The organism is Deinococcus budaensis, assembly GCF_014201885.1.
In the GTDB taxonomy this organism is placed as follows: Bacteria; Deinococcota; Deinococci; order Deinococcales; family Deinococcaceae; genus Deinococcus; species Deinococcus budaensis.
This window is the reverse complement of sequence record NZ_JACHFN010000004.1, coordinates 112,884-227,423: the sequence shown is the minus strand read 5'-3', so window position 1 is coordinate 227,423 and position 114,540 is coordinate 112,884. Positions and strand designations below refer to the sequence as shown.

Sequence of the window (114,540 nt, the reverse complement as noted above, 5' to 3'; positions counted from 1 at the left end):
TTCGACTACGGCAACAACCTGCGCCACCGCGCGCGGGAGGCGGGCGTCGAGAACGCCTTTGACTACCCCGGCTTCGTGCCCGCCTTCATCCGCGATTCGTTCTGCGAGGGGCGCGGCCCCTTCCGCTGGGTGGCCCTCTCAGGGGACCCCGAAGACATCCGCGCGACCGACCGCGCCCTGCTGGAACTGTTCCCGGAAGACGCGCGGCTGCAAGCCTGGCTGACCTACGCTGCGGGGCAGATCGCCTTTCAGGGCCTGCCCGCCCGCATCTGCTGGCTGGGCTACCGCGAACGTGACCGTGCGGGCCTGCTGTTCAACGAGATGGTGGCCGACGGGCGCCTGAAGGCCCCGGTCGTAATCGGGCGCGACCACCTCGACGCCGGGTCAGTCGCCAGCCCCTACCGCGAAACCGAGGCGATGAAAGACGGCTCGGACGCCGTGTCCGACTGGCCGCTGCTGAACTTTGGCGTGGGGATCGCCTCGGGTGCGGCGTGGATGAGCTTTCATCACGGCGGCGGCGTGGGCCTGGGCTTCTCGCAACATTCCGGGCTGGTGGCGGTGGCGGACGGAACGCCGGAAGCTGCGGCCCGCCTCAGCCGCTGCCTGACCAACGACCCCGGCCTGGGCGTCATCCGCCACGCGGACGCGGGCTACGACCTCGCGCTGGACGTGGCGCGGGAGCGGGGGCTGGACCTGCCGAGTCTGGGGACGCGGGACCGGGAATGACCCTACCGCGCGTCGATCACGCCGCCGTACACGTCCTCCAGCGTGAGGCTCAGGCCCAGGCAGGGAATGTCCACCGTGCCCGTTCCGGCGACCTCGCGCAACTGCCAGTCGTCCTCATCCCGCTGGTACTCGTAGACCCGCCGCTCGGCCTCCTCCACGATCAGGTAGGTCTGGAGTGTCGGCAGCGACGTGTACATCGCGTACTTGCCCACCCGGTCGTTGGCGGCGGTGCTGGGCGACAGGACCTCGACAAGCAGGCAGGGATCGGTCACGTAGTACCGCCCGTCTCCACGTTCGCCGCACAGCAGCATCACGTCGGGGTAGAACAGCGCGTCTTTCACCTGCAAGCGCATCTCTCCTGCGTGCAGACGGCAGCCCTGACGCCTCGCGTGGGGAAAGAGCGTTCCGGCAATGTTCATGACGATCAGCGAGTGCGGTTCGCTTACCCCCGCGTGCGCGTGCAGCGGGTAGACAAACCCAGCCACGTACTCGCGCTTGTAAGGCGTCTCCTCCGAGCGCAGGTACTCTTCCAGGCTCATGGCCTGAAACGCGGCGTCCGTCATGGGGACATGCTAGCCCGGCGGGAGGCTGCGTGACCGTCCCCACCCATCTTCCCTACGGCGGCGTCGCCTCCTTCGCCCGTGCCCCGCTCGTGCAGCCCGACGGCGACTGGCACTCGGACGTGGGCGTGCTGGGCGTGCCCTTCGACATCGCGCTGGGCTTCCGTCCCGGTGCCCGCTTCGCGCCCCGTGCGCTGCGGGAAGCCAGCCTGCGCTACGTACCCCCCTTCACCGGCTTGGACGGCGAGACCCGCTTGGGGGGCGTGACCTTCACCGACGCGGGCGACGTGGTCCTGCCTTCCCTCGAACCCGAACTCGCCCGCGACCGCACGACGGGGGCGGCGCGGCAGGTGCGGGGGCGCTGCCGCGTGCCGGTGTTCCTGGGGGGCGACCACTCCGTCACGTTCCCGCTGCTGCGGGCTTACGACGACGTGCCCGACCTCCACGTCGTGCAACTCGACGCGCACCTCGACTTTACCGACACCCGCAACGACACCCGCTATTCCAACTCCAGCCCCTTTCGCCGCGCGGTGGAGGCCCTGCCCAACCTCGTCCACATCACGACCGTGGGCCTGCGTGGGCTGCGCTTCGACCCCGAGGCGGTGGCGGCGGCCCGGGCACGGGGCCATACCCTGATCCCGGTGGAGGACGTGGCCGCCGACCTTGCCGGAGCGCTGGCTCGGTTGCCCAGCGGAAAAAACGTCTACCTCAGCGTGGACGCCGACGCCCTCGACCCCGCCGTGCTGCCGGGCACGAGCAGTCCGGAGCCGGACGGCCTGACCTACGGCCAGGCGCTGCGCCTTCTGGCAGAGACGGCCCGCCGCAACACAGTGGTGGGCCTCGACCTCGTGGAACTCGCGCCGAATCTCGACCCCTCGGGGCGCAGCGAGCTGATCGGCGCGCGGCTGATCATGGAAACGTTGTGCGAGGTGTTCGATGCGCGGCGCTGAGCTTACGGAGACGCTCTTTACCGGCATCGCCCAGCTGGTGACCCCGGCCCCCGGCCCCCAGCGTGGGGCGGGGATGCGTGAGCTGACCGTGCTTCCCGACGCGGCGCTGCTGGTGCGGGGCGGCGTGGTCGCCTGGGTCGGCGCCGAGCGGGACGCGCCCGCTGCCGCCCACACCCACGGCCTCGGCGGTGTGGCCGTTGTGCCGGGTCTGGTGGACCCCCACACCCACGCGGTCTGGGCCGGGGACCGCCTGAGGGATTTCGAGGCGCGGGCCGCGGGTGTCTCCTACGAAGAGCTGCTCGCGCGGGGCGGCGGCATCCGCTCCACCGTGCGGGCAACGGCGGCAGCCTCGCAGGCGGAACTGGTGGCGCTGGCCCGCCCGCGCCTGCAAGCCCTCCGGGAGTCCGGGGCGACGACGGTCGAGGTCAAGAGCGGCTATGGCCTCGACTTCGGGGCGGAGGTGCGAATGCTGGAGGCGGTGCGCGAGCTGACGGCGGAGTTCACGCTGATGCCTACCCTGCTGATCCACGTTCCCCCGACCGAAGGACACGGCGAGTACGTCCAGGCCGTCTGCGGGGACTTGATCCCCGAGGTGGCCCGCGCAGGTCTGGCGACAGCAGTGGACGTGTTCTGCGAAAAGGAAGCCTTTTCTGTCGTGGAAACGCGGGCCATCCTCGAGGCTGCCAAGTTTCACGGCCTCACCGCCAAGCTGCACGCCGACCAGTTTCATGCCCTCGGCGGGGTGGACCTCGCCTGCGACCTCGGGGCGCTCAGCGTGGACCATCTGGAGGCCAGCGGCGAGGCGCAGATCGCGGCGCTGGCCGCGTCGGATACGGTGGCGATCCTGCTGCCCGGCGTCACCCTGCACCTGGGCCTGCCTGCCGCGCCGGGCCGCGCGCTCGTCGATGCGGGCGCCTGTGTGGCGGTGGGCAGCGACCTCAACCCGGGCAGCTCGCCCGTGTTCAGCGCGCCGCTGGTCCTCGCGTTGGCCGTGCGCCTGAACGGCCTGACCCCCGCCGAGGCCCTGAGCGCCGGCACGGTGAACGCCGCCGCCGCGCTGGGGCTGCGTGACCGGGGGGCGCTCGCGCCCGGCCAGCGGGCCGACTTCCTGGCCCTGCATTCGCCCGACTGGCGCGACCTCGCCTTCGCGTTGGGCGCCCGCCCGGTTCGGGACGTGTTCGTGGGCGGAAAGGAGCTGACCCCGTGATTCTGGACCAAACCCTCAGTCTCGAACAGTTCGTCGCGGTCGTGCGCGGGGGCGAGGCGGTCACGCTCTCGGAGGCGGCGCGGCAGCGTCTTCGGCGGGCACGGGCGGTGGTGGAACGCATCGTGGACGGCGAGGCGGCGGTGTACGGGGTGAACACCGGCTTCGGCAAGTTCGCCAGCGTGCGGGTAGGCCGCCACCAGCTCGCCCAGCTTCAGCACAACCTGATCGTGTCCCACGCGATCGGGGTGGGCGATCCCCTTCCGGCCGAGGTCGTGCGCGGGATGCTGCTGCTGCGGGCGCAGTCACTCTCCCTCGGGCATTCGGGGGTCCGGCCTGGGGTGGTCGAAGCCCTGCTCACGCTGCTCAATGCCGGGGCGCACCCGGTCGTCCCCGCCCAGGGCAGCGTGGGGGCTTCGGGCGACCTCGCGCCGCTGGCGCACCTCGCGCTGGCCCTGATCGGCCTGGGCGAGACCGAGCACGCGGGCGAGGTCCGGCCCGCCGGGGAGGTGCTGCGTGACCTCGGCCTCGCGCCGCTGAGGCTTCAGGCCAAAGAAGGCCTCGCCCTGATCAACGGCACGCAGCTGATGGGCAGCCTGCTCGCGCTCGCGCTGGTTGATGCCCGCACCCTGCTGCACACCGCCAACCTCGCCGCCGCGATGACCGTGGAGGCGCTGTCCGGCTCGCACCGCCCCTTCGGTGAGGGTGTGGTGCGGCTGCGGCCCCATCCCGGCGCGCTGGAGGTCGCCGCCGAGCTGCGCGCGTTCCTGCGGGGGTCCGAGATCGCGCCCGCGCACGCGACCTGCGGCCGGGTGCAGGACGCCTACAGCCTGCGGGCCGCGCCGCAGGTCCACGGGGCGACCCTCGACGCGCTGATGCAGGCCGCGCGGGTGCTGGACGTGGAATTCGCCTCGGTGACCGACAATCCGCTGATCTTTCCGGAAGCCGGGGACGGGGAGCAGGTCGTCTCGGGCGCGAACTTTCACGGGCAGCCCCTCGCGCTGACCGCCGACGCCCTCAAGGTCGCCGTGGCCGAACTCGCCTCGGTCAGTGAGCGGCGCTGCGAGCAGCTGCTCAACCCGGCGCTCTCGGGCCTGCCGGGCTTCCTGACGCCCGAGGGGGGCCTCAACTCCGGCCTGATGATCGCCCAGTACACCGCCGCCGCCCTGGTCAGCGAGAACAAGGTGCTGGCCCACCCCGCCAGTGTGGACTCCATCCCGACCAGCGCCAACCAGGAAGACCACGTCTCCATGGGCGCGCACGGGGCGCGGCAGCTGCGGCAGATTCTGGAACACGCGCGGACGGTGCTGAGCATCGAGCTGCTGTGCGCGGCGCAGGCCCTCAGCTTTCAGCCGCTGCGGGCGGGCGCCGGGGTGCAGGCCGCTTATGAGCGCATCCGGCAGGACGTCGCCCCGCTGGGACAGGACCGCTACTATCGGCCCGATCTGCTCAGGGTGCGTGCCCTGGTGACGAGCGGCGAGCTGCTGCACTGCGCGCGGGAGGCGTAGGCCGCAGCCCCGCCCTGCCGTGCCGCCCCCGCCTTCATTCCCCCTGAAGATTGGTACCGGGCACGGGACAAAGCAGAGCGGTGTGGCAGTCTGGGAGGCGGACTGGGAGAGAGGGCGCCGGGCCTGTCTTCCAGATGCGCCGCCCCCTTCCCGGCACAGGAGGACCCATGAGCGACCACGATCAGCTTCCCGAACACCACACCGCCGTCCAGGGGACGACTCCGGGCCAGGCCGACCAGACCCTCACGACCCGCCAGGGCCATCCGGTGCGCAACAACCAGCAGCAGCGCACGGTGGGCACGCGCGGCCCCGCGACCCTGGAGAACTACCAGTTTCTGGAAAAGATCAGCCACTTCGACCGCGAGCGCATCCCCGAACGGGTGGTCCACGCCCGCGGCGCCGGGGCGCACGGCGTCTTCGAGGCGTACGGCAAGGTGGGCGACGAGCCGGTGAGCAAGTACACCCGCGCCAAGCTCTTTCAGGAGGCGGGCAAGCAGACCCCGGTCTTCGTGCGCTTCTCCACCGTGATCCACTCCAGCCACTCGCCCGAGACGATGCGTGACCCGCGCGGCTTCGCGGTGAAGTTCTACACCGAGGACGGCAACTGGGACCTCGTCGGGAACAACCTCAAGGTCTTTTTCATCCGCGACGCGATCAAGTTCCCGGACGTGATCCACTCCCTCAAGCCCGACCCCGTCACCAACCGCCAGGACGGCGGACGCATCTTCGACTTCATGAGCAACACGCCCGAAGCGGTGCACATGCTCACCCTGCTGTTCTCGCCCCACGGCATCCCGGCGAACTACCGCCACATGCAGGGCAGTGGCGTGAACACCTACAAGTGGGTGAACGACCGGGGCGAGGCCGTGCTCGTGAAGTACCACTGGGAACCCGTGCAGGGCATCCGCAACCTGACCCAGCCGGAAGCCGAGGCGATTCAGGCGAAGAACATCAACCACGCCACCCAGGACCTCTACGAGGCCATCGAGCGCGGCGACTTCCCGCAGTGGGAGCTGCTGGTGCAGATCATGTCCGACGACGAGCACCCCGAACTCGACTTCGATCCGCTGGACGACACCAAGATCTGGCCGCGCGAGCAGTTCCCCTGGCTGCCCGTCGGCAAGATGACCCTGAACCGCAACCCCGAGAACTACTTCGCGGAGGTCGAGCAGGCGGCGTTCGGCACGGGCGTCCTGGTGGACGGGCTGGACTTCAGTGACGACAAGATGCTGGTGGGCCGCACCTTCTCGTACTCGGACACGCAGCGCTACCGGGTGGGCAGCAACTACCTCCAGCTGCCCATCAACGCGCCCAAGCGGCAGGTGGCGACCAACCAGCGCGACGGGCAGATGGCCTACCGGGTGGACACCGCGCCCGGCCAGAACCCGCACGTCAACTACGAGCCGTCCTCCATGAACGGCCTGACGGAAGCGCCGCGCGACGTGCCCGAGTACACCCCCTGGGTGGAGGGCCACCTCCAGCGGGCGCCCATCGAGCGCACCAACGACTTTCAGCAGGCGGGCGAGCAGTACCGCGCCTTCGAGGACTGGGAACGCGACGACCTGATAGGCAACCTCGTGGAGAACATCTCGGCCGCCACGCCGGAAGTGCAGGCCCGCATGGTCGAGCTGTTCACCCAGTGCGACCCCGACTACGGCCGCCGGGTGGCCGAAGGCCTTGCCGCCCACGCTGCCAGCCGCGCCGCCAAGGAAGAGGGCGCCGTGCAGCAGGCCGAGGAGCGCAGCCGGGAAGCCCAGCCCTACTGAGGTTCTGATGCTCCGCAGGTCCGGTCCCTTTCCCGGGGGGCCGGACCTGTTGTCCGGCCGCCGACCCCGGCTGGAGATGGAGCGCGTCTCGCCCGGGGGGCCACAACTCACAGCCTTTAACGCTGCTGAAACTCGTGCCCTGGCACGCTGAGCCATGACGACGCTGCTGGGCATGGTGGTGGGGGCGATGCTGGTGGGCCTGGGCATTCTGGTGCGTCTGACCCGCGCGCAACTGGGCGAGGCCGCCTCGGCGCTGCGCCCCGACGATCGGCTGGGGGACTGACCGGGACAAGCGCCCCCCGCTGAGGTCCGTCTAAAGAACAGCTCTCTTTGCGCTCAGGACTCTCCCAAGCGGCCCGGCTGGAACCCGGCGGCCCGCCCCTCGCAGACTGGAAGCATGGAACTCACGCTCGTCATGGCCCTCGTCACGGCGCTGCTGGTGGCGCTCGGTTTTCTGTCACTGCACGATGAACCCGGCCCGGCCGACCTGGCCGAGCTGCCCGTGACCCGCGACTGATTTTCCGTTGCGGCGGCGCAGCGGACCCCAGCCCGCGTGACAGACGCCTGCAAGAGGCGGCGAGCTACAGTCGGCGGGCATGAACGCCCTGATCCCTGCCGACGAGTTGCGCCGACTTGAGGCGCTGGCCCGCTACAGCGACCTCTCTTCGCTGCCTCAGGAGGCCTTTACCCGCCTGGCGACCCTGGCGGCGCAGCTGTTCCGCGTGCCTATCGCGCTGGTCAATTTCGTGGCCGAGGACAGCACCCTCAGCCAGGCCTGCGTGGGCGTGGACCTGACCCGCCTGGACCGCCAGGTGTCGTTTTGCGCGCACGCCATCTTGCAGGCCGACGTGATGGTCGTGCCCGACGCCCGGCTGGACCCGCGCTTCTCGGACAATCCGCTGGTGGGGGCGCCGGGCGGCTTCCGCTTCTATGCCGGAGCGCCGCTGACCACCGCCGACGGGCACAACATCGGCACCCTGTGCGTGCTGGACACCGCCCCGCGCGCCGAGGTCACGGATACCGAGCGTGAGGCGCTGCGCAACCTGGCCGCGCTGGCCGTGGACGAACTCGAACTGCGCCGTCAGACCGCCGTGCTGGAGCGCGAAGCCCTGGCCCGCGACCAGTTGCTGGCCGAGCTGCGCCGCGTGACCCGCCGTTCCGAAGCGCTGCTGGCGATCTCGTCGCTGCTGGACCTCGACCTGCTGCCCGGCGAACTGGCCCGCCACGCCGCCGAGCAGGTCGTGCCGCTGTGCGGCCTCGACTGGGCGGGCCTGGGGATCCTTCAGGGGGACGCCCTTCAGGTCACGCCCGTGTGGCAGGCGCCGGGCCTGTCGCCGGAGCTGGCGCCGCTGCTCGCGCGCCCGATGCCGCGCGGACGGGGGGCGACCTGGGCCGTGCTGGAACAGGGCGAGGTCCGCTTCGTCGACGATTACCCGGCCCTGCCGAGCGCCCGCCCGGACCTGGTCGCGGGGGGCGTGCGCGGCGCCGCCTGGATTCCGCTGGGCACCTTCCCGGACCTGGGCGGCGGCCCCGAGACGGACCTGCGCTACGTGCTCGTCGCCGTGCGGACGCGCCCAGCGGTGTGGAACGCCGCCGACCGGGCGCTGCTGGAAGCGGCGGGCCGCAGCGTGGCGGGCGGCCTGCACCGCCGCGCGCACCTCGACAGCGTGCAGCGCGACGCCTTTCACGACCCGGTCACGGGCGTCCACAACCGCCGCGCTTTCGAGCAGGCCCTGGCCGCACGCATCGCGGGGTCCGCGCCCTTTGCCCTCACGGTGCTGGATCTGGACGGCTTCAAGGGGGTCAACGACACCCAGGGCCACACCCAGGGCGACACCCTGCTGCGGATGTTCGGGCAGACCCTGCTGGCGGGCGTCACCCCCAGGGGACAGACCTACCGCCTGGGCGGCGACGAGTTCGCCGTGCTGCTGGACAGCGACGGCGAGCAAGACCGCCTGCTGGTCGAGGATCAGGCGCTGGAACCGGTCGATCAGGCGGTAGCGGCGGTGCGCGGCGCCGGATTCGACCTGAGCGGCGCGAGCGTGGGCGTGGCCCTGTGGCCCCACGACGCGTCCTCCGGCAAGGCGCTGCTGCATCTGGCCGACCAGCGCATGTATGTCCACAAGCGCCGCCGCGCCGGGCGGCAGACCCCGCAGCCCGGCGCCGCCCCCATGGCCACCCCGGTCCACTGACGCCGGCCGGTCCCGAACCACGGTCCACAGAGAGGCCTCCCGGACCACCAACGCAAGATTGCCCAGCGCGGTCAGGGTCACCTCCCGCCGCGCTGGGACAGACAGAACTTCCCGCTGGTTCCAGGCGGCCCCTGGTGCAAGGGAGCCGAAATCCCCCGCTCTTCCGGGGCAGGGGCGCAGGCGAAGGGGCGGCCCGCCCCCTGCGCCCCCGTCCTCAGGCGCCGCTGGTGACCTGGAGGCCTTCCAGCACGCGGTCGGTAAAGGCCTGGGTCCCCGCGCGGCCCCCCAGGTCGGCGGTCGGCCCGGCCCGCAGCGCCTGGGCGACGGCGCCGTCGATCTGGTTGGCGAGCGCGGGGCGGTTCAGCCCGTGGCGCAGCAGCATGGCCGCGCTGAGAATGGCGGCGGCGGGATTCGCCACCCCCTGCCCGGCGATGTCGGGCGCCGAACCGTGGATCGGCTCGAACAGCCCCGCCCCGTCCCCCAGGCTGGCCGAGGGCATCAGGCCCAGGCTGCCCGGAATCACCGCCGCGAGGTCCGAGAGGATGTCCCCGAACAGGTTCTCGGTCAGAACCACGTCGTAGCGGCCGGGGTTGGACACCAACAGCATCGCCACGCTGTCCACGTATTCGTGGTTCAGGTGCAGGTCGCGGTACTTGCGGTCGTGCACGTCCTGCACAGCGCTGCGCCACAGTTCGGAGACCTCCAGCACGTTGGCCTTGTCCACGCTGGTCACCCGGCCCCGCCGCTGCGCCGCCGCCCAGAACGCCACCCGCGCCACCCGCTCGACCTCGGCCCGGGTGTAGCGCATGGTGTTGTGGGCCGAGTCGCCGTCCAGCCGCCGGTCGCCGTCGAAGTAGATGCCGCCCAGCAGCTCGCGCACGATCAGGATGTCCACCCCGCGCGCCAGCTCGGGCCTCAGCGGCGAGAGGTGCTCCAGCCCCGGCAGGACCCGCACCGGACGCAGGTTGGCGTAGCAGCCCATCAATCGGCGCAGCGCGAGCAGGCCGGACTCGGGCCGCTGCGGGCGCGGCAGGCGGTTCCAGGGCGAGTCCTGCGGGCCGCCCACCGTGCCCAGCAGCACGGCGTCGGCTTCCCGCACGGCCCCCCGGGTGGCGGCGGGGAAGGGTTCGCCCGTCTGCTCGATGGCGGCCCCCCCGATCAGGTGTTCCTCGATGGTCAGGTCGGGCGCGACCTCGCGCAGCACCTCCACGGCGGCGGCGGTGACCTCGGGGCCGATCCCGTCTCCGGGCAACGTGACGATCTTAGGCATGGGGGTCCTCCTGGGGGGTGGGGCTACCGGGGTGGCCGTGTCCGGCCTCGGTGCTGGGGGTGTTCAGGGTTCCGGCGGCCACCGCGTCCTGCTCGCGCATGTATTCCAGCCAGCCGCCCGCCCGCTGCACGTCCAGCGCGAACTGCGGCACCGGCACGAAGGTGAGCTGCTGGCCGCTGCGGCGGTTGGTAACGGTGCCGCCCGCGAGGTCGAGATCGGCCTCGTCGCCGTCCTCGAAGGCGTCCACGATGCCCGCGCATTCCAGCGCCAGAAAGCCGTTGTTGATCGCGTTGCGGTAGAAGATGCGGGCGAAGTTGGGCGCGATCACGGCCCCCACGCCCGCCCCGCGCAGCGCCCAGACCGCGTGTTCGCGGCTGGAGCCGCACCCGAAGTCGGCCCCCGCCACCACGAGGTCGCCCGGCTGCACCCGCCGCACGAAGCTGGGGTCGTAGTCCTCCATCGCGTAGGGGGCCAGCTCACTCTCCACGTCGCTGGTGAGGTGCCGCGCGGGAATGATCTCGTCGGTGTTGATATGGTCGCGGCCAAAGACGTGGACTCGGGGCATGGAGGCTCCTTGAAGGGTTCAGAAGGGAGGCAGGCCCGCCGCCGTCCGCAGCGGGGCCAGGATCAGCACGGCGAGGAGGCCCGACACGGGCAGCCCCAGCAGCGGCCAACCCCGCGCCCAGTCGCTCCGCAGCAGGAACACCAGGCCAGCGATCAGGCAGAGGGTCAGCCCGGCGGGCCACAGGATCAGGCTGACCGGAAAGGTGAGGTGAGCCGCCAGCGGCATTTCGCGCACGGTGTAGAGGGCCAGCAGCGCGGCCACGATCAGCAGCCCCGCCGCCGTGCCCCACATCGCCGGACGCTCAGCGGGCCGCACCTGCCGCAGTCCGAAGGCCAGCCACACGAGGTTGACCAGCAGGCCGACACCGAACAGGGCGCTCACTGCGGGTTCACCGCGCTGGGGGTCGTCACGGGGGAAGGGGGCACAGCTCATTTTCGCTCCCGCTTCAATCCGCCGCGCCCGGCCCGCCCGCAGCGTACTCGCGCGGGTCCGAGATCACGCCCGCCACCGCGCTCGCCGCCACCGTCGCGGGCGAGGCCAGGTAGATCTGCGCCGAGGGGTCGCCCATGCGGCCCACGAAATTGCGGTTGGAGCTGGAGATGCACACGTCGTCCGGTCCCAGCACGCCCGAGTGCATGCCCAGGCAGGCGCCGCAGCTCGGGTAGCTGACGCTGGCGCCCGCCTCCACGAAGACCTCCAGCAGTCCTTCTTGCGCGGCCTGCTTCCAGATCGCCTGGGTGGCGGGGACCACGATCATCTGCACGCCGTCCGCGACCCGGCGCCCGCGCAGGATGTGGGCCACCTCGCGCAGGTCGCTGATGCGCCCGTTGGTGCAGCTGCCCACGTAGGCGTGCGTGACCGGGATGCGGTCCGTGCCCGCCACCCGCCCGTTGCTGGGGATGTGTGGGTAGGCGACCGTCGGCTCGACCTGTGAAGCGTCCAGCTCGATCACGACCTTGTACGGCGCGTCGGGGTCGGAGGTGTATTCGGTGTACTGCTCTGGCGTGACCCCCCGCGCGGCGAGGTAGGCCCGCGTCGTGTCGTCCACCGCGATCAGGCCGGTCTTGCCGCCCGCCTCGATCGCCATGTTCGTCAGGGTGAAGCGGCCCTCCATGTCCATGCGGTCAATGGTGTCCCCGGCCCACTCCATCGCCAGGTAGTTCGCGCCGTCCGCCCCGATGCGTTTGATGACCTCCAGCACGAGGTCTTTGGGCGTCACGCCGGGCTGCATCTCTCCGGTCACCCGGATCAGCATGGTTTCCGGCACCTTGAACCACACCCGGCCCGCATAGATCGCCCCGGCGAGGTCGGTGCTGCCCACGCCCGTGGCAAAGGCCCCCAGCGCGCCCCCGTTGCAGGTGTGCGAGTCGCCGCTGACCAGCGTCTGCCCGGGCCGCAGCAGGCCACTGTTCTCCAGCACCACGTGGGCGATGCCGCCGCGCCCCACGTCGTAGAAGTGGCGGATGCCCTGCTCCTGCACCCAGGACTTGAGCTTCTGGTACATCTTGGCGGCCTTGATGTTCATGGCGGGGACCGAGTGGTCGGGAATCGCCACGATTTTTGAAGGGTCGAACACCCGGTTCATGCCGCGTTCTTCCAGCATCCGCAGGGCCGCCGGGGTGGTGATCTCGTGGCACAGCACGAGGTCGGTCGCGCACTCGATCAGTTGCCCCGGGACCACCGCCGCGTGCCCGCTGTGCGCCGCCAGAATCTTCTGTGCCATCGTCATGCCCATGTGTCGAAAACCCTCCTGCGCTGTCTGTAGCTCTACGAAAGAAAAAACCCCCCGGGCGGCCGTGGCTGCGGGGGGCAAGAGGTGAACGCTGGGAAGCCGCGCTCATCGCCCCCATCGAAGAAGAAGCACCTCGGGGGCGCTCCCGCTGGCCGTGGTGGCGGTGAACATGCGGCTCAGCCTACCCGGGCATGGGCGCGGGAGAAGAAAGCCTGTCTGCTCAAGCCAGAGGCTCTGCCCCAGCCGGAACCAGGGGGGCCGCAGGAACAGCCGCCCGCTTTCCGGCCTGGACGCGAAAGATACGGCGCCGTCCCCCGAACGGCGGGGCAGGGTGCGCAGGCTGCCCCTCAGCGGTCCGGCCTGGCAGGCCCCCCGCTGGACCTTTCCGTCCAGCGAGCGCAAGTGCCTTTTCTCCGGGTCCCGCCCCAGTGCGCCCGTCGCCGTGGGAACGCACCGGTCGTGCGGGTGGGGTAGCGTGGGTGGAGACCCATGACCCGCGCCGGTGACCGCCGTTTCCTGCTCGCCTTCAACGTGGCCTTTCCCGTCTTTTTCCTGACGTTGGGGCTGCACGTGCTGGTCGGCTCCGCCTTGCCTGACTTCACCGTGGGGGAGAGGACAGGAAGTTTTCAGGCGGTGTCGGGCTGGCTGATCGGAGTCGGGGCGGCTCTGCTGCTGCTCGCGCTGCGGCTCAGGCCGGAGAGCCGGGGAAGGGCCGCCGTGCTCGGTGGAGCGCTGGGGGTGCTCCTCGGCGGCGTGGCGTCGTGGTTGCTGGTGCCGATCTACGTCTGACCGGACTCAGCCATTCGGCGCTGGCCCGGACCTGTCCCCGCTCCTAGACTGCCTCCAGTGAAACTTGATCTGCATTATGTGGACCCCCGCCTCGTCGTGCTGTACGACCGCGACAATCCGCGCGGGGCAGACACCGACTTTTATCTGAATCTCGCCGCCGAACTGGGCGCCCGCCGCATCCTCGACCTGGGCTGCGGCACCGGCCTGCTCACCCGCGAGCTGGCGACTGTTGGTTGGGAGGTGGGGGGCCGCGAGGTCACGGGCGTGGACCCGGCCTCCGCCATGCTCGCCTACGCGTGGCAGCAACCCGGCGCGGAGCGGGTGCGATGGGTCGAGGGGGATTCCAGTGCGCTCGGAACACCGGACGCAGACTTGGCGATCATGACCGGCAACGTCGCCCAGGTCTTTCTGGAAGAGGCCGACTGGAACGCGACCCTCCGCCACCTCCACGCGGCGCTGCGCCCCGGCGGTCACCTCGCTTTCGAGAGCCGCAACCCGGAGGCCCGCGAGTGGGAGGGGTGGACCCGCGAGGCGACGTTCGAGCGGACCGACTCGCCGGACGGCCCGCTGGAATGCTGGTTGGAGGTGGTCGAAGTGGAGGAGGGCCGAGTCCATTTCGTCGGTCACAACCTGTTCACGGAGACGGGCGAGCACCTGGTGGTGAACAGCGAACTGCGCTTCCGCAGCCAGGCCGAGCTGACCCAATCCCTGGTCGGTGCCGGGTTCACCGTCGAGCAGGTGTACGGGGACTGGCGCTGGGGACCGCTCATACCCGCGAGCCGGGTGATGGTGTTCGTCGCGCGCCGGGACTGAAAAGCCCCCAGGTTGAGCAGTGTCTTGCGCCGTTCGACCCCGGGGGATTGGTCAGGACAGAAAGATGCGCCTCAGCCCCGCCCCAGCAACTTGACGCGGAACTCGTTCGCGCTGCCCTCCAGCCGCTCGGTCACCATGACCCGGAAGCGGGCGCCGTCGTGCATCTCCAGCACGCCCTCGTCCCCCTCGCCGGGCATCTGGCCTTCCGGCGCGGGGTCCAGGGCCACCCGCATCAGGCCCCGCCCGCCCTCGAGCGCCACGATTCGTCCGGGGAGGGCTGCCCCGCCGAAGTGAGCCACCACGCTGTTAAACTCTCTGGTCACGTCAGGCGTCGCCCATCATCAGGCCCTCGATGGTGTGGCCCTGCACGATGGGTTCGAGTTCATCGACCACCCGGCAGATCAGGTGATCTTTGACCTCCTGCGGCAGCCGCTCATAGTACCCGCGCGTGAAGTGCAGATCGTGGAACTCGTCGTGCCCGGCGCCCGGGGCGTCCACGCCGAGCACCAGCACGGGCCGGGGCTTCTGGCTGGTGTTGGCGGTGCCCCGGTGGATCGTGAGTGCCGACCGCACCGAGATGTCGCCCATCTTCGGCAGCTTGCGCTGGGCCAGGGCCTGATAGCGCGGAAACAGCGAGACCGGCGGGAACATGCCGTGGTCGTACTCGCTGGGATCGTCCCACTGGGTGCCCGGCGCGATCTCGAACGGCCCCATGTCCTCCTCCACGTCCACCGTGGTGAGGTTGAAGGCCAGCGAGTTCAGGCGGCGGTCAATGAGCGTCTCGGGTCCGGCCCGGAAGTCGCGGTGCCAGGGCTGGTCCTTCGCGCCAGGATTGGGCACGTCGAAGCCGATCTCGACGATCTTGTAGTTCGGCCCCAGCACGCTCTCGCAGACCGTCCGCACCCAGGGGTGGGTCACGAGGTCCAGAAAGCCGCTGATGTCCTCGGGGTGGATCTCGACGTAGTGGCGGTTGGTGCCGCGCCCGACGGCGCCGCCGGGCCGGGCCAGCGCCTCGCGGTAGAGGACCGGGAGTTCCTCCCCGAGCCGGGCGACCCACTCGCGCGGGAAAGCGCCTTTCAGGCCGATGATGCCGTCGCCGTACAGCCCGGCCATGATGGCGGGCACGTCGTAGGGGGTCTGGGTGGGCCGGGGTTCAGGGGTCGTGGTCATGGTGGGTCCTTCCTGTCTGGATGGGCGGAGAGAGGGAGGCGGGAGAGACGCTGGCGTGTGTTCCATGCTGCGCCTTCGCGCTGACCGCTGGGTGAATCCGGGGAGGCGAGGAGGCAGGCTCAGTCCTCGGCGGGGGCGGCGGCTTGCTCGGCGGCCCCCCGCAGCTGCTCCAGGCGCCGCTCGTCGGCCAGGGCGTGGATTTCCTGAAGCACGTCGTGCTGCACGGCGCGGGAAACGCGGGTGGTGATCGCCCGCACCCGCCCGGGGTCGAGCTTGTGGGTGCGGTCCTCGCGCAGCAGGCCGTTGGTCTCCTGCTCGGTGTCGGTGAGCTGGGTGTAGCAGAAGCCCGCGATCACGGGGCTGTCGAGCACGGCCGAGAGCAGTTCCTCGTAGCGCGAGAGCAGCGCGTCCGTGTCGGGCAGGGTGCCGTAGCCCCACCAGCGCTCGGACTCGCCCGGCGCGTGGCTCAGGCCGCCGAATTCGGTCAGCATCACGGGTTCGCCCTGACGGTGGTGCCCGGCGAGGTAGAAGTTGCGCCGCGCGGGCTGCACCGCCCGCAGGGTGTGTTCCAGCGCCTCTTCGGAGCCGTAGCGCTCGCGCAGGGTCGCCCCATCCAGGGCGTAGTCGTGGACGCCCAGGATGTCTCCCTCCACGATCTCCCAGCCGTCGTTGCCGATCACCGGGCGGCTGGGGTCCAGCGACCGCGTCAGGTGGTACAGCCCGCGCACGAAAGCCCGCTGCGCCGGGTCCCCTTCCAGGTTGGGCACCCCCCAGCTCTCGTTGACGGGCACCCAGGTCACCACGCAGGGATGGTTGTGGTCGCGTTCCAGCACGTCCAGCCACTCGCGGGTCAGGCGGCGCTGCGCTTCCGGGGTAAAGACGTAGGCGTTCGCCATCTCGCCCCACACCAGCAGGCCCAGCCGGTCGCACCAGTACAGGAAGCGCGGGTCTTCCACCTTCTGGTGGATGCGGATGCCGTTGAAGCCGAGTTCCTTGACAAGTTCGACCTCGCGCCGCAGTGCCCCTTCCGAGGGCGCGGCGAGGTGCGACTCGGGCCAGTAGTTCTGCGCCAGCACCATCCGCAGGTAGTAGGGCGAGCCGTTGAGCTGAAATCGGCCGTCGCGGACCCCGGCGCTGCGCAGGCCCACGTAGCTGCCCACCTCGTCCACCACCGCGCCGTCCTCGTCCAGCAGGGTGAGGCGGGCGTCGATCAGGTTGGGGCGCCGGGGGGACCACAGCAGCTCCTTGCGCCGCGCCTGGACGCGCTGCACCCCCAACTCGATCTGGCGCTCCACCTCGCGGCCCCCCAGCGCGTAGGTGTCGTCCGCCAGCCGCTCGCCCCGCAGGCTCAGGCGCACGCGCACCCGCAGGTCCTGCCGGGGCAGCTCGTTCAGCCGGACGTGCAGGCCCAGCCGCCCGCGCTCCACGTCGGGCGTCCAGCGCAGCCCCGCGATGTGGGTGGGCGGCACGGCCTCCAGCCACACCGGTTGCCAGATGCCGGTCGTGCGGTGGTACCAGATCGCGTGCGGGGCCTCCTCCCAGTCCTGCTTGCCGCGCGGCTGCGCGAGGTCCAGGGGGTCGTCCTGGGCGCGGACCACGACTCGCTGCGTGTCCTCCGGCCCCAGCGCGGGCGTGATCTCGGCCGTAAAGGGCGTGTGCCCGCCTTCGTGCTCGGCCACCAGGCGCCCGTTCACCCACACCTGCGCCCGGTAGTCCACCGCCCCGAAATGCAGCAGCACGCGGCCCGCGCGGTCCTCCGGGGCCACCCTCACCGTGCGCGAATACCACACGACCGGGTGGTAGCCGCTGGCCCGCAGCCCGCTGGCCCGGCTCTCGGGGGGAAACGGCACCACGATCTGCTGGTCAAAGGCCTCGCCGCGCTCGAACCAGCGCTCCCCCAGGCCCCGGTCCTCGTCGTCGTGGGCGAACTGCCAGACGCCGCCCAGGTCTTCCCAGCGCTCGCGGGTGAGTTGCGGGCGCGGATGCGGCGCGGGGTCGGCGGAGCCGGTGGGCGGGACGCTGGAGAAGGGGTCAGTCATGCGCGCTCCTGAGGGCAACAAAGGGGTGGCGGCCACCTGGGGGGGCGGCGGCAAAGAGGGCGGTGGCTCAGTGTGCGGCCTGCCGGGGGCGCGATCAAGCGGGAGAGCAGAGAGGCCCGGGGGTGCCCCCTTCGTCTGGTGCCCATTCGTCTGGTGCCCATTCGTCTAGGGCGCCGCCTCGCCCCGGCCTCCCTCACGCCGTACTTTGCGGCCATGCCGCCGCGCACCGTCCTCGCGCTCCTTCTTGGCCCCGGGGTTTCTGGAGGCTGAGCGTTCAGGCGCCGCTCCCCGTAAACCCCGCCCCCGAGTTCGAGGGTGGGGTTTTCCGTTCTCAGGTTGCAGCAAGGTCACCGGAGGTCAGAAGATGAGCACCCGTCCCCAGCCCCACCCGCAGCCCCGGAGCCGGCCATGACCCCTCCCAACGGCGCCCAGGCCCTCTGGCAGACGCTCGCCGCGCACGGGGTCGGGACCGTCTTCGGGTATCCCGGCGGGGCGATCATGCCCGTGTACGACGCGCTCACCCTCTTCCCCGACATCCGCCACATCCTCGCGCGGCACGAGCAGGGCGCGATCCACGCGGCCGAAGGTTGGGCCAAGGCGACCGGAGAGCTGGGGGTGTGTCTGGCGACCAGCGGACCGGGCGCCACCAACCTGGTCACCGGGCTGGCCGACGCGATGATGGACTCGGTGCCGCTGCTGGCGATCACCGGCAACGTGGCCCGGCACCTGATGGGCACCGACGCCTTTCAGGAGGCGGACATCACCGGGATCACCCTCCCGATCACCAAGCACAACTACGTGGTGACCGACCCGAACGACCTGCCGCGCATCGTGGCCGAGGCCATCCGCATCGCCCGCTCGGGTCGCCCCGGCCCGGTGCTGGTGGATATTCCCAAGGACGTGCAACTCGCGGCCTTCACGGGCGAGGTTCACGGACCGCAGGCCGCGCCGGAAGCGCCTGCGCCCGACCCACACGCCCTCGAAGCCGCCGTCGCCTTGCTGAAGGAGGCCCGCAAACCCGTCCTGATGGTGGGCGGCGGTGCCCAGGGCGCCGCTGCCGAGGTCACCGCCTTCGCCCGCGCGTGGCGCATCCCCACGATCACCACCCTGATGGGCTTGGGTGCTTTTCCCGCCTCGGACCCCCTCTGGCTGGGAATGCCGGGGATGCACGGCTCGGTTGCGGCCAACCGCGCGATCTCCGAAGCCGACGTGCTGGTCGGCATCGGCCTGCGCTTTGACGACCGGGTGACGGGGCGGGTCAAGGACTTCGCCCCTCAGGCCAGCATCATCCACATCGACCTCGACGCCGCCGAGATCAGCAAGATCGTGCGGGCGCACGTGCCGGTGCGCGCCGACGCCGCGCAGGCCGCCCGGCTGCTGACCGAGAGGGCTGAGCCGCTGAGCCATCCCGACTGGACCGCCACCCTGGCCGAGTGGCGCACGCGCGGCGAGCATCCCACCCACTGGGGCGCGGCGCAGGCGGTGCGGCAGGTGGTGGCCCGCCTCCGCCCGCAGGACGTCCTCAGCACCGACGTGGGCCAGCACCAGATGCTCGCCGCCCAGCTCGCCCGCTTCGAGCAGCCCCGCCGCTGGCTGACCTCGGGCGGGCTGGGCACCATGGGCTTCGGCTTTCCGGCTGCCATCGGCGCGGCGCTGGCCGAACCCGGCGTGACCAGCATGGTGATCGCCGGAGACGGCGGCTTTCAGATGACCGCCCAGGAACTCGCCACCCTGACCAAGTACGGCGTCCGCAACGTCAAGATCTGCGTCGTGAACAATTCGTACCTGGGCATGGTCCGCCAGTGGCAGGAACTCTTCCACGAGCGCCGCTACTCGGAGGTCTACCTGGGCGACTCCAACCCCGATTTCCTGAAGCTGGCGGACGCCTACGGCATCTCCGGCTGGCGGGCCGACAACTCGGCCGATCTGGAAGGCGCCATCGACGCCTGGCTGGCCCACGACGGCAGCGCCCTGCTGGAGGTCGTGGTCCCCAACGAGCACGGCGTCTTCCCGATGGTGCCCGCCGGTGCGGCGCTGAGCGAGATGATCGAGACCGAACCCCAGGCCGTGCAGGGGAGTCGCGCATGACCGCCGACCACCTGGCCGCGCCGCAAGACCATCTGGTCAGCGCCCTGGTGCGCGACGAGCCGCGCGTGCTGACCCGCATCACGTCCCTGTTCGGCCGCCGCGCCTACAACATCCGCAGCCTGTCGGTCGGGAGTACCGAGCAGCCGGGAGTCAGCCGCATGACCTTCGTCGTGACCGGCGACCGCGCCATCGTCGAGCAGGCGATGAAGCAGCTCGAGAAGCTGCACGACGTGCTGCACGTGGTGGACCACAGCCTGGAGAAGTTCGTGGACCGCGAACTCGTCCTCGTCAAGGTCGCCATCACTCCCGAAAGCCGGGTGGAGGTCCGCCAGATCGCCGAGGACTTCCGCGCCCGCATCGTGGACGTGGGCCGCCGCGCGCTGACCTTCGAGGTAACGGGCGACGAGGGCAAGGTCACCGCCTTTATCGAGCAGATGCGGCCCTTCGGCATCCTGGAAACCATGCGGACGGGCCGGGTGGCCCTCACGCGCGGCTCGAACGCCGATATTCCGGGGCACGTCTACCACGGTGAGACGCGGGCGCTGGGGCCGCTGCTGACCGCCACGGCGGCAGAGGACTAGCGCGACTGTCGCCCCGCCGACTTGCGAAGACATTCATGACCCTTTTCTGTTTTTCCGGTCGGGGCGGGGAATGAATACTGAGGGCACCATGTCAGACACCACTGCCCAGAAGGTCGATTCCCGCCACTCGCCCAAGGGTCAAGGCGGCCAGAAGTATCTGGTCAGCGGCAAGTCGCTCTCCATGCGGCTGTGGGAAGACCAGCAGCAGGGCGAGGGCGACGAACCCCACGCCCGCCCCTACGAGACCGTCGGGTACGTGATCTCGGGCCGCGCCGAGTTGCACGTCGAAGGCTCGATGCTGCTGCTCGAACCCGGCAACTCGTGGGTGGTGCCCCAAGGTGCCCGGCACCATTACAAGATTCTGGAACCGTTCACCGCCGTGGAGGCCACCCACCCGCCTGCCCAGGTTCACGGCCGGGACGAGTAGGCCCGCTGCGGGAAGCGGGGCGGGGGAGAGCCGGGGAGGGCGGCCCCTGCCCCGCTCCTCTTGGCCTTCACCTCGCCTAGCCCGCCCCGTCCACCGTTCTGGGCAATGTAGGACAATGCACGTATGGCCGCAACCATGTACTACGACCGCGACGTGGACCTCTCGCCCATCGAGGACAAGCTGGTCGCGATTATCGGCTACGGCTCGCAGGCCCACGCCCACGCCCAGAACCTGCGCGACAGCGGCCTGAACGTGGTGGTCGGCCTGCGCGAAGGGTCCGCGAGCCGCGTCAAGGCCGAGCAGGCGGGCCTGCGCGTGACGACCGTCGAGGACGCCACCCGCGAGGCGGACGTGGTGATGCTGCTGATTCCCGACGAGGCGCAGCCCGGCCTGTACGAGGCGAGCATCGCCCCCCACCTGACGCCCGGCAAGGCCCTCGCCTTCGGCCACGGTTTCAACGTCCATTTCGGGCGCATCACGCCGCCTGAGGGCGTGGACGTGTTTCTGGTGGCGCCCAAGGGGCCGGGGCACATGCTGCGGCGCATCTACGCCGATGGCGGCGGCATGCCCGGCATCTTCGCGGTCGCGCAGGACGCGAGCGGCGGCGCCCGTGCCCTGGCCCTGGCCTACGCGCGCGGCATCGGCTGTACCCGCGCGGGCGTGTTGGAAACGACCTTCAAGGAGGAGACCGAGACCGACCTCTTCGGCGAGCAGTCGGTCCTGTGCGGCGGCGTGACCCACCTGATCCAGGCGGGCTTCGAGACGCTGGTGGAGGCCGGGTACCAGCCCGAGATCGCCTATTTCGAGACGCTGCACGAGGTCAAGCTGATCGTGGACCTGATCTACGAGAAGGGCTTTTCAGGCATGCGCCACTCGATCTCCAACACCGCCGAGTTCGGGGACTACGTGACCGGGCCGCGCATCATCACGGGTGAAACCAAAGGCACCATGCGCGAGGTGCTGACCGACATCCAGCAGGGCCGCTTCGCCGAGCGCTTCATCGCGGACGCCGAGGCCGGGTTCCCCTATATGCAGGAGCAGCGCGGGAAGATGCGCGGCCATCTGCTGGAGACGGTGGGCCAGGAACTGCGGGACAAGATGCCCTTTATCGAGAAGAAGGAACTGGAGGTGTAATTTCCCCCCGTTCCGGCCGCCTGCCCGCTGGCGAGGCGGCCTCTCTCCGTCCATGCTCGCGGAACATTGGCCGTCTCTGGGGGTGGTGCGGCGCAAGTGTAGAGCGCACACTAAAGTCATGAAGACCCCGCAGATTCTGAAAAAACTTCGTCCAGAACGCCTGTTTCGCCGCTCGACGAAGTCCCCCCTGAGCTGGGAGCGTGGGGGAGAGGAGATCACCAGCCGCGCCCTGGTCGTGACCGAGGAAGAGGTTCGCACCCACCACCGGCTGGAGGCGCAGAGCGAGCCGGAACGCTACGCGAACTAACCCCCACTGAGCCGCTGCTCGCTGCGTGCCCCCCGTGCAGACAACTTGCGCTCGGTTCGCGGCCCGGCCCGTACAGTGACCTATGCCCATGTTCAGCGGCCTGCTTCTTCTTCGCGTTCCTCCGGTGGAGTGAGCGGCGGAAAACAGTGCCCGCCCGGCCCCCGGAGGAAAGCCTCTTCCGGGGGCTGCTTCTTTTGTCCCTCTCCCAGCGCCCACAGGAGGACCCCATGACCCAGACTCCCCAGCAAGCCCGCATCCGCATCTTCGACACGACCCTGCGCGACGGCGAGCAGTCGCCCGGCGTGGCGCTGAACCACGGGCAGAAGCTGGAGATCGCCCACCAGCTCGCCCGGCTGGGTGTGGACGTGATCGAGGCGGGGTTTCCCATCGCCAGTCCCGGCGACCTCGAAGGCGTGTCGCGCATCGCCCGCGAGGTGCGGGGGCCGGTCATCGCGGGGCTGGCCCGCGCGGGCCGCGCCGACATTGAGGCGGCGGCGAGGGCCGTGGAGGCGGCCGACAAGCCGCGCATCCACACCTTCATCGCCACCAGCCCGATCCACATGGCCCGCAAACTGAACCTGGAGCCGGACGCGGTGGTCGAGCGCGCGGTGGAGGCCGTGCGGCTGGCCCGCTCCTTCGTGGACGACGTGGAATTCAGCGCCGAGGACGCCACCCGCAGCGACTGGGCCTTTCTGGCGCGCATCTTCCGGGCCGCCGCCGAGGCGGGCGCGACCACCCTCAATGTGCCCGATACGGTGGGCTACACCACGCCCGCCGAGATGCGCGCCCTGTTCGCCCACCTGAAGGCCGAGCTGCCCGAACACGTGATCCTCTCCGCCCATTGCCACGACGACCTCGGCCTGGCGGTGGCGAACTCCATCGCGGCGGCCGAGGGGGGCGCGCGGCAGATCGAATGCACCGTGAACGGCATCGGCGAGCGGGCCGGAAATGCCAGCCTGGAGGAGATCGTGATGGCCTTTCATACCCGGGGGGACGTGTACGGCTTCCAGACGGGCATCCGTACCCGCGAGCTGTACCGCGCCTCGCGGCTGGTGAGCCGCCTGAGCGGCATGCCCGTGCAGCCCAACAAGGCCATCGTGGGCGACAACGCCTTCGCGCACGAGTCGGGCATCCACCAGGACGGGGTGCTCAAGGCCCGCGAGACCTACGAGATCATGCAGGCCGAACTCGTGGGCCGTGAGGCCGCCGTGCTGGTCATGGGCAAGCACTCGGGCCGCGCCGCTTTCCGCAAGGCGCTCACCGACCTGGGGTACGCGCTGGAGGAAGACCGGGTGGGGCCGCTGTTCGCCCGCTTCAAGGACCTCGCCGACCGCAAGGGGCAGGTGTCCGCCGACGACCTGCGGGCGCTGGTGGACAGCCGCAGCGACGTGCCGCAGACCTTCGCGCTGGAGGGTTTCCAGATCACCTCCGGCATGAACATGACCCCGGTGGCCTTTGTGCGCCTGAAGACCCCCGACGGTTCCGCCGAGGCCACCGCGCACGGCGACGGCCCGGTCGAGGCGGCCTTTCAGGCCATCGGGCGCCTCACCGGCATCAGTCCGGTGCTGGAGAGTTACCGCATCCAGGCCGTGACCGGGGGCGGCGACGCGGTGGGCGAGGTCAGCATCGGCGCCCGCTACGGGGAAATCAGCCTGCACGGGACCGGGGTCGCCACCGACGTGGTCGAGGCCAGCGCCCGCGCGTGGCTGCGCATCGTGAATCAGGTCGTGGCCGGCATGGGCAAGAGCCGCCAGGTGACCCAGGCCTCGGTGTAGGGGTATGGCGGTGCGGGGCGCCGCTACCCGGCAGGCTTCGGCGCCGCTTCCAGGGCCGTCGTCTCGGCCCGGCGCCGCTCGACACGCTCCTCCAGCCACAGGTACAGCAGCGCCCCGGCCAAGGCCAGACCAGCGACGACCAGCCACATCGGCCGCGCCCCGTACCCGTCCAGCAAAAAGCCGCCCAGCAGCGGCGCGAGCAGGGCCGACAGGCCGCTCATGCTGCCGACCAGGCCGATGTAGGTGCCCCGCTGTTCCGGCCTGCCCAGTTCGCTGACGATGGTCTTGCCGATGCTGTAGGCGACGATCTCGCCGACCGACCACACGGCCACCGCCAGCAGGTGCTGCCACAGCGCGTCCGCGAAGGCGTGCCCCAGAAAGCCCAGGCCCAGCAGCGCGGCCCCGGCGGCCTGCCAGCGCGGGTGGTTGCGCCGCGCGATCAGCCCGCCGACCGGCAGGCCCAGCAAGATCACCAGCGCCCCGTTGAGGGCGAGCACCTGCCCGTACTGGACCGGCGTGTAGCCCTGCTGCGCAAAGACCAGGGCCAGCAGCTTGTAACTCTGGTAGGTCAGGCTGTAGAGCAGCGTCGCCACGCAGAACAGCCCCAGCAACCGGTCACGCGGCAGGAGACGCGGCCGTACGGCAGAGGCGGCGGCCGGGCGGGGGCGCCGGGGAAACAGCAGGTGGATCAGCAGGGCGTACAGAGCCATGCTGGCGGCGTCCAGGTAAAACAGCAGCCTGTACGACCGCCCCGCCAGCCATCCGCCCAGCACCGGGGCGGTGGCCGCGCCGACATTGATCGCCCAGTACAGCAGCGTGTAGGCCCGCGTGCGCTGCGCCCCGCTGGTAAGCTCCGCCACGGCCGCGCTCGACGCCGGTTTGTACATCGCCGAGAACAGCGAGAACCCCAGCACGCCCAGGACCAGCCACGGAAACGTGCTGGCGGCCGACAGGGCCAGCAGCGTCACCGCCCCGCCCGTCAGCGCCAGCGTCATGGTGAAGGCGGGGCCGCGCCGGTCGCTGAGCGGCCCGCTGAGGCCCTCGGCCACGAAGCGCCCGGCCCCCAGCATGGCGAGGACCACGCTGACCTGGAAGGCAGGCATGCCCCGCTCGGCGGTCAGGTAAAACCCCAGCAGGGGCACCACGAACTCGCCCACCCGGTTGATGATCGTGCCGAACCACAGCACCCAGAACCCCGCCGGATAGGCGGCGTACACGCGGCGCAGGGCGGGCGGCATCCGGGTCACCCGAAAAGGGTAGACCCCACCCACGCGGCGCTCTGGTCACTGCTCTAGAGACAACAAAGACATGTGCCAGCGCCTCAACGCGGCAGCACGCTCGCCCCCATCAGGAACCCGTCCACCGCCCGCGCCGCCTGCCGCCCCTCGCGGATCGCCCACACGACCAGGGACTGCCCCCGGCGCATGTCGCCCGCCGCGAACACGCCGGGGACGCTCGTCGCGTAGCCGCCGACCTCGTCGGTGCCTGCCTGCGCGTTGCCGCGCGCGTCCCGGTCCACCCCGAAGGCGCTCAGCACGCTCCCCACCGGGCTGACAAAACCCATCGCCAGCAGCACCAGGTCGGCCTTCAGGACCTGCTCGCTGCCGGGTACCTCGGTCATTTTGCCGCCTTCCCACTCCAGCCGCACGGTGCGGATGCCGGTGACCTGTCCGTTCTCGCCGATGAACTCCTTGGTGCCGATGGCGAACTCGCGCTCGCCGCCCTCCTCGTGGCTGGACGACGTGCGGAGCTTGTGCGGCCAGTAGGGCCAGGTCAGCGCCTTGTCCTCGCGCTCGGGCGGCATGGGCAGCAGCTCGAACTGGGTCACGTGCGCCGCGCCGTGGCGGTGCGAGGTGCCCACGCAGTCCGACCCGGTGTCGCCGCCGCCGATCACGACGACGTGCTTGCCCCCGGCGTGCAGCTGGTCCTCCAGCCGGTCGCCCGCGTTCACCCGGTTCTGCCCTGGCAGGAACTCCATCGCGAAATGCACGCCGCGCAACTCGCGCCCCGGCACCGGCAGGTCGCGCGGCTGCTCGGCCCCGCCCGCCAGCAGCACGGCGTCGAAGTCCTCTCGCAGCTTCTCCGGCGTGACCGTCTCGCGTGCCAGGTTGGTCACCTTCGACCCTTCCGGCCACTCGCCCACCAGCACGCCCGTCCGGAAGGTGACGCCCTCGGCCTCCAGTTGCGTCACCCGGCGGTCGATCAAAGCCTTGTCGAGTTTGAAATCGGGGATGCCGTACCTGAGCAGGCCGCCCACCCGGTCGTTTTTCTCGAACACGGTCACGCTATGGCCCACGCGGGCGAGCTGCTGCGCCGCCGCGAGGCCCGCCGGACCGGAGCCGATCACCGCCACGCGCTTGCCCGTGCGGAAGGGAGGCGGCTGCGGCGTCACCCAGCCCTCCTGCCAGGCGTGGTCGATGATCGCCCGCTCGATGGACTTGATGCCCACCGGCTCGTCCGCCGTGAGGTTCAGCGTACAGGCCGCCTCGCACGGTGCCGGGCAGATGCGTCCGGTGAACTCGGGAAAGTTGTTCGTCGCGTGCAGCGCGTCGATGGCCGCGCGCCAGTGGTTCCCGTACACCAGGTCGTTCCAGTCGGGAATCAGGTTGCCCACCGGGCAGCCGTTGTTGCAAAAAGGAATCCCGCAGTCCATGCAGCGCGCCGCCTGCACCCGCGACTGCTCGACCGTCAGCTCGTGGACGAACTCCCTGTAATTCTTCAGCCGCGCGTCGATGGGTTCATACGCTTCCCCGACGCGCCCGTATTCCAGAAAACCGGTGACTTTGCCCATCGCCTCGCTCCTTCCCCTCACTTCGTCAGGACGCCGCTGCCCTGCTCGGGACCCGGACGGCCCAGCGCTGCCGACTGACCGGCCCCCTTGGCGAGGTCCCCCAGCGCCCGCTCGTACTCGCGGGGAAAGACCTTGACGAACCTGGGCAGCGCCGCCTCCCAGCCGTCGAGCAGCTCGCGCGCCCGCAGCGAACCGGTCCAGCGGTGGTGGTCTTCGAGCAGCCCCCGCAGCTGCGCCTCGTCGGTCTGCCCCCGGTGCCAGAAGGCGCGGTCGATGGTGGCCTCCTGCTCGGCCCCCGGCACCACGCGGTCGAGGCTCACCATCGCCGGGTTGCAGCGCCGAGCGAAGGTGCCGTCCTCGTCGTACACGTAGGCGACGCCGCCCGACATTCCGGCCGCGAAGTTGCGCCCGGTGCGGCCCAGCACCGCGACCGTCCCGCCCGTCATGTACTCGCAGCCGTGGTCGCCCACCCCCTCCACGACCGCCGCGCCGCCCGAGAGCCGCACCGCGAAGCGCTCGCCCGCCACGCCCCGGAAAAAAGCCTCGCCGGAAGTCGCCCCGTACAGCACGGTGTTGCCCACCACGATGTTCGCCGCCGCGTCCCCCCGGAAGTCGATGGAGGGCCGCACCACCACCCGCCCGCCCGACAGGCCCTTGGCGGTGTAGTCGTTCGCGTCCCCGATCAGGTACAGCGTGATCCCGCTCGCCAGGAACGCGCCGAAGCTCTGGCCCCCGTTCCCCTCCATCTGGATGAAGATGGTGTCATCGGGCAGGCCCTGCGGGCGGCGGCGGATCAGCTCGCCCGAGAGCATCGCGCCCACCGTGCGGTTCACGTTGCGGGCGGCCTCCAGCACCTTGACCCCCTCGCCGCGTTCCAGCGCCGGGCGGCATTTCTCGATCAAGGCGAGGTCGAGCGCACGCTCCAGGCCGTGGTCCTGCGTCTCCAGGTGGCGGCGGGCCACGTCAGCGGGGACGGCGGGCTGGTAGAAGACCCGGCTGAAGTCCAGCCCCCGCGCCTTCCAGTGCTCCACGCCCCGGCGGGTGTCCAGCAGGTCCGAGCGCCCGATCAGCTCGTCGAACCTGCGGAGGCCGAGCGAGGCCATCAGCTCCCGCACCTCCTCGGCCACGAAGAAGAAGTAGTTGATGACGTGCTCGGGCTTTCCGGCGAACTTCTGCCGCAGCAGCGGGTCCTGGGTCGCCACCCCCACCGGACAGGTGTTGAGGTGACACTTGCGCATCATGATGCAGCCTTCGGCCACCAGCGGCGCGGTGGCGAAGCCGAACTCGTCGGCGCCCAGCAGCGCCGCGATCACCACGTCGCGCCCGGTTTTCATCTGGCCGTCGGCCTGCACCCGGATGCGCCCGCGCAATCGGTTGAGCACCAGCGTCTGCTGCGTCTCGGCCAGCCCCAGTTCCCACGGCGACCCCGCGTGCTTGATCGAGGACCACGGGGAAGCGCCCGTCCCGCCGTCGTGCCCGGCGATGACCACATGGTCGGCCTTCGCCTTCGCCACGCCCGCCGCGATGGTCCCCACACCGACTTCGGACACCAGCTTCACGGAAATGTCCGCCTGTGGATTCACGTTCTTGAGGTCGTGGATCAGTTGCGCGAGGTCCTCGATGGAATAGATGTCGTGGTGCGGGGGAGGGGAGATCAGGCCCACACCCGGAATGGAATGGCGCAGCATCCCGATGTACTCGCTGACCTTGCCGCCGGGGAGTTGACCGCCCTCGCCCGGCTTGGCCCCCTGCGCCATCTTGATCTGGATCTGGTCGGCGGAGACGAGGTATTCGGTCGTGACCCCGAAGCGCCCCGAAGCGACCTGCTTGATCTTTGACCGGAGCGAATCGCCGTCCTGCAACTCGTAGTCCGCTGACGCCTCGATGCGGCCCTCGCCCAGAATGTCTGCCAGCCGGGTGCCCGCCGCGATCTGCCCGCCCGCCCGCTCGTCCCGGTAGCGCGCCGGGTCCTCGCCCCCCTCGCCCGTGTTCGACTTGCCGCCGATGCGGTTCATGGCGACGGCCAGCGTGGTGTGCGCCTCGGTGGAGATCGAGCCGAGGCTCATCGCGCCGGTGGCGAAGCGTTTGACGATCTCGGCGGCGGGTTCCACTTCCTCCAGCGGGATCGCCTTCTCGGGGTCCGTCCTCAGCTCGAAGAGGCCGCGCAGGGTCATGTGCCGCCGCGACTGGTCGTTGATGATCGCCGCGTACTCGCGGTACGTCTCCGGGCGGCCCGAGCGCGCGGCGTGCTGAAGCTTGGCGACCGCGTCGGGCGTCCACATGTGGTCCTCGCCCTGCACCCGCCAGGCGTACTCGCCGCCGGGGTCGAGCCGGTCGGCCAGCAGCGGGTCGGGGCTGAAGGCGGCCCGGTGCAGCCGCAGGGCTTCTTCCGCCACCTCGAACACGCCGATGCCGCCGACCTGGGTCGCGGTGCCCCGGAAGTACTTCGTGACCAATTCCTCGCTCAGGCCGATGGCCTCGAAAATCTGGGCGCCGCAGTACGACATGTAGGTGCTGATGCCCATCTTGGACATGATCTTGGACAGGCCCTTGCCGACGCCCTTGATGTAGTTGGACACGGCCTTCTCGGGCGCGTCCGGGTGCAGCGCGGCGAGCGTCTCCAGCGCCAGATACGGGTGGATCGCCTCCGCCCCGTATCCGGCCAGCACCGCGAAATGGTGGACCTCGCGCGCCGAACCCGTCTCCACGACCAGCCCCGCCGTGGTCCGCAGGCCCTGGTGGACGAGGTGCTGGTGGACCGCCGAGAGCGCCAGCACGGCCGGGATGGCGACGTGATCGCGGTCCATGCCCCGGTCGGTCAGGATCAGCAGGTTGTGGCCCTCCCGCACCGCGTCCACCGCCGCCGCCCGCAGCGAGGCGAGCGTGGCCTCGATGCCCTCGCGGCCCCAGGCGGCGGGGTAGCAGATGTCCAGGTCGAAGGGCCGGAACTTGCCGCCGGTCTGCTCCGCGACCGCGCGCAGCCGCGCCATATCGGCGTGGTCCAGAAGGGGCTGCGCGACCTCCAGCCGCATGGGTGGGTTCACCGCGTTGATGTCCAGCAGGTTGGGCTTCGGCCCGACAAAGGACACCAGCGACATCACGACCTGCTCGCGGATAGGGTCGATAGGCGGATTGGTGACCTGCGCGAACAGTTGCCGGAAGTAGTTGTACAGCGGCTTGTCGCGGCTGGACAGCACCGCCAGCGGCGAGTCGTTGCCCATCGAGCCGATGCCTTCCTCGCCCGCGGCCGCCAGCGGGCCGAGCAGGAACTTGAGGTCTTCCTGGGTGTACCCGAAGGCCTGTTGCCGGTCGAGCAGCGTCTCCCGGAAGGCGGCGGCCTCGGCTCCCGGCCGCAGGCTGCCCAGCTCCACCCGCACGTTCTCGATCCACTGGCGGTAGGGCTTGGCCGAGGCGTAGCGCGCCCCCAGTTCCTCGTCGCCCAGGATGCGCCCCTCGTCGAGGTCGAGCAGGAACATCCGCCCCGGCTGGAGCCGCCACTTCTTCAGAATCTGGTGTTCGGGAACCGGCAGCACGCCGGACTCGGACGCCAGAATCACCAGGTCGTCTTTCGTCACGATGTAGCGCGCGGGGCGCAGGCCGTTGCGGTCGAGGGTCGCGCCGATCTGGCGCCCGTCGGTGAACACCACGGCGGCGGGGCCGTCCCAGGGTTCCATCATCGCCGCGTGGTACTCGTAAAAGGCGCGGCGCTGCGGGTCCATCTCGCCGTGGCCCTCCCACGCTTCGGGAATCAGCATCATCGCGGCGTGCGCCAGCGGGTACCCGGCCATGGTCAGCAGTTCCAGCGCGTTGTCGAAAGTCGCCGTGTCCGACTGCCCCCGCAGGCTGATGGGGTAGAGCTTCTGAAGGTCCTCGCCCAGCACCGGGGATCTCATCACGCCTTCGCGCGCCCGCATCCAGTTGAAGTTGCCCTTGACAGTGTTGATCTCGCCGTTGTGCGCGACCATCCGGTAGGGGTGCGCCAGATACCACTCCGGAAAAGTGTTGGTGGAAAAGCGCTGATGCACCAGCGCCAGCGCCGACACCACCCGTTCGTCCTGAAGGTCGAGGTAATACTCCCCGACCTGCCCGGCGAGCAGCAGGCCTTTATAGATCACCGTGCGGCACGACATGGAGGGCACGTAGTACTCGCGCCCGTGCGTCAGCTTGAGGCGCAAGATGGCCAGCGACGCGCGCTTGCGGATCACGTACAGCTTGCGCTCCAGCGCGTCGGGGACCAGGATGTCCGGTCCGGCGCCGATAAAAACCTGGCGAATCACCGGCTCCTTGGCGCGCACGGTGGGCGACATCGGCATCTCGCGGCTCACGGGCACGTCGCGCCAGCCCAGCAGCACCTGGCCCTCGGCACGGATCGCCCGCTCCAGTTCCTGCTCGCAGGCCAGGCGCGAGGCGTGCTCCTGCGGCAGGAAGATCATGCCCACCCCGTAGTCGCCGGGGCGCGGCAGAGTGACCCCCTGGGCCGCCAGCTCAGCGCGGTAGAACCCATCGGGAATCTGAATCAGCAGCCCGGCGCCGTCGCCCATCAGCTCGTCGGCGCCGACCGCGCCCCGGTGGTCGAGGTTCCTCAGGATCTGGAGGCCCTGGGTCACGATGCCGTGGCTGCGCTGTCCCTTCAGGTGCGCGATAAAGCCCACACCGCAGGCGTCGTGCTCCTGCTCACTGCGGTACAGGCCCCGCTGGCTCGCGGCCTCTCTTTCTTGCCGCGTCGGCGGTCGTTGGTCGTCCATCAGGCGCTCCTCTCCTCGGCCGGGCGAAAGGCTCCGGGGATTCAGCCTAGCGGCTCTGCATAAATACAAGCGCGGCTTGTCCATGCGTCTGCGGAGGCGGGTTACCGGCCTAGACAGATCTGGCTCAAGACGGTGGAGGAAAGAGGATCGGCCAGCCTCCGCACCTCCCGCTCTATTCGCCTCCCTGAATAATCATTCGCAACCTCGGCCAGGCCACAGCAGAACGCCTCCCCACCCGGACGGGGGCAGGGAGGCGCCGCGAAAGGTGGTTTAGCGCCGCGCCAGCGTCGAGACGCGCACGTGGTCGAAGCGGGTGGTGAAGCCCTTGCCACCCATCGAGATCAGGCCGATCTTCGCCTGTCCCAGGGTGTGGGTCCAGGTGCCGCCGCGCGTCCAGCTCACGCCGTCGCGGCTGGAGTAGCCGGTGTAGGTCTCCTCGGTGCCGTTTTCCGCCGCGCGGCGCACGATCCTGAGCCAGGTGTCGGGCGCGGGTGAGGCCAGGACCGTGTTGCCGTAGCGGGGGAAGCCGGGCGTGGACGCCGGCACCTCCTTGGCGAACTCGATCTGGCGGGTGTTCCAGTTGGAAAACACGGCGACCTTCACGAAGCGGTCGTCGTCGCCGTAGACGACCAGGCCGCCCTGCGAGAAGTTGAAGCAGCAGCCCTCGTCCGGCAGGTTGATGTTGAGTTTGACCTCGACCATGTAGTCGCCCGCCGGGGCAGGTTGGGTCAGCACCGAGGCGTTGTCGCTGTCCTCGAACAGGTCGGCGTCCTGGGTGTCGAAGCGCAGGGCGCCGCCTTCCAGCGCGGCCACGCCGCTCGCGGGCGGGCGCACCCAGGTCCAGCGCGGCGCCAGCGTGCTGCCGCTGAAGTCGTCGCTGTAGTCGCCCAGCAGCGCCCCGGGGCGGTCGTTCTGCACGGGGGGGGAGGGGGGCGCGGTCCGCTCGCCGGGTTGGGCCGCCGGGGCAGGCTGGGGCGTGTCGGACGCCCAGGCCCCGCCGCGCACGGTGGGCCAGCCCTCCACCCAGTCGAGCGGGTCGAGCAGCATGGGGCGCTTGTTGAGGTTGCGCCCGACGTCGAGGTAGGGGTCGAAACGGTCGATGGCGTGGTACACCGTCCAGTCACGCCCGGCGGCGTCCTGAAAGACCGCGTTGTGGCCGGGGCCGACCCAGCGGTTGCCGTTCATGCTCAGGACCGGCGTGCCGCCCACGCGCGGGTCCAGCAGCGAGACGCCGTCGCGGTCCACGAAGGGACCCGCCGGGCTGGCCGAGCGGCCCACGAACACGCTGTAGCCGCTCAGCGGCCCGGCGCAGCAGTTGGTGGCCGAGAGCATCAGGTAGTAGTACCCGCCGCGCTGCACGACCTGGGCGCCCTCGTAGCGGTTGTCGAGCGCGACCTCGCGCTGGGTGGCGGGGTCGGTCCGGAGTCCATCCGCGCTCAGCCGCCGCACCGAGATGCCGCCGAAGTACGACCCGTAGTACATCCAGTGCTGCCCGGCAGCGTCGGTGACGACCTCGGGGTCAAAGACCCAGCGCCGCGCCGCCGGGTCGCTCCCCCCGGGAGGGGCCTGCGGCTCCACGGCGGGCGCGCCGCTGTCGGTCCAGGGGCCGGTGGGGGTCGGCCCGGTCGCCACCCCAATGGCGCTGCCACCCGCCTTGGTGTCGCTGGCCGTGTAATACAGCAGGTACTGGTTCCCGATCCGCCGCACCTCGGGCGCCCACAGCCCCGCGTCATCCTTGACCCAGCCCGGCTTCCCGGCAAAGGCGTCGCCCACGTAGGTCCAGTTCAGCAGGTCGCTGGACTTCGCCATGCTGATCAGGTGAAACCTGGGGTTGCCGCTCTCGTCGCGCTCGGCGGCGGTGTGCGGGTCGGTGGTGCAGTACAGGTACCAGTTGGGGTCGCCCGCCGGGCCGCGCAGCAGGTCGGGGTCCGCGCACGACTCCACCCGCGTGCCGTCCGCCTTCTGAATCACGGGTGGATTGCTGTAGGTGCGCCCCGGCTGGGGCAGGGCGCCTATCCGGTCACACGAGGCGAGCAGCAGTGGAGCCAGCAGCGCGGGGGCGAGCAGGGTGGGCCGGACACGGGTCAGTGGCTGCATGGCGAAACCTCCGGGATGAGGGGGCGGACGAGGTTGGACGGCGCGAAGTCAGGCGACAGGTTCAGGCAGCGCCGTGGGCCGCCCGCCGGTCCAGCGCAGCGGCGCGGCGTGCAGCTGGCGCCGGGTGCGTTCCTCATTCCAGGCGTGAAAGACCAGCACGTCCTGTTCGCCCCGCCGGGTGACGCTGGCGTGGCCGGGGCCGGTGAGGTGCCCGGCGGTTCTCAGCACGTTGGCGCCAGGCTGCGGCTCGCTCCAGGGGCCGAGCGGGTGATCGGCCACCGCGTGCCCGACCCCGTAGGTCTCGTTGGTCCAGGCGCCGCCGGAGTACAGCAGGTGGTAGCGGCCGCCCCGGTGCAGCACGAAAGGCCCTTCCAGCGTGTGCCAGTCGTACACCGCGCCGTACATCGTCCTGGCCCGCTGGTAGACCTGCCAGTCGCCACTCGCCCGCAGGATGGTCCGGGTCTCGCCCAGCCGGGTCATGTCGTGCAGGGGCGCGACCGCCAGCAGGGTGCCGGGCCGCTCGCCGGTCAGGTCGTCGCGGGCGTAGTAGAGGTACCACGACCCGTCCGGCGCCTGAAAGGGGTGCGGGTCGATGGCGAACGGTTCGTCCGGCGTCAGGTTCAGGCCCCGGTCCACGAATGGCCCCAGCGGGTGCGCGGCCGTCGCCACCCGCAGGTGATGCCCCGCATCCCCCTGCCCCACCGAGTAGTACAGGTAGAAGGTGTCCCCGCTGCGGGCCACCTCGGGCGCCCAGTAGTCCATCCGTTCGGGCGAGAGCGCCTCCAGCACGCCCCCGTGCGAGGTCCAGTGCACCAGGTCCGGCGACGACAGCACCTCGAAGGCCCGCACGCCTGCCTGCCCGTGCTGCCCGGTGCCGTAGGCGTAGTAGGTGCCGTCCACCTCCAGCACGAAGGGGTCCGCGAAGTCGCCCGGGTACAGCGGCGTTTCGGGCAGGGGTCCGGGTGGGGTCGTCCCGGTCGTCGCCCTGCCCAGCTCAGGGTCACCGCTCATGGGGTGGGCGCCCGCTGCGGCGTCAGCGTCGGCCCGGCCACCCGCGCCTTGCCGCCGCTGAAGGTGATGGGGTCGAGGCGCAGGCTGCGGTAGCCCACCGTGTCCCCGATGGCCCCGGTGGTCCAGGCGTGGTAGGCCAGCCATGTACGCCCCGCCCCGTCTTTCACGACCGTCTGGTGGCCGGGTCCAGCCACGGCCCCCTTGGTCACCAGAATCGGATTTTCCGGCGCCTTGCGGTACGGCCCGCCGATGCGCGGGGCCGTCGCGTAGCCCACCGCGTACAGGTCGCTGTCAAAAGGCCCGGCCGAGTACAGCAGGTAGTACACGCCGCCCGCCTTGTAGAGGGTCGGCGCCTCGATGACGTTGCCCTCCCACAGCTGGAAATTCTGAATCAGGGTGCTGGCCTTGCCCGTCAGCCGCAACCCGTCGGCGCTCAGCGGCTGGAGGTAGATGTTCGTCGCCTGGTTGCAGCAGTTGCCGTCGTTCTTCCACAGCAAGTAGCGCTTGCCGTCACTGTCCAGAAAGGGGCTGGCGTCGATGCTGCCGCCCTCGGCGAGCTGGCAGATCAGCGGTTTGGCCGAGGTGTCGCGAAACGGCCCGGCGGGCGAGGCGCCGCTGGCCGCGCCGATGCACTGGCGCCCGCTCTCCTCGTGCAGCGCGGTGTAGTACAGCACGAAGCGCTGGCCCACCCGCGCCACCTCGGGCGCCCAGGTGCGGCCCCCGCCCGCCCACGCGGGCAGCAGCGGCATCGCGTCGCCCCGGCGCTCCCAGCGCACCAGATCGCGGCTTACGGCGTGCGGCACGTTCGAGCCGTCCGTGTTCGTCGCGTAGGCGTGGTACACCCCCCCCTCACGCAGGACGAAGGGGTCCGCGAAGTTCTCGTCCAAGACCGGGTTGCGGAAGGTCTTGGCCGTGGCCGGAGCTTTGGCAGGAGCCGTGGCTGCGGGGCCGCCGCTCCCCCCGGCCAGCGTGGCGCCGGGGGTCAGCAGCGCGGTCAGGGTAAAAGCCAGCGCCAGGCGGGGCCGCACGGGAAGGGGCCGGGCCGGTTGGGGTCGGGTCACGTCTACTCCTTGAGGCCGGTCGTGGACAGGCCCGATTCCAGAAACCGCTGCGCGAGCAGGTAGGCGATGAGGGCGGGCACCGCCGCCAGCGTGGTCGAGGCCATCAGCTTGCCGTACTCGGTCACGTAGCGCTGCGAGAAGGTGGTGATGCCGACCGGCAGCGTCATCTTGTCCACGTCGGTGACCGTGAAGAGCGGCCACAGGAAGTTGTTCCACGACCCCATGAACGCGAACACCGCCAACGTGACCAGCGACGGCACGCTCAGCGGCAGGATGATGCGCCACAGGATTTGCAGGCTGCTGGCGCCGTCGAGCCGCGCGGCTTCCTCCAGTTCACGCGGGATTCCCATGAAAAACTGCCGCAGCAAGAAGACCCCGAACACCCCGCTGATGCCCGGCCAGATCAGGGCGTTGTAGCTGTTGATCCAGTCGAAATTCAGCATCATGATGTAGGTCGGAATCAATGTCACGATGCCGGGAATCATCAGGCTCGACAGGATGAACCAGAACCAGGCGTTGCGGCCCGGAAACTGCATCCGCGCCAGCGGGTAAGCGGTCAGCGCGCACAGCAGCACGTGCCCGACCGTAAAGGCCGCCGCCACGAACAGCGAGTTCCAGGTCCAGCGCAGGATGTTGCCGTCCGGCGAGGTCAGCACCTCGCGGTAGTTGTCGAAGGTGATGTTGCGCGGAATCCACTGCACCGGCGTGGCGATGGCGTCGGCCTCGGTCTTCAGCGAGGTGGAAATCATCCAGTAGACCGGCGCCAGAAACAGCAGCGCCAGCACGCACAGGATCAAAAAGCGCGGCAGGTCGCGCGGCATCCGGCGGCGCCGGGGCGCGGCCGAGCGGGAAGCCGGGGAACTGGGAGGCGTCACGGTGGTCATGCTTCTCAGCCCTCCTTTACGTCACGCGCCATCATGCGGAACTGCGCGGCGGTGAAAATCAGCATGAACAGCCCGAAGACAAAGCCCATCGCGGCGGCGCTGGAATACTGCGCGTTGGTAAAGCCTTCCTCGGTGATGTACTGGATCACGCTCTGGGTCGAGCGGCTCGGCCCGCCGTTGGTGATCACCAGCGACTGGCCGAACAGCTGAAAAGACGCCAGCGCCGTCGTCACGATCACGAACAGCGTGACGGGGGCCAGCATCGGCACGGTGATGAAACGGAAGCTCTGCCAGGGCGTCGCCCCGTCTAGCGAGGCCGCCTCGTAGAGACTGAGCGGCACGTTGCCCAGCGCGGCCAGGTACAGCGTCATGTTGAAGCCCAGCGTCCACCAGATCGTGCCCACCACGATGGGCACCCAGGCCAGGCCCTCGGTCGAGAGCCAGGGAATCGGGGGGGCGCTGAACAGCGCGTCGCGGGCCGCGTTCACCAGGCCGATCTGGTTGTCGAACATCCAACGCCACAAGATGCCCATCACCGATACGGTTAGGATGCCGGGCATGAAAAAGACGGCCCGGAAAAAAGTCCGCCCGACGATGGGGCGGTGCAGCAGCAGCGCCAGCCCCAGCGCCGCCGCGACCAGCAGCGGCACGCTGACGATGGTAAAGAAGGTGGTGTTCCAGAGCGTCTTCCAGAAAAAATCCGCCTGGGGCGTGCCCGGCGTGAAGATGTTGCGGTAGAACTCGCCGCCCACGAACGGCTGGGTTCCGCTCAGCAGGTCCCAGCGGTGCAGGCTGATATACAGGCCGTACCCGATGGGATACACGGTGAAAAGAAAAAACAGCACGGCGTGCGGCAGCAGGTACAGGTAAGGCTCGAGGCTGACGCGCGGCCTCGGTGCGGGCGCCCGGGCCGTGCTGGTCGTGGGCGGGGCTTGCGTGACAGTCATGGCAGGTACCTCGCGCGTGGGGGAGTGAGGAGAGGAAAGAAGGGCGGCGGCCCAGCCTCCTCACCGTCTGGACGTGGTGAAAAGGGGCTGGGCCGCCTGTTCGGGGCCGCCGGGCCGCCCGTTACTGGAAGTTCTTGCGGGCCTGCGCGATCTGCTTGTTGGCCTCACTCACGCCGTCGTTGAGCGCCTTTTGCACGGGCTTCTTGCCCAGGTAGGCGGCCTCCCAGGCCTGGTCGAAGGGCGCCATGACCTGCCCGACCCAGGGGTAGCCGCTGGTCGCGTAGACGCTGTTCAGACGGTCGAACACGCCGTTGATGGGCGCCGAGGCGAACTTGGTGTTGTTCGCCACCGCCCGCTGGGTGGGCAGGCTGCCGGTCGCGGTCCAGGTCAGGTTCTGGGCGGGCTGCGACAGCCACGACATGAACACCAGCGCGGCGCGGCGCTTGTTGGCGTCGTACCCGGCGCGCTGCTTGGGCAGGGTCAGGTGGCTCGATCCGCCCCAGGCGGCGTCGCGGGCGGTGCCGCCCACGCGCGGCATAAAGGTCACGCCGAAGTTCATCTTCTGCTGCTCGAAGCGGTCGAGGTACCACTGCCCGCTGGGAAACATGCAGACCTTGCCCTGACTGAAGGCCGCGAGTTCGGCTTCCTCGGTGCTGTTGGGGCGGGCGACCTTTTGCTTTTGCACCAGATCGACCAGGAACTGCACGGCGCTGACCGCCTGCGGCGAGTTGAAGGCCGCGTTCTGGTTCTTGTCCACCATCGCCCCGCCGTTCTGGAGAATGGCGGCGTAGGCGGCGCGGGCGCCCACCCAGTTGTTGTAGAGACTGACGCCCCAGGTGTCGAGGTTCTTGGCGTCGAACCCTGCCTGGGTGGCGTTCTTGCCACTCTTGTCCACCGTGCACTTCTGCGCGGCGGTCAGGAATTCGGCGCGGGTGCGGGGCGGCTTGTTGGGGTCCAGCCCGACCTTCTTCATCAGGTCCTTGTTGTAGAACATGACGTAGGCCACGCTGGAAATCGGCACCCCGTAGGACTGGCCCTGGTAGTCGGCGGTCTGGAACAGCGGCCCGAAGAACCTAGCCTTGTCGATGCCCGCCGTTTTCAGCTCGGCGGCGGTGAGGGGCGAGACGGCCCCGCGCGCGACGAAGTTGGTGATCTGGTCCTCGTTGATCACGACCACGTCGGGCGCCCGGCCCGAGGCGACCAGCGAGGGGAGCTGCTGCCAGGTCGTGCCCCAGGGCTGGGCCGTGGCGCGAACCTGAATGTTGGGGTAGGTCTCGTTGAACTTCTTGATCAGCGACTCCATCACCGGGCGGTCGGGGCCGGTGAAGCCGTGCAGGAAGGTCAGCTGGACCCTGGGGCCGCTGTAGGTCTGGGCGCTTGCCAGCGGCGCGGCGGCGGTGCCGAGCGCCAGCAGCGCCAGCAGGGTCTTGCGGGCAGGAAACGGGGAACGCGACATAGGTAAAACCTCCTGGGAGAACGTGGCTGCCTGCCCAGAGAGAGGCCGCTCGCCGCTCAAGCCGGGCGGCAAACGGCGGGACTCCAGGCTGACCTGTCTGTACAGGCGCAGCCTACACCCCCGCCAGGACAGCGTCAATCGGTTTTTTGCCGGTCTGATGAGAAGTCAAGCTAAGGTAATGGCCGCGTTTGGCTTTCTCTCAGAAAAGCGGGCCGGGTGCGGGGGGACGGGCCGCTTCCCCCCTCCCGAGGCTCAGCCAGAAAGCTGTCACCCCGCGTGGTGTAGAACGGCGGGCGACATGTCTGCCTCTGCCGCCCCTGCCCCCTGCGACTGCCACGAGATCCGGCCGCCCGACCTCACGCCCCTGACCGGCCTCTCGCTGCGCGGCGCCTCGTCTCACCTGGGCCGTCAGCTGGCGCTGCTGCTGGTGGCTCAGGACCTGCCGCTGGAGGAGCGGGCGGGAGCGTGGTTCATCTCTCCGGCAGGGTTCGGGCGCCTGGAAGCCGTGCTGGCCGCCCTGTCGCCCACCGAGCGGCCCGGGGTGCTCGCAGCGCCCTGGACGGCGGCGGGCGAACTGGACCCCTGGGGGCTGGCGCCGCTGGAGGTCTGGGTGCGGCGGCTGGGCAGCGCGTGGTTCGCGGCGGCGAGCACGGGGGGCCTGCACTTTCACCTCCAGCCGGTCGTCGCGCTGGCGAGCGGGCAGGTGTATGGCTACGAGGCGCTGGTGCGCGCCCACGGCGAGGGAGGACTGATCGGTGCCGGGCCGCTGCTGGAGGCCGCCGCTGCACACGGACAGGCCCGCGCGTTCGACGCGCTGGCGCGGCGCGGGGCGATCCGTCAGGTCTACCCCCGCTTGCAGCCCGGCGAGGTGCTGTTCATCAACTTTGCGCCGGGCGTGGTGTACAACCCCGACATCTGCCTGCGGACCACCTTCGAGACCTGCCAGGAGGTGGGGGCCGACTTCTCGCGCCTGCTGTTCGAGGTGACCGAAAGCGAGGCCTTCCCCGACCTGAGGCTGCTGCGCTCGATTCTGGAGCGCTACCGCGCCCAGGGCGCGCAGGTGGCGCTCGACGACCTGGGCGCCGGGCACACCAGCCTGACCTACCTCTCCGAGTTGCGGCCCGACATCGTGAAGCTCGACCGCGCGCTGGTGCGCGGCCTGCACGGCGCCGACCCCCGGGTGCCGCTGATCACGGCGCTGGTCCGCTACGCCCACGACCTGGGCATCCGGGTGGTCAGCGAGGGCATCGAGACGCCCGGGGAGCTGGAACTGGTCCGGCAGCTCGGCAGCGACTACGCCCAGGGGTACCTGCTGGGCCGCCCGGCGCCGCAACCGCTCGGGGTGGCCGAGGCTGCCGCCCGGCTGTGGCCCCGGCAGGCGCCCTCTCCCTGAAGGGCGTGGCCCGGCCCGTGGCAGACAAGTGCTGCCACGGGGTTCCTGGCCCAGGGACGCCGGGGCCGCTGCCAGCGTTCCGGCCAGTCTCAGCGTCCGGCGGGCGGCGTGAGGGTCAGTTCGCGCTCGACCTCCTGGCCGCCGCGCTCGACGTTGAGGGTGACCTGATCCCCCGGTTCCTTGCCGATCAGCACGCTTTGCAGGTCCTGCACCGAATCGACCGCCTCGCCGTCGATCTCGGTGATCACGTCGCCGCCCAGCCGGATGGTGCCGTCGGGAAACTGCTGGCTGCGCTGGCCGCCGCGCAGTCCGGCCTGGGCGGCGGGCGATCCCGGCTCGACCGACTGGACCAGCACGCCGCTGTCGGGCAGGTCCAGGGCCTCGCGGGCCGAGGGCGTCAGGGCTTGCAGGTTCAGGGTCACCACCCCGATGCGCGGCACGCTGATGTCCTCGCCCGCCCGCAGGCGCGGCAGCAGGCTCTTGGCGACGTTGATCGGAATGGCAAAGCCCACGCCGGCATTCTGCCCGACCCCGGTCGCGGCCCCGGCGGGCGAGAGAATCTGGGTGTTCACGCCGATCACCTCGCCCCGGCTGTTCACGAGGGGACCGCCCGAGTTGCCCGGGTTGATCGCGGCGTCGGTCTGGATCGAGTTTTGCGGGATGTAGTTGACCCCGGTGGGAATCACCCGCTCGAGGGCCGAGACGATGCCCTGCGTGACCGTGAACTCCAGCCCGAAGGGGGCGCCCATCGCGATGGCCTTTTCGCCCACCCGCAGCGAGTCGCTGTCTCCCAGACGCATGGGCGTCAGGCCTGAGGGCAGCCCCTCGGCGCGCAGCAGGGCCAGGTCGTAGTCCGGGGCGGTGCCCACCACCCGGGCCTCGTACTCGCGTTCGTTGCCGTGCAGCCGGACCCGCACGTTGGCGGCGTCCTGAATCACGTGGTAGTTGGTCAGGATGTCGCCCTGGGCGTCGATCAGGAAGCCCGAGCCGCTGCCCGTCACCACCTCGGCGCCGCCCGGGGCCGGGGACGGCTGCGGGGCCAGCGGCGACTCGCTGAACAGAGAACCGTTCCCCACCTGATCCAGCCGGGTGACGAACACCACGCCCTCCTGGTTGTTCTCCACGACCGAGATGGTGTTCTCGTCGTAGGCCAGGCGGTCCGGGTCCTGGGTGCCCGTTGTCCCGGCACCGCCCGCCGCCGTGCCTGAGCCGGAGGACGCGGGCGGCGCCGAGGTGGCCCCGCTGCCCGCCCCCGTCTGGGAGTCCGCCGAACCGGCTGGGGTGGCCGACGGCTGCGCCGCCCCGGTGGAAGAGGTGCCCGTGGAGGTCTCCGTGGCCGTGCCGCTTCCCGCCGAACTGGTTCCGGCCGAGCTGGTCCCGGTCGAGCCAGTCCCAGCCGAGTTTTCCTGGCAGCCGGTGAGCAGCAGCAGGGCCGTCAGGATCATCGTCGTGGCTTTCATCTCTCTTCTCCTCCAGTCGGGCAGTCGGGGTCTTGCTGCCGGAGTCCCGGCTCCCCGCCGCGCCGTGTGTGCCGGGCGCCGTCTATACCGGGTGGCTGGGCGTTGCCCTGGTTGTAATGCGCCGCCGCCGCTTTCCCACTTCATTTTGATGAAGCCGGGTTCAGGCCCCCCCCCCGCCGCTGGACGCCGGAGGCCCACGCCTCTGGGGCTAGCGGGTCTGCGGCAGGGGGTCGGCGGGAGCGTCGGCCGTCTCCCCGCTGGCGTAGCCACGCGCCTGAAGGGCGTAGAGCGCCGCGTACTGCCCGCCCAGCGCGATCAAGTCCGGGTGGCTGCCCGCCTCCCGCACCACGCCGCCGTCCAGCAGGATGATCTGCTCGGCCAGCCGCACGGTGGAGAAGCGGTGCGAGATCAAGAGGGTGATGCGCCCGGCGGCCTGCTCCCGCAGCGCCGCGACCGTCTCGAACTCGGCGCGGGCGTCGAGGGCCGCCGTCGGCTCGTCGAACACCAGCACCGAGGCGTCCCGGAAGTACAGCCGCGCCAGCGCCAGCCGCTGCCACTGCCCGCCCGAGAGCTGCCGTCCCCCCTGAAAGAGCCGCCCCAGCGGCGTGTCGAGGCCCTGGGGAAGGTCGTCCACGTAGGCAGCCCCGGCCTGCTCCACCGCCCGCCCCACCCCGGCGGCGTCACCCAGGCGGCCCACCTCGGCGATCGCCACGTTCTCGCGCGCGCTCATCTGGTACTGCCCGAAGTCCTGAAAGATGATGCTCATCTCGCGCTGCACGCTGCGGGGGCTGAAGCGCGCGGCGTCCTGCCCGTTGAGCAGGATGCGCCCCGAGGTCGGCTCGAAGAGCCGGGTCAGCAGCTTCACGACCGTGGTCTTGCCCGCCCCGTTTTCCCCCACCAGCGCCAGCGCCTCACCCCGCCGCACCGTGAAGCTCACCCCGCGCAGCACGTCGCGCTCGGTCAAGGGGTAGCGGAAGCCCACCGCCTGAAACTCGATGCTCTCGATGCTTCCGCGCCACTCCTCGCCCGCGTCCAGGTCGCGGCCGGGCAGTTCCAGAAAGTCGAAGAGGTTGCGCATGTACAGCAGGTTCTGGTAGATGCCGCTCACGCCGTTGAGCAGTCCCGCGACCGTGCCCTGCACCTGCGCGATGCCCAGCACGAAGATGCCGAAGTCGCCCACCGTGATCTCCCCGGCGGCGGCGCGGCGCAGGATCAGGGCGCTCGCCAGCCCGATCAGCAGGGCCGAGAGCAGCGACGCCCCGAAGCCCCACGCCGAGCGGCGGCGGATGATGTCCTCCAGTTGCCGCCGGAAGCCCAGGTAATACTCGCGCCAGCGCCCCAGCAGGTAAGGTTCGAAGCCGAAGAGCCGCACCTCTTTCACCAACTGGTCCGAGGTCAGCAGCCCGCCCAGGTAGTTCTGCACCCGCGCGTCGTGGGTCTGCCAGCGCAGCATCCGGTAATTCTCCACGCCGAACTTGTTGCTGACCCACACGCCCGGCAGGCTCGCCAGCAGCACCAGCGGCAGCACCCAGGCCCCGAGCTGCGCCATCAGCGCGCCCACCGACACCAGCGTCACGGCGGCCCCCGCCAGCCCCACGAGCTGGGTCGCCACGCCCAGCGGTCTCGATCCCACCTCGCGGTAGGCCTGCTGCAACTTGTCGTAGGTCTCGGCGTTCTCGAAGGCCTCCACGCTCAGGCCCGAGGCCTTGTCCAGAATGCGGCGGCTGACCGCGTGCTGGAGGCTGTCACCCAGCAGCTGCTGCGAGGCGTTCTGCACGGTGGACATCAGGCTGCCCGCCACGACCAGCGCGACCTGCACGCCCAGCAGCGAGAGCAGCGCGGCGTAGCTCACGCCCGCCGCCGCCGCCCGCGCCACCCCGTCAAGCAGCAGCTTGCCGACATACAGGTTGGCCGCCGGAAGGGCGCTGCCCAGCAGCGTGGTCAGGGCGTAGGTCAGGCTGTGGCGCGGGCTGGCCTGCCACACCAGCCGCAGGGTGCGCAGCAAGTCGGCGGAGCGCAGGGCCAGGGGCGCGCGCTCACCGCCTGCGGGGGAAAGCGGGGGGCGGGAGGCGGGTGCGGTCATCTGGGCGCCAGTGTCGCGCTCTGCCGCCTGCCGGAAGGTAGGGCGCCGCGCACTTCGCCCCCGTCCCCGTCCCCGTGCCCGGCGCCCGGCGTTACCCTGCGGGCCGTGACCCCCGGCGACCCGCCTCCGACCCGGCCCAGCGTGTTCGCCGGGCGGCTGCGTCAGGTGCTCGCGCGGCCTGAGCTGCCCGGCGCGGCGCTCGAAGAGGTCGTGCAGGCCGCCTTCGGCGCGGCCGACCCGCTGGCGGCCCTGGGCGCGGCCCTGCGCGGCCGGGGTGTGCCGCTGGAGCTGCCCGCCCTCGCCGGGGTGGCCTGGGGCCTGCTGGGGGTCACGCGGCCGCGCGCGGTGCAGCTGGGCGCGGCCGCCGACGCGCGCCTGACCCACCTCGCCGAGCTGCACGACGTGGCGGTGCCCTCCGCCGCGCGGACGCTGGCGGCCCGGCTGGCGGGGGAACGGGACCTCGCGCCTGACCTGCGGCGGGTCCGGCCAGGGTGGGTCCCAGACGGAGGGGACACGGCTGCCCTGCTCGAAGCGGTCTTCCGCGAGGAAGGCGCGGGCTTCCTGGCCCTGCCCGGCGAGTTCGGTCCCTGGGCCTACCTGCCGGGCGTGGCCGACCTTCAGGAGCTGTCGCGGGCCTACGGGGCGCTGGTGCGGGCCGCCTCGGCCAGCGGTGAACGCGAGGTGCTGACGGCGGCCTTGCTTCTCCAGGCCCGCGCTCCGCTGGGCGCCGCGCCGCTGCTCGCCCGGCTGGAAGCCGCCGCCTACCGCCCGCAGCGGGGGCCTGCACGCCCCGGCCCGGCGCCCGCCGAACTGGTCGCGCTGGAGGACGCCTGCTGGAGCGCCGCCGCCCGGATCGCGCGGGAGCAGCGTGCCCGCTGGACCCGGCCGCGCCGGGGTTAGTCCAGCGTCACCACGACCTTGCCCCGGACACCGCGCCCCTCGGCGTAGCGGTGCGCCTGGGCAATCTGTGCCAGCGCAAAGGTCCGGTCGAGCGGCACCCTCAGCGCGCCGCCGTCGATCAGCCGGGCCAGCAGGGCGAGGTCCTGCGCGCGTTCCTTCGTCTGCACGCCGGAAAAGCGCGGGCCGGGACCTCCCAGCGTGGCCCAGGCGCTCGCGGGGCTGGTCGGAAAGGGCCGCGTGGAGACGAACACGCCACCCGGCGCCAGTGCCCCGCGCACCCGCGCGAAGTCGAGCGCGGGCGGCGTGTCGAAGATCACGTCCCAGCGCCCGGCGGCCCGGCCCAGGTCCAGCTCGGCAGGGTCCAGTTCGGCGGGGTCCAGCACTTCCTCGGCCCCCAGACCCCGCACGAAGTCGTGTTTTTCCGGGCGCGCGGTGGCCGTCACGCTGGCCCCGTAGTGCCGCGCGAGCTGTACCCCGAACGCCCCGATCCCGCCCGCCGCGCCGTTCACGAGGACCCGCGCGCCCCGGCGCAGATGCAGCCCCGCCCCGGCCCGCAGCGCCTGCAAGGCGGTCAGACCCGCCAGCGGCACCGCCGCCGCCTCGGCGGGGGAGACGCTGACCGGGGCGCGCGCCACCCGCGCCTGCCGCACCTTCACGTACTCGGCCGCGCCGCCCCCGCCGTGCCCCAGCAGCGAGTACACCCGGTCGCCCAATTCCAGCGCCGTCACTCCCGGCCCCAGCCCGACCACCTCGCCCGCCACGTCCAGGCCCACGGTAAAGGGCCGCCGCACCACGAAGCCGGGCAGGTCACCTCGCCGCATTCCCAGATCGGTGCCGTTCACGCTGCTGGCGTGGACCCGGATCAGGACCTCGTCGCCCTGCGGCCAGGGCCAGGCGACCTCGTCCAGCCGCAGGACCTCGGGACCGCCAAAAGAATGAAACCGCGCTGCTTGCATGGGCGCCAGCTTAGCGGGTGGCCTTCAGCCCAGGTGTGCCGCATCCCGCAGGGGGGCGGCGGCCCGGTGCGGCGGGCGATTCAGGTGCAGCACCCGCGCCAGCGAGGACACCCACGCCACCGAGAACAGCGCGCCCCCCAGCACGTCGGTCGGGTAATGCACGCCGATGTACACCCGCGAGGCCATCATGCCCAGCACGTACAGCACGCCCAGGAGCAGCGCCGGAACCCGCCAGCGCGTGCGCCACAGCACCACCACCAGCGCGGTCGCCAGGGCGCTGGCGAACATCGCGTGCCCGCTGGGAAACGAGAAGTCGGGTTCGGGCAGGATGGGTGTCCAGAAGGCGGGCCGGGGGCGGTCGAACAAATTTTTCAGCAGCACGTTGACGAGGGCGACCCCGCCCAGACTGAGCGCCATGAAGTACCCCAGCCGCCGCCGCACCCGGTAGAGCAGGGCGACCAGCAGCAGCGTCAGCGGCACCATGCCCCGCGTGCTGCCGAACAGCGAGAAGGCGGCGGCCACCTGGTCGAGCGCCTCCGAACGGTGGGCGTGCAGCGCCAGCATCAGCGGTTTCTCGAACGCGAAGGGTTCTTTCTCGAAGACCTCCTGCGCGATCTTGGCAAACCCCAGCAGCGGCAGCAGCAGCCCGAAAAACAGCGCCAGCGACGCGCGCCCATGCTGGCGCAAGAAGGCGGCGAGGTGCAGGTGCGGCGCGCGGGGAAAGGTCATGGCTGACGGTCACGCTACGCCCGGCGCTGGGCCGGAGCGAGGGCGCTGCCTTGGCCCGGGGTTCATGGGGCGCCGCCGCCTGTCCGGCGGCAAATCCAGGCCCCCCGGCCAGTGGGGCCAGGGGGCCAGTGGGGAAGAGGGCGCCGCCTCTTCCTCAAGCGCTAGCGGGCCAACCCGGTGTCGGGGGTCGCCAGCCAGTCGTAGAACAGCAGCGCCGCCGAGACCGCCAGCAGGCCGATGGACCAGCCGTTGAGCACGGTCAGGCCAAAGAGGGTCGGCGAGACCAGACCCAGCAGCGCCACCAGCGCGAACGTGACGCTCATCAGGGCCGCGCTGCCGTGGGCGACTTCCGTCGAGACCGTGCCGAACAGCAAGACCGCGCCCGCGATCAGGGCCGCGATGCTCAGGCCGGTGGTCATGGGCAAGACGCCCAGAATCATTCCGCCCGCTGCCGGAACCAGTCCCCAGACGCCCAGCACCACGAAGAGCAGGCCCATCACCAGATCAATCCAACGTGCGGTGCTCATAGACACCCCCTGACGGGCCAGCCGCTACCGCCAGAGCGCGGCGTCGCGGGGCACCTCGGCCCGTCAGCCGTACCCTAGGCCGTCAGCGTTACCGGGGAGTTACCGGCCCGGTCCTTGAAGGGCGGCTGCAACCAGGCCGTCTTTGGCATGCTCCTGCTTGGTGTAGTTGCAATCCTCAGCCGCCTCGAAAGACGGCTGCAACACCGGCCCCCACCTGCACCTGGTTTCAATCCTCAGCCGCCCCGAAAGACGGCTGCAACCCGCCGCGCTGCTGGCCTGGGACGGCTCCGAGGTTTCAATCCTCAGCCGCCCCGAAAGACGGCTGCAACCCTGGGACATGAAGGGCGCGGGCTACTTGCGGTTTCAATCCTCAGCCGCCCCGAAAGACGGCTGCAACCGCCCTCAGGCGGGGTGTAGGAGGGCAGAGCGTTTCAATCCTCAGCCGCCCCGAAAGACGGCTGCAACGTGTTCGTACTCGCGGCCGCGCCAGACACACACGGTTTCAATCCTCAGCCGCCTCGAAAGACGGCTGCAACGCTGTCGGGGTCTATCGGCCCGATATCAGAGGCGTGTTTCAATCCTCAGCCGCCTCGAAAGACGGCTGCAACGCAGGACTTCAATGCCACCGCCGATGTACGGATGGTTTCAATCCTCAGCCGCCTCGAAAGACGGCTGCAACGCGGCCAGATGAAAGCCCGCCGTCTCGGCATAGCGACGTTTCAATCCTCAGCCGCCTCGAAAGACGGCTGCAACCAACCGGGGCGTGCAGTTCGACACCTTCAGCGCCGAGTTTCAATCCTCAGCCGCCTCGAAAGACGGCTGCAACGTCGTCATTGCTATAGCGGAGAGGCAACCATCAAAGTTTCAATCCTCAGCCGCCTCGAAAGACGGCTGCAACGTTCGTGTGCCAGAGGTCGTCCAGCACGCGTTCCGTCTCGCATTCTGCGCGAACCCGGCAGGTGGTGTCCAGCCAGGCGCCGCCACAGCTCCAGCTGCTGCGTCCTAGGCAGATTTCTCGGGCGGCGCGAACCTCCCCAGCTTCTTTCGTCACGCGGGGTTCGCGCCGGGGGGTGCTGGCCTGCGCTCAGCGCTGCACCCGCATCAGCGTCTGCACGACCGGCCAGTAGGTGCCCGGCAGCAGGCGCGCGAGCAGGTCGAGCACCCGCGCGTCCGGGCCGACGATCACGCGGGGGGCGCGGGTCTCCACACCGCGCAGGATCAGCCGGGCGGCCTCGGCGGGGTCGAGCCTCAGCAGCCGCTCGAAGTCGCGCTGGGCAGCGGCGACCTCGCCCGCAGGCACGCCCTGGCCGATCCGGGCGTTGCGGGCGATGCCGGTCCTCACGCCGCCCGGGTGCACCACGCTCAGGCCGATGCCCTGCGGGGCGAGTTCGTGGCGCAGCACCTCCGAAAAGCCGCGCACGGCAAACTTGCTCGCCGCGTAGGCGCTCTGCCCGGCGGGGCCGATCAGTCCGAACAGGCTCGACACGTTGACGATGTGCGCCCCCAGCTCCGAGCGCAGGGCGGGCAGGAGAGAGCGGGTCAGCGCGACGGTCGCCCCGAAGTTCACCGCCATCACCTCTCCGAACTGCTCGGCGCTCACCTGCTCGAAGGTGCCGCCCAGCGCCAGCCCCGCGTTGTTCACCAGCAGCGAGACGCGCGGGTGGGCGCGCAGCACGTCCCCGGCCAGCGCGGGAATCTCCCCGCTGCGGGTCAGGTCGAAGGGGTGGACGCTGACCCGCCGCGCCGGATGCCGCCCGCGCAGTTCGGCGGCCAAAGCCTCCAGCCCCGCCTGGTCGCGGTCGATCAGCGCCACGGGGCTGCCCTTGGCGGCGAGCTGCCGCGCCAGTTCCGAGCCGATGCCGCCCGCCGCTCCGGTGAGCACGGCGGCGCCCTGCCCGAAGAGGTAGGGGGCCAGCACCTCAGGCACTCCGGGCGGCCGAGAGCAGCGCGGGCAGCGGGCGCGGGCTGAGGCGCACCTGGTACAGCGAGGGGTCGAAGCGGCTCAGGGTGCGGCGAAACTGCGCGGCCCGCTCGGGCCACAGCGAGGTGTTGCGGCCCTGGTCGTCGATATACCAGCTGGTGCAGCCGCCCTGCATCCAGACGGTGCCCCGCAGCTTGTCTTGCAGCGCCGCGTTGTAGGCCGCCTGCGCTTCCGGGCGCGGCTCGAGGGCCAGCAGTTCGCTTTTTTCCAGGTAGTCCAGCGCCCCCAGGATGTACCCGATCTGCGCTTCCATCATGTACACCATGCTGTTGTGGCCGAGGCCGGTGTTCGGCCCGATAATCAGAAAGAGGTTGGGAAAGCCCGCGACCGCCGTGCCGTGCAGCGCCTCCATATGCGGCTGCCAGACTTGCGCCAGCGAGCGCCCGCCGCGCCCATGAATCACCCCGGCGATGGCGGGCTGGGTCGCGTTGAAGCCGGTGCCGCCGATCAACACGTCGAACTCGCGCTCCTGCCCGTCCGCCGTCACGACCCGGTTGCCGCGCACCTCGCGGATGGGGTCAGTGACCAGCTCCACGTTCGGCTGCGTCAGCGCCGGGTAGTAGTCGTCCGAGAGCAGGATGCGCTTGCAGCCCAGGCGGTAGTCGGGGGTCAGCTTGGCGCGCAGCGCGGGATCGGCCACCTGCGCTTCCAGGTGCTTGCGGGCCGTCTCCTCGGCCAGCCTGCCGACGCGGGCGCTTGAAAAGCTCAGGAAGCGGGCCTCGGCCACCCCGAAAATCCACTGCCGCGAGAGCCGTTGCAGCGCCGGCAGGCGGCGGTAGAGGGCGCGGCGGCGCCCGCTGGTCGCCTCGTCCATCCGGGGCAGCACCCAGGGCGCCGAACGCTGAAAGACCGTGAGCTGCCCAGCCACCTTCTGCACCTCCGGCACGAACTGGATCGCGGAGGCCCCGGTGCCGACCACCGCCACGCGCTTGCCCCGCAGGTCCACCGCATGGTCCCAGCGCGCCGAGTGGAAGCGCGGCCCGCTGAACGTTTCCAGCCCCTGTACGGCGGGCCATTTCGGCTCGATCAGCGGCCCGTGCCCCGAGATCAGCACCCGGGCGGTGTACGCTCCCCTGTTCGTCTGGATTCGCCACACCCCCTCTGCCTCGTCCCACTCGGCGCGCTCGACCTCGTGCCCAAAGCGGATGTGGGGCCGGATGCCGAAGTCGTCGGCCACCCGGCGCAGGTAGGCCAGAATCTCGGGCTGGCGGGCGTAGCGGTGCCCCCACCCCGGGTTGGGCGCGAAGGAAAAGGAATAGAGGTCGCTTTTCACGTCGCAGGCGCAGCCCGGATAGGTGTTGTCGCGCCAGGTGCCGCCGACCTCGCCCGCCCGTTCGAAGACCACGAAGTCGGTCACGCCCCGGCGCCGCAGCCCGGCGGCCATGCCCAGCCCCGCGAAGCCGCTGCCGATGATGGCGATCTGGTGGTGGAGAGCGTGCGTCATGCCTGCACCGGTCATGCCTGTACCTCCCGCAGAAAGTCGAGAGCCAGCCGGGCAAAAGCGTCCGCGCGTTCCAGCTGCGGCGCGTGCCCGGTGTCGGGAAAAAGGTGGATGCGGGCGTGGGGATGGTGCTCGCGGGCCGCCTCCAGCTGCCGGGCAGGCAGGATCAGGTCGCGGTCGCCCCACACGATCAGGGTAGGCAGGCGCTGCGCGGCGAGGCGGCGCTGCAAGTCCTCCCGCCACGCGGCCCGCACCCCGCGCCAGTCGCCCAGATCGCGCAACACCCGCAGGAAGGCGCGGGCCGCCCCCGGTTGCCGCGACAGCTCCAGCGCCTGCGTGACCCGCTCCTCAGTGGCAAAGGCCGGGTCGTGAAAGAGCGACTGCACCGTCTGCCGGGCGTTGCGCGGGGTCGGCCTCAGCAGCAGCTCGCCCACCCCCCGCACCGAGAGGGCGCGCAGGACGCCCGCCACCTCCGGGCCGAAGCCCGCGCTGTTCACCAGGATCAGGCCGCGCGCCCGGGCCGGGAACATCACCGCGAAGCGCTGCGCGACGGCGCCCCCCAGCGAGTTGCCGACCAGGGTGACGGGCCGCGTCTCGCCCAGCGCGTCCAGATAGTGCCCCACGAAGCGCGCCAGTCCCGCCAGGCTGTAGGGCACATCGGGCTTGTCGGTGTACCCGAAGCCGATCAGGTCGGGGGCGTAGACCCGCTGCCCCGCCCCGGCCAGCGCCTCCACGGTGGGCGTCCAGTCTTCCAGGCTGCGGCCGATGCCGTGCAGCAAGACCACCGGGTGGCCTTCCCCCGCCAGCACGTGCCGGGTGCGGACCCCGCCCACATCGACGAAGCTGGGGGCCACGAAGGTGGGGACCACGGCGGTGGACGTGGGGGCCGTCACGCGCCCTCCACCCGTACCCGCAGCGCCGCCGGACCCCGCAGCACGAAGTTGGCCTTGTAGGTCGGTTTGCGGTCCAGCACCTCCAGCCGGGGAAAACGCCGGGCCAGCGCCGCAAAAGTTTCCGCGATCTCCAGCCGCGCGAGGCTGGCCCCCAGGCAGTAGTGCGGCCCGGCGGCAAAGGCGAGGTGCCGCGCCGCGCCGGGCCGGTCCCAGCTCAGCCGCTGGGGGTCGGCGAAGACCGCCGGGTCGCGGTTGGCCGCCGCCAGCATCAGCTGGACCTGGGTGCCCGCCCGCAGCGTCCGGTCTCCCACGGTCAGGTCGGCGTCCAGCGTGCGCCCGTCGAGCTGCACCGGCGCCACGAAGCGCAGCAGCTCGTCGGCCACGCCGGGATGGTCGGGGCGTTCCAGCAGCGCCTCCCAGGCCTCCGGCTGCTCCGCGAGCGCGATCAGCGCGCCCCCGATCAGGTTGCCGGTCGTCTCGTGCCCGGCGGCGAGCAGCAGCACCGCGTTGGAGAGCAGCTCGTCGCCGCTGAGGCGCTCGCCCCCGTCCTCCACGGCGGCCAGGGCGCTGAGCAGGCCCGGCTGCGGCCGCCGCCGCAGTTCTCCGGCCAGATCGCGGAAAAAAGCGCGCATCTCGCGGGCGTCCGCGTCGATGCGGCCCATCAGTTCGGGCGACTGGGTGGCGCCGCCGATCAGCTCGGCCACGCTCAGCGTCCAGCGCAAAAAGCGGGCCTCGTCCTCGCCCGACAGCCCCAGCATGCTCATGATCACCCGCACCGGCAGCGGGGTGGCGAGGTCACTCACCACGTCGCCCTCGCCCCGCCGTGCGAGGTCATCCAGCAGGTCCCGCAGCGTTGCGCGCACCAGTTCCCGCTGTTCTTCCACCACCCGGGGGGTGAAGGCCGCCTGCACCAGCGAGCGCAGCCGCGCGTGCGAGACGCCGTTGTGAAACAGCATCATCGGGCGCAGCAGGGCCGTCGCGTCGCTGACCGGCACGTCCGGGCCGCTGAGCCACGCGCCGCTGCGGGCGGCGGGCGAGCGCAGCACAGCGTTGGCCGCCGCGTGGCCGGTCACGAAAGCGGCGTTCCACTCGGGCACGGCCAGCACCCCTCCTGCTCCCAGCGCCCGCAGGCGCTCGTAGCCGGGATGCGGATCGGCCAGGGCCTCCCCGCTCCAGAGGGCTTGTACGGCCAGCAGGGTCGTCGGGGGCGTCGCGGACGCGGAGGGCAACATGTCCCAGGGTGCGCCGACCCCTACTCGACTCGCAAGCGGGCCGGTCGAGTAGAGCGGCCCCGGGGGCAGGGGTAGTGTGGGCCTATGGCCTCTGACTGGCAGACCGTCACCCAGCCCGCCGCCGTCCGGGTGCTGCTCTCGGCGCGCTACCAGCCGGTGCTGCGGCGCCTGATGCTGGGCGAGTGGGCGGTCGCGGACCTCGCCCGCGCCTGCGGGTTGCCGCTCAATGCCGCGCACCACCGCGTGCAGACGCTGGTCAAGCAGGGCCTCGTCGCGGTCACCCGGACCCGGCCCCGGCGCGGGCGCCCGGTGCGGCTCTACCGCGCGGCGGCCGAGGCCTTTTTCGTGCCCTACGCCGCCACGCCCGCCGCCTCGCCCGAGGCCCTGGTCGCCCAGCGCGAGCAGGACTTCACCCGCCGCTTCGACCAGGCGCTGCTGGCGCTGGGGCAAAGCCTCGTGCGCGACGAGCGTGAGATCGGCGTGCGGCTCTACCGCGAGGGCCATCAGGTCGTGCAGGACCTCACCCCCCAGGCCGGGCACTTCGACCCGGCGGCCCTGCTTCAGCCCCAGCAGCCTGCCGTGGCCCTGATTTCCGAACCGCTGCGCCTGAGCCGCGAGGAGGCCAAGACCTTGCAGCGTGAACTGGCCGAGCTGTACGGGCGCTACGCCGGGCGCCCCGGACCGGGAAGCTACCTGCTGCGCCTGCACCTCATGCCCGCCGCCGGGGACCCCGAGGACCGGAGCCGCCTCTGACAGCCTCCGGGCAAGGCGCGGCCGCAAAGCAAAGAGGGCGGCCTGGAGTCACCCAGGGCCGCCCTCTCGGGGGTCGGAAAAGCGGGTCTCAGCGCGCGCCCACCACGATCCCGGCGGCGGAGAGTTTGCTCTGCCAGCGCACAAACTCGGCCTGCTCGCTGTCGAGCGTCTGGGTGCCCAGCCCGGCGTTGTTGGCCGTCAGCGACCCGTTGGTGGAGCCGTTGGGAAACCACCAGTTGTTCTGCGAGGTGGTGCCGGTCGCGGAGACCTTGGTCCAGCCCGACGTGTTGTTCTGCATGACGTGGCCGCCGAAGGCCGCTCCGGAGCCGTACATGTCCCAGACGTACAGCCCCACGTTCTGCGCGGCGATGCGCGTGCCGTCCGGCGTCCGCCCGCTGGAGATCACGCGGTTGTTCTCGATCCGGTTGCCCCAGCCGCCGATGATCGCCATCCCGTAGTTGGTGGTGGAGATGACCGTGTTGCCGTAGGCGTGCTGATAGCCGTTCGTCTCGGGGTTCCCGGTCACGCCGTCGCCCAGCAGGATGCCGCCGCCCGAGTGCGCGCCCTCGGTGGGGTTCGCCGGGTAGGACCCCTGGAGGTAGTTGTCGTGGATCAGAATCGGCTTGTCGGGCGTGCCGCTGGAGGCGTACATGTTGATCAGGTCCTCGCCCGCGCTCCTGCCCGCCTCGTTGATGTTCTGGTTCCAGGCGATCTCGGCGGTGGGGATGCGCGTGACGCCATTGAACTGCACCATCTGGCGGATGACGCTGCCCGAGTACCCCCCGGCGCCGTCACTCTTGCGCCCGTCGATGTTCACGAAGTTGTTCTTCAGGATGCGGATGCCCTGCCCGGCCGCCGGATCACCGATGAAGTTGTGAACATAGATGCCGCCGCCCGTGAAGGTGGACCCTTCGACGCGCAGGTTGCGGGCGTCGCCGATCTTGATCGCCATCTCGGCGGCGCGGCCCAGGATGTTGGGGGTGAGGGAGGTGCCGCGGACATTCCGCACGGTCAGGTTGGCCCCGTAGCCGTGAATCAGCGGGCCGCGTCCCCGGATGTTCGCGTTCTCGATGGTCACCGGCTCGCTGGTCTGGATCGAGACGGCGGGAGTGGTGTCGGTGCTCTCCCAGTTGCCCGAGTAGGTGCCGCCCCGGGTGACCACCAGCTTGCCGCCGTAGACCACTGCGCCGGGCGTGGGGGCGGGGGCCGGTGCGCTCACCGTCACGGTCGCCGTGCCGAACTTCGAGGCGTCGGCCGTGCTGGTCGCGCGGATGGTCGCCGTACCCGCCGTCACCCCCGTGACCGTTCCGTCGGCGGCCACCGTCGCCACCCCCGGGGTGCTGCTGCTCCAGGTCACCGCGCTGCTCGCCCCGCCGCCCGTCACCACGGTGGCCGTGAGCTTGCCCGCCGCGCCGGTCGTGAGCGCCAGGGCCGAGGGCGAAACCGTCACGCTGCTGACGCTGGGGGCGGGCGCGGCGACCGTGGTGGGGGCCGTGCAGCCCCGCAGCGTGGGCTGCACCCAGTCGGCGTGGTCGAACTGGTTGCCGTCCCCGGCGTCGGTCACGACCAGCCGCAGCTCGCGCTTTCCAGCGACCGACACGCTCAGCGTCCTGGTGGCGCTCTTGCCGGTCATCTTGCCGCTGTCATACAGCTTGACGCCGTCCGCGTACACCTGGAAGAGCACGCTGCCCCGGTCGCCCACCTCGTCGTCCACGCCCACGCTCGCCGTGAAGGTCGAGCAGCGCCCGCCCAGGTCAAAGGCCATGCTCGACCCGGCGTGCGTGCCGAACCCCCGCCCGAAAGTCTGGCCGTTGAGGGTCAGGGTCCGCCCGTCGCCCGCACCCTGCTCGCCGTTGCTGCGGTCACGCTCGACCGGACCCCAGGCGTTGCTCACGCTCACAAAAGGCTCCACGCTGAGGGTGTTGTCCCCCTGCCCCAGCTGCTGAGGCTCGACCACGGTGCCCACCGCCGCCCCGGCAGGCGCCTCAGGCGCTGGCGGAAGGCTCCCCTGACCGCCGCAGGAAGCCAGCCCCAGCGTCAACAGCAGCAGCGTTCCCTGGAGTCCCGCCCGGCCCTTCTTGTTGTTGCCCCACACCGCGTTCTGTCCCATATCCACTCCACTGACTTCCTCAAGGGAAGATTTGACTAAAGTAACGGCTGCCTTAAGGCAGGCTCATCCTGTTGCCAGACTAGTGAGCGCGATGCAAACAAAACTGTGTATTTTTTGGCAGGTCGAATGCCGATTTTCCAGCACAGCGGGGGCGTTTCTCGGGGGTATGAGAGCTGTAAGGAAAAAGTAAGAGTTAATTAAAGAAAATCGTGAAACTCAGCCGACGGGGTGGGGATTCTTTGGCTGCTCCTGGTTGGAACAATGCAAACGGCGCGGCGGGGGAACTTCCCCCGCCGCGCCTGGGTGATTCGGGTGGCGCGCTTTACCGCAGGCCGCTGCTCAGCACCGCCGCGAGCCGTTTGGTTCCGGCTCCCTGAAGCTCGTCGAGGCTCTGGGCCGCCTCGCGCGACATGGCCTTCCAGCGCTCCAGGCTGCGGCCCTCGCGCCCGCTTTCGCGCACGATGGCGGAGCTGACGGCAAAATGCGCCTCGGGCAGGCGGTCGAGCGCGCTTTCCGCGCCGCTGTGCCGCGCGCCCAGCAGCGCCCCGAGCATGCCCACGCTGTTGCTGCGCTCCATCAGTTCGCGCTGAAAGTTGCGGTCCCTCACCCGGGTAATCACGTCCCAGGCGGCGTCCGCGAGCGCTGTGGCCGGCGAGGCGGGGCGGTGGACCTCCACGGCGAGGGTCTCGCCCTGGCGCCAGGTGCGCGTCCAGAAGCCGCCACGTTCCGGCGTCCAGTGCGTTTCAAAGTCGCGCGCGTCCTCGATCAGCACCCGCAGCTGGGCGCTGCCGCCCTTCAGGGCCGCGCGGTGGCCGTCGGGCAAGACTCCCCATTCGCTGAGGCCCTCCGCGCCCAGCGCCTGCATCGCCGCGTAGGTGCCCGCCACCGCGCGGGCGCCCTCCGAGACCCGCGCGCGGGGCGTGCCGTCCACCAGCAGCGCCACGTCGGCCGTCCCCTCGGCGTCCCGCACCACCTGCGCGGCGTGGCGCAGGTGCAGCAGCCCCAGCCCCCAGCGGTCATGGGCCAGCTCCCACTCGCGGGTCAGCGCGGCGTTCAGGGCCGCCTCGTCGGCGCCTTCGTCCTGAAGGGCACGGACCTGGCTTTCGACCCCCGCCGTGCCCACGATTCCGGCGAAGCGGGTCAGGGCGTCCTCCTGGCCGCGTGAGGCGCTGGGTATTTCCTTTTTCTTACTCGTCTTGGTCATGGGGTTCCTCGGTGGGTCGGGATGACTCCGGCAGGGTCCGGAGACGGATTCTTGTGCCTTTGTTCTGTTCTGGACAGATTAGCGCCCGGCCCATTATGACACAGGCCGAGCCAAAAATTCCCGTGCCTCACGGCGTCGGTCGGGCGCAGCGCGAATGCGGAGGGTGCCGGAGGCGGGACTCTGGAGCGCCCCCAGCCGGACGGGGTACAGGTCCAGGTGACCCCGGAGCGGCGACTTCGTTATGGGCCTCGGCACTTTGCCGGACCTCCGTCGCCACAACCTGCCGGGCACCGGTTCCGGAGGTCTGGCGGCCCTCCACGCCAGTTTGCGCAGACGGTGGCGCCGCGCCCGGCCAACGCCGCCGAGGCGGAGGCCGGGGGAACGCCCAGGCCGGAGGGGTTTTTCAAACTAAGTCCGATTGTCTTGAAAATGCTAAGCTGACAACAATGGATGTGGCTCAGGTGTGCCGGACCTGTGGTCTAGAAAAATCTCTTGGTGAGTTCTATGCCATGCAGTTCGGCTGGACTCACAAGGATTGCAAGTCATGTTCTAAAGCGGCAGGTGCACGAAGGAACAACGCGAGATACCGCTCTGATCCTAGAGCCAGGGCAATGCAGATCGTTCACAGTCAAAATAATCGTTCGAAAAAATTGGGTGATGTGGGAATCCATGAACCACGAGTCATGGCTCGGCAACTCGTGGAGGCACCTGGTTGCCTCTACTGCCATCAGCCCAATCTGGCCCAGGGTCAGGGATTTTGCCTTGATCACCGAACGCCATTGATCCGCGGAGAGAGGAATGAGATGGAGAATATCGCTATCGTATGTGAATCTTGCAACAGAGCAAAATGGGACAAAACAGAGATGGAGTATAGAGACTGGCTCAACCAACTGGTACGGCGTCTCTCCGCTGAAAGTTGACTGCCAGGTGGAGAGAGAGACCCCCTTGACCCTGGTCCGGCCCTCCAGCGCCCTCGCCCTGGCCAGTCTGACCGACCCGGCGCTGCGGGTGCGGGCGGTGCAGGCGGCCAGCACCTACGACGTGGGGGACCTGGTGCAGGTCACCCACGCCTACATGCTGGCGGGGAGCCGCCGGGGTGCGCGGACCAGCCCCAGGACCCTGGAGGCCTATGCCCTGGCGGTTCGCGACTTTGTGCCCTGGGCGCAGGAGGCGGGCGTGCAGTTGCTGCGGCCCGGGCGACGCGACGGCGGGCGCTACGTGGCGCAGTTGCAGACCCGAAGGTCGCTGGGGCGCGGCAAGCGCGGCCAGCTCTCGGCGGCCACCGTGGCGCAGTACGTGGCGGGGGCCCGCGCCCTGTACCGCGCCCTGCGCTGGGCCGGGGCGACCGAGGCCCAGCCTTTCGAGGACGCCCACGTGCCCCCGGACCCCACCTCCCCCATCGTCAGGAATCCCCCCTACACCCGCGAGATCGACGCGGCGCTGGCGCACTGTGACCCCCGGCTCGCGGCGCTGCTGCTGCTGTGTGCCCACGCGGGGCTGCGGGTCAGCGAGGCGCTGGGTGTGCAGACCCACGACATCGGGGGCACGCGGCTTACCGTGCGCGGCAAGGGGGGCAAGGTGCGGCGCGTGCCGCTGGGCCGGCGCGTCCGGTCGGCCCTGACTGACCTGTCCCCGGTCGGACCTGACGGCGCCCTGTTCGCCTGGAACTACGCGCAGGCCACCTACCGCATGGGCAAGGCCTTCCGCGCCGCCGGGCACGCCGACGCCTGGCGCGGCTTTCACGCAGCCCGCAAGCATTCCGGGACCCGGCTCTACCGCGCGACCCGCGACTTCACGCGGGTGGGCCTATTCCTGGGACACAGCAGCGTGGACACCACCCGCCGGTATGTCGCGGTCGAGGACGACGACGTGCAGCGTGAGGTCGAAGACTTCTAGCCCCGGGCCTGAAGCGCGAGGAACAGAGGCCAGCGCGCGGGGAGCAGGCTCCCTCCCCTGCCCCCCGGCCGCCTTATTCCTCCTGCCCGCGAGGCGCCTCGCGGGCGGGTCAGTCGTGTTCAAGTTCCGCGAGCAGCAGGCTGTCTTGCCCGACTTCCGGGCCGCGCGAGGAGTTGCCGTAGGGGTTGAGCTGCGCGTCGAAGGTCATCTCCCGGGCGCTGCGCTTGCCCCGGGTGCTGCGCGCCAGCTTGAAGAGGTCCGCCTTGGGGGTGCGGTCCTCGTAAAGCAGGCCGTTTTTCTCCTGAAAGGTGTCGGTGAGCTGGGTGTAGCAAAAACCCGACAACCCGTGGCACTCGTGGATGGCCTCCAGCAGCGCCACGTAGTCGGCCAGAAAGTCGCTCTCGCTTTCCGACTCGCTGTAGCCCCAGCCGCGTCCCTGGTCGGGGATGTAGGCGATGCCGCCGAACTCCGAGAGCACCACCGGCTGCGTGGTGGCCTGAAAATCCCCCAAGGTCAGCGCCCGGTCGGCGGGCTGCTGCTGCTCCAGCGAGAGCCGGGTGGATTCCAGCGTGCCGTAGCGCCGCCGCAGCATCTCGGGGTCGTCGGCGTAGTCGTGAATGGTCACGATATCGGTCGCCACGTGCTCCCAGCCGTCGTTGCCGATCACCGGCCGCCCCGGGTCCAGCGTCTTGGTGAGGTGGTACAGCGCCCGCACGTAGTCGCGGTGGGCGGGGTTGGTGGGCAGGTCCGGCACCCCCCACGACTCGTTGAACGGCACCCAGGCCACGATGCAGGGGTGCGACATGTCGCGTTCAAGCACCTCGGTCCACTCGCGCACCAGATTCTTGACCGCCCCCGGCGTGAAGCGGTAGGGGCTGGGCATCTCCTCCCACACCAGCAGGCCCAGCACGTCGCACCAGTACAGCCAGCGCGGACTCTCGATCTTCTGGTGTTTGCGCGCCCCGTTGAAGCCCAGCTGCCGGGTCAGTTCCACGTCGCGGCGCAGTTCCTCGTCGGTGGCGGTCATCAGGCTCTGCGGCCAGTAGCCCTGGTCGAGCACCATCTTGAGGTAATAGGGCCGCCCGTTGAGCATGAAGCGGTTGCCCGCCACCCCCACCGAGCGCAGCGCCGTGTAGCTCCGGACCCGGTCGATCACGGTGTCGCCCACCAGCAGCTCCAGTTCGGCGTCGATGAGTTGCGGGTGCTTGGGACTCCACAGCAGGTCGTTGCGGAAGTCGTCGATGCCGGGGTCCGCCAGCGCCATCTTGCGTGACAGCTCGCTGTGGCGCAGGCTGTAGCGGTCGTCGACCAGCAGTTCGCCGTTGCGCGAGAGCCGCACCCGGACGCTCAGGTCCGGGCGCAGCGGCCCGGCGATCTCCAGCTCCATCCCGATCTGCCAGCGTTCCATGTCGCTCGACCAGCGCAGCTTGCGTATCGAGGTCTCCGGCACCTGCTCCAGCCAGACCGTCTGCCAGATGCCGGTGGTGCGCGGATACCAGATCGAATGCGGTTCGCGCTGCCAGTCCTGCTTGCCGCGCGGCTTGGCGAGGTCGTGGGGGTTGTCCTGCGCCCTGACCACGATCTCGACCGTCTCCCCGGCCCGCGCCTGCTGGGTGATGTCGGCGGCAAAGGGGGTGTGCCCGCCCTGATGCTGCGCGACCAGGCGCCCGTTGGCCCACACGGTCGCCAGATAGTCCACCGCCCCGAAATGCAGCAGCAGCCGTCCTTCCCGCTCCTGCGGGGTCGTCGTGAGCGTCAGGCCATACCACACGACCGTATGGAAGTTCTCGTCGTGCAGGCCGCTCTGGCGGCTTTCCGGAGCATAGGGCACCTGAATCTCGCGGTCGAACACCACCTCGCTGGGATGGTGCCAGCGGGCCTCGTCGTCGAAAGAAAACCGCCACAGGCCATTGAGTTCGCGCCAGTGTTCCCGCTCCAGAAGCGGGGTGGGGTGGTGAGAATACTTCACGGAGGCTCCTGCAAATCGCAAAGAAGGTCGGGGAGGGGGGACAGAACCCCAGGAGCCGGGAAGGCACCTCTGGGCGGCAACGGCCCACAGTATGGCCGAGTCGAACGCTCCAGGGTCAAGAGCTGGGGAGACAGCGGGTGACTGACCTTTCCCTCCGGCTCCATCACCGCATCAGGGGAGTCGCAGTATATAGAAAACGAAATTTCGGTCCCCAACCCTCTCACAGTTTCAAAACTCGTCCGAAACACAGCCATCCCCGTCTAACCAGAACGCCGCCAGCGAACGCCCAGGCATACGCCTGATCCACCTCCATTCACCACAGCGAGGAAGGTCACACGCGGTCACTTGCCTGCTCTAGCACAGGTGGAAGCTGCGGGGAAAGAAGGCTGGAGAGGCGGAACGAGGTGGGAAGCGACGGCAGTCGAAACATCCAGACCGCAGGGACACACAGCGCCATATCGCTCGTATATACTGGTCATCATGAGTCAGGAAGCCTCTCCGGGGCCGGATGCGCGGGTGCTGCGGCGGTTGTTGGAACGGGAAGACCTCGACGGCTTCGTGGACGCCGTGGCGCCGCTGTTGCCGGGGCAGGCGGGGGACCGCACGCGCCAGAACAATGTCAGCGGCGTACGGATTTACCTGAAGTGGTGCGCCGCCCAGGGGCACCCGGTGCTGCATCCCAGTGACGCGCAGGCCGCCGCCTACCGCAGCTGGCTGGAGGCCCACCATGCCCCGGCCACCAGCAAAAACCGGCTCAGCCAGGTCCGCCACCTCTACGACGCGCTGGGCCGCTGCGGGGTGACCCAGGAGCAGCCTTTTCGCGGCGTGCGGGGACCGGTCAACCGCCCGGAGGAACACCGCGACCACTATTCGGCGGCGGAGCTGACGCGGCTGCTGACCCACGCGAACACCGAGGAGCGCGCGCTGGTGCTGCTGGGCGCGCACGGGGGCCTGACCGGGCCGGAGGTGCTGGAGCTGCGCTTCGAGGCGCTGCGGCTGTGGCAGGGAGACCTGGAGGTCGGGGGCCGGGTGATTCCCGGCAGCGCGGAGCTGCTCGAAGCCCTGGCCAGATGGGGACATCAGCGCGGGCATACGGCGCTGTTCAGCGCCCAGGGACCCGTCTTCGACCTTGCCAGCGCCTTTTTGCTGCGGCAGCGGATTTTCCGGCTGTGTCGGCGGGCCAATGTGCCCTACCGGGCCTGGCAGGCCCTGCGCAACGCGGCGGGACTGCGCCTGCTGGGGCTGGTGGAGCGCGAGGAAGCGCAGGCGCAGCTGGGACTGGCGGGCAGCGAGTCGCTCCGGCCGCTGGTCAAGCTCAGCGGGCAGCCCCAGCGCCGCCGGGGGCCGAAGCGCCGGGGGGAGCACAGGGAAGAGGAAGGGCCGCAAGCGGCGCCGGGGCACCCGCGCGGAGCGGAAGGTCAGTGAGCGGCGGAAGCCTTGCGGGGACGCAGGTGCATGACGCCCACAATGACGGCCCCGATCAGCAGGCCGACCAACCCCGAGCCGAGCGTCTGGACCAGCCACTCGGCCACGCCGGACACGGCAGGCAAGGCCCCACCCGCCGCCACCGCGAGGTCGTGCAGCAGGTGGGCCGGAGCGGCGAGGCCGAACTCCTCCAGGCCGTGCAGGATAATCTGGCCGCCCACCCACAGCATGGCCGCCGTGCCCACGACCGACAGCGCCGACATCACGACCGGCATGCCTTTGACCAGCCCGCGCCCGAAACCGCGTGAGAGGCCCGAACCGCTGCGGGCCAGCCGCACGCCGAAATCGTCCATCTTCACGATCAGGCCGACCACCCCGTAGACCAGCGCCGTGATCAGCAGCGCCACCACCAGCAGCGTCACCCCGCGCAGCGCGAAGGGCTGGTCCGCCACCTCGGCCAGCGAGATCGCCATGATCTCTGCGGACAGGATGAAGTCGGTCCGGATCGCGCCCGTCACCATCTGCTCCTCGTGCGCCTCGCTCGACAGCTTGATCTCCGGCTCGCCGGACGCCTCGTGGTGACCGGAAACCGCCTCGTAGACTTTCTCAGCGCCCTCGTAGCAGAGATAAGCGCCGCCCAGCATCAGGATCGGGGTGATGGCCCACGGCAGAAACTGGCTGAGCAGCAGCGCGGCGGGCAGGATAAACACGACCTTGTTGCGCAGCGATCCCCGGGCGATGCGCCAGATGATCGGCAGCTCGCGGTCGGGCGAGAACCCGGTGACGTAGCGGGGCGTCACCGCCGTGTCGTCCACGACCACCCCGACCGCCTTGGCCCCCGCCTTGCCCGCCGCCGCGCCGATGTCGTCGATGGAGGCGGCCGCGAGTTTGGCGATGGCCGCCACGTCGTCGAGCAGGGCGACCAGGCCGCCGCTCATCGGCCCTTCCTGGCCGGGAGCCGTTCAGGGGGCGGGGCGGCCCACAGCGGCGCCGCCAGACGGCCTGGGCCGGAAAGGACGTGAGGGTCGCGGCAACAATCGCGGGAAGCCATCAGGCGGACAGCCTATCAAGCCCGCTGCCTCCACGGAGGACGGGGCCTGAGGGCCGGGCCGCCCCGCAGCAGGCCGCAGAGTGGGCCGTAAACCGCTTTAGCTTCTCCTCTCCTTTGGCCTCCCCTCCTTTGGCGCCCCGAAATGTGGCAAGATACGGACTACTCACCTGCTTCAGCGCCGACGTCGGCCCGCCGTCCGCCTTTCTTCCGTTTGAACCCTGGAGGTCAGAGCATGTTGAACCGCAAGACGGCAAGGCAGCTGATCCGCTTCGGTGCAGGTGCGGCGCTGGGTGGCCTGACCCTCGCGGTGGCGACCGCGCCCGCCGGGAACACGGCGGGGCCGAGCTTTACCCGTGTGCAGGCCACGTTCGGGCAGCAGGTCTACACCACCTCCTGCCAGGGGTGTCATGGGGCAAACTTGCAAGGCGTTCGCGGCCCGGCGCTGGTCGGTCAGGCCTTTTTGAGCGAGTGGGCGAATGGCAAACGCCCCGCTGCCGAGCTGCACGCCTACATCGCCGAGAAGATGCCGCGCAACAAGCCCGCGAGCCTGACCCCCGCCCAGTACCGCAACGTGACGGCCTACGTGCTGTCCAAAAACGGCTACCCGGCAGGGAACCGGTCGCTGTCGGCCGCCACGCTCAAGACGCCGCTGGTTCCGCCGCCCGCCCGCTGAGCACCCCCGCAGGGGACCTGCTTCGCTGCGGTCACCCCACGCGGGACCCTCTTCGGCTGGCAGAGGGTCCCGCGCGTGTCCTGCGGCTTTAGCGTTCCGTTGATGTTGTCCGCGGCAGGCTGAGGGCCATGAGCAACCAGCCCACCAGAGATCGGCGCGGGGTCAACGGGCGCGGGACCAGGGGCGCGGCGGCTGGAGGCGAGGCCGCCTGCCCAGGTCCCCACGCGGAGACCACATGCCGTTGACCCGCACGCTGAAACAGACGGTGCCTGTGACGTTCCGGTATGCCGTCCACTTCACGCGCGGGGTGTTCGACCCCGGCAACCCGGTTTTCCGGGACGCGCTGGCCCCCAGCGGCGGCGACCCGGTCCGCGGCCCCGTCAAGGTGCTGTGCGTTCTCGACGCGGGCGTGGTGGGGGCATTCCCCGGGCTGCCCGCGCAACTGGGCGCCTATTTCGGGGCGCACGCGGACGCCCTGCGGCTGGTCGCGCCCCCCCTGACCGTACCGGGGGGCGAGGGAGTCAAGGGGGACCTCACCCACGTCACACGGGTGCAGGACGCGATTCACGCGCACGGCATCGACCGGCACGCGTACGTGGCCGTGGTGGGCGGCGGCGCGGTGACCGACATGGTGGGCTTCGCGGCGGGCACCGCGCACCGGGGCGTGCGGCTGGTGCGGGTGCCGACCACGGTGCTGGCGCAAAACGACTCGGGCGTGGGCGTCAAGAACAGCGTGAACGCCTACGGCAAGAAAAACTGGCTGGGCACCTTCGCGCCGCCCCACGCCGTGCTCAACGACCTCGACTTCCTGACCGCGCTGGAGGACCGCGACTGGCTGGGCGGGCTGGCCGAGGCGGTCAAGGTGGCGCTGCTCAAGGACGCGGCCTTCTTCGGGTGGCTGGAGGAACACGCGGCGGCGCTCGTGGCCCGTGACCCCGGCGCGATGGAGTACGCCGTCTACCGCTGCGCCGAACTGCACATGGCCCACATCGCCGGGGGCGGCGACCCCTTCGAGACGGGGTCCTCGCGGCCGCTGGATTTCGGGCACTGGGCGGCGCACAAGCTCGAGAGCCTGACCGGCTACGCGCTGCGTCACGGCGAGGCGGTGGCGGTCGGGTTGGCGCTGGACTGCACCTACGCGGCGCTCAGGGGCATGTTGCCGGAAGCCGACTGGCGGCGGGTGCTGGAGTTGCTGCTCGCGCTGCGCCTGCCCGTCTATGTCCCCGAGCTGGGCACCTCCGCCCAGGACCCCGCCGACCCCCGCAGCGTGCTGAGCGGCCTGAACGAGTTCCGCGAGCACCTGGGCGGGCGCCTCACCATTCCGCTGCTGACCGCCGTCGGGCAGGCGACCGAGGTTCACGAGATGGACTTCGGAGAGCTGCGCCGCGCGGTCGGCCTCCTGCAAGACCTGCACGATCACCCCCAGAAAGGACCCTCATGGCTTTCTACCCCGGCACCTGCCTGCTGACCCAGACCGAACTGCTCGACCTCTCCTTTATGGAGCACCGGGCGCAACTGCTCGCTGTGGCCGCCTTTCTCGACCGCTTGGACCGCGCACGCGGCGGCGCGGCCGGGGTGCAGGAGGACTTCCGGCTGCGCGCCTTCCGCGAGGCGCTGCACGAGCTGACCTCGCCCGAGCCGGGGCGGGTGCGGCGCGCGCAGATGCTGCTCAGTGACCAGAACCTCGGTCTTCTGGACCTGCGCGACTCGCAGAGCGCCTTCGGGGCGTCGCGCCGCGTCCACACGAGCCTCGGCAACGAGGTGGAGCAGTGAACTACATCGACCTGCACGCCCACATGATCTCGCGCACCACCGACGACTACCACCGCATGGCGCTGACCGGCTGCCTGGCCGTGACCGAACCCGCCTTCTGGTCGGGGCGCGACCGGCTGGGGCCGCAGGCGTTCGCCGACTACTTCGACCACCTGACGACCTTCGAGCCGGAGCGGGCGCGGCAGTACGGCATCGCGCACTACACCTGGCTGTGCCTCAACCCCAAGGAGGGCGAGGACCGCGAGCTGGCCCGGCAGGTGCTGGCCCTGATTCCGGATTTTCTCGACCGCCCCAACGTGCTCGGGATAGGCGAGATCGGGCTGAACCGCGTCACCCGCAACGAACTCGCCACCTTTCGCGACCACGTGGAGCTGGCGCTGGAACACGGCCAGCTGATCCACATCCACACGCCGCATCTGGAAGACAAGTACAAGGGCACCCGGGTGATGGTGGAGGCGCTGGCCGCCGACCCCCGCATCGACCCCGCCCGCGTGCTGATCGACCACGCCGAGGAACACACCGTGGAGATGATCCTGGGCCACGGCTTCTGGACTGGGCTGACGCTCTACCCGAAGACCAAGGCGTCCCCCGCCCGCGCCATCGACATGATCGAGATGCACGGCCCGGAGCGTTTGATCGTGGCCTCGGCCTGCGACTGGGGTCCCAGCGACTCGCTGGCGGTGCCCGAATTCGTCCTCGAAGCCCGGCGGCGCGGCCATGACGACGCGCTGATCGGGCGGATCGTGCTGGAGAACCCAGCGCGCTTTCTGGGCCAGTCGCCCAAGTTCGTGCCGGTGGGGACGGGGCGGGGAACGGTGGCGGCGGACTGATGCGGCTTCCGGGCGGCGTGCAGCTCACCTACTGCACCAACATCCACCCGTCGGCGGGGATGGGCGAGGTCCGGGCCAATCTGGAGCGGTACGCGGTGCCGCTGCGGGCACGGCTCTCGCCGGACGCCCCCTTCGGCGTGGGGCTGCGGCTCTCGGGACCGGAGAGCGCGGAGCTGCTGGAAGGCACGGCGCTGGCCGACTTCCGGAGCTTTCTCGACGAGCGCGGACTGTACGTGTTCACCCTGAACGGCTTTCCCTACGGCCCCTTTCACGGCCAGCCGGTCAAGGCGCAGGTTCACGCCCCCGACTGGCGGGACGAGGAGCGGGTCGCCTACACCCTGCGGCTCGCGGAGATTCTGGCCGCGCTGCTGCCGGAGGGGGAGGAAGGCGGCATCTCGACCAGCCCGCTCTCGTACCGGGAGTGGGTGGGCGAGGAGGACTGGCCGACGCTGACACGCAACGTGGTCCGGGTGGTGGCGGCGCTGGTGCGGCTGCGGGAAGAGCGGGGGCGCCTGATCCACCTCGACCTCGAACCCGAGCCGGACGGGCTGCTCCAGTGCAGCAGTGATCTGGCGCGCTTCTTCACGGAGCAGCTGCTGGAGGGGGGCGCGCGGGACCTCGCCGCGCAGCTGGGGAGTGGTCTGGAGCAGGCGCGCGAGCAGCTGCGCGAGCATGTCCAGGTCTGCTTCGACACCTGCCACGTCGCGGTGATGTACGAGACCCCGGCGGCGGCACTGCGGACGTACCGGGCGGCGGGCATGCGCGTCGGCAAGGTGCAGATCAGCTCGGCGCTGCGGCTGTCTCTGCCCGCGGACCCGGAGGCGCGGCTGGAGGTGGCGCGGGCGCTCTCCCCTTTCGCGGAGGCCACCTACCTGCATCAGGTGGTCGCGCGGGGGCGGGACGGCTCGCTGAGGCAATACCCCGACCTGCCCCCCGCGCTGGCGGACCTGGACGACCCGGACGTGCAGGAGTGGCGGGTGCATTTTCACGTCCCCGTCTTTCTGGAGCGCGCGGGGGTGTTCGGCTCAACCCAGCGGGAGATCGTGGAAACCTTCGCGCTGATGCGGGAACGACCCTTTACCCGCCACCTGGAAATCGAGACGTACACCTGGGACGTGCTGCCGCCGGAGCTGAAGCGCCCCCTGCTGGAGTCCATCGAACGCGAGTACCGCTGGGTGCAGGATGTCCTCTAGCATCCCGCGGCCCGGCTGGTCCCGGCGCCTGCACGGGCACCTGTCGCTGGCCCGCGTCTCGAACAGTCCGACGGTAGTCACGAATGTGCTGGCCGGGGCGGCGCTGGCGGGTGGGGGCGGCGTCACGCTGCTGCCGCTCGCCGCCGCGCTGGTGCTGTTCTACACCGGGGGGATGTACCTCAACGACCTGCTGGACCTCGGGATAGACCGCCGCGAGCGGCCCGGGCGTCCGCTGCCCTCGGGCTTGGTCCCGGTGAAAGAGGCGTGGACCGTCACCGCCGCGCTGTTCGGGATGGGGTTGCTGCTGCTGGTGCCTGTTGGGGGAGCCACCTTCCTGGGCGGGCTGATTCTCGTCGGCCTGATCGTGTTGTATGACGCCTGGCACAAGACCAATCCACTCAGCCCGGTCGTGATGGCCGCAACGCGGGCAATGGTGTACGTCACGGCGGGGCTGGCTTTCTTTCCATATCTAACAGCTCTACTTGTCTGGACTCCCCTGCTGGTGTGGGCCACGCTCCTCGCCCTCTACATCGCGGGCCTGACCTACGTCGCCAAGACCGAGAACCGCCGGGGCACCGCGCGGTTCTGGCCGGTGGCGCTGGTGGCCGCGCCCGCCGTGTACGGCCTTACAGGCGGCTTCGGCCCCGGCGCAGCTCTCCTTTCCCTGCTGCTGGCCGCCTGGGTGGCCCACAGCCTGACTTTTGTCTACGGCAAGACCCGCGATATCGGCGGCGCGGTGGGCCGATTGATCGCCGGGGTCTGCCTGCTCGACGCGCTGGTGCTGGGGGTGGCGGGCGCGTGGACGCTGCTGCCGCTGGCGCTGGCGGCTTTCCTCCTCACGCGCTGGTGGCAGCGCCACATCAAAGGAACCTGACATGCCTGCTGAACCCAAGCGAACTGCCGTCATCAACATCGTGGGCCTCAGCCCGGAGCTACTGGGACCGGGGCTGCCGCGCCTGACCGCCTTTGCCGGGCGCGGGAAAATGGTGCCGGTGGGCGAGGTGCTTCCTGCCGTGACCTGCTCGGTGCAGGCGACCTACCTCACCGGAAAGTGGCCGGACAAGCACGGCATCGTGGGCAACGGGTGGTACTTCCGCGACGAGTGCGAGGTCAAGTTCTGGCGGCAGTCGAACAGGCTGATCGAGGCGCCCAAGCTCTGGGACGTGCTGCATGAACTCGACCCGGCGGCGACCGTCGCCAACATCTGCTGGTGGTACAACATGTACTCGGAGGCCGACTACACGGTCACGCCGCGCCCGATGTACCCCGCCGACGGGCGCAAGCTGCCCGACTGCTACACCCAGCCCGCGAGCCTGCGCGACGAGTTGCAGGCCCGGCTCGGCACCTTTCCGCTGTTCAGCTACTGGGGACCGAACGCGGGCATCTCCTCGAGCCGCTGGATCGCGGACGCGGCGCGGTACGTGGAAGAAAAGCACTCGCCCACGCTGAATCTGGTGTACCTGCCGCATCTGGACTACGGTCTCCAGAAGCATGGACCAGACCTCGGCGCGATGCGGGAGGACCTCGCCGCCATCGACGAGGTGGCGGGCGACCTGATCGACTTCTACGAGGCGCGGGGGGTTTCCGTGATCGTGGTGTCCGAGTACGGGATCGAGCGGGCGTGGCGGCCCGTCCACCTCAACCGGGCGCTGCGCGACGCGGGCCTCCTGGCCGTGCGCGAGGAACTGGGCCGCGAGCTGCTCGACGCCGGGAGGAGCGCGGCGTTCGCGGTCGCGGACCATCAGGTCGCGCACGTGTACGTGAACGACCCCGCCCGACTGGAGGACGTCCGCGCGCTGCTGGAGGGCCTGCCGGGGGTGGCCGAGGTGCTGGGCGCGGAGGGCAAGCGCCGCCATCACCTCGACCACCCCCGGGCGGGCGAGCTGGTCGCTGTGGCCGACCCCGGCGCGTGGTTCACCTACTACTACTGGCAGGACGACGCCCGCGCGCCCGATTTCGCCCGCACGGTGGACATCCACCGCAAGCCCGGCTACGACCCCGCCGAACTGTTCATGGACCCGCACTCACCGGCCAAGCTCAAGGCGGGCGTGGCGCTGGCGAAAAAGAAGCTGGGCTTCCGCTACCTGCTCGACGTGATCGGCCTCGACGCGGGTGTAGTGCGCGGCTCGCACGGGCGGGTGACCGGGGACCCGCGCCGGGGACCGCTGCTGATCTCGTCGCGGCCGGAGCTGCTCACGCAAGACGACCTGGCTCCCACCGACGTGTTCGGGGTCATCCTGGCGCATGTCGGGGCCGGGCCGGCCGGGCAGGAGGCGGCGCCTTCCGGCCGCAGCGCGGCACGCTGACCCCCTGCGGCCGGAGGGCGACTCAGCCCTCCTCTCCCCCGCCCTCGTCAGAGACGCGCGCCCGGGGGTCGGAGGGAGACAGGCTGCCGCCGCTTCCGGCCTCGGTGCCCGTGCTGTAGGCGTTGCCCTGCTCGGGGGCGGCGGCGGGTTCACCGGGCGCGCGGGTGCCGCCCAGCAGGGTGGTCATGTCGGCGCCGAAGGGACCCTCGCCCTCGCCCCGGTGCTCGTTCACGGCGTCCTGGTCGGGGGGCTGGGGGGTACGGCGGGGCGGAGCCGGATCGTCGGTCATGGGCAGGCCTCCTGGGTGCCTTCCAGCATCGGCCCTGCGGCCCGCCGGGGCATGAGGAATCGCTCAAGCCGGGGGGGCACGCGGACAGTTGCCGGGAGTGCCCCCGGAGGCGCAGATTGCGGCCACCGCCCCCCTTTGCTTCTCGCCGCCGCCTGCTGCGCCGCCCTCTCGCCACGACCGGAGGCCGCCCCTTGCCGTCTTTCGATGCGTCCGTCACCGTCAACGGAGTCCCGTACCCTGCCCGCAGCGGCGAAGCCCTGCTGGAGGTGCTCAACCGCGCCTCGGCCGAGCTGCCGCAGGTGTGCTACCACCCGCAGCTCGGCCCCCTCCAGACCTGCGATACCTGTCTGGTCGAGGTGAACGGCGAACTGGTGCGCGCCTGCGGCACCCGCGTGACTCCGGGGCAGGTCGTGCAGACCGAGACGGCCGCCGCCCGCCACTCGCGCGCCGCCGCCTTCGACCGGCTGCTGGGCAACCACCTGCTGTACTGCACGGTCTGCGACAACAACAACGGCAACTGCGTGGTTCACAACACCACCGCCCTGCTGGGGGTCGAGCACCAGGACACGCCCTACCGTCCCAAGCCCTACCCCAAGGACGAGACCAATCCGTTTTACCGCTACGACCCCGACCAGTGCATCCTGTGCGGGCGCTGCGTGGAAGCCTGCCAGAACCTGCAAGTCAACGAGACGCTCTCCATCAACTGGGAAGACCCCCACCCCCGCGTGCTGTGGGACGGCGGCTCGGCGATCAACGAGTCGAGCTGCGTGAGCTGCGGGCACTGCGTCACCGTCTGCCCCTGCAACGCCCTGATGGAAAAGTCGATGCTGGGCGAGGCGGGGCTGATGACCGGGCTGCCGCTGCCGGTCTTCCAGTCGGCGGTCGAGCTGGTCAAGGCGGCCGAACCCAGCATCGGCTACGGCCCGATCCTGCAACTCTCGGACACCGAGTCGGCGGTCCGCGAGGGGTCGGTGAAGCGCACGAAGACCGTCTGCACCTACTGCGGGGTGGGCTGCTCGTTCGAGGTGTGGACCAAGGAGCGCCGCATCCTCAAGGTCGAGCCGACGCACGGCCCGGCCAACGGCGTCTCCACCTGTATCAAGGGCAAGTTCGGCTGGGACTACGTGAACAGCCCCGAGCGGCTGACCACCCCCCTGATCCGCGAGCACGGCCGCTTCCGCGAGGCGAGCTGGGACGAGGCGCTGGCGCTGATCGCCCGGCGTTTCACGGAGATCCGGGCGCAGCATGGCCCGGACGCGCTCTCGTTTATCGCCTCCTCGAAGTGCACCAACGAGGAAGCCTGGCTGATGCAGAAGCTGGCCCGCGCGGTGGTCGGCACCAACAACATGGACAACTGCTCGCGCTACTGCCAGAGTCCGGCCACGATGGGCCTGTGGCGCACGGTGGGCTACGGCGGCGACTCCGGCTCGATCCACGACATCGAGGCGGCCGGGCTGGTCATCGGCATCGGGACGAACACCGCCGAGTCTCACCCGGTCCTCGCCACCCGGGTCAAGCGGTCGCACAAGCTGCGCGGGCAGCGCCTGATCGTGGCCGACCTGCGCGAGCACGAGATGGCGCGCCGCGCCGACCTGTTCGTGCGCCCGGTGCCCGGCACCGATTTCGTGTGGCTGACCGCCGTGGCGCGCTACATCCTCGACGAAGGGCTGGAGGACCGGGCCTTCCTGGAGCAGTGGGTGAACGGGCTGGACGAGTACCGCGCCAGCCTCGCGCCCTATACCCTGGCCCACGCCGAGGAAGTGACGGGCATTCCCCAGGACACCCTGCGGCAGATCGCCCACGAGATCGTGCGGGCCGACGGCACCTGCATCCTGTGGGCGATGGGCGTGACCCAGCAGTGCAGCGGGTCGGAGACCTCGACGGCGATCTCGAACCTGCTGCTGATCACTGGCAACTACATGCGGCCCGGCGCCGGGTCCTACCCGCTGCGGGGGCACAACAACGTGCAGGGTGCGTCGGACATGGGGGCCATGCCCGGCTTCGTGGGCGGCTATCAGAACGTCGAGGACCCGGCGGTGCGCGAGAAGTTCACCGCGCAGTGGGGCGTGGACCTGCCGCAGAGCAAGGGTCTGGACAACCACGAGATGGTCCACGCCATCCACGGCGGCACCCTCAGGGCGATGTATCTCAAGGGCGAGGAGATGGGGTTGGTGGACGCCAACGCGAACTACGTGGACGCCGCCTTCGAGAAACTGGACTTCTTCGTGGTACAGGACGTGTTTTTCAGCCGCACGGCGCAGTTCGCGGACGTGGTGCTGCCCGCCAGCCCCAGTCTGGAAAAGGACGGGACCTTCACCAACACCGAGCGCCGGATTCAGCGCCTCTCCCGCGCGCTGGAGCCGCTGGGGCAAAGCAGGCCCGACTGGGAGATCATCCGGGATGTCGCCAACGCGCTGGGGGCGGGCTGGACCTACGCTCATCCCTCCGAGATCATGGCCGAGATCGCCGCGCTGGTGCCGCTGTATTCCGGCGTGACCTACGGGCGGCTGGAGGGCTTTCGCTCGCTCCAGTGGCCGGTGCTGCCCGACGGAAGCGACACGCCGCTGCTGTTCACCGAAGGGTTTCCCTTCCCGGACCGCCGGGCGCGGCTGTATCCGGCCGAGTTCATCGCGCCGGTCGAGCCGCCCGACGGGGAATTCGACCTGCACCTCAACAACGGGCGGATGCTGGAGCACTTCCACGAGGGCAACATGACCTTCAAGTCGGCGGGAATTACCCAGAAGGTGCCCGGCTCGCTGGTCGAGGTCTCGCCCGAGCTGGCCCGCGAGCGCGGGCTGGAAAGCGGGCGCTTCGTGCGGCTGGTCTCGCGGCACGGGGCGGTGCGGGTGCGGGTCCATGTCACCGACCGGGTGGCGGGGAGGCAGCTGTACATGCCGATGAACAACCCCTCGGCGCGGGACGCGGTGAACCGCCTGACGGGCAGCCACACCGACCCCTCGACCCACACGCCCGCCTACAAGGACACGGCCGTGCGGCTGGAGGTGCTGCCCGAGCTGGGCGACAACCCGCTGCCGCGCGTGAACCACCGCTACGGCCACCCGACCCCGCAGCGCGGCGTGGAGGTCGAGCGCAAGTGGCAGCGGGCCGACTACCGCTTTCCGGGGGCGCTCTATAACCGGCTGGCGGCGCAGCGCCGGGCGCCGGAGACCCTGGGAGGCGACGACTGATGGCCAAGGCGATTGACTTCGACGCGCGGAGCCTGCGTCCCACCCTGCAGGAGCAGGTCGCGGCAGGCACCGCCCAGAGCGCGGACGCGCTGCTGGAGGCGCTGGCGCTGCTGCGGGAGCTGCACCAGCACAAGGTGCTGCACACCCTGCTGCGGGCGGTGCAGGGCGGCGAGGGCCTGAGCGTTCAGGCGCTGGAGGTGCTCAACGAGCCGGGCAGCGTGCGGGCGCTGCGCAACCTGCTGGAACTCGTCAAGCTGCTGGGCAGCATCGAACCCGAAGCGATCAGCACCGTCTCGGGCGCGCTGGCCGACGGGGTGCGGGCCGGGGCCGAGCGGGTGCGGCAGCGCGAGCCGATCGGCCTGGGGGAGCTGCTGTCCCTGAGCCGCGACCCGGACCTCGGCCTGGCGCTGGGGGCGCTGGTGGACGTGCTGCGCGGCTTCGGCCGGGGCCTGCGCGAGCGCGAGGCCCACGGCAACCCGCCGCCGGTTCCGCATACCTGAGTCCTGCCGTGACGACCGCCGAGCCTGCCCTCCACCCCGTCCTGCGGTACGCGGGGGGTGCCCTGACGCCCGGGGCGGATCAGGTCGCCGCCGAGGAACCGCTGGAAATCCGGCTGGTTCACGGCGGGGAGGAGCGGCCCCTGGGCGTCACCATGCGCACGCCGGGCGCCGACCCCGACCTGGTGCGCGGCTGGCTGTACGCCGAGGGGGCGATCCGGGAGGCCGGGGACCTGCTCGACCTCTCCGAGTGGCGGGAGGGCGAGTTGGCGACTCCCAACGTGGTGCGGGTGCGGCTGCGGTCGGGCTTCGCGGCGCTGGAACGGCTCTCGCGCCAGACTTTCACCTCCAGCGCGTGCGGGGTGTGCGGCGCGGGCAGCATCGAGCGGCTGGCGGTGCGGGCGCGCCCGGCACTGTGGACGCGCCCTCCCCTGTCCCCGGAGCTGGTGTGCAGCCTGCCGGGACGGTTGCGGGCCGGGCAACCGCTGTTCGCCGTGACCGGCGGGCTGCACGCGGCGGGCCTGTTCACCCCGGACGGCGAGTGCCTGGCCGTGCGCGAGGACGTGGGGCGCCACAACGCCGTGGACAAGGTCATCGGCTGGGCGCTCACGGGGGGGCGGCTGCCCCTCGGCGACCATATCCTGACCGTCAGCAGCCGCGCGGGCTTCGAGATCGTGCAAAAGGCCGCGCTGGCGGGCGTGCCGGTGGTGTGCGCGGTCTCGGCCCCGACCAGCCTGGCCGTGCAGGTCGCCGAGAGCTTCGGCCTCACGCTGCTGGGCTTCGTGCGTGGGGAGCGCTTCAACGTGTATTCCGCGCCCGAACGCCTCCAGCCCTAGCCCACGCCGCCCCGCCCTCGCCCCGCCCGGCTCAGTCCAGCGGCGCGTCTGGGGCGGCGTCCTCGCGTTCGAGCACGCGCAAGAAGCGCTCGACCAGCTCAGGGTCGAAATGCTGGCCCGCCTGGGCGCGCAATTCGGCGCGGGCAGCCTGCGGGGTCCAGGCGGCCTTGTAGGGGCGCGGGCTGGTCAGGGCGTCGTACACGTCACACAGGGCAAAGAGGCGGCCTTCGAGGCTGATCTCGTCGCCCGATTTGGCGGCCGGATACCCCGCGCCGTTCCAGCGCTCGTGGTGGTCCTCGATGACCCGCAGCGCGGCGGGGGGCAAAAAGCGCAGCGCCCCGGCAAAGCGCCGTCCCTCCTGGACGTGGGCGCGCATGGTGTCCCACTCCTCGGCGCTGAGCTTGCCCGGCTTGAGCAGCACGGCGTCGGGAATGGCGATCTTGCCGATGTCGTGCAGGTAGGCCCCCCAGCGCAGGGCCTGCTTGCGGGCGGGCGGGAAGTCCAGCTCGTCGGCCAAGCGCATGGCGAGGCGGGTGACGCGGTCGGTGTGGCCCTGCGTCTCGCCGTCGCGCGCCTCGAGGGCCAGACCCAGCGCCCGCAGCGCGGCCTCGCGCGCCTGAAGCGCCTCTTCCTCGGCGGCCAGGCGCCCGGCCAGCGCGGCGATGGTGCCTGAGACCATGCTGAACAGCGCGGCTTCCTCGGCCTGCCAGACGTGGGCCTCGAAGGTGTGCATCAAAAAGGCGCCCAGCAGGTCCCCGCCCGCGCTGCGCACCGGCGCGGCGGCCAGACTGACGACCCCCAGGTCCGGAAACCCCGCCGTCTCGGGGTGCGCCCGCGTGTCGTCGAAAAACAGCGGGGCGGCGCTGCGCTCCAGCGCCCGCATCAGCGGTGTCTCGGCGGGCAGACCGTGGGCGGCGATGGCCTGCATGCCGGGCGTCTGCGGCAGGTCCCCCCAGGCGGCCCGCACCTGGTAGGCCAGGACCTCGTCGCCCCCGGCCTGGAAATAGGCCGATCCCACCGCCGCCGTCTGGCCCACCAGATGCTCCAGCGTCGGCGTGATGCCCGCAGCAAGGTCCGGGGACGCCAGCGCCACCCGGGTCAGCGTCAGGACCGACTGGGCCGCCGAGGTCCGCGAGTCCTGCGCGGGGTCGAGGTCGGAGAGCCGGGGCGCCGGGGCGTGGGGAGACATGGCCGCAGGGTAGCGGCCCCACTCTTTCAGTCCTGTAACAGCAGCCGCCCGCCCGGAAAGGCGGGCCTGGCGCTCAGCCGGGGACGGGGGAGCCGACGTACTCGCGCAGCACGTCGGTGACGGTCACGATGCCGACCACCTCGTGCGCCCCGTTGACGACCGGCAGGCCGCCGATCTTGTGGTTGAGCATGGTGTAGGCGGCGTCCTGAAGGGGCGCGTCCTCGGAGACGGTCAGCACCGAGGTGGTCATGATCTGGCGCAGCGGCATCCGGGCCAGCAGGGCCGTGATCTCCCAGATGCTGAGGGTGGTGGCCTGCGAGGGCATCGCTTCTTTGAGGTCGCGGTCGGTGACCATGCCGACCAAGCGGCCGTCCTCGACCAGCGGCAGGCGCCGGATGCCCCGGGCCTTGAGCAGCTGCACCGCCTCGGGCACGGTCGTGTCGGGGTGAGCGGTGACGGGTGGGTGGGCCATGACCTGCTTGACCGGGGTGTTCATTGCTGTTCCCTCCTCGGGTTCGGAGCGTTCCTGCCAGGCATGACGGGGCCGTATCCCTCTGCTGGCGCCGTCAGTTCAGCTGCAACAGGTCGCGCAGGCCAGCGGGACAGCGGCCCTCGGCCAGCAGCGGGCAGGGGTGGGGGTGCGCTCCGGGGACGCCCTGGGCGCGGGTGCAGATGTGCTCGCCCGCCTTGATGCGCCCGGCCAGCGCCACCGTCTCGGGCATGGGGGTGTCGCCCAGGTCGTCGCGCAGGAAGCGCAGAAAGCGGCGGTAGTGCTCGGTGGCGGCGTAGGGTCCTCCCACGACCGACAGGCAGGTCATCAGCCGCTGGTGGTGGTTCTCGCCCAGATAGGGGTCGGCCCGCAGCGCCCGCGCGAGGTCGGTCACGGCGGCGGCGCACTCGGCCGCCTCGCAGTGCAGGGCCGAGATTTCCAGGCAGGCGTGGACATAGGCGGCGCGGTGTTCTTCCCGCGCCTCGCGCACCCACTCGGCGCGGACCTGCGGCAGATACTCGCCGCGGTAGACCTCCAGCACCCGGCGGTAAGCCTGGAGACGTTCGGGCGGCGTGGCGGCGTGTTCGGCCAGGTGCAGCGCCCGGTACAGCTCCCCCACGTCCGAGGCGCGGATGACGGCGGGCGCGAGGTGGTAGCGGCCGTACTTCTCGGTCAGGGCGCCCGGGAAGCCCAGCGCCGTCCGCACCCGGTGAACGGTCACCCGGAAGCGGTTGCTGCTGGCCGGACCGGCCTCCAGCCCCCACAGGTTCTCCAAAATCTCGCTGCGGGTGCGGCCCTCGGGAAAGGACAGCAGGTAGAAGAAGAGGTCTTGCGCGCTCGCCGCGTGCCACTGCACCGGGCGGCCCCCCACCTCGGCCCCCGGGTGACCGAAGGTCCGCACGCTCAGGGAAGGCCGCAGCGCGGCAGGCTGGCCCGCTGGCCCCTCGCCGGGGCGCGGCGCTGTGGCGGCCGGAGGGATCGCAGTCATGCTTCAGCGTGCGCCGCCCCTGTTACGGGGGCATTACGGGAGGAAAGTGGGCGGGCCACGGCCAAGGCGTGACCCCGCCCCCAGCTTGCCCGCCCCAGCCGAGTGGCGCCGGGGCAAACGGGTCAGGCGTGGTCCGGCTCGTGCTCGCCGTGCTCGCCCAGCAGGCCGCGCAGCACGTCGCTGATGGTCACCACGCCCAGCAGCCGCCCGCCCTCGCTGATCACTGGCAGGCCGTGGACATCGGCTTCGAGCATCCGGGTCACGGCGCTGTGGAGGGGCGCGTGGTCCAGCACATAGCCCCCCGGCAGGCGCATCAGGTCGCGGGCCGCCTGGCCCTCCAAAAAGAACTGGTCGCCCAGCAGGGTATCGCCGTGGCCCGCCTTGGCGCGCTCCACACGCTCGGCGAGGTCGCGCTCGTGCAGCACGCCCACCAGGCGGTCACCCTCCAGCACCGGGAGCACCTTCAGGCCGCTGACGCGCAGCTTGGCGGCGGCCTCGCTGGCGGGCGCCTCTGCGGGGGTGCTGACTGTGGTCTCGGTCATGTGCTGGCGCACGGTGCCCCAGCTCAGGCGCGGCTCGCGGGCCACGGCGCGCAGCACGTCGGTCAGGGTCAGCATGCCCAGCAGCTGGCCGTCTTCCTCGCCCACCACCGGCAAGCCGCCCACCCGCCGGGCCAGCATCACGCGGATGGCCTGCGCGAGCGGCTCGCCCGGGGCCGCCGTCAGGACCGGGTGCAGCATCGCGTCGCGCACCCGCACGCTTCCGGCCCGCACGGCAAACTCCCAGGGGGTCAGCCCCTCGTGCAGCGCGGGCAGCTTGCGCCGCACCTCGCCGTCGGTGAGCAGGCCCACCAGTTGGCCGTCGTGCAGCACCGGCAGGCGTTTGACATTCAGCATCTGCATCTTCACGGCGGCGTCCACCACCGACTCGTGGGGGTTGGCAGTCACGGCGCGCGGATGCATGGCGTCTTTGACAAGCATGTCTTCCTCCTGAGGCCCAGACTCGGCGTGGACCATTACAGAAGCATTATCGGGGGTCGGCGGGGAGGAGAAGGGCAGGGCGCCCTGGAGGGACGCAAGCAGAAGGCGGCGCTGGACGCCGGACCTGGGAAACGTCCGGCGCGCGTGGCGCAGGGCCGTGCAGGACCGGCGGGCGGGGGGCCTGGGGAGAAACGCCGCTTTGCGGGCGATAGTAGGCCGGGGCGCGGGGCCGCTCCTGGAAGGGCGCCGACCTGCTGGAGGCGGCCGCCGCCCTGGGTGACGCCGACCCCGCGCGCCGGACGGCCCTGGTGGGTGCCCGGTGCCCCCCCCGCTGCACCGCCCGGGGCGTCACGCTTCAGGCGCCCGCGCCGCGCAGCTGAGGGTGCCCGGTCGGGCCGCCTCCGTCTCACGTCTGGCTGCTGGCGCCTTAGCCGTCGCCCTTCCCGCCCCAGCGCTCCCGCAGCATATGGGCGGCCAGTTTGGGGCGGCGGTCGCGGGTGAAGACCCCCTTGAAGTTCATCCCGGCGGCCCGGCTGGTGCCCTGTCCGGTCTTGAAGTCGGCGAAGTTCCACACCTGCATCCCCGCCACGAAGGGCCGCTCGGCGGCGGCGTCCAGAAAGCCCCGCAGGAATTCGCTCTGGTACTCCTCGGTCCACATCTCGGGGGGGGTGGCGTGGACGCCGGGCAGGGTGTCGGTGCCAAACTCGGTGACCATCAGCGGTTTGCCGAACATGGCGTGCAGTTCGTCCAGCTCGCGCGCAAAGGCCCGCGCCCCCTCTTCTAGCCGCCCGCCGTGCGTGTACCAGCCGTAGTAGCGGTTGATCGCCACCACGTCGAACAGCCCGTGCCACTCCAGCGGCCCGCCCTGCACGCCCACCAGCGTGACAGGCCGGGTGGGGTCCAGCCGCCGGGCCTCGCCGTACAGCTCACGGAAAAAGGCCAGGCCGGACTCGACGGCGGCGGGCACAGGGTCCCCGGTGCCGAGCAGGGGGCCGCCCATGGGTTCGTTCGCCACACACCACAAGACCGTGCTGGGGTGGTTCTTATCGCGGGCGATCAGCTCCCGCAGTTGCTGAAGACACTGCGCCAGGCGGGCGTCGGTCAGCTCCTGCGGGTCTTCGAAGTTCAGTCCGACGGCGGGAATCTCGTTGATGACGAGCACGCCGAGGCGGTCGGCCAGAAGCATCGCCTCCTCCGCGTAGGGGTAGTGCGTGGTGCGGTAGGAGTTGGCTCCGACCCAGCGCAGCAACGCGTAGTCCCGGATCCACATGGGGAGGTTCAGCGCACGTCCCGACAGCGGAAAGTCCTCGTGCTTGCCGAAGCCCTTGAGAAAGACCGGCTCGCCGTTGAGGAGAAGCTGATCGCCCCGCACCTCCACCGTGCGGAGGCCGATGTCGAGCGTGTAGGCGTCGGTGACGCGCCCGTCCTCCTCGAGCGTGACCGTCAGCGGGTACAGGTGCGGGTCCTGTGGACTCCACAGCCGCGCGGCGGGAACGCGCAACGTCGCTGCCGCCTCACCGTTCTGGAAGCTGAGGTCGGCCTCCAGATCGGCCAGCCGAAGCTTGCCCTGGCCCTGGCCCGCGCCGTGCCAGACCGACTTGACCCGGACATGCACCACCCCGTCGGTTCCCTCGATGCTCGTCCGGGCGGTCACGTCGTCGATGTATCCGGCTGGAGTCGAGTAGAGAACGACCGCACGGTGCAGTCCCGCGTACGGGAAAAAGTCGTAGGTCGTCGCCGGGTAGCCGCCCAGCACCCCGGCCACCCCGCCGCCGCTCGGCCCGGGTCCCGGCGGCACCCGCCCAGGCAGTTGCAGGTTTTCGACCCGGATGGCGACGGTATTCGGGCGGTCCCACGTCAACTCCTGGGTAATTTCGACCACAAAGGGCAGGTGCCCGCCCAGATGCTCGGTGACCAGGGCGCCGCCCACCCACACCCGCGCCGCGTAATTGGCGGACCCGACCCGCAGGAAGACACGCTGCCCCTGCCAGCCGGGGGGCACCCAGAAGTCTTTGGCGTACCAGGCGGGGCCGAGGTAGTCGCGGGCGTCGTCGTACAGGTCGTTCCAACTGCACGGCACCGGGATGGGGCGCGGGGCGGGGAGCGCCGTGGACCAGCCCTGCGCCTCGCCTTCCTCCCCCGGGTCGAGCTGGAAGTGCCACAGGCCGGAGAGATCCAGCAGGTTGCGGTGCTGGTTTTGCTGGGGAAGCAGTAAGCCGCCAGCGGGGGTCCCAGCGGGGGTCAAGGGGTCCGTCATCATGCCTCCTGCAAGGTCGTGGGTGAGGCGTCCGGTGCCTGCTCGGTGAACTGCGGCCCCGCAGTACCCCCCTCGCCGCCGCGCGGGGAGCGGGGGGCCGGAGCGCGCCCTTCCCGGCCCGGCCGCCCAGCTCGCAGGTGCCCGGTCAGCTCTCCGGTCAGCCCCCGGGTCAGGGCGCCGGGAAGGGCGGCGCGGTCCGTGCCGAGCAGACCACCCCTGCGCTGGGCAGAGACGGTAGCGAACCTGTCTTCCGCTTGCTTGAGGCCACAACCGGTCGCCGGACAACGAAATGGACGGGTTCGCGCCATCGTTCCTGCTCCTTCTCGAGAAGACGGAAAAGAGTTGGGCGGAGTGACAGGCTGACGAGGAGGCCCGGCCATCCTGAGCGCCAATCCTGTCTGAAAAGTGAGAGTTCGCTGGACGAACGTCAACCTGTCATCCCCCGCCGGGTCGACCTGGATGAAGTTCCCGCCGTCAACCGGATTGGGCTGGACCGTGCCGTATTCGATAGAGCAGGCTGGCCCCAGGGACGTGAAGGCATTCTCCGGAGGAGCCTGGAGAGGACCGGCGCCACGTCGGCGGGCAGGCGGTGAAGCGTCACTGTTGGTGCAAGCCCCGCTCGGCGCGCAATGCCCCTCACAGGAAGCTGGATGGCTCGCGCCGTGCTTCTTCCCTTCACGTCTCTTTTCCCGCTGCGGGGCGGCGACAATTTGAATACGCCCGACGCCGGGCTTGAGGCGGCACCGAGCCTTCCATGTCGTCCACGTAGGCACGCCGCCGCCTTTTTGCAAGCGCTCTCAGCTAGACTGACCGCTATGTCCCACGTTGTTCTCCCACGTCAGGCGGTGACGCTGGCCGAGGTCGCCAGGGAGGCTGGGGTTTCGGCCAGCACCGTCTCCCGCATCCTCAACGGCACCGCCCAGGTCAAGGCGGCCAAGGCCGCCCGGGTCAAGGCTGCCATCGAGAAACTGGGCTACAAACCGAACGCCTTTGCGCGTGGCCTGGTGACGGGCGCGTCGGGCAGCGTCGGGGTGCTCACCCAGGACATCGCCAGTCCGTTTTACGGGGACGCGCTGAGCGGCATCGAGAGCGGCCTGATGGGCAGCGGCTATTCGCCCATGATCATCAGTGGCCACTGGCGCACCGACGATGAGGAGCACGCCGTCGAGCTGCTGCTGAGCCGCCGGGTCGAGGCGCTGATCGTCCTGGGCGGGCAGCTTCCCGAAGACGAGCTGCGGGAACTGGCGGGTGGGCTGCCCATCGCGGTGCTGGGCCGCCGGGTGGAGTTCGCCTCGCCGACCAGCACCAGCCTCGCGCTCGACAACCAGCGGGCGGCCTACGACCTCGTGAACTATCTGCTGGACCGGGGCCACCGCCGCATCGGGCATATTTCGGGACCGCAGGAGCATGTGGACGCGCGTGACCGTCTGGCAGGCTACCGCCAGGCGCTGGAGGAACGGAAGCTGCCTTTCTTGCCCAGCCTGGTCGCGCAGGGCGACTTCCACGAGCCGTCCGGGCTGATCGGCACCCAGCAGCTTGTCGCGGGGCATCCGGACATGACGGCGATCTTCAGCGCGAACGACCAGATGGCGTACGGCGCCCGGCTGGCGCTCTACCGGATGGGCCTGCGTGTCCCCGAGGACATGTCGCTGGTGGGCTTCGACGACCTGCCCGGCTCGGCCTACACCACGCCCCCCCTGACCTCCGTCCGGCAACCGATGGCCGAGATGGGGCACTGGCTCGCGCGCTTCGTGGTGGCGCAGCTCACCGGGCAACCGATCGAGCCTTTCGAGCCGCAACTGAAACTGCACCTGCGCGAGTCCGTCGCCACCCGCCGCTTTCCCTGAGCCGGATCGGGCGGGCGGCGGTTCATCCACAGGGCAGAGGGCCGGGCGGCGTTCCCCCGGCGGGCCTGCACCCCAGCGCAGGGTCACCCCGGCCTCGCGGCGCCTGCCCCCTCAGGTATTCTTGACATACGCTTTCAAAACAGTTTAAAGTGGCGTCAAGCAGAACCTATTTGTCTCGTGGCCTCGCCGGTTGGAGGTCGGCGGCCCCTCCCCCGCGCAAGGGAGCGTCGTTCTGCGGCCAGTTCGCGGTTTTTCCGCCCTCAGGAGGTTCACCCATGCGTCCGATCCTTGCCTTGACCCTCGCCCTGAGCGCCTCGACCCTGGGAATGGCCGCCGCCCAGGGCAAGACCATCACCGTCTCGGCGTTCCCTGATCTTGACAGCGTTATCAAAGCAGCGCTGCCGGGGTTCAAGAAGCTGTACCCGAACGTCACCGTGAGGGTGAACTCGCTGGCCTACGCGGACCACCACACGGCGATGACCACGGCGCTGTCCACCGGCCGGGGGGCGGGCGACGTGATCGCCGTGGACTTCGGGTACATCGGGCGCTTCGCCGAGGGCAACGGGCTGGTGGACCTCCGGGCGGCGCCCTACAACGCCGGGCAGTACCGCTCGCAGTTCGTGGCGTACACCTATCCCCAGGCCACCGCCCCCGACGGCCGCATGGTCGCCATGCCCACCGACATCGGGCCGGGGTCGATGTTCTACCGCAGCGACATGCTGAGCAAGGCCGGCGTGAAGCCCGCCGAGCTGAACCGCAGCTGGGAAAGCTACATCGCGGCAGGCAGGAAGGTCGTGGCCGCCAACCCCGGCAGCTTCCTGATTCCGGACGCGGGGCAGGCCGCGCAGATCATCCTGCGCACCGGCCTGAAATCGGGCGAGGGCCTCTTTTTCGACAAGGCGGGCAAGGTGCTGGTCAGCCCGGCCAATCCCCGGTTCGTCCGCGCCTTTACCATCGCCAAGCAGATCCGCGACGCGGGGCTGGACGCCCGCGCGGGCGGCGCCTTCTCGCCCGAGTGGACGACCGCCTTTCAGAAGGGCAACCTCGCCACCGAGTTTTCCGGCGCGTGGCTGGTCGGCCACATGCAAAACTGGCTGGCGAAGGACTTCAGCGGCAAGTGGGGCGCGCAGAACCTGCCCGGGGGCACCTACGCGAGCTGGGGCGGGTCCTTTTACGCGATTCCGCAGCAGAGCCAGAACAAAGCCGAGGCCTGGGCCTTGATCCAGTACCTCACCACCAACCGCGCCCAGCAGGTGCTGGCGTTCAAGACCACCGGGGCGTTTCCGGCGCTGAAGGCGGCCTCCAGCGACGCGGTCTTTACCCAGGGCGTGCCCTACCTGGGCGGCCAGAAGGCCCGCGTGCTGTGGCGCGACGCCGCCGCCAGGATTCAGCCTATCGACGTGAACCGGCTTGACCCGGTGGCCGAGCAGATCGTCAACGACGCGCTCAACACGGTGCTCGACGGCTCCAAGGACATCCGCACGGCCCTGGCCGAAGCGCAGACGCTGATCACCCGCCGCGCCCGCTGAATCGCCCCGCACCTCGCCGGGCGCGCGGCAGAGCGATCCATGCCGCGCGCCCGGCTTCCCGCCTTGAGGTTCCAGGATGCTGACGAGTCCGCGCGTGTCCCCGGCCCGCAGGCGTGGTGGCTGGACCGAGTTCCAGCGCCGCTACGCACCCTACATCTTCATCAGCCCCTTTTTTCTGCTGTTTCTGGTGTTCGGGCTGTTTCCGATCCTGTTCAACGCCTACCTCTCTTTTCAGGCGTGGCAGCCGGGCACCGGCCTGGGCGAGATGGAATTCGTGGGGCTGCGCAACTACACCGACAACCTCACCGACCCCACCTTCTGGCAGTCGCTGAAAAACACCGCCGTGCTGGCGCTCCTCTCCGGCCTCCCGCAGCATCTCTTGGCGATTCCGCTGGCGTTCGCGGCGGCGGGCGTGCTGCGGCGGATGCAGCACCTCGTGACCGCCGTGTACTTTCTGCCCTACATCACGTCCATCGTGGCGATCTCGGTGATCTTTTTCACGCTGTTCTCGTGGCAGTACGGGGTCATCAACGCGGCGCTGAACGCCCTGAGCGGCCTGCCCTTGATCGGCGGCCTCTTTCCGGCCGAGAAGATCAACTGGCTGGGCCAGAAGGAGTACGTGCAACCGGCGATCGCCCTGGTGGTGATCTGGCGGTACGTGGGCTGGAACATGCTGCTGTATCTGTCGGGCATCCAGTCGATCCCGCGCGAACTGTACGAGGCCGCCAGCGTGGACGGCGCGACCGGCTGGCAGCAGTTCCGCTTTATCACCCTGCCGCTGCTGCGCCCGATCATGTTCGTCGCGGTGACGCTGAGCCTGATCGGCGGCCTGCAACTGTTCGAGGAGCCGTTCATCCTGACCAACGGCACCGGCGGCGCGGGTCAGGCGGGCCTGACGACCATCATGTACATGTACCGCACCTACGCGAACTACTCGGACGCCGGGGTGGCGGCGGCGATGTCCTGGCTGCTCTTTCTGGTGATCGGCGGGCTGACGCTGGTGAACAACCGCCTCTTCGGGCGCAGCGGCCTGGCGGGGAGGGACTGAGATGACGACCGCGAACGTGACCGAGCTGCCCGCCCCCGGGCGCCGCCCGCCCCGGCGGCCCTCCCCGGCCCTGCCCCGGCTGGGCGCTTACCTCCTGATCGCCTTGGGGGCATTCCTGACGGTCGCGCCCTTCTACTTCATGTTCGTGTTCGCGACCCACACCCGCTCGGACATCTTTCAGTTGCCGCCGCCGCTGTGGTTCGGCAGCAACCTGGGCGAGAACTACGCCAGCCTGCTGGAGCGCCTCCCGTTCTGGCGCAGCCTGTGGAACAGCCTGTACCTGGCGGTGCTGACCACCGTGACCACCCTGTTTTTCTGCACGCTGGCCGGGTACGCCTTTGCGATGTACAGCTTCAAGGGCCGCGAGGTGCTGTTCGGGCTGGTGCTGGCGACCCTCTTGATCCCCTCGACGCTGAACATCGTGCCCTTCGCGCTGATCATGCAGGCGCTGGGCTGGATCGACCAGCCGCGCGCCCTGTGGGTGCCGGGGATGGCGAGCGCCTTCGGCATCTTCCTGATGCGGCAGTACATCGGCTCCTCCATCCCGCGCGAGCTGGTGGAGGCCGCCCGCATCGACGGCGCGACCGAGTTCGGCATCTTCCGCCGGGTGATCGTGCCGCTGACGGGTCCCGCGATGGCGACCCTGGGCCTGGTCACGTTCGTGCAGTCGTGGAACGGCTTCCTGGGACCGCTGATCATCTTCCGTTCGGCCGAGACGTACACCGCGCCCCTGGCCCTGCGGACCCTGCAAAGCGTCGCCAACACCGACTGGGGCGCGCTGATGTGCGGCGTGGCGCTGACGGTCGTGCCGCTGCTGATCCTCTTCGCCCTGGCCTCGCGCCAACTCATCGAGGGGTTGACCGCCGGTTCGACCAAGGGCTGAGCTTCCCTTTCCCCACACCCCCGTCCTTCACGCTCGCCCCGGCCCCGCGCCGTGGCGACCGGGGCGCCGTCTGCCCCCGAGGTTCCCATGACCCAGACCCGCATCACCCAGACCCGAGCTGCCCAGACCTGGCCTGCCCCCGGCACCCTGCGCCGCGCCGACTTCCCGGCGGGCTTCACCTTCGGCGTCGCCACGTCCTCCTACCAGATCGAGGGGGCCGCCGCCGAGGATGGCCGGGGACCCTCCATCTGGGACACCTTCTGCCGCGAGCCGGGGCGCATCCGCGACCGCAGCAACGGCGACGTGGCCTGCGACCACTACCACCGCTGGGAGGCGGACCTCGACCTGATCGCCGCGCTGGGGGTGGACGCCTACCGCTTCTCGGTCGCCTGGCCGCGCGTGCAGCCGGGCGGGAGTGGCCCCATCAACGCCGCCGGGCTGGACTTCTACGAGCGGCTCACCGACGGTCTGCTCGCGCGGGGTGTCGAGCCGCACGTCACCTTGTACCACTGGGACCTGCCGCAGCCGCTTCAGGACGCGGGCGGGTGGGCGAACCGCGACACGGCGCACCGCTTCGCCGAGTACAGCGCCGCCGTCGCGGAGCGGCTGGGCGACCGGGTGAAGAGCTACGCCACGCTGAACGAACCGTGGTGCTCCTCCATCCTCTCCTACGAGATCGGGGAACACGCGCCCGGCCTGAGAGACCGCCGTCTGGCCCTGGCCGCCGCGCACGGGCTGCTGCTGGGGCATGGGCTGGCCCTGCCCGAAATCCGCCGTCACGCGCCGGGCGCCGGGGCGGGCATCGTCCTGAACCTGGGGCCGCAGATGCCCGCCAGCGACCGCCCGGAGGACGTGGCCGCCGCGCGGCTGGCCGACGGACGGCTCAACCGCTGGTTTCTGGGTCCCCTGCTGCGCGGCGAGTACCCGGCCGACGTGTGGGAAGCCTGCGGGGCGGACGTGCCGGAAGTGCAGGGGGGTGACCTCGCCCCCATCGCGGCGCCGCTGGACTTTCTGGGGGTCAACTACTACACGCGCGGCGTGCTGGGCGCGCCCGGGGGCGGCGTGCCTACGGGCGCGCCCGTCACCGACATGGGCTGGGAAATCTACCCCCAGGGCCTGACCGAGCTGCTGACCCGGCTGAAGGCGGACTACCCGAACCTGCCGCCGGTCGTCATCACCGAGAACGGCGCGGCCTTCGCGGACCGGCTTCAGGACGGCCGGGTACATGACGCCGGGCGGGTGCAGTACCTCCAGACCCACCTGGAGGCCCTGCGCCAGGCTGTGGAGGCGGGCGTGGACGTGCGCGGCTACTTCGCGTGGTCCCTGATGGACAACTTCGAATGGGCCTACGGCTACGAGAAGCGTTTCGGGCTGGTGTACGTGGACTACGGGACGCAGGAGCGTGTGCTCAAAGACAGCGCCCACTGGTACCGCGAGTTTCTCGGCTGACCCCACGGCCCCCACTTCCCAGGAGATTCCCCGCCAACAGGGTCCTGATCGCCGTGCTGCTCCTCCCGCGGCTGGCAGGTGGCTCGCGGTCTGGCCCCGCTGGACGGCGCGCCCGGCCAGCGCCAGCAGGGCGATCTCCGGGGCCGTGCCGAAGCCCAGGCCCATCAGGAAGCCCGGCGACAGCACCTGCCACGGGCGGCCCACGAGCCGCGGGAGGGGCGCGGTCAGGCGCACGAGGAGAAGGTGGCAAGAGACTGGGCAGCCAGCGGCCCGAACTTCAGGTGACCTCCGCTCCTCCGGCGGCGCTTCCTCGAAGCGGGCAGTTTGCCGCAACCCCCGCGCACTCCAGAGCGGTCAGGAGAGGCTCGTAGACCGTGGTCAGGAAAAACGCTCCTGTATTCGGGAGGTCCGCTTCACCTGGGGCGCCTCCTGATCAGCACGCGCTGCGTCAGCCAGAAGGCCACGAGGGACGAGACGGCGACCAGAGGAACGTCAACCAGGACAAAAGCCCAGCTCAGCCGGAATTCTCCGCTCACAACGGTGGCATAGAGGCCGAGTGCCACGGCCAGAAGAGTCCCCACCGGGCGGCGCCGCGCGGGCGGACACACGCTGAGGACCAGACCAAGCAGCAGGCCGCTCAGGACAGGCAAAAGCTCGCCCGGCATCACTGACCGCCTCCCCGGTCCCGCTCAAGAGCAGGGGGCGCCAGCGTGGTGTCAGGTGCGGCTCCGGCGCTCCTGGCCGCTTCCACCCGGTCGCTCTCAGCGGTGAAGGGCTGTGGGGCACCCTCCGGCGCCGCCCCCACAGGGCTGGTGCCCTGGGCGCCGGGCGGTGCGGGGGCAGGGCCGCCATCGCGGGCGCCCGCCCGGTCACCCGGGGAGGTGTCCGCTGGCTGCTGGAGGTCGGGGCGCCCCTCGCCTTGCGGCGAACGCTCCTCAAGCGGAGGCGTGACCTGGGTGTCCCCACCCCTGATCTCGATGCTGACGCGGATGTCACTGTGGGGCATGGTGCAGCTCCTTTTTGCCGTTCAGCTCAGGACGGCGTAGCGCCCTTCGAAGGTGACGGGGTTCGCGGTCAGGTTCTTGACCGTGATCCAGTACGTACATTTGTCGGCGCTCGCGCGCTCCACGGTGACGTCCCAGTCCAGTTGCGGCGCTCCCGCTTGAGGGGACGTGGGCATCATGTACCACACCACGTGCCAGCCGACCGGCCAGCTGTGCGTGAACCACCGTTGGGTGGTGTTGGCGCCGACGGTTCCCGAAAACTGCACGCCTGTCCACATCAGCGGCCTCCCTTCAGTAACGGCTGAGAATGCAGTACCGACCCTCGAAGGTCAGGGCCTGCGGCGTCAGGTTCTTGACGGTCATCCAGTAGGTCACCCGTTCGGCGTCCGCCCGCTCCACCCTCACGGTCCAGCTCACCTGCGGCGCGCCGGGACGCGGCGTGGTGGGCATCACCGTCCAGACCACATGCCAGGTGGCGGGCCAGCTGTGCGTGAACCAGCGCCCCTCGGCGTTGGGACCCAGGTTGCCGCTCCACTGCACCCCGCACTGCGGGCGGGTCATCCAGCCGTCCACTGGAATCTCCCACACGCCCCGGTTGCGCGTCCCTACCCTCAACACCCGGGCATGCGGCTGAAAGAGCAGGTCCCCGACGAACATGTTGGGCAGGCCATTGGAAAAGGAGGTCCACGAGGCTCCCCCGTCCAGCGACTGGTACACCCCCAGATCAGCGGCCACCCAGATTCGCTGCGGGTCGCGGTCATCGACCTCCACGGCATTGATCGGCAGCGTGGGCAGCCCCGCCGTGCAGTCGGTCCAGGTGCTCCCGCCGTCGTCCGAGCGAAAGACCCGGCCGCCGCCCACCCGGCGGGACGTGACCCACATCCGGCGGGTGTTGGACGGCTGAACGAAGATGTCGCTCAGGAAAGCGCCTGTCCGCGGTGGGGTGAGGGCCACCAGACCCGACCAGGCCGTCCCGCTCCAGGTGCTGCGGTACAGGCGGCCATCGGTGGTGCCCACGTAGACCGAGTCCGCGTCGGGGATGGCCAGCGCGCTCGAGCGGGCGGCACTCGGGAAGACCAGCCGGGTCCAGGCGCCGCCGTTGCGGGCGATGTAGAGGGCGTCTCCCCCCATGGCGACCGTGTCTCCGGTGGTGGCGCTGCACTCGAAGGGTGGGTAAAACGCGCTGCCCTCCCCTGGAGGCACCGGCGGCGCGATGCCCGCCCAGGATCCCCAGTCGCCGCGACTTTCTGACCGCTCGGGACTCATCCCGAAGTACGTGTGAAAGACCCGGCGCGGATCGTTGCGGTTGACCCCGCAGTCGCCGCCATCGCCGTCGGCGACGTGTTCCCAGGCCGCCGCCCCGCTCCAGCGCTGGGTGCCATTGTCCTGGGTCCCGCCGATCAACCAGCGGGAGGAGCCGTAGTCCTGCGCCAGATACTCGAACTCCGAGATGATGAGGCCGTTGTTGCAGTGCTGCCAGTTCAGGCCCCGGTTGTCGCTCCGGAAGAGTCCGCCGTCATTCCCCACGTAGAGGCAGTCCGGCCGCCCCGGTTCAAAGGCGATGGCGTGCTGGTCCGGGTGAATGGAATCGCCGCTGGTCCCCTTATTGGTCAGGTTGACCCAGGTCCAGGTCGTGCCGGACAGGTCCCCCCGGTGGACCTCGATGGCGCCGCAATAGACCTGCGTGTCGCGGTCGGGAGAGACGGCCAGAAACCAGTCGTACCAGGCCTGGCCGGTGTTCACGCCTGGCGGCGAGGCGACCTGCGTCCAACTTCCGGCAGCACGGCGGTACAGATAGGACGCGGCCCCGCTCGCCCCCCAGACGTAAGCCACCTCTGGATTGGAAGGAGCGATGGCGACGGCGAGGCGGTTCCAGGAGGCGGGGGCACCGGGAAGGGCGTCGGCCGCCCAGTTCACGCCGCCGTCCACCGAGCGGTACACGCCGTCCGCCGCACCCACCAGCAGCTCGGCCGCGGCGCCCGGGGGCGCGAGCGTGACCGACCAGTGGGCGCCGCTGCGCCGCTGGGTCCAGGTCACGCCACCATCATTCGAGGTGTACAGGCCTTCCGTGGTGGCGGCCAGCAGACGCTGTCCATCCGCGTGATCCACCCTCAGGTCGTAGAAGCCCTGCCCGGTAAAGGGCGCGCCGCACAGGGTGGCCCAGGTCGTGCCGCCGTCGGTCGAGCGCAGGAGGCCCGCCCCCAGGTATGACCACCAATTGCCCTCGCCGGTTCCGCAATACACCGTTCGGGGATCACTGGGATTGAAGGCCAGGGCGCCCACCGTCAACGTGGCGGCGTAATCGGTGCGGGGTGCCCAGCTTGCGCCGCGATTCAGGCTCTCCCAGACGCCCCCGTGGGCCGAGCCGCACAACAGATGGTCCGGGCGACGTGGGTCGATGGCGATGGCCGATACCCGGCCCGAAACGTTGACGCGGCTGGCGCCGTAGGTCTGACCGTTGGGAATGGTCCACGGTCCGAGGCACCGCCACTGCGGTCCAGCCGTGGTGGGTGGCCCCAGCCGCTGGGCGGCCGCGATGTACCGTTCAGCGATGGCGGGACCGCCCCCGCCCTGAGTGTCCCCGGTGAAGGGGGCGGGGTGGCCCGGCGGCCCGGCGCCCAAGTCCGCAGGTGGCGCCACGGTGAAGCGCGCCGCACGTGCCCGGAACTCTGCACGGCCCTCGGGAGACAGCACCCGCTGAAGCGTGGCCTCTGCCTGGCCATTCAGCCCCGCTTCCTCGAGAAGCGACAGCAACCGCAGCAAAGCTTTTCCCCCGGGTGGGCGCGCCCGGCCGGTCTCTCCCCCCTCCGGTGACGTGACTTGGCCTTCGATCTCGCGGTCCGCCGGTCCACGCATACCAACCTCCCTGCGCCGAGGTGCCCATGCTGGCGACGTGGGCTATTCCCCGGTTGACTCCTCCCGCGGCGTCTCCTGCTGGGGGGGCCGCGCCTCCGGATCAGGCGTTGGCGGGTCCAGTCCACCCGGCAGCGTCCCGGGAAGACCCTCGGGGAAGCGCTCCTCGATAAATTCACGCAGTCGCTCGGCGGCGCGTCCGCCTGACGGCTGATCGCGGTGATCTTCCGGCTTGCGCTGCATCTCTCGCTCCTTTCTGCCCCGGCGCAGACTTCACCGCGCCCTGCTCCCCAGGAGAACCCTCAGGTCCATCCTGAAAAGGCCATGGCAAGGGCCAAATGCACCGGGGTCATCCGTGAAGTGCAGGTGGAAACCAAGTGCTTGGAGGGATGAAAAGAGACCAGAATGCAGGTGCCAGAAATCGAACTGGAATACCTTATCTTCCGTCCGATCTGTTCTGAAACGTGACAAAATACTTCATATGATCTTCAGCAACGCAGGATTAGAAGCGCGGCAGTGTGAGGCGCAAGAGGGTCTCTCCTCGTAGGGAGATCAGGCGCCGGGCAATCACGCCCGGGTCGGGCCAGGCCCCGGCCATCCTGGTCAGCCCCAGGTTGAGGCCGTCGGCCTGCGACCGGACGGCGGCTGAGAAAGTGCGGCGACAACGCTGAAGACCTCAGGATGCTCTGAACCTAAAGGCACACAGCCACCGCAGCCCTCTTTGACGTGCTGGTCCTCACCCCCCCGGCCGACGGGTTGAAGGCGCTGATCGTGGCCTTGCTCCGTGAAGCCCTTCACCTTCAGCGAGTGGGTTCAGCGTGATCCGCACCCCCGCTCCCGTGTCGGTGTTGAACAGCCTCAGCTCGCCGCCGTGCGCTTCGATCAAGGATTTCGAGATGGCCAGCCCCAGCCCACTTCCGCCGCGCCCACGTTCCCGGTCCGGGCCGCTGTAAAACCGTTCGAAGGCCCGGTTCAGGGCTTCGGCGGTGAACCCTGTGCCGGTGTTGTGAATCTCGATGTGGACGGCCCCCGCTTCCACCGCAAGCTTGATCCAGACTGTGCCGTGCGGAGGCGTGTGGCGCAGGGCGTTGGTCAGCAGGTTGTGGACGACCTGCTGCAACCGGCGCCGGTCGCCGATCACCCGGACCGGTTCGGCGCAGAGGTCCAGGAGAAGTTGGGCGCCCTGTGCCTGGGCTGCCTTCAGGTGATCGGCGTGCAGACGGATCAGGACATCCCGCAGTTCCACCGGGCCAAGTTCGAGCCGCAATTCGCCCGCCTCGGCCAGCGAAAGGAGCTGGAGATCTTCGATCAGTCTGGAGAGCAGGTCGGCGTGGCCGATCAGTTTCTCCAGTTCCTGCGGGCTGGCGGGCAAGACGCCGTCACGCAGACCCTCCAGTCGCCCGCGCAGCACGGTGACCGGCGTGCGCAGTTCGTGGGCAATGGCGGCCACGCCGTAGCGCCGTTCCCGCTCCAGCCGTTCCAGGGACGCGGCCATGGCGTTGAAGTCCCTCAGGAGCCTCGCCGTTTCGTCGGTGCGGCGGGTCAGACTGCGGCTGAGTGCGGCGCGGGCGGTGAAGTCTCCGGTGGTCAGCCGGTGCGCGGCGGCAGACAGGAGGGTCAGGGGGCGGGCAAACCGCCGGGCCGACCACCACACGAGCAGCGACAGCAGGGTGAAGAGCAGCACCAGGGCGAACACGAACAGGCCCCGGATTTGATCCACATTCAGGGTGGTTTCGGACAGCCGCCTGGCCTGTGCCAGCAGCGGGTCGAGTCGATCCGGGGAGACTTGCAATTGGGCGGTGAGCAGTTCCCTGGTCTGGCGCTGCACCTCATCCATGAATGCCGACCAGGCGTAACTGAGGACGACGAACACGGTGAGAGAGGTCAGCAGCACCACCCCCAGCATGGCTTTGTAGAGGTCGGCGGCCAGGGAGTTCCAGCCGCGCCACACGGCCTGCCAGGGCGTTCCCCGCTGCGGCTTCATTCGTCCGCCAGTCGGAAGCCCAAGCCGCGCACGGTCTGGATGAGGCCCGGTTGACCTGCCCGCTCTAGTTTCCGGCGCAGGTTCCACAGGTGGGTGTCGATCACCCGTTCCAGCGCGTCGGATTCAGGCAGGGCCACGTCCAGCAGTTCCGCGCGGGAACAGACCCGGCCCCGGTGCCGCAGCAGGTGTTCGAGGAGGCGGTACTCGGTCAGGGTCACGTCGAGGCGCTCACCGGCCACCCGCACCCGCACGGCCAGCGGGTCGAGTTCCAGCCGGGCAAAACGGAGCGGTTGCCCCTCAAGCCGCGTTCCGGCGCGGCGCAGCACGGCCCCCACGCGGGCGACCACCTCCAACGGGCTGAAGGGCTTGACCACGTAATCGTCCGCGCCCATCTTGAGGCCCAGGAGTTTGTCCAGGTCTTCCGCGAACGCCGTGACCATGATCACGGGCGTCCCCGCCGTCTCCCGGATGCGCCGCAGCACCTCGAAGCCGTCGAACTCGGGCAGATTGACGTCCAGCAGCACCAGGTCCGGCCGGGCCGCGCGGTGCAGGTGCACGGCCCCTGGGCCGGTGCTGGCCCGCTCGGTGCGGAACCCCTCGCGGCGCAGATACACCTCCAGCACCTCGGCAATATCTGGCTCGTCCTCCACGATCAGCACGAGTTGACCCCGGTTCACGCCTCCCAGTGTAGGGACCCCTGTCAGGACCACGCCCGGGGTGTGTCGAGAAATCTTGTCAGTGTCCCGAACGCGTCTTGTGGGGCGCCACGCACACTTCATGCAGGGCGGCACGTCGCTGCCCAGGGAGTGAGCTTTACCGGACGAAGGAGCAGAACATGACACGACCTGTCCCCCTCCACAGCGCCCCCAAGGACCCGCCGATCCCCGTGCGGGTCAAGCTCGCCGCCGCCTGGACCAGCTTCATGTTCCTCTACGTCTACGTCGACATCCTGAATTTCTACAAGCCCGGCGTCGTCGACGGCATCCTGGCTGGCCTCATCTGGAAGTTCGACATCAGCTCGGCGCTCTTGACCATCTTTCTCGTGTCCGTGTCGATCCCGGCCATGATGGTGTGGCTCTCCATGACGTTGCCCGTCCGGGTAAACCGCGCCACGAACCTCGTCGTCGCGTCGCTCCTCATCCCCTACTCGGTGTTCAACGCGGCAGGGGCGACCTGGGAGTGGGCCGCCTTCTACGGCCTCTCCATCGGCCTCGAGGTGCTGCTGCTGGCCTCCATCCTGCGCTCTGCCTGGACCTGGCGCCGACCACACGAAGGCGCGGCGGATGCCGCAGCAGCAGCTTGACGCCTTCCCTCATCTTCTGCGTCGCGGTCGAGGTGAGCCGCATGGGCACCTTGCTCCGGGACGCCTGGGAACCGCTGCACGCACAGGGGCAGAACGCCAGTTTTGAGAGGGCCAGTTCTTTCGAGGATTCGGCCTGAAGCGCCGCCGTGGCGGCTCGCTGGTCGGTCCTCTTCGCGCTGGTCATGGGCAAGGCCGGCCGATCTGGTTGAGCCGTCTGCCGTCCACGGGGCCGCGTCGCGCCTGAACAAGCTGGGTCACGCTGACCCTCCGTTGTCAGGTGCCGGGCCGCCGAGCCGGCTTTCCCGGAAACGCTGACGCCAGCCCCCCGCTGCCCGCCCGGTCACTCATCCGTTCGGCTCCCCGACCTGCGTTTGATGGTTCAGGGGTCCAGGCGCGCGCCAGTCTGGGGGCTGGCCAGTTTTCCCTGGACCGCCGCCGGGCGCCCCGTCAGGAGGCCCATGACAGACGTGCCGGCGCAGCACCTTCAGGTCGTGATTGCGGACGACGGAACGATGGACCCGCGAAGCCGGGCGCCCTTCGCCGCCTGGGCCGCCGCCCTCCAGCAGGCTCAAGACGGGGGCGAGGTGCCCCGGGTGGTGCTCGCCTGTCACGGTGGGCTGGTCGGAGAGGCGGCCGGGAGGACCTTCGCCGCTCAGGTGGCGACGACCTTCCCGGACGACTGGTCGCTGACCTTTCTGACCCGGACAGGCCTGGCGGACACCCTCGGCCAGCTGCTCGGCGGCCCCGTCTTCGCCTGGTTGCGTGAGGGTGTGCGGCGTGTGCTGGCGGCCTTCGAGGCGCTGAACCCGTCCCTGGTTCCCGCAGGAGAGCCGGTCACGCTCCAGTCCCTGCGGGGGCCAGTCACCGTCCAGCCGCTGAGGTTCGGGGAATCCGGCACCGGCCCCGTCCCCGATCAGACCGTTGACGCCGTGTTGCAGCGCGTCACGGGAGAGGAGTTCGAGCAGCACCGGGAAGCGTGGGCCGCCCTGGGCCGCCCGCAGGATGTGCCGAACCGGGCGGCCCTGCGCGCGGGCCTGCTGCGCGCGGCCAGTGAGGCCCGGCGCCTGACCGCTCGCCGCGCCCGGCGCCGGGCGCCGTCGTGGGTGGGGCGTCTGGAACCGTTCGCCGCCGCCCCCCAGCCGGCGCCGGACCACCTGACGCTGCTGACCCCGTCCGCCGTGCTGGACGCGAACGCCTGGGACGCCTACATCACCGAACAGGTGATCCGGGAGCTGTTTCCGCTGCCCCGGCTGCTGTGGGCGCGGATGAAACAGCGGATGGCCGCCATGCTGGAGGCCGGCGGCGCGGGCGACCTGGTGGTGAGCGCTCTCGGGCCTCTCTCCGGCATCCGGGTGGCGCTGCTGGGGCACAGCCTCGGCGGCATTCTGGCCGACGGGCTGATCCGGGCCGGCCAGCGGCGCGCGGCCTTCGGCCAGCGGATCGGAGCGGTCATCTTCCTCGCGCCCGCCAACACCCTTGGCGCCGTGCTGGCCGCGCCGCCGCTGCCCCACGCGCGGTACGCCCTGATGGGCCTGGTCGACGCCGAGGAGCGCAATGAGACCGGCCAGTTGCCCTGGCTGCTCTCCGGCCTGTATCCCCGCACCCTGCTGTACCTCATCAGCAATGCCTTAGAAGCGCGGCGGGAGACGCCCCTCTTCGGCATGGAAAAGTACGCCGGGAGCAGTCCGCAGCTGCGCGCTCACTTTGGGCAGCGCCTGACCCTCGCCTGGGTGCCCGACCCGCTGCTGGGGGTGGATCAGCGGACCCATAGCAACTTTATGGGCAATCCGGATGTGCAGGCCTGGATCAAGGCGCAGCTCTGAAGCCCCGGCGCGCCCGTTTGCCCGTTCCGCCACGTCCTGCGCCGAAGTGCCCCTGGAGGTGCGGCGGCCCTTCGGGAGCGGCCGTGAAGAGCGGGGCCGCGCCCGCCGCCGGGGGGGGAGGCAGGGTCGGCGGGCGCGCAGCGGGGCGGCTCATGTCGGCCGCCCCAGGGGAAGACCAGCCGGGTGGCCGGAGGACTGCGCCGAGGACTGCGCGGAGGCGAGCAGCTCGCCCAGCCGCTGCGCGGGCACCGGGCGGCCCAGCAAGTAGCCCTGGACCAGGCCCACCCCCAGTTCCTCCATCAGCGCGCGCTGGGCCTCGGTCTCGACGCCCTCGGCGACCATGTCGAGGTTCAGCGCCCGCGCAAAGGCGACCAGCGCCTGCACGACCTGCCGCTCGTGGTCGCGGTCCAGGGCGCCCTGCACGAAGCGGCGGTCGATCTTGAGGACGTCAACCGGAAAGGCCAGCAGGTACAGCAGCGCCGCGTGCCCCATGCCGAAGTCGTCCACCGCGATCCGCACCCCGGCCGCGCGCAGCCGCGCCAGTCCCCCGGAGGCCCGCTGGGCGTCTTGCAGCACGGCGCGCTCGGTGATCTCCAGTTCCAGGTCCTCGCCGCGCAGGCCGCAGCGCGCCAGGGTGCCCAGCACCTGCTCGACCAGGTCCGGCTGCGCGAGTTGCACCGGGGAGACGTTGACCGCCATGCGCCCCGCCCAGCCCTGCGCCCGCCAGCGCGCAAGCTGACGGCAGGCTTCTTCCAGCACCCACGCGCCGATGGGCACGATCAGCCCGCTGTCCTCGGCCAGCGGAATGAACTGGTCGGGCGGCACGGCTCCCAGCTCGGCGTCGGTCCAGCGCAGCAGCGCCTCGGCGGCCATGATCCGCCCGCCCCGCACCTCAAACTGCGGCTGGTAGCGCAGCGTCAGGTCCCCGCGTTCCAGCGCGCCGCGCAGCCGCAGCTCCCGCGCGGAGGGTCCCGCCGTCCCGGCCCCGGCCTCCTGCGAAAAGCAGCGCAGTTCGCTGCGCCCGGCCTGCTTGGCGCGGTACATGGCGAGGTCGGCGCAGCGGCGCAGCTCTCCGGCCTCGCGCGCGTCGTGCGGGTAGAGGCCCACGCCGATGGCGGCCGTCACCGTGACCGCCTGCCCGTGCAGATCAAAAGGCCAGCGCAGGGCGTCCAGCAGGCGGCGGCCCGCCTGCACGGCGTCGCGCCCGCCGGGCAGCGGCAGCAGCGCCAGGAACTCGTCGCCGCCCTGGCGGGCCACCAGGTCTCCTTCCTCCAGGGCGGCCCGCAGGCGTCCGGCGACCTGGGTGAGCAGCTCGTCGCCCGCCGCGTGCCCGTGGCGGTCATTGACCCCCTTGAAGCCGTCGAGGTCGATAAACAGCACCGCAAAGCGCCCGCCCCCCTGCGCCGCTCCCCGCAGCGTGCGGGTCAGGTGGGCCTCGAACAGACTGCGGTTGGGCAGCCCGGTCAGCGGGTCGTGCTGGGCCTGATAGGCGAGCTGCGCCCGGCTCTGCTCCAGCTCGCGGGCAAAGCGCCGCAGCGAGCGCGTCAGGCGCAGATTGTCGGCGTGGGCGACCCCCTGCCGCGCCAGCAGCAGCAGCACGGTGCCCAGGGTGCCGACCAGCACGCCGCGGTCGTGGGCGTCGTCGGTGTGCGGCAGGAAAAACAGCAGCAGGCAGGCGCCGACCACCGCCAGGAAGGGCAGCGCCGCCAGACCCTGCCGGACCGCCGGGGCCAGGCAGGCAGGCCAGGGCCTCCGCGCGGGCGGCTCGCGCCCGGCCCGGCTGGCCTGCCAGGCTCCCAGGCCCCACAGCAGCGCCCCGCCCGTGAACAGCAAGTCGATGGGGTGCCCGCTGTGGTAGGCGTTTTCCAGCACCAGGGTCGTGAAACTCAGGTCCGCCAGCACGGTGCACCCGATGCCCAGCATGAACAGCCCCAGGTGCGGCCGTGGGCGCTGGGCATGCAGCACCACCATCAGCAGCAGGCTCAGCAGCCCGAGGTCGAACAGCGGGTAGGCCAGGCTCGTCAGCGTCGCCAGCGGCGAGCTTCCAGGGGCCTGGAGCAGCGGGAACAGCAGCGTCCACCACAGCAGGGTCGCCAGCGCGCTCACCACGATCAGGCTGTCGAGTGCCAGCCGGGCGGCCTGGAGCGGGCGCAGGGGCACCGCCGAGAGCCTCAGAAAGGCCAGACCGATCAGGGGATACTCCAGCAGGTACAGCACGTCGGCCAGCGAGGGAAAGGGCGGCGTGTGGGTGTAGCGCTCCAGATACGTCCAGACGCTGTCGGCCGCGCTCCGCAAGACCAGCGCCCCACCCAGCAGCAGCAGTCCGGCGCGCAGGGCGGGAGGCGCGCGGCGCAGGGTCAGCAGGCACAGCAGCGCGCTGAGGTAGACGGTCAGGAGATACAGCCCGTCCGTGACCCCGGAAGCCCCGGTCCGCGCCTCCCCCCCGCCGAGCACCCACCCCACCTGACCCACGAATGCCAGCGCCGCCAGCCCGGCGACCAGGGGGAAACGGGGCGGCGCGAGCTTCGGCATGCAGCAGGGAACCCTCGGGCGAGCAGCGGTGGGGGAAGCGGGAGGCGGGTCAGCGGGCGCCCGGACGCCAGGGGGCGCGGGGCGATCAGAAGGTCAAAAAAGCTTAGACACTGAAATATCACACATTCATCACATCTGACAGCTGGCCGCAGGCCCGGTGGGTGGTGCCGGGCGCGCAGGGCAAGGGGAAGGCGCCCACAGGTCGCCCCGCGCGGGCGCGTTAAGCTGAGGCAATCTCTCATGACCCACACGACTGACCTCCCGCCTTTTCCTGACGGGCCGACCTCTGCGGCAAGCGAGATGGGCCTGCTGGTGCGCGACTTTGACTGGGCCGCCACGCCGCTGGGTCCCCGGGAGAGCTGGCCCGGCAGCCTGCGGACCGTGACCGACCTGCTGCTGGCGCATCCCTTCGCCATGACCCTGCTGTGGGGCCAGGACCTCGTGCAGGTCTACAACGACCCCTACCGGCTGCTGATGGGCGCCAAGCACCCCGCCGGGCTGGGGCAGCCCACCCGCGAGTGCTGGCCGGAGGTCTGGCCTTTCAATGCCCCGCTGTACGAGGCGGTCATGCAGCGCGGCGAGGCCGCCCACTTCAGCGACCAGCCCCTGACCATCCAGCGGCACGGGCACGACGAGGAGGCCTTTTTTACCCTCTGCTACAGCCCGGTCCGCGACGAGTCGGGCGAGGTGGGCGGCGTGCTCGTCACGGTGATCGAGACGACCGAGCGGGTGCGCGCCCAGCAGCAGGTGCAGGAGGGCACCCGGCAGCTGGACGCGGGCGCCCGCGCGCAGGAGGCGCTTGTCACCTTTACCGAGGCGGTGGGCACCCAGGCCGGGGTGTGGGCGCTGATCCGCCAGGCCATCGAGGTGCTGCGGGCACGCTTCGGCGACGGCAGTTCCCTGGTGTACTTCGAGCGCGAGGGTGACCGCTGGCGCGCGCGGGTCTGGACCGAGGACCTGGAGGCGCAGCCCGAGCTGCTGGGCACGCTGCAAGCCGGCCTGCCGCTGGACACCCTGCTGCCTGCCGAGGCCGCCCGGACCCGCGAGCCGCTGTTTATCGACCGCTGGGACACCGCGCAGGAGGAGGTGCCCCACTCGGGTCCGTACCGGGCCGCCGCCAACACGCCGCTGGTGGTCAACGGCGAGGTCTGCGGCCTCATCGGCCTGGGGCTGCGCCACACCCACCGCTGGAACGAGCGTGACCGGGCAGTGGTGCGGGCGGTCGGGCGCGGGCTGAACCTGGCATTGGAACGGGCCGAGGAGGCGCGGCAGTGGCAGGCCCAGAACGCCGAACTCGACGCGCGCAACCGGGCGCTGGGGGCCTTTGCGGAGCTGACCCGTGACCTGGCGCTGGAAACGGACCCTTACCGGCTGATCCGCCGGACACAGGAGGTCGTGCTGAGCCTGCTGCCCGCCGGGTTCTCGCTGTACTTCGAACCCGGGGAAGACGCCGGGCGCTGGCTGCTGCGCTCGCAGGTGGGCGAGGTCAGCACCCCCGAACTGCAAAGGGCGGTCCAGAGCCTGCCCTTTGCGGACACGGCCAACCTGCGGATTCCCTGGGAAAGCGGCGAGTCCCACTTTCAGGACGCCTACGACCACGCCGCCGACCAGCTCAGCGGCAGCGAGCGGTATCCGGGGGCCTCCGCGACGCTGCCGGTGTCGGTGGGGGGGCGGCAGCGGGGGGTGCTGGGGTTCGCGCTGTCGCGGGAGCACCGCTGGACCCGCGCCGACCGGGCGATGCTGGACACCGTGCGCAGCAGCCTGAATCTGGCGCTGGAGCGCGTCGAGACCACGGCGGCCCTGGTCGCGCAGCGCCAGAGCCTGGAGGCCGCCAACGAGGAGCTGGAAGCCTTTACCTACAGCGTCTCGCACGACCTGCGGACCCCGGTGCGGCACGTGATGGGCTTTAACCAGCTGCTGCGCCAGCACCTCGGCGCGGGGGCGGACGCCAGGGGCGAGCGCTACCTGAAGGTGATTGAGGAGGCCGCCGGACGCATGAACACCCTGATCGACGCGATGCTCGACCTGTCGCGGACCTCGCGGCAGCCGCTGCGGCTGGGGCCGGTGGAGCTGGGCGAACTGGTAGAAGCGGTGCGCTGGGAACTCGAAGGCGAGGGGCCGGGGCGCGGGGTGCGGTGGCAGATCGGCCCGCTTCCCCGGGTGATGGCCGACCGCGACACCCTGCGCCAGGTGCTGAGCAACCTGCTCGACAACGCCCTGAAGTACACCCGCCCGCGCGAGGCGCCCCAGATCGAGCTGTGGGCCGAGGGGCGCCCCGGCGAGTGGGCGGTGTTCGTCCGCGACAACGGGGTGGGCTTCGATCCCCGCTACAGCAACAAGCTGTTCGGGGTGTTTCAGCGCCTGCACCGCGCCGAGGACTTCGAGGGCACCGGCGTGGGTCTGGCGAACGTGCGGCGGATCGTCACCCGCCACGGGGGCCGGGTCTGGGCCGAGGGCCTGCCCGGCGAGGGCGCGACCTTCGCCTTCACGCTGCCCAGAACCTGACGGGCAGCACCTGATGGCCGCCCGCTGAACCCCTGCCCGGCCGCACCCGGCGGCCCAGACGGCGCCCGACCGTTCGCGGCCCCGCTCTCGCCGGAAGCCTCTTCCGGAAGTGGACCTCACTCCCCTTCCCCCGCCTCGCGCAGCAGGGGATGCAGCTCGCCCCGGGCCACCAGCGCCAGCGCGTGCAGGCCGCGCGAGACGGCCACATACAGCAGGCGCGACTCGAACGGGGTGGCCGGGTCGTAGGTCGCCGCGTCCGCGCCCACCACCACGGCGCCGTCGAACTCCAGCCCCTTGGCGAGGTTGACGGGCAGGGTCACCACGCCGCCCTCGTAGCGGGCCTGCTCGGAGGTGATGGGCCGGGCGTCCAGGTCGTGGTGGCGCAGTTCCCCGGCCAGGGCCTCGGCGTCGGCCACCCGGCGGGTCACCAGCGCGACGTTGCGGTGGCCTGCTTGCAGCATCTCCCCCACCGCCTGCGCGGTCAGGGCCGCGAGGTCGCCCCCGGTCAGGCGCCTGACCTCGGCGCCGCCCCGGTCCACGCCGACCACGCTCGCCGCCGGGTTGTAGGTGCTCGCCACCCGCGCGCCCAGCGCCGTGATCTGCCGGGTCGAGCGGTAGGTGCGCGACAGGGTCAGCACGTCCACCCGCGCCGGGCCGCCCAGCGCCTCTTGCACGTCGGCCCAGGAATTCGGCCCCTTGTACCCGTGAATGCCCTGCGAGGAGTCGCCCAGCACCGAGAGGTGCCCCGGTCGGGCGGCGCGCGCCAGCAGCGCGTACAAGAGCGGCGAGTAATCCTGCCCCTCGTCAAGCACGATGTGGTCGTAGGGGGCGAGCTGGCGGCCCTGGCGCTGCCCCACGCCGCCCAGCAAAGCGGCCACCGCCAGCATCACCGGCAGCTCGGTCACGTCGGCGTGGCTGCGGCGCGGCTTCGGGATGCCCGTCAGCGGGTCGGAGAGCAGCACCCGGATCAGGCGCTCGTCGAGTACCCCCTGCGCCGCCGAACGCAAGGTGGCCTCGTCGGAGAGCAGCCGCCGTCCCTCGCTGACCGGCAGCATCCCCGCGAACACCTTGGCCGTCAGGGTGGTCAGGTCGGGCGCGAGCTGGCGCCGGACGCGCGTCTCTTCCTCCTCCGGCACGCGCAGGCGGGCCAGGGCCTCCCCCTCCAGCGCCGCCCGGAACGCCGCGCGGTAGCCTTCCAGCGGGGAGCGGGCCAGCACGTCCTCCAGCAGCGTGCCCAGCGTGGCGGCGTCCAGCGCGAGGGGCCGCAGCTCCCGGCCCACCTCGGCGGCAGCGTGGAGGCTCAGGCGGCCCACCTGCCCCAGCAGCCTGCCCGCGAGATGCTGGCGGACCACCCGCAGCATCCGCCCGTCCCCCATGGCCTTCGCGCGGCGCCAGGCGGCCTTGCGGCGCGCGTTGTCGTGGTCGTGCAGCAGCAGGCTGAGGGTGCGGTCGGTGACCTCCATCTTTTCCAGGCCCAGGAAGGACAGTGCCCAGGCTTCCGGGGTGGTCACGCCCACCCCGCCGAGGTTCAGGCCCGGCAGCACCCGGGCCGCGTAGCGCGCCAGCACCTGGTTGGGCATCAGGACCAGCATGTTTTCCGGCCTGCCGCGCTGCGCGCCCCGGTCGGGATGGGTCAGCCAGGCGAGGCGGTGAAAGCCGATGGTGGTCTTGCCCGACCCGGCGGCTCCCTGAATGACCACCGGGCGCCCGGCGGGCGCGCGCATCGCCGCGTTCTGCTCGGGTTGCAGCGTCTCGACCACGTCGCGCATGGCTGCCGTGGAGGCCTCCGACAGGCGGCGCACCAGCACCTCCTCGCGCCCGCCCGTCTCGCCCCCGGCCGCGTCGTCGGAGAGGTCGGTCACGCGCCGCAGCCGCTGCCCCTGCACGTCGAGCTGGCGGCGGCGCCGGATGGTGCCGGTCAGGCCCCCCCTCGCCTCCCAGGACAGGGCGCCGCTGTAAAAGAGGCTGCCCACGTCCGACTCCCACGACACGACCGAGTGCGGCCCTTTCAGGTCGCGGAAGGCGTGCTTGCCGACGTACAGCGTCTGCTCGCGCCCCGCGACACGCACCTTCAGGCTGCCGAAATACGGCGCGTGGACGTGCAGCGAGAGCATCGCCGCGTGTTCCCCGGCGGTATCGGCCAGGGTCAGGCTGGTCTCTAGGTCGGCGCCGACGTTGCGGTCGCGGTCTTCCCAGACCTCCAGCTGGCGCAGCATGGCGGCCACCGTGCCCCGCAGGTGCTGCTCTTCGGGGGCGAAATCGGGGTGGGTGGAGGGGGGTGCGGTCAGGCTCACCGGGGCATTCTCGCCGGGAAAGCGGCCCGGTGTGAGAGGGGAGCTGGGGCAGCCAGGGGAAAGGGGGGGGAGCCGCGCCTCAGCGCTTGCGCGCCGGGCGGGGGGCGCGGCCCTGGGCCTGCTGGTAGCCCTTCAGGAAGGCGGCGGTGATCTGCCCGCGCTCGACGGCGCGCCGCACCGCGCAGCCGGGTTCGGTGGTGTGGGTGCATTTGCGAAAGCGGCACTCGGTGGCCAGGGCCTCGATCTCCTCCCAGCCCGCGCCCGCCGCACCCGCGTCCCACACGGCGATGTCGCGCAGGCCGGGATTGTCGATCAGGAGGCCGCCGCCGGGCACCGGGTACAGGCTGCGGGCGGTGGTCGTGTGGCGGCCCTGGTGATCGCCCGCGCGGACCTCGCCGGTCGCGGCGACCTCGCGGCCCAGCAGCCGGTTGGTCAGGGTGGACTTGCCCACGCCCGAGGAACCGATCAAAGCCACCGTCACGCCCTCGCGGAAATAGGGCCGCAGCGCCTCCAGACCCCGCTGCTGCGCCGCCGCGACCTCATGCACCGGGAGGTCCGGGGCCAGGCTGCGGAGCTGCTCCAGGTAGGGCGCGCGGTCCTCGGCGAGGTCGGCCTTGTTCAGCAGCACGGCCGGGCGCGCGCCGCTGGCCTGCACGGCGGCGACGTAGCGGCCCAGACGTTCCAGGTCGAAATCCTCGTCGGGCGCGGTCACGATGAACACCAGGTCCACGTTCACGGCGATGACCTGCTCGGCGGCCCCGCCCTTCACCGCGCGGGCGAAGGTGGTGCGGCGCGGCAGCACCTGCACGATTCGCAGGGTCGGCTCTCCCGGCAGGCGCTCCAACACCAGCCAGTCACCGATCACCGGGGCGGACGGCTCGTCGGCGCGGCCCTGCCGCAGCGTTCCGGCCAGCACGGCCCCCGCCGGTCCCGCTGCCGTCCACACCCCGTAGGCCGCGCGCTCCACCCCCACGACGCGGCCCACCTCCAGGCGCGGGCGGTCCCCGGGCGCCGCCGCCTCGACAAAGGCCTGCGCCGCCTGCGCGAAGAAGGGCGACCAGCCCAGGGCTTCCAGGGAGAGGCTCATGCGGAGGCGGGGAGGCCGGAGGGGGGCCGAGCCAGGAGTTCGGGGGGCTGCATTCCCTCAGGGTAAGACCCGGCGGCGCCCGGCGTGCGGCACGGGACGCTTAGGAATGGCCCAGAGAAGCCGCCGCACGGGCCGGGTGGTCAAGCTGAGCTGGACGGTGGGCGGCGTTCCGGCCAGCGAGCCTTCCGCCCGGCGCTACGGCTCCCCGGCCAGAAAGCGCGCGAGGTACGGCGCGGTGCGGCTCTCCGGCGCCCCTGCCACCTCGGCGGGGGGTCCGGCGGCGACCACCCGGCCTCCCGCCTCGCCCGCGCCGGGGCCGAGGTCGATCACCCAGTCGCTCGCCGCCATCACCCGCAGGTCGTGTTCGACCGCGATCACGGTGTGGCCCGCCTCCACCAGCGTGCCGAGCTGCGTGAGCAGCCGCTCCACGTCGGCGGGATGCAGGCCGGTGGTCGGCTCGTCGAGAAGGTAGACGGTGTGGCCGCGCGCCGTCCGTTGCAGCTCGGTCGCCAGCTTGATGCGCTGGGCCTCGCCGCCCGAGAGTTCGGTCGCGGGCTGGCCCAGCCGCAGGTAGCCCAGGCCGACCTCACGCAAGACGGCCAGGGGACGCGCGACCGGGGCCTCCTGGGCGAAGAAGGCGGCGGCCTCGTCCACCGTCAGGCCCAGCACGTCCGCGACTGTGCGGCCCCGGTAGGTCACCTCCAGGGTCTGCGCGTTGTAGCGCGTGCCGTGGCACACCGGGCAGGGCGCGTACACGCTGGGCAAGAACAGCAGCTCGACCATCAGGAAGCCCTCGCCCTGGCAATGCTCGCAGCGGCCTCCCTTCACGTTGAAGGAAAAGCGGCCCGCGCCGTACCCGCGCTCCCGGGCCAGCGGGGTGGCCGCGAACAGCCTGCGCACGGGGGCGAACAGCCCGGTGTAGGTCGCCAGGTTGCTGCGGGGCGTGCGCCCGATGGGCTTCTGGTCCACCTGCACCAGCCGCCGCAGCCCCTCCAGATCGCCGCCCAGGCGCCCGGTGGCGGGCCGGGCCTCCGGGGGCCGCAGGGCTTCCGCCTCGCTGCCCTCGCCCTCTTCCTCGGCGGGCAGCTCGGCGCCGAGGTGGGCGGCGAGGGCCTGGGCGAGCACCTGGCTGACCAGGGTGGACTTGCCCGACCCCGACACCCCGGTCACGGTGGTCAGCACCCCCAGCGGAAAGGCGACCTCCAGCTCGCGCAGGTTGTGGCGGGTGACGCCCTCCAGCCGCAGCCAGCCGCCCGGCACCCGGGGCGCGCGCTCCCCAGCCGCCGCCGCCGCGAAGAGGTAGCGCCCGGTCTGCGACTCCGCGACCGCCGCCAGCCCGGCGGGCGGGCCGCTGTACAGGATCTCGCCGCCGCGTTCGCCCGCCGCCGGACCCACGTCCACCAGCCAGTCGGCCTGCCGGACCACGTCGAGGTCGTGCTCGACCACGAACAGCGAATTGCCCGCACGCTTGAGGCCCTCCAGCGCCGAGAGCAGCGCCTCGGTGTCGGCGGGGTGCAGCCCGGCGGAGGGTTCGTCGAGGACATACACCACCCCGAAGAGGTGCGAGGAAAGCTGGGTGGCCAGCCGCAGCCGCTGAAGCTCGCCGGGCGAGAGGGTGGGCGTGCCCCGTTCGGGCGAGAGGTAGCCCAGCCCCAGTTCCAGCAGCCGGGTCAGGCGGGCCAGCAGTTCGGCGGCCAGCCGCCGCAGTGCCAGGGCCTGCTCGGGGTGGGCGGCCTCGCGCTCGGCGCGTCCCTGGGCGGTGCCCTGGGCGTAGGGGCGCAGCACCCCCGCCAGTTCCGAGAGCGGCAGGGCCGACAGCTCCATGATGTCGCGGCCCGCGAAGGTGACCGAGAGGGCTTCCGGGCGCAGGCGTTTGCCGTGGCAGGTCGGGCACTCCTGGCTCAGCATGAAGGCGGCCACCCGCCTGCGCATCGCCGCACTCTCGCTGTGGGCGAAGGTATGCAGCACGTGGCGGCGGGCGCTGGTGAAGGTGCCCAGGTAGCTCGGCTCGCGCCCCTCTTTCAGTGCCCGCCGGGTTTCTCGCGGAGTCAGGCCCGCGTAGACGGGCACGACCGGCTGCTCGTCGGTGAAGAGAATCCAGTCGCGCGTTTCCTGCGGCAGCTCGCGCCAGGGGCGGTCCACGTCGTGGCCCAGCGTGACCAGGATGTCGCGCTGGTTTTGGCCCCCCCAGGCGGTGGGCCAGGCCGCGACCGCCCGCTCGCGGATGGTCAGCGAGTCGTCGGGCACCAGCGAGCGCTCGGTGACCTCGTACACCCGGCCCAGGCCGTGACAGGTCGGGCAGGCGCCCTCCGGGGTGTTGGGCGAGAAGCCTTCCGCGTAGATGATGCCCTGGCCGGGCGGGTAGTCCCCGGCGCGCGAGTACAGCATCCGCAGCAGGTTCGACAGGGTGGTCACGCTGCCCACCGACGACCGCGCCGAGGGCGAGCCGCGCCCCTGCCCCAGCGCCACGGCGGGCGGCAGGCCCTCGACGGCGTCCACCTCCGGCTCGCCCAGCTGGTGAAAGAGCCGCCGGGCGTAGGGTGAGACCGATTCGAGGTAGCGCCGCTGCGCCTCGGCGTAGAGGGTCCCGAAGGCCAGCGACGACTTGCCCGACCCCGACACCCCGGTAAAGACCACCAGCGCGTCCCTCGGCAGGTCCACGTCCACGTTCTTGAGGTTGTGCTCGCGCGCCCCCCGCACCCGCACGAAGCCGCCTGCGGCAGAAAAGCCGCCGGAAGGAGAGTCTGGCTCCGGCAGGGCAGAAGGTCGCGAAGGGTTCATGGGCCTATATGAGCACGCCGGGTTCCCGGGGCGGGCCGGGCGCCGCAGGCCGGAAGGCAGGCGCGTCCACGCCCGCCATTCCCCCTCCCTGTCTCCTGGGGAGGAGAGATCGCGCAGGGAGAGGGCCGGGGGCCGCGATAGGCTCCAGGGGTTCTGGAGGTACTTCTCGCCCCTGGTCAAGGCCGAATCGAGCGCGGCCTCATCGCCGCTCAGGGGGCGGCGGCCAGGTTGCCGAACTGCTCGAGGGCCTCCAGCACCTCGGCGCCGTAGATCAGGCAGGGCGCGCCGCCCATCAAGACGGCCACCGCGACCGTTTCGAGCAGTTCCTCGCGGGTGGCCCCGGCCCGCAGGCAGTCGTGGACGTGGTAGGCGACGCAGCCCTCGCAGCGGGCGTGGATCGCCATGGCGAGGGCCATCAGCTCCTTGGTCTTGAGGCTCAGGGCGCCTTCGGTCAGGGTGGTGCGGTTCAGGTCCCCGAAGCCGCCCATCGGCCCGGGAAGCTCGCGGTAGAGCTGCGCGATACGCCGTTGCAACTGGCGGTGGTAGTCGGGATACGAGGTGTTCATGCCCGCCTCCTTCTCTCCTGCTCGGGCGTCTCCCCTGCTCAGGCGGTCAGAGGGTCACACCCGCCACGCCCATTACACCACGGCCCGAAAACGCGGCTGAAGGGCCGGTAACCTGCCGGTAATGCCCCGCCCACACGCTGAGCACAGGTCGGTCCCGACCCGGAGGCAGAAGGTGTTTCGTCAAGTACTCGTTCCGGTGGATTTCGGGGTGTGCAGCGTGCGCGCTGTGCACCATGCCTGTGACCTCGTGCGCGCCATCGGGGGCAGCCTGACGCTTCTGCACGTGCTGGAAGACGTGGAAGACACTTCGCCAGACGGCGAGGCGGCGCGGCGGGCCGAGAGCCGCCTGCGCACGCTCGCGGGGCGCAGCCGCCGTCCGGCCCACGTGGTGGTGGAACCCGGCCACGGGCGCCCGGTGGCCCAGGTCATCCTGGCGGTGGCCGCGCGCCTGCGGGCCGAACTGCTGGTGCTCGGCCCGCACGGCCAGGCCGATCCCGACAGCCGCCAGCTGGGCCGGGTCACCCGCGACCTGCTGCTCGAGGCGCGGCTGCCCGTGCAGGTCGTGCCGGGCCGCTGGCCGCTGCCGGGGCCGCCGGGCGCGCGCTGGCGGATGCTGGCCGGCGAGGGCTAGGCGCGGGGCGGCAGGCCGGGACGGGAGGACAGAGGATGGTTGGACGGCTCCTGGTGCCGCTGGATTTCTCGACCCGCTCGGCGCTCGCGCTGGATACGGCCCGCCTGCACTTTCCGCAGGCCTGCCGCCTCCGGGGAACCGGGACCCGCGCGCCCGGCGGCCCCTGCGCCAGCACCTGGAGGTGGGCGAGGAGGCGGGCGAGACGGCCGAGGTGGTGTTCTGGCGTCCCCGCCGAAGCGATCCTGGCCGAGGCGCAGGCGTGGGGTGGCCCACCTGCTGTTCGGGTCCGTCGCGCAGGCGGCCGTGCAGCGCGAGCGCCGTGCCGGTGATGCCCGTGCGGGTGATTCAGGCGCCCGCCCGCCGCGCCGAACCTGCCGGGGAGTGGCCCGGCCGTCTGCGCCCACTGCTTAGCAGCGACTGAGGGCTGACCCGCCGCGTTTTCCCGGTCCCCGGCCTGTTGTTTCCCGGTCTGGCCCCCGGCACTGGCCGGGCTGGCGACTGTGCCTGGGACCAGGATTGGGAGCGGGGCCGTGTGCGCGTCCCTTCCGGCGGCCACCCAGACAACCGGCCACTCAGACAACCGGCCGCGCCGTGAGAAACCTGCGCGCGCCTGCCCGACCGGCGCGCTAGGCTGTGGCTCTCGCCACGCCGTCAGCGCACGCGCCACCGGGCAGGGGCCGACCCTGCGTGACCCGGCCTGCGTGACCCGGCGGTCACGGCGGCGGGAGGACGCCGCCACTTCTCCAAGCCAACGAGGGTGACCCTGGATATGTCGACAACAGGAGTGGAGATCAGCCTGCTCAAACGTCAGGCTTACCTGATTGCCCTGCCGGTGACGCTGCTGGCGGTCGTGCTGACCCTCGCGCTGGACATGCGGCACGGGGACGACCCTTTCAGCTTCAACCAGGTGGCGCTGCCGCTGCTGGCCTGCGCGCTGCTGGGCCTGACGCTGCTGCTGTACCTGCGGACGGTGCCGCTGCGCTGGATCGAGCACGGCTTTTTTCTGGTGGCCGCCGCGACCTTTCTCGCCAAGTTCGGCTCGCTGGCCCTCCCCGCCTCGCTGCCCGTACCCGACGCCGAGGTCGCCCAGGTCTACATCTGGGCGCCTTTCGTCTATCTGCTGGCCTTTTTGATCTACCGCCTTCAGGAGGCGCTGAAACGCTCGCTGCTGATCTACGGCCTCAGCGTGCTGCCGGGCCTGTGGGCCGTGGTGGCGGTGGGGCCGCAGAGCCTGGGCAGCCTGACGCGGCTGACCGAGTTCTACCTGGCAAGCGGGCTGTGGCTGGCGATGCTGTACGTGCTGGGCAGCCTCAAGACCCAGCTGTTTCAGTTGCAAACGCGCTTTGGAGAAATGGAGCGTCTGGCCCACCAGGACACGCTGACGGGCCTCGCCAACCGCCGCCGGATGGAAGCGCGCCTCGCGCAGCAGGCCGAGCAGTTTCAGCAGTACGGCCTGTGCTGGGCGGTGATTCTCTTTGATATCGACGACTTCAAGCGGGTCAACGACCTGTACGGCCACGAGCGGGGCGACTTCGTGTTGCGCGAGACGGCCCGGCTGATGCAGTACGAGCTGCGCGGCAGCGACCAGATCGCGCGCTGGGGCGGCGAGGAGTTCCTGATTCTGGCCGGACACACCGACCTGGTGCATGCCCGGGCGCTGGCCGAGCGGCTGCGGGTGTTGCTGGCGCGGCACACCTTTGGCGAGGCGGGCACCATCACCGCCAGTTTCGGGGTCGCCGCCTACCGCGACGGCGAGAGCGTCTCGGCGCTGATGCAGCGGGCCGACGAGGCGCTCTACCGCGCCAAACACGCCGCGAAAAACCGGGTGGAGGTGGCGCTGACCCCCGGCGAGCCGCTGAATCTGCCCCCGCTGCACAACCCCTTTGCGGCCCGGCTGCCGACCACCGACCCTCAGCTGTGTGAGGAAACCTCGGCGTGGCTGGAGCAGTTCGGCCTCGGCCCCGGCAACGCGCACGCGAGAACGGCCTTTGCGGCGGGCTTCGTGGGGCTGGCGGCCGCCCTGCACCCCCGGGCCTGCCGCGCGGCGCTGCGCCTCACCGCCGACTGGTACAGCCTGATGTTCCTGCACGACGACCGCTGCGATTCCTCGGGCATCGGCAGGGACCCGGCGCGGCTTCAGAGCCTGGTCGACCGCCTGCTGAGCGTGTTTCAGGGCGGGACACTCCGGCCCGACGACGAGCCGTTCGCCCACGCCCTGGCCGACGTGCGGGGGCGGCTGCTGACCTGGGGCGGGCCGACGTGGTTCGCGGAGCTGACCGGAGAGGTGCGCGCCTACCTGGAAGCCCTGAGCTGGGAGGCGGCCAACCGCGCCAGCGGCAGCGTGCCCACGCTGGCCGACTACCTGCACATGCGGCCGATCACGGCGGGCCTCCAGATCGACGGGGCTTTTCTGGAGGTCATGGACGGGGTGCGGCTGCCGCGCGCCGTGCGCGACCACCCGCAGGTGCGCCAGCTCGCGGTCCACGCCGACCGGGCGGTGTGCTGGTCCAACGACATCCTGTCGCTGGAAAAAGAGCTGCAAGACGGCGATGTGCACAACCTGATCCCGGTGCTGATGCACGCCCGCCGCCTGAGCCAGCAAGCGGCCCTGGACGAGGCGGCCCGCATGTACCACCACGAGGTCGAGCAGTTCCTGGCCGGAGAACAGGCCTTGCCCACCTTCGGCGAGGACGAGGACGAGCAATTGCGTGAATACGCCCGGCTGCTGCGTGCCCGGGTGGGCGGCATCCTGGCCTGGTCGCACCATTCCAGCCGCTATCAGGTGGGCGACCTGGTGTCCTGAAACGGGTGTTCTGAGAGCGGGGGGGCGGGGGGGGGCGCCCTTCCGGGAGGGCCGGGCCAACCCGTTCGTCACCGGAGACTTACCACCCGGAGGCGGGCGGTGGGCTACCCTCGACATCCAGTGGTCCCAGACTCCGTCCCCCAGCGCCAGACTCCCTGACCCGAGGTGCCCCCGATGAGCAGCCCCACCGACCCCTCCCCCTTCGCCCCCGCGCCCGACTGGCTGGGCCTCGTCGGGGCCTGGCAACGCGGCGAGGTGCCCCGCGAGGCCCTGACCGGGCCGCTGACCCAGCTTGGCAGCGATCAGGGCGAGACGGTCCAGACCCTGATTTCCGGGCTGCTGGCCCGCGCCCGGCAGGTTGCCGGTGAACGCGGCGCAGGCCCCGGCGCCGACAGCGACGCCAGCACCGACAACTGGCGGGCCGAACTGCTCGCCTGCCGCGCCCGGACCTGGGCCTCGCCCGCCAGCGCCGGGCTGCTGGTCGGTCCCACGACCCTGCTGCTGACCGACGGCCGCCAGGGCGTGGTGCTGGGCCGCCCCGGCCTGCGCGCGCTGCCGGGCAGCGTCAGCGCCTCGCTGCTGCTGCTGTGCCAGACCATAGTGATGGCCGACGACGCGGTCGATGCCCAGGAGCTGGGCAAGCTGCGCCAGCAGCGCATCGACTCGACCTCGACCTCGCTGTCGGAGATCAAGCCGGTCCAGTGAGGCCCCTGCGCAGAAGCGGGCGGCCGTGAGCGCCCCAGCCGGGCCGGTCGTCAGCCTGACGCTCAACCGCTACGGGGAGCGCCGGGCCTGGGAGGGCTTCACCCGCATGGGCCGCGACCACCTGCACCTGCGCGGGGTGCCGGGGCTGCGGTTTTACCGCCTGCTGGGCACCGGACGCGGCGCGGACCTGACGCTGGGAGCCGACTGGCGGCGCTGGGCACGGCTGGGCGTGTGGGCGTCGCGCCGTGAGTTCGAGCGCTTCGAGGAAAGCCGCTGGCGGGCGCAGGAACGCGGGCGGGTGGCGGAAAGCTACACCCTGCTGCTGCGCCCGGTGCGCTGGCACGGCCGCTGGGGGGGCCGCGAACCCTTTGGCCCGGCCTTGCGGCATACGGCCGGGGAGGCGCCCGACGCTTCCGGCCCGCTGGCGGTCCTGACCCGCGCCAGCGTGCGCCCAGGCCAGCTCGCGGCCTTCTGGCGGGCGGTCCCGGCCTCGCAGGCGGGGCTGCGCGGGCATCCCGGCCTGCTGGCCTCGCTGGGGCTGGGCGAGACGCCGCTGCTGCACCAGGTGACCTTCAGCGTGTGGCGCAGCCCGGCGGACCTGCGCGCTTTTGCGTATCAGGGCGCCGGGCACCGGGAGGCCATCGCCCGCACCCGCCGGGAAGGCTGGTACCGCGAGGAACTGTTCGCCCGCTTCACGGTGCTGGCGGCCGGGGGCCGCTGGGACGGCCACGATCCTTTGCAAGAGGCGCTGGCGCCGGTGCCGGCTCCGGCCCCCCAGCCCTGAAGGGACCCTCCCCCCACCCCCGACGGGGGAAGCGTGGTCGAAAAGATGCGTCAGGCGCGGCCCCGGACCGAGTGGCAGCTTCTCCGGGGCCGCGCCTGTGCGCTCAAGAGTGATGAGCATGTGACGGTTTTGCTTTTACAGTTTCGGCCATGAGAGGGGCCGGGGGCGCCTGCGAGGCCCTGGGTCACCCCGTCCCTTTCCCAGCGCTTTGCTCGTCCTCTGTCGTGCTCGGCTTGTGTGCTTGTCCTCTGCGCCCGTTTCCTCTGCGCCCGTTTTCTGCCCACCCCCCGCCCCCTCTTCTCTCCACCCTTCCGAAAGGTGCCGACGTGACCCCCCACGGTGATTTCCAGACCCGCGTATGCCCGGCCAGGGTGAGGCTGGCGGCCCCCCGGTGGCCCGGCTGATGCGGCGCGCGGCGGCCCGGCTGCGGCGGCTCGATCCGCAGCGCTTCTTGCTGTGGGTGCCGCTGGTCGCCGCGCTGATCGCCGTCGTGATCCTGGCCGCCCTGGGGCAGCTCTGGTCGCCGTACCTGACCGTCATCGTCGGCCTCATCGCCTTCGACCTGCTGGCCCTGTTCGGCTCCCCCCGGCGGCGCGCGGCGCTGCTGGCCGCCGCGCCCCAGGCCTACGCGCTGTGCCTGCTGAGCGCCTGGACCATCGCCCTGTACGTGTTGCCGGAGGACCCGGTCACGCCGATGGCCCTGCTGGCGGTCGTCTTGCACACCACGACCGTCTACGTGTTCTTTTTCGTGCAGAGGCGCCCGCGCGCCGCCGGGCTGTGGTCCGCCGCGACGCTGGCGGCCTTCTTGCTCTCAGCGCTGCCGCACAGCGTGCGGACGCTGGGGGGCAACGGGGCCTTTGACGGCGCGACCTTTCCGCTGACCTTGCTGCTCACGCACGGCGTCCTGATTCTGGTGCTGGCGTCGTTCAGCCGGGCGCGGGCGCAACTGGCGAGCGAGCGGGCCGAGGCGCGCGCCATGCGCGAACTCGCCCACCGGGATTCACTCACCGGGCTGCACAACCGCCGCAAGCTGGAACAGGACCTGACGGCCGCCGCCGCGCGGGCCAGGCCCGGCACCCTGCTGGCGGTGATCGATGTCGACGGCCTCAAGGGCGTCAACGACACGCTGGGCCACGCGGCGGGCGACGACCTGCTGCGCCGCTTTGCCGCCGGGTTCGCCCGCGAGGTGCAGGGGACCGCCCGCGCCTACCGCCTCAGCGGCGACGAATTCGCGCTGCTGTTTCGCCGGGCCACCCCCGAGACGGCCCAGGAGGTCGTGGCCGCCGTGACGCAGGAGGTCCGCCGCAGCTACGCCCAGGCCGGGGCCAGCGTGGGCGCGGCCCCCTGGCAGCGCGGCGAGACACCCAGCGCCTGGCTCTCGCGCGCCGACCGCGCCATGTACCGCCACAAGAAGCGCACCCAGGAGGACGCGGCCTCCGGCGAGCAGGCCTGAGCAAGCAGGTGCCCGGGTCGGCAGGCGCTTCCGGCCGGGCCGCGCCCGCCGGGGCCTCTACCCTCCCGGCGGGCGCTCCAGCATCACCCGCAGGGTCTGCCAGCCCAGCGCGGCGCACTTGACCCGGGCGGGGAGGGCATGCACCCCGCTGAGCACGGCGCTGTCGCCAAGAGCAGGGTCGGGGTCGCCGCTCTGAAGCATGGCGCTGAAGCGGTCTGCCAGCGCGAGCGCCTGCGCCACGGTCTTGCCGGGCAGCAGGGTGCTCATCAGGCTGGCGCTGGCGACCGAGATCGCGCACCCCTGGGCGGTAAAGCCCACGTCCTCGATCACCTCGCCGCGCACCCGCAACGTCAGCTGTAAGCGGTCGCCGCAACTGGGGTTGTGGCCGCCCCCAGCGTGGGTGGCGCCGGGCAAGGCGCCGGAGTGGCGCGGTCTGCGGTAGTGGTCGAGCACTACCCCCTGGTACAGCGTGCGCAGATCGCTCACGCCCCGTCTTCCTCCGCGAAAAAGGCCGCGACCTCCCGCAGGGCCGAGGCGAGCCGGTCAATCTCGGCGGGGGTGGTGTACAGCGAGAAGCTGGCGCGGGCCGTGCCCGG

General features: G+C 70.8%; 94 protein-coding genes and 1 CRISPR repeat array (2 of these 95 running past the window's edge). Of the genes, 45 read left to right on the top strand and 49 right to left on the bottom strand.

Annotated elements, in window-relative coordinates:
• Positions 1-726: the 3' end of a urocanate hydratase gene (hutU, locus tag HNQ09_RS07345; protein ID WP_184027367.1), read on the top strand. Its footprint begins 966 nt before the window's first position; 726 of the gene's 1,692 nt are visible here — the last part of the coding sequence; its start codon lies off the left edge, out of view; the stop codon is at positions 724-726.
• 2 nt (positions 727-728) lie between these two features.
• Here the strand turns inward: hutU and HNQ09_RS07340 are convergent, their stop codons facing one another.
• On the bottom strand, positions 729-1,289 hold the full coding sequence (locus HNQ09_RS07340) for a Uma2 family endonuclease (RefSeq protein ID WP_184027365.1): 561 nt from the start codon (positions 1,287-1,289) through the stop codon (positions 729-731).
• Positions 1,290-1,318: 29 nt separating this feature from the next.
• On the opposite strand from HNQ09_RS07340, the gene HNQ09_RS07335 reads away from it, so the two are divergent.
• From HNQ09_RS07335 to HNQ09_RS07315, 6 genes are all read left to right on the top strand, one after another.
• Positions 1,319-2,236, top strand: coding sequence for an arginase family protein (locus HNQ09_RS07335; RefSeq protein ID WP_184027362.1), 918 nt, complete (start codon positions 1,319-1,321; stop codon positions 2,234-2,236).
• A complete protein-coding gene (gene hutI, locus HNQ09_RS07330; protein ID WP_184027359.1) occupies positions 2,223-3,443 on the top strand; it encodes an imidazolonepropionase in 1,221 nt (406 codons plus the stop codon). Before HNQ09_RS07335 ends, hutI begins: the two co-directional genes overlap by 14 nt.
• Positions 3,440-4,948 carry a histidine ammonia-lyase gene (gene hutH / locus HNQ09_RS07325; RefSeq protein WP_184027356.1) on the top strand — a complete coding sequence of 503 codons (1,509 nt, stop codon included), beginning with the start codon at positions 3,440-3,442 and terminating at the stop codon, positions 4,946-4,948. Before hutI ends, hutH begins: the two co-directional genes overlap by 4 nt.
• Positions 4,949-5,115: 167 nt before the next feature.
• Positions 5,116-6,714, top strand: a complete 1,599-nt coding sequence (locus HNQ09_RS07320; protein WP_184027353.1) for a catalase — start codon at positions 5,116-5,118, stop codon at positions 6,712-6,714.
• A 154-nt stretch (positions 6,715-6,868) separates the two neighbouring features.
• Positions 6,869-6,997 (top strand): hypothetical protein, encoded by a 129-nt coding sequence (locus HNQ09_RS19120; protein WP_281378290.1) that lies wholly within the window; start codon positions 6,869-6,871, stop codon positions 6,995-6,997.
• 313 nt (positions 6,998-7,310) lie between these two features.
• Positions 7,311-8,906 carry a sensor domain-containing diguanylate cyclase gene (locus tag HNQ09_RS07315; RefSeq protein WP_184027350.1) on the top strand — a complete coding sequence of 532 codons (1,596 nt, stop codon included), beginning with the start codon at positions 7,311-7,313 and terminating at the stop codon, positions 8,904-8,906.
• A gap of 214 nt (positions 8,907-9,120) precedes the next feature.
• On the opposite strand, the gene leuB is transcribed toward HNQ09_RS07315, so the two are convergent.
• The 4 genes from leuB to HNQ09_RS07295 are packed head-to-tail and all read right to left on the bottom strand — an operon-like array spanning position 9,121 to position 12,476.
• Complete coding sequence (gene leuB / locus HNQ09_RS07310) at positions 9,121-10,176, bottom strand: 3-isopropylmalate dehydrogenase (RefSeq protein WP_184027347.1); 1,056 nt, start codon at positions 10,174-10,176, stop codon at positions 9,121-9,123.
• The gene (locus HNQ09_RS07305; RefSeq protein ID WP_184027344.1) at positions 10,169-10,741 is read right to left on the bottom strand and encodes a 3-isopropylmalate dehydratase small subunit; all 573 of its coding nucleotides are present in this window, start codon (positions 10,739-10,741) and stop codon (positions 10,169-10,171) included. Before HNQ09_RS07305 ends, leuB begins: the two co-directional genes overlap by 8 nt.
• Before the next feature lie 18 nt (positions 10,742-10,759).
• The gene (locus HNQ09_RS07300; protein ID WP_184027341.1) at positions 10,760-11,173 is read right to left on the bottom strand and encodes a hypothetical protein; all 414 of its coding nucleotides are present in this window, start codon (positions 11,171-11,173) and stop codon (positions 10,760-10,762) included.
• A 13-nt stretch (positions 11,174-11,186) separates the two neighbouring features.
• Positions 11,187-12,476 carry a 3-isopropylmalate dehydratase large subunit gene (locus HNQ09_RS07295; RefSeq protein WP_184027338.1) on the bottom strand — a complete coding sequence of 430 codons (1,290 nt, stop codon included), beginning with the start codon at positions 12,474-12,476 and terminating at the stop codon, positions 11,187-11,189.
• Positions 12,477-12,962: 486 nt separating this feature from the next.
• Between HNQ09_RS07295 and HNQ09_RS07290 the strand changes: the two genes are divergently transcribed.
• Positions 12,963-13,262: a hypothetical protein gene (locus tag HNQ09_RS07290; protein WP_184027336.1), complete on the top strand. Its 300-nt coding sequence runs from the start codon at positions 12,963-12,965 to the stop codon at positions 13,260-13,262.
• 57 nt (positions 13,263-13,319) lie between these two features.
• On the top strand, positions 13,320-14,075 hold the full coding sequence (locus tag HNQ09_RS07285) for a class I SAM-dependent methyltransferase (protein ID WP_343057652.1): 756 nt from the start codon (positions 13,320-13,322) through the stop codon (positions 14,073-14,075).
• Between the two features lie 71 nt (positions 14,076-14,146).
• Here HNQ09_RS07285 and HNQ09_RS07280 read toward each other — a convergent pair whose 3' ends face one another.
• From HNQ09_RS07280 to HNQ09_RS07270, 3 genes are all read right to left on the bottom strand, one after another.
• Positions 14,147-14,398, bottom strand: a complete 252-nt coding sequence (locus tag HNQ09_RS07280) for a hypothetical protein (RefSeq protein ID WP_184027334.1) — start codon at positions 14,396-14,398, stop codon at positions 14,147-14,149.
• Position 14,399: 1 nt separating this feature from the next.
• Positions 14,400-15,245, bottom strand: coding sequence for a phytanoyl-CoA dioxygenase family protein (locus HNQ09_RS07275; protein ID WP_184027332.1), 846 nt, complete (start codon positions 15,243-15,245; stop codon positions 14,400-14,402).
• Positions 15,246-15,364: 119 nt separating this feature from the next.
• On the bottom strand, positions 15,365-17,284 hold the full coding sequence (locus HNQ09_RS07270) for a glycoside hydrolase family 2 protein (protein WP_184027329.1): 1,920 nt from the start codon (positions 17,282-17,284) through the stop codon (positions 15,365-15,367).
• A 408-nt stretch (positions 17,285-17,692) separates the two neighbouring features.
• On the opposite strand from HNQ09_RS07270, the gene ilvB reads away from it, so the two are divergent.
• From ilvB to HNQ09_RS07240, 6 genes are all read left to right on the top strand, one after another.
• Positions 17,693-19,372, top strand: a complete 1,680-nt coding sequence (ilvB, locus tag HNQ09_RS07265) for a biosynthetic-type acetolactate synthase large subunit (RefSeq protein WP_184027327.1) — start codon at positions 17,693-17,695, stop codon at positions 19,370-19,372.
• Positions 19,369-19,953, top strand: coding sequence for an acetolactate synthase small subunit (ilvN, locus tag HNQ09_RS07260; protein WP_184027325.1), 585 nt, complete (start codon positions 19,369-19,371; stop codon positions 19,951-19,953). The genes ilvB and ilvN overlap by 4 nt, the downstream gene beginning before the upstream one ends.
• A gap of 88 nt (positions 19,954-20,041) precedes the next feature.
• Positions 20,042-20,380, top strand: coding sequence for a cupin domain-containing protein (locus HNQ09_RS07255; protein ID WP_184027323.1), 339 nt, complete (start codon positions 20,042-20,044; stop codon positions 20,378-20,380).
• Positions 20,381-20,503: 123 nt separating this feature from the next.
• Positions 20,504-21,514: a ketol-acid reductoisomerase gene (gene ilvC, locus HNQ09_RS07250; RefSeq protein WP_184027321.1), complete on the top strand. Its 1,011-nt coding sequence runs from the start codon at positions 20,504-20,506 to the stop codon at positions 21,512-21,514.
• A 118-nt stretch (positions 21,515-21,632) separates the two neighbouring features.
• Positions 21,633-21,821: a hypothetical protein gene (locus HNQ09_RS07245; RefSeq protein ID WP_184027319.1), complete on the top strand. Its 189-nt coding sequence runs from the start codon at positions 21,633-21,635 to the stop codon at positions 21,819-21,821.
• A gap of 227 nt (positions 21,822-22,048) precedes the next feature.
• Complete coding sequence (locus tag HNQ09_RS07240) at positions 22,049-23,596, top strand: 2-isopropylmalate synthase (protein ID WP_184027316.1); 1,548 nt, start codon at positions 22,049-22,051, stop codon at positions 23,594-23,596.
• Positions 23,597-23,619: 23 nt separating this feature from the next.
• On the opposite strand, the gene HNQ09_RS07235 is transcribed toward HNQ09_RS07240, so the two are convergent.
• From HNQ09_RS07235 to HNQ09_RS07195, 9 genes are all read right to left on the bottom strand, one after another.
• Positions 23,620-24,834: an MFS transporter gene (locus HNQ09_RS07235; RefSeq protein ID WP_184027499.1), complete on the bottom strand. Its 1,215-nt coding sequence runs from the start codon at positions 24,832-24,834 to the stop codon at positions 23,620-23,622.
• Between the two features lie 83 nt (positions 24,835-24,917).
• On the bottom strand, positions 24,918-26,387 hold the full coding sequence (locus tag HNQ09_RS07230; protein ID WP_184027314.1) for a glutamate synthase subunit beta: 1,470 nt from the start codon (positions 26,385-26,387) through the stop codon (positions 24,918-24,920).
• Between the two features lie 17 nt (positions 26,388-26,404).
• Positions 26,405-31,132, bottom strand: a complete 4,728-nt coding sequence (locus tag HNQ09_RS07225) for a glutamate synthase-related protein (RefSeq protein ID WP_184027313.1) — start codon at positions 31,130-31,132, stop codon at positions 26,405-26,407.
• Positions 31,133-31,402: 270 nt separating this feature from the next.
• On the bottom strand, positions 31,403-33,229 hold the full coding sequence (locus HNQ09_RS07220; RefSeq protein WP_184027311.1) for a glycoside hydrolase family 43 protein: 1,827 nt from the start codon (positions 33,227-33,229) through the stop codon (positions 31,403-31,405).
• Positions 33,230-33,277: 48 nt separating this feature from the next.
• A complete protein-coding gene (locus HNQ09_RS07215; RefSeq protein ID WP_184027309.1) occupies positions 33,278-34,240 on the bottom strand; it encodes a glycoside hydrolase family 43 protein in 963 nt (320 codons plus the stop codon).
• Positions 34,237-35,301: a glycoside hydrolase family 43 protein gene (locus tag HNQ09_RS07210; protein ID WP_343057651.1), complete on the bottom strand. Its 1,065-nt coding sequence runs from the start codon at positions 35,299-35,301 to the stop codon at positions 34,237-34,239. The genes HNQ09_RS07215 and HNQ09_RS07210 overlap by 4 nt, the downstream gene beginning before the upstream one ends.
• 2 nt (positions 35,302-35,303) lie before the next feature.
• Complete coding sequence (locus HNQ09_RS07205; protein ID WP_184027306.1) at positions 35,304-36,185, bottom strand: carbohydrate ABC transporter permease; 882 nt, start codon at positions 36,183-36,185, stop codon at positions 35,304-35,306.
• A 5-nt stretch (positions 36,186-36,190) separates the two neighbouring features.
• A complete protein-coding gene (locus tag HNQ09_RS07200; protein ID WP_184027304.1) occupies positions 36,191-37,132 on the bottom strand; it encodes a carbohydrate ABC transporter permease in 942 nt (313 codons plus the stop codon).
• A gap of 121 nt (positions 37,133-37,253) precedes the next feature.
• Positions 37,254-38,588 carry an ABC transporter substrate-binding protein gene (locus HNQ09_RS07195; RefSeq protein ID WP_184027302.1) on the bottom strand — a complete coding sequence of 445 codons (1,335 nt, stop codon included), beginning with the start codon at positions 38,586-38,588 and terminating at the stop codon, positions 37,254-37,256.
• Between the two features lie 298 nt (positions 38,589-38,886).
• Here HNQ09_RS07195 and HNQ09_RS07190 point away from each other — a divergent pair, with 298 nt between their 5' ends.
• The gene (locus HNQ09_RS07190) at positions 38,887-39,981 is read left to right on the top strand and encodes an EAL domain-containing protein (RefSeq protein WP_184027300.1); all 1,095 of its coding nucleotides are present in this window, start codon (positions 38,887-38,889) and stop codon (positions 39,979-39,981) included.
• 89 nt (positions 39,982-40,070) lie between these two features.
• Here HNQ09_RS07190 and HNQ09_RS07185 read toward each other — a convergent pair whose 3' ends face one another.
• The gene (locus tag HNQ09_RS07185) at positions 40,071-41,441 is read right to left on the bottom strand and encodes a S1C family serine protease (RefSeq protein WP_246363204.1); all 1,371 of its coding nucleotides are present in this window, start codon (positions 41,439-41,441) and stop codon (positions 40,071-40,073) included.
• Positions 41,442-41,649: 208 nt separating this feature from the next.
• Positions 41,650-43,524 carry an ABC transporter ATP-binding protein gene (locus HNQ09_RS07180; protein WP_184027298.1) on the bottom strand — a complete coding sequence of 625 codons (1,875 nt, stop codon included), beginning with the start codon at positions 43,522-43,524 and terminating at the stop codon, positions 41,650-41,652.
• 105 nt (positions 43,525-43,629) lie between these two features.
• On the opposite strand from HNQ09_RS07180, the gene HNQ09_RS07175 reads away from it, so the two are divergent.
• On the top strand, positions 43,630-44,424 hold the full coding sequence (locus HNQ09_RS07175) for a hypothetical protein (RefSeq protein WP_184027296.1): 795 nt from the start codon (positions 43,630-43,632) through the stop codon (positions 44,422-44,424).
• Here the strand turns inward: HNQ09_RS07175 and HNQ09_RS07170 are convergent.
• The 7 genes from HNQ09_RS07170 to HNQ09_RS07140 form a co-directional block, all read right to left on the bottom strand.
• Positions 44,421-45,380, bottom strand: coding sequence for an NADP-dependent oxidoreductase (locus HNQ09_RS07170; protein WP_184027293.1), 960 nt, complete (start codon positions 45,378-45,380; stop codon positions 44,421-44,423). The two genes, HNQ09_RS07175 and HNQ09_RS07170, sit on opposite strands and share 4 nt — an antisense overlap.
• A gap of 24 nt (positions 45,381-45,404) precedes the next feature.
• Positions 45,405-46,109, bottom strand: a complete 705-nt coding sequence (locus tag HNQ09_RS07165; protein WP_184027291.1) for a phosphatase PAP2 family protein — start codon at positions 46,107-46,109, stop codon at positions 45,405-45,407.
• A gap of 161 nt (positions 46,110-46,270) precedes the next feature.
• On the bottom strand, positions 46,271-46,636 hold the full coding sequence (locus HNQ09_RS07160) for a hypothetical protein (RefSeq protein WP_184027289.1): 366 nt from the start codon (positions 46,634-46,636) through the stop codon (positions 46,271-46,273).
• Between the two features lie 223 nt (positions 46,637-46,859).
• Positions 46,860-47,534: direct repeats of the CRISPR family, unit length 37 nt; unit sequence GTTTCAATCCTCAGCCGCCTCGAAAGACGGCTGCAAC.
• 186 nt (positions 47,535-47,720) lie between these two features.
• Positions 47,721-48,554, bottom strand: a complete 834-nt coding sequence (locus HNQ09_RS07155; RefSeq protein ID WP_343057650.1) for an SDR family NAD(P)-dependent oxidoreductase — start codon at positions 48,552-48,554, stop codon at positions 47,721-47,723.
• A gap of 1 nt (position 48,555) precedes the next feature.
• Positions 48,556-50,061, bottom strand: coding sequence for a flavin-containing monooxygenase (locus HNQ09_RS07150; RefSeq protein WP_184027287.1), 1,506 nt, complete (start codon positions 50,059-50,061; stop codon positions 48,556-48,558).
• Positions 50,062-50,072: 11 nt separating this feature from the next.
• Complete coding sequence (locus HNQ09_RS07145) at positions 50,073-50,951, bottom strand: alpha/beta fold hydrolase (protein ID WP_343057648.1); 879 nt, start codon at positions 50,949-50,951, stop codon at positions 50,073-50,075.
• Positions 50,948-52,183 carry a cytochrome P450 gene (locus HNQ09_RS07140; RefSeq protein ID WP_184027285.1) on the bottom strand — a complete coding sequence of 412 codons (1,236 nt, stop codon included), beginning with the start codon at positions 52,181-52,183 and terminating at the stop codon, positions 50,948-50,950. The genes HNQ09_RS07145 and HNQ09_RS07140 overlap by 4 nt, the downstream gene beginning before the upstream one ends.
• Before the next feature lie 84 nt (positions 52,184-52,267).
• Between HNQ09_RS07140 and HNQ09_RS07135 the strand changes: the two genes are divergently transcribed.
• Positions 52,268-52,936, top strand: a complete 669-nt coding sequence (locus HNQ09_RS07135; RefSeq protein WP_184027283.1) for a helix-turn-helix domain-containing protein — start codon at positions 52,268-52,270, stop codon at positions 52,934-52,936.
• A gap of 88 nt (positions 52,937-53,024) precedes the next feature.
• On the opposite strand, the gene HNQ09_RS07130 is transcribed toward HNQ09_RS07135, so the two are convergent.
• Complete coding sequence (locus tag HNQ09_RS07130; protein ID WP_184027280.1) at positions 53,025-55,046, bottom strand: NPCBM/NEW2 domain-containing protein; 2,022 nt, start codon at positions 55,044-55,046, stop codon at positions 53,025-53,027.
• A gap of 322 nt (positions 55,047-55,368) precedes the next feature.
• Positions 55,369-56,250, bottom strand: coding sequence for a DNA repair protein (locus HNQ09_RS07125; protein WP_184027278.1), 882 nt, complete (start codon positions 56,248-56,250; stop codon positions 55,369-55,371).
• Positions 56,251-56,345: 95 nt separating this feature from the next.
• On the opposite strand from HNQ09_RS07125, the gene HNQ09_RS19305 reads away from it, so the two are divergent.
• Positions 56,346-57,170 (top strand): HNH endonuclease, encoded by an 825-nt coding sequence (locus tag HNQ09_RS19305; RefSeq protein ID WP_425485865.1) that lies wholly within the window; start codon positions 56,346-56,348, stop codon positions 57,168-57,170.
• Positions 57,171-57,195: 25 nt separating this feature from the next.
• A complete protein-coding gene (locus tag HNQ09_RS07115; protein WP_184027274.1) occupies positions 57,196-58,146 on the top strand; it encodes a tyrosine-type recombinase/integrase in 951 nt (316 codons plus the stop codon).
• A 109-nt stretch (positions 58,147-58,255) separates the two neighbouring features.
• On the opposite strand, the gene HNQ09_RS07110 is transcribed toward HNQ09_RS07115, so the two are convergent.
• On the bottom strand, positions 58,256-60,115 hold the full coding sequence (locus HNQ09_RS07110) for a glycoside hydrolase family 2 TIM barrel-domain containing protein (protein ID WP_184027272.1): 1,860 nt from the start codon (positions 60,113-60,115) through the stop codon (positions 58,256-58,258).
• A 480-nt stretch (positions 60,116-60,595) separates the two neighbouring features.
• On the opposite strand from HNQ09_RS07110, the gene HNQ09_RS07105 reads away from it, so the two are divergent.
• A complete protein-coding gene (locus tag HNQ09_RS07105) occupies positions 60,596-61,540 on the top strand; it encodes a tyrosine-type recombinase/integrase (protein ID WP_184027270.1) in 945 nt (314 codons plus the stop codon).
• Here HNQ09_RS07105 and HNQ09_RS07100 read toward each other — a convergent pair.
• Positions 61,534-62,478 carry a DUF808 domain-containing protein gene (locus HNQ09_RS07100; RefSeq protein ID WP_184027268.1) on the bottom strand — a complete coding sequence of 315 codons (945 nt, stop codon included), beginning with the start codon at positions 62,476-62,478 and terminating at the stop codon, positions 61,534-61,536. The two genes, HNQ09_RS07105 and HNQ09_RS07100, sit on opposite strands and share 7 nt — an antisense overlap.
• Positions 62,479-62,823: 345 nt before the next feature.
• On the opposite strand from HNQ09_RS07100, the gene HNQ09_RS07095 reads away from it, so the two are divergent.
• From HNQ09_RS07095 to HNQ09_RS07065, 7 genes are all read left to right on the top strand, one after another.
• Positions 62,824-63,264: a c-type cytochrome gene (locus HNQ09_RS07095; protein ID WP_184027265.1), complete on the top strand. Its 441-nt coding sequence runs from the start codon at positions 62,824-62,826 to the stop codon at positions 63,262-63,264.
• A gap of 235 nt (positions 63,265-63,499) precedes the next feature.
• On the top strand, positions 63,500-64,732 hold the full coding sequence (locus HNQ09_RS07090; RefSeq protein WP_184027262.1) for a 3-dehydroquinate synthase: 1,233 nt from the start codon (positions 63,500-63,502) through the stop codon (positions 64,730-64,732).
• A complete protein-coding gene (locus HNQ09_RS07085) occupies positions 64,702-65,037 on the top strand; it encodes a hypothetical protein (protein ID WP_184027259.1) in 336 nt (111 codons plus the stop codon). Before HNQ09_RS07090 ends, HNQ09_RS07085 begins: the two co-directional genes overlap by 31 nt.
• The gene (locus tag HNQ09_RS07080; protein ID WP_184027257.1) at positions 65,034-65,867 is read left to right on the top strand and encodes a TatD family hydrolase; all 834 of its coding nucleotides are present in this window, start codon (positions 65,034-65,036) and stop codon (positions 65,865-65,867) included. Before HNQ09_RS07085 ends, HNQ09_RS07080 begins: the two co-directional genes overlap by 4 nt.
• Positions 65,867-67,060 (top strand): metabolite traffic protein EboE, encoded by a 1,194-nt coding sequence (gene eboE / locus HNQ09_RS07075; RefSeq protein WP_184027255.1) that lies wholly within the window; start codon positions 65,867-65,869, stop codon positions 67,058-67,060. The genes HNQ09_RS07080 and eboE overlap by 1 nt, the downstream gene beginning before the upstream one ends.
• The gene (locus tag HNQ09_RS07070) at positions 67,050-67,934 is read left to right on the top strand and encodes a UbiA family prenyltransferase (protein ID WP_184027253.1); all 885 of its coding nucleotides are present in this window, start codon (positions 67,050-67,052) and stop codon (positions 67,932-67,934) included. Before eboE ends, HNQ09_RS07070 begins: the two co-directional genes overlap by 11 nt.
• A 1-nt stretch (position 67,935) precedes the next feature.
• Entirely contained in the window at positions 67,936-69,366 is a 1,431-nt protein-coding gene (locus HNQ09_RS07065) for an alkaline phosphatase family protein (protein ID WP_184027251.1), read from the top strand.
• A 22-nt stretch (positions 69,367-69,388) separates the two neighbouring features.
• Here HNQ09_RS07065 and HNQ09_RS07060 read toward each other — a convergent pair whose 3' ends face one another.
• Complete coding sequence (locus HNQ09_RS07060) at positions 69,389-69,655, bottom strand: hypothetical protein (protein ID WP_184027249.1); 267 nt, start codon at positions 69,653-69,655, stop codon at positions 69,389-69,391.
• Between the two features lie 191 nt (positions 69,656-69,846).
• Here HNQ09_RS07060 and fdhF point away from each other — a divergent pair, with 191 nt between their 5' ends.
• The 3 genes from fdhF to fdhD all read left to right on the top strand — a co-directional run bounded on the left by fdhF (position 69,847) and on the right by fdhD (position 74,176).
• Positions 69,847-72,843 carry a formate dehydrogenase subunit alpha gene (fdhF, locus tag HNQ09_RS07055; RefSeq protein WP_184027247.1) on the top strand — a complete coding sequence of 999 codons (2,997 nt, stop codon included), beginning with the start codon at positions 69,847-69,849 and terminating at the stop codon, positions 72,841-72,843.
• Positions 72,843-73,343 carry a helical membrane plugin domain-containing protein gene (locus tag HNQ09_RS07050; protein WP_184027245.1) on the top strand — a complete coding sequence of 167 codons (501 nt, stop codon included), beginning with the start codon at positions 72,843-72,845 and terminating at the stop codon, positions 73,341-73,343. Before fdhF ends, HNQ09_RS07050 begins: the two co-directional genes overlap by 1 nt.
• 62 nt (positions 73,344-73,405) lie before the next feature.
• Positions 73,406-74,176, top strand: a complete 771-nt coding sequence (fdhD, locus tag HNQ09_RS07045) for a formate dehydrogenase accessory sulfurtransferase FdhD (protein WP_184027489.1) — start codon at positions 73,406-73,408, stop codon at positions 74,174-74,176.
• A 31-nt stretch (positions 74,177-74,207) separates the two neighbouring features.
• Here fdhD and HNQ09_RS07040 read toward each other — a convergent pair whose 3' ends face one another.
• The 5 genes from HNQ09_RS07040 to uidA all read right to left on the bottom strand — a co-directional run bounded on the left by HNQ09_RS07040 (position 74,208) and on the right by uidA (position 80,080).
• A complete protein-coding gene (locus HNQ09_RS07040) occupies positions 74,208-75,365 on the bottom strand; it encodes an HD-GYP domain-containing protein (protein ID WP_184027243.1) in 1,158 nt (385 codons plus the stop codon).
• Between the two features lie 73 nt (positions 75,366-75,438).
• Positions 75,439-75,861: a CBS domain-containing protein gene (locus HNQ09_RS07035; RefSeq protein WP_221269678.1), complete on the bottom strand. Its 423-nt coding sequence runs from the start codon at positions 75,859-75,861 to the stop codon at positions 75,439-75,441.
• A gap of 70 nt (positions 75,862-75,931) precedes the next feature.
• Positions 75,932-76,843, bottom strand: a complete 912-nt coding sequence (locus tag HNQ09_RS07030; protein WP_184027241.1) for an AfsR/SARP family transcriptional regulator — start codon at positions 76,841-76,843, stop codon at positions 75,932-75,934.
• A 122-nt stretch (positions 76,844-76,965) separates the two neighbouring features.
• On the bottom strand, positions 76,966-77,823 hold the full coding sequence (locus HNQ09_RS07025; RefSeq protein WP_184027240.1) for a CBS domain-containing protein: 858 nt from the start codon (positions 77,821-77,823) through the stop codon (positions 76,966-76,968).
• Between the two features lie 427 nt (positions 77,824-78,250).
• A complete protein-coding gene (gene uidA / locus HNQ09_RS07020; RefSeq protein WP_184027238.1) occupies positions 78,251-80,080 on the bottom strand; it encodes a beta-glucuronidase in 1,830 nt (609 codons plus the stop codon).
• An 815-nt stretch (positions 80,081-80,895) separates the two neighbouring features.
• Between uidA and HNQ09_RS07015 the strand changes: the two genes are divergently transcribed.
• From HNQ09_RS07015 to HNQ09_RS06995, 5 genes are all read left to right on the top strand, one after another.
• Complete coding sequence (locus HNQ09_RS07015) at positions 80,896-81,927, top strand: LacI family DNA-binding transcriptional regulator (protein WP_184027236.1); 1,032 nt, start codon at positions 80,896-80,898, stop codon at positions 81,925-81,927.
• A gap of 275 nt (positions 81,928-82,202) precedes the next feature.
• Positions 82,203-83,456 carry an ABC transporter substrate-binding protein gene (locus HNQ09_RS07010; protein WP_184027234.1) on the top strand — a complete coding sequence of 418 codons (1,254 nt, stop codon included), beginning with the start codon at positions 82,203-82,205 and terminating at the stop codon, positions 83,454-83,456.
• 76 nt (positions 83,457-83,532) lie between these two features.
• Positions 83,533-84,504: a carbohydrate ABC transporter permease gene (locus tag HNQ09_RS07005; protein WP_184027232.1), complete on the top strand. Its 972-nt coding sequence runs from the start codon at positions 83,533-83,535 to the stop codon at positions 84,502-84,504.
• 1 nt (position 84,505) lies between these two features.
• Entirely contained in the window at positions 84,506-85,387 is an 882-nt protein-coding gene (locus HNQ09_RS07000; RefSeq protein WP_184027230.1) for a carbohydrate ABC transporter permease, read from the top strand.
• A gap of 87 nt (positions 85,388-85,474) precedes the next feature.
• Positions 85,475-86,836 (top strand): GH1 family beta-glucosidase, encoded by a 1,362-nt coding sequence (locus HNQ09_RS06995; RefSeq protein WP_184027228.1) that lies wholly within the window; start codon positions 85,475-85,477, stop codon positions 86,834-86,836.
• Between the two features lie 413 nt (positions 86,837-87,249).
• On the opposite strand, the gene HNQ09_RS06990 is transcribed toward HNQ09_RS06995, so the two are convergent.
• The 6 genes from HNQ09_RS06990 to HNQ09_RS06965 all read right to left on the bottom strand — a co-directional run bounded on the left by HNQ09_RS06990 (position 87,250) and on the right by HNQ09_RS06965 (position 93,354).
• Positions 87,250-87,501, bottom strand: a complete 252-nt coding sequence (locus HNQ09_RS06990; protein ID WP_184027226.1) for a hypothetical protein — start codon at positions 87,499-87,501, stop codon at positions 87,250-87,252.
• A complete protein-coding gene (locus tag HNQ09_RS06985; RefSeq protein ID WP_184027224.1) occupies positions 87,501-87,842 on the bottom strand; it encodes a hypothetical protein in 342 nt (113 codons plus the stop codon). Before HNQ09_RS06985 ends, HNQ09_RS06990 begins: the two co-directional genes overlap by 1 nt.
• Positions 87,843-87,863: 21 nt before the next feature.
• Positions 87,864-88,106, bottom strand: coding sequence for a hypothetical protein (locus tag HNQ09_RS06980; RefSeq protein ID WP_221269677.1), 243 nt, complete (start codon positions 88,104-88,106; stop codon positions 87,864-87,866).
• A gap of 25 nt (positions 88,107-88,131) precedes the next feature.
• On the bottom strand, positions 88,132-90,696 hold the full coding sequence (locus HNQ09_RS06975; protein WP_184027219.1) for a beta propeller repeat protein: 2,565 nt from the start codon (positions 90,694-90,696) through the stop codon (positions 88,132-88,134).
• Between the two features lie 733 nt (positions 90,697-91,429).
• Positions 91,430-92,677: a sensor histidine kinase gene (locus HNQ09_RS06970; protein ID WP_184027217.1), complete on the bottom strand. Its 1,248-nt coding sequence runs from the start codon at positions 92,675-92,677 to the stop codon at positions 91,430-91,432.
• On the bottom strand, positions 92,674-93,354 hold the full coding sequence (locus HNQ09_RS06965; protein ID WP_343057646.1) for a response regulator transcription factor: 681 nt from the start codon (positions 93,352-93,354) through the stop codon (positions 92,674-92,676). Before HNQ09_RS06965 ends, HNQ09_RS06970 begins: the two co-directional genes overlap by 4 nt.
• Positions 93,355-93,512: 158 nt before the next feature.
• Between HNQ09_RS06965 and HNQ09_RS06960 the strand changes: the two genes are divergently transcribed.
• From HNQ09_RS06960 to HNQ09_RS06950, 3 genes are all read left to right on the top strand, one after another.
• On the top strand, positions 93,513-93,980 hold the full coding sequence (locus HNQ09_RS06960) for a DUF6326 family protein (RefSeq protein ID WP_184027213.1): 468 nt from the start codon (positions 93,513-93,515) through the stop codon (positions 93,978-93,980).
• The gene (locus HNQ09_RS06955; RefSeq protein ID WP_184027211.1) at positions 93,977-94,117 is read left to right on the top strand and encodes a hypothetical protein; all 141 of its coding nucleotides are present in this window, start codon (positions 93,977-93,979) and stop codon (positions 94,115-94,117) included. Before HNQ09_RS06960 ends, HNQ09_RS06955 begins: the two co-directional genes overlap by 4 nt.
• Positions 94,118-94,438: 321 nt before the next feature.
• Positions 94,439-95,803 carry a hypothetical protein gene (locus HNQ09_RS06950; RefSeq protein ID WP_184027209.1) on the top strand — a complete coding sequence of 455 codons (1,365 nt, stop codon included), beginning with the start codon at positions 94,439-94,441 and terminating at the stop codon, positions 95,801-95,803.
• Positions 95,804-95,953: 150 nt separating this feature from the next.
• On the opposite strand, the gene HNQ09_RS06945 is transcribed toward HNQ09_RS06950, so the two are convergent.
• Entirely contained in the window at positions 95,954-98,335 is a 2,382-nt protein-coding gene (locus HNQ09_RS06945; protein WP_184027207.1) for a putative bifunctional diguanylate cyclase/phosphodiesterase, read from the bottom strand.
• A gap of 240 nt (positions 98,336-98,575) precedes the next feature.
• Here HNQ09_RS06945 and HNQ09_RS06940 point away from each other — a divergent pair, with 240 nt between their 5' ends.
• Positions 98,576-100,840 carry a PAS domain-containing sensor histidine kinase gene (locus HNQ09_RS06940; RefSeq protein ID WP_184027205.1) on the top strand — a complete coding sequence of 755 codons (2,265 nt, stop codon included), beginning with the start codon at positions 98,576-98,578 and terminating at the stop codon, positions 100,838-100,840.
• Between the two features lie 116 nt (positions 100,841-100,956).
• Here HNQ09_RS06940 and HNQ09_RS06935 read toward each other — a convergent pair whose 3' ends face one another.
• The 4 genes from HNQ09_RS06935 to HNQ09_RS06920 all read right to left on the bottom strand — a co-directional run bounded on the left by HNQ09_RS06935 (position 100,957) and on the right by HNQ09_RS06920 (position 107,568).
• A complete protein-coding gene (locus tag HNQ09_RS06935) occupies positions 100,957-103,134 on the bottom strand; it encodes a HelD family protein (protein ID WP_343057645.1) in 2,178 nt (725 codons plus the stop codon).
• Between the two features lie 79 nt (positions 103,135-103,213).
• Positions 103,214-104,221 carry a ribosome small subunit-dependent GTPase A gene (gene rsgA / locus HNQ09_RS06930; RefSeq protein WP_184027203.1) on the bottom strand — a complete coding sequence of 336 codons (1,008 nt, stop codon included), beginning with the start codon at positions 104,219-104,221 and terminating at the stop codon, positions 103,214-103,216.
• A gap of 195 nt (positions 104,222-104,416) precedes the next feature.
• Complete coding sequence (locus HNQ09_RS06925) at positions 104,417-107,002, bottom strand: excinuclease ABC subunit UvrA (RefSeq protein WP_184027201.1); 2,586 nt, start codon at positions 107,000-107,002, stop codon at positions 104,417-104,419.
• 209 nt (positions 107,003-107,211) lie between these two features.
• Positions 107,212-107,568, bottom strand: a complete 357-nt coding sequence (locus tag HNQ09_RS06920) for a carboxymuconolactone decarboxylase family protein (protein WP_221269676.1) — start codon at positions 107,566-107,568, stop codon at positions 107,212-107,214.
• A gap of 172 nt (positions 107,569-107,740) precedes the next feature.
• Between HNQ09_RS06920 and HNQ09_RS06915 the strand changes: the two genes are divergently transcribed.
• The 5 genes from HNQ09_RS06915 to HNQ09_RS06895 all read left to right on the top strand — a co-directional run bounded on the left by HNQ09_RS06915 (position 107,741) and on the right by HNQ09_RS06895 (position 113,944).
• Positions 107,741-108,199, top strand: a complete 459-nt coding sequence (locus HNQ09_RS06915) for a universal stress protein (RefSeq protein WP_184027199.1) — start codon at positions 107,741-107,743, stop codon at positions 108,197-108,199.
• Positions 108,200-108,968: 769 nt separating this feature from the next.
• On the top strand, positions 108,969-111,002 hold the full coding sequence (locus tag HNQ09_RS06910; protein WP_184027197.1) for a terpene synthase family protein: 2,034 nt from the start codon (positions 108,969-108,971) through the stop codon (positions 111,000-111,002).
• A 174-nt stretch (positions 111,003-111,176) separates the two neighbouring features.
• Positions 111,177-111,707 carry a hypothetical protein gene (locus HNQ09_RS06905; protein WP_246363203.1) on the top strand — a complete coding sequence of 177 codons (531 nt, stop codon included), beginning with the start codon at positions 111,177-111,179 and terminating at the stop codon, positions 111,705-111,707.
• A gap of 25 nt (positions 111,708-111,732) precedes the next feature.
• Positions 111,733-112,491 (top strand): spheroidene monooxygenase, encoded by a 759-nt coding sequence (locus tag HNQ09_RS06900; RefSeq protein WP_184027195.1) that lies wholly within the window; start codon positions 111,733-111,735, stop codon positions 112,489-112,491.
• A 391-nt stretch (positions 112,492-112,882) separates the two neighbouring features.
• Positions 112,883-113,944 carry a GGDEF domain-containing protein gene (locus HNQ09_RS06895; protein WP_343057644.1) on the top strand — a complete coding sequence of 354 codons (1,062 nt, stop codon included), beginning with the start codon at positions 112,883-112,885 and terminating at the stop codon, positions 113,942-113,944.
• 57 nt (positions 113,945-114,001) lie between these two features.
• Here HNQ09_RS06895 and sufU read toward each other — a convergent pair whose 3' ends face one another.
• Both sufU and HNQ09_RS06885 read right to left on the bottom strand, forming a co-directional pair.
• The gene (gene sufU / locus HNQ09_RS06890; RefSeq protein WP_184027193.1) at positions 114,002-114,430 is read right to left on the bottom strand and encodes a Fe-S cluster assembly sulfur transfer protein SufU; all 429 of its coding nucleotides are present in this window, start codon (positions 114,428-114,430) and stop codon (positions 114,002-114,004) included.
• Positions 114,427-114,540, bottom strand: the 3' end of a protein-coding gene (locus HNQ09_RS06885; protein ID WP_184027191.1) for an aminotransferase class V-fold PLP-dependent enzyme. Its footprint extends 1,182 nt past the window's final position; only the last 114 of its 1,296 coding nucleotides appear in the window; its start codon lies beyond the right edge, outside the window; its stop codon occupies positions 114,427-114,429. Before HNQ09_RS06885 ends, sufU begins: the two co-directional genes overlap by 4 nt.

Coding starts and splice junctions, on each gene's coding strand:
- HNQ09_RS07130 (WP_184027280.1), bottom strand. CDS start 55,046: ATGGGACAGAACGCGGTGTGGGGCAACAACAAGAAGGGCCGGGCGGGA.
- HNQ09_RS07000 (WP_184027230.1), top strand. CDS start 84,506: ATGACGACCGCGAACGTGACCGAGCTGCCCGCCCCCGGGCGCCGCCCG.
- HNQ09_RS07165 (WP_184027291.1), bottom strand. CDS start 46,109: ATGACCTTTCCCCGCGCGCCGCACCTGCACCTCGCCGCCTTCTTGCGC.
- HNQ09_RS07230 (WP_184027314.1), bottom strand. CDS start 26,387: ATGGGCAAAGTCACCGGTTTTCTGGAATACGGGCGCGTCGGGGAAGCG.
- HNQ09_RS06940 (WP_184027205.1), top strand. CDS start 98,576: ATGACCCACACGACTGACCTCCCGCCTTTTCCTGACGGGCCGACCTCT.
- HNQ09_RS07060 (WP_184027249.1), bottom strand. CDS start 69,655: ATGACCGACGATCCGGCTCCGCCCCGCCGTACCCCCCAGCCCCCCGAC.
- ilvC (WP_184027321.1), top strand. CDS start 20,504: ATGGCCGCAACCATGTACTACGACCGCGACGTGGACCTCTCGCCCATC.
- HNQ09_RS07195 (WP_184027302.1), bottom strand. CDS start 38,588: ATGTCGCGTTCCCCGTTTCCTGCCCGCAAGACCCTGCTGGCGCTGCTG.
- HNQ09_RS07270 (WP_184027329.1), bottom strand. CDS start 17,284: ATGACTGACCCCTTCTCCAGCGTCCCGCCCACCGGCTCCGCCGACCCC.
- HNQ09_RS07275 (WP_184027332.1), bottom strand. CDS start 15,245: ATGACCACGACCCCTGAACCCCGGCCCACCCAGACCCCCTACGACGTG.
- eboE (WP_184027255.1), top strand. CDS start 65,867: ATGCGGCTTCCGGGCGGCGTGCAGCTCACCTACTGCACCAACATCCAC.
- HNQ09_RS07090 (WP_184027262.1), top strand. CDS start 63,500: ATGCCGTTGACCCGCACGCTGAAACAGACGGTGCCTGTGACGTTCCGG.
- HNQ09_RS06945 (WP_184027207.1), bottom strand. CDS start 98,335: ATGCCGAAGCTCGCGCCGCCCCGTTTCCCCCTGGTCGCCGGGCTGGCG.
- HNQ09_RS07140 (WP_184027285.1), bottom strand. CDS start 52,183: ATGTTGCCCTCCGCGTCCGCGACGCCCCCGACGACCCTGCTGGCCGTA.
- HNQ09_RS07070 (WP_184027253.1), top strand. CDS start 67,050: ATGTCCTCTAGCATCCCGCGGCCCGGCTGGTCCCGGCGCCTGCACGGG.
- HNQ09_RS07220 (WP_184027311.1), bottom strand. CDS start 33,229: ATGCAGCCACTGACCCGTGTCCGGCCCACCCTGCTCGCCCCCGCGCTG.
- HNQ09_RS07215 (WP_184027309.1), bottom strand. CDS start 34,240: ATGAGCGGTGACCCTGAGCTGGGCAGGGCGACGACCGGGACGACCCCA.
- HNQ09_RS07190 (WP_184027300.1), top strand. CDS start 38,887: ATGTCTGCCTCTGCCGCCCCTGCCCCCTGCGACTGCCACGAGATCCGG.
- HNQ09_RS07200 (WP_184027304.1), bottom strand. CDS start 37,132: ATGACTGTCACGCAAGCCCCGCCCACGACCAGCACGGCCCGGGCGCCC.
- HNQ09_RS07125 (WP_184027278.1), bottom strand. CDS start 56,250: ATGACCAAGACGAGTAAGAAAAAGGAAATACCCAGCGCCTCACGCGGC.
- HNQ09_RS06975 (WP_184027219.1), bottom strand. CDS start 90,696: ATGCGTGGACCGGCGGACCGCGAGATCGAAGGCCAAGTCACGTCACCG.
- HNQ09_RS07205 (WP_184027306.1), bottom strand. CDS start 36,185: ATGACCACCGTGACGCCTCCCAGTTCCCCGGCTTCCCGCTCGGCCGCG.
- HNQ09_RS07010 (WP_184027234.1), top strand. CDS start 82,203: ATGCGTCCGATCCTTGCCTTGACCCTCGCCCTGAGCGCCTCGACCCTG.
- HNQ09_RS07245 (WP_184027319.1), top strand. CDS start 21,633: ATGAAGACCCCGCAGATTCTGAAAAAACTTCGTCCAGAACGCCTGTTT.
- HNQ09_RS07295 (WP_184027338.1), bottom strand. CDS start 12,476: ATGGGCATGACGATGGCACAGAAGATTCTGGCGGCGCACAGCGGGCAC.
- HNQ09_RS06985 (WP_184027224.1), bottom strand. CDS start 87,842: ATGCCCCACAGTGACATCCGCGTCAGCATCGAGATCAGGGGTGGGGAC.
- HNQ09_RS07015 (WP_184027236.1), top strand. CDS start 80,896: ATGTCCCACGTTGTTCTCCCACGTCAGGCGGTGACGCTGGCCGAGGTC.
- ilvB (WP_184027327.1), top strand. CDS start 17,693: ATGACCCCTCCCAACGGCGCCCAGGCCCTCTGGCAGACGCTCGCCGCG.
- leuB (WP_184027347.1), bottom strand. CDS start 10,176: ATGCCTAAGATCGTCACGTTGCCCGGAGACGGGATCGGCCCCGAGGTC.
- HNQ09_RS07340 (WP_184027365.1), bottom strand. CDS start 1,289: ATGACGGACGCCGCGTTTCAGGCCATGAGCCTGGAAGAGTACCTGCGC.
- HNQ09_RS07040 (WP_184027243.1), bottom strand. CDS start 75,365: ATGTCTCCCCACGCCCCGGCGCCCCGGCTCTCCGACCTCGACCCCGCG.
- HNQ09_RS06905 (WP_246363203.1), top strand. CDS start 111,177: ATGAGCAGCCCCACCGACCCCTCCCCCTTCGCCCCCGCGCCCGACTGG.
- HNQ09_RS07255 (WP_184027323.1), top strand. CDS start 20,042: ATGTCAGACACCACTGCCCAGAAGGTCGATTCCCGCCACTCGCCCAAG.
- HNQ09_RS06970 (WP_184027217.1), bottom strand. CDS start 92,677: ATGAAGCCGCAGCGGGGAACGCCCTGGCAGGCCGTGTGGCGCGGCTGG.
- hutI (WP_184027359.1), top strand. CDS start 2,223: ATGCGCGGCGCTGAGCTTACGGAGACGCTCTTTACCGGCATCGCCCAG.
- HNQ09_RS19305 (WP_425485865.1), top strand. CDS start 56,346: ATGACACAGGCCGAGCCAAAAATTCCCGTGCCTCACGGCGTCGGTCGG.
- HNQ09_RS07320 (WP_184027353.1), top strand. CDS start 5,116: ATGAGCGACCACGATCAGCTTCCCGAACACCACACCGCCGTCCAGGGG.
- HNQ09_RS07005 (WP_184027232.1), top strand. CDS start 83,533: ATGCTGACGAGTCCGCGCGTGTCCCCGGCCCGCAGGCGTGGTGGCTGG.
- HNQ09_RS07065 (WP_184027251.1), top strand. CDS start 67,936: ATGCCTGCTGAACCCAAGCGAACTGCCGTCATCAACATCGTGGGCCTC.
- HNQ09_RS07100 (WP_184027268.1), bottom strand. CDS start 62,478: ATGAGCGGCGGCCTGGTCGCCCTGCTCGACGACGTGGCGGCCATCGCC.
- HNQ09_RS07240 (WP_184027316.1), top strand. CDS start 22,049: ATGACCCAGACTCCCCAGCAAGCCCGCATCCGCATCTTCGACACGACC.
- HNQ09_RS07170 (WP_184027293.1), bottom strand. CDS start 45,380: ATGCAAGCAGCGCGGTTTCATTCTTTTGGCGGTCCCGAGGTCCTGCGG.
- HNQ09_RS07290 (WP_184027336.1), top strand. CDS start 12,963: ATGACCCGCGCCGGTGACCGCCGTTTCCTGCTCGCCTTCAACGTGGCC.
- ilvN (WP_184027325.1), top strand. CDS start 19,369: ATGACCGCCGACCACCTGGCCGCGCCGCAAGACCATCTGGTCAGCGCC.
- HNQ09_RS07315 (WP_184027350.1), top strand. CDS start 7,311: ATGAACGCCCTGATCCCTGCCGACGAGTTGCGCCGACTTGAGGCGCTG.
- HNQ09_RS19120 (WP_281378290.1), top strand. CDS start 6,869: ATGACGACGCTGCTGGGCATGGTGGTGGGGGCGATGCTGGTGGGCCTG.
- HNQ09_RS07025 (WP_184027240.1), bottom strand. CDS start 77,823: ATGCTTGTCAAAGACGCCATGCATCCGCGCGCCGTGACTGCCAACCCC.
- HNQ09_RS07150 (WP_184027287.1), bottom strand. CDS start 50,061: ATGACGCACGCTCTCCACCACCAGATCGCCATCATCGGCAGCGGCTTC.
- HNQ09_RS07050 (WP_184027245.1), top strand. CDS start 72,843: ATGGCCAAGGCGATTGACTTCGACGCGCGGAGCCTGCGTCCCACCCTG.
- HNQ09_RS07180 (WP_184027298.1), bottom strand. CDS start 43,524: ATGACCGCACCCGCCTCCCGCCCCCCGCTTTCCCCCGCAGGCGGTGAG.
- HNQ09_RS06990 (WP_184027226.1), bottom strand. CDS start 87,501: ATGCCGGGCGAGCTTTTGCCTGTCCTGAGCGGCCTGCTGCTTGGTCTG.
- HNQ09_RS07300 (WP_184027341.1), bottom strand. CDS start 11,173: ATGAGCTGTGCCCCCTTCCCCCGTGACGACCCCCAGCGCGGTGAACCC.
- HNQ09_RS06910 (WP_184027197.1), top strand. CDS start 108,969: ATGTCGACAACAGGAGTGGAGATCAGCCTGCTCAAACGTCAGGCTTAC.
- HNQ09_RS07085 (WP_184027259.1), top strand. CDS start 64,702: ATGGCTTTCTACCCCGGCACCTGCCTGCTGACCCAGACCGAACTGCTC.
- HNQ09_RS07030 (WP_184027241.1), bottom strand. CDS start 76,843: ATGACTGCGATCCCTCCGGCCGCCACAGCGCCGCGCCCCGGCGAGGGG.
- HNQ09_RS07185 (WP_246363204.1), bottom strand. CDS start 41,441: ATGAAAGCCACGACGATGATCCTGACGGCCCTGCTGCTGCTCACCGGC.
- HNQ09_RS07235 (WP_184027499.1), bottom strand. CDS start 24,834: ATGCCGCCCGCCCTGCGCCGCGTGTACGCCGCCTATCCGGCGGGGTTC.
- HNQ09_RS07225 (WP_184027313.1), bottom strand. CDS start 31,132: ATGGACGACCAACGACCGCCGACGCGGCAAGAAAGAGAGGCCGCGAGC.
- HNQ09_RS06995 (WP_184027228.1), top strand. CDS start 85,475: ATGACCCAGACCCGCATCACCCAGACCCGAGCTGCCCAGACCTGGCCT.
- HNQ09_RS06960 (WP_184027213.1), top strand. CDS start 93,513: ATGACACGACCTGTCCCCCTCCACAGCGCCCCCAAGGACCCGCCGATC.
- HNQ09_RS07095 (WP_184027265.1), top strand. CDS start 62,824: ATGTTGAACCGCAAGACGGCAAGGCAGCTGATCCGCTTCGGTGCAGGT.
- HNQ09_RS06920 (WP_221269676.1), bottom strand. CDS start 107,568: ATGAACACCTCGTATCCCGACTACCACCGCCAGTTGCAACGGCGTATC.
- HNQ09_RS07035 (WP_221269678.1), bottom strand. CDS start 75,861: ATGAACACCCCGGTCAAGCAGGTCATGGCCCACCCACCCGTCACCGCT.
- HNQ09_RS07105 (WP_184027270.1), top strand. CDS start 60,596: ATGAGTCAGGAAGCCTCTCCGGGGCCGGATGCGCGGGTGCTGCGGCGG.
- HNQ09_RS06925 (WP_184027201.1), bottom strand. CDS start 107,002: ATGAACCCTTCGCGACCTTCTGCCCTGCCGGAGCCAGACTCTCCTTCC.
- HNQ09_RS07305 (WP_184027344.1), bottom strand. CDS start 10,741: ATGCCCCGAGTCCACGTCTTTGGCCGCGACCATATCAACACCGACGAG.
- HNQ09_RS06950 (WP_184027209.1), top strand. CDS start 94,439: ATGACAGACGTGCCGGCGCAGCACCTTCAGGTCGTGATTGCGGACGAC.
- HNQ09_RS07135 (WP_184027283.1), top strand. CDS start 52,268: ATGGCCTCTGACTGGCAGACCGTCACCCAGCCCGCCGCCGTCCGGGTG.
- HNQ09_RS07160 (WP_184027289.1), bottom strand. CDS start 46,636: ATGAGCACCGCACGTTGGATTGATCTGGTGATGGGCCTGCTCTTCGTG.
- rsgA (WP_184027203.1), bottom strand. CDS start 104,221: ATGAGCCTCTCCCTGGAAGCCCTGGGCTGGTCGCCCTTCTTCGCGCAG.
- uidA (WP_184027238.1), bottom strand. CDS start 80,080: ATGACGGACCCCTTGACCCCCGCTGGGACCCCCGCTGGCGGCTTACTG.